The sequence below is a fragment of the Asaia sp. W19 genome, assembly GCF_003994335.1.
GTDB lineage: Bacteria > Pseudomonadota > Alphaproteobacteria > Acetobacterales > Acetobacteraceae > Asaia.
In genome coordinates this window covers 115,344-230,686 of record NZ_PNQZ01000013.1, presented here as the reverse complement: position 1 = coordinate 230,686, position 115,343 = coordinate 115,344, and the positions used below count along the sequence as shown (strand labels likewise).

Here is a 115,343-nt window from a genome sequence, read left to right as displayed (position 1 = left end):
AGGTCTTGACGCTCATCTGGCTGAACGAAGCCGATTGATCGCCGATGATATGGCCCATCATCATGCCGGTGTCCTCGTCCGGAAAGAAGCCTTTCGGCATTTTCACGAAAAGGGCACCTGCGATGAAGAGTGTCAGTGGCAGGCTGAGCAGCATCAGCCAGCGGTGGCGCAGAGACCAGTCGAGCGATGCAACATAGCCATCCGTGATACGCGTGATCTCGCGATCGATCACCACCGCAATACGCGCACGCTTATGGGCCTCTTTCGCAGGGCGCAGAAGCATGGCGCAGATCATGGGGGTGAGGGAGAGTGACAGGATCATCGAGATCACCAGCGTGATCGAGATGGTCATGGCAAATTCGTGAAACAGACGCCCGGCGATCCCGCCCAGGAGAATGATCGGCACGAAGACGGCGATCAGGGACAGGGTGATGGACACCACGGTAAACGCGACCTCGCCCGAACCGATGAGGGCCGCCTTGAGCGGGGAGAGTCCCTGCTCGAGATAGCGGGTGATATTTTCCAGCACCACAATGGCATCATCCACCACGAAGCCGGTCGAAATGGTGAGCGCCATGAGCGACATGTTGTCGAGCTGATAGCCCAGCAGCTTCATGGCGGCGAAGGTCGCGATAATCGAGGTTGGCACCACGATCGCTGGAACCAGAATGGCCGGGGCCGATTGCAGGAAGACGAGCACCACCAGCACGACCAGCACCACGGCGAGGATGAGGGTAAGCTTGGTATCGTCCAGGGCGGCGCGAATGGTCTTGGAGCGGTCGACGGCGATATGCAGGTCGATATCGGGGGGCAGCGCTGCGCGTATGAGCGGAAGCCGTGCCTTGATCTCGTCGGTCGTCTTGACCACGTTCGCCCCGGCCTGGGCGAAAACCAGCCCTACCACGGCGCGCTGCCCGTTATAGACGCCCAGTGTACGCAGGTTTTCGACGCTGTCATTGATCTCGGCAACGCTCGAGAGGCGTACGGGACGCGTATTGCGATAGGCAATGATCAGATCGCGATAGGCCTGTGCCTTTTCGGCCTGGTCATTGGTATCGAGCGTGAAGCGATAGCTACCCTGATCGATAAAACCCTTGGGCGTATGGGCGTTGGCAGAGGCGAGTGCAGCGCGCACATCCTCGAAACTAATGCCGAATTTGTAGAGCAGGAGGGGATTGACCTCGACACGCACGGCGGGCAGGGCGCCGCCGCCCACCTCGACCTCACCTACGCCCTGCACCTGGCTGAGCTGCTGTTGCAGCACGTTGGTGGCCTGATCATAGAGCATGGCCGGCGTCTTGGTGGGAGAGGTAAGCGCCATGACCAGAATGGGTGCGCCGTTCGGGTTGGCCTTCTGATAGCTTGGATTGGTGCGCAGAGTGGTGGGCAGATCGGCACGGGCGGCTTGCAGGGCGGCCTCGACATCGCGCGCGGCACCATTGATGTCACGCGACAGATCGAATTGCAGGATGATCCGCGCCTGATTGACCATGGATTGCGAGGTCATTTCCGACAGACCCGCTATGGCACCGAGGTGACGCTCCAGGGGCGCTGCGATGGTACTCGCAATTTCGGTCGGGGATCCGCCGGATTGCTGCGCCTGTACCATGATGACGGGCATATCCACATTGGGCAGATCGGCCACGGGCAGCATGGTATAGGCCAGAAGTCCAGCGATCAGCATCGCTGCGGTCAGGAGCGAGGTGGCTACCGGCCGCAGGATGAAGGGGCGCGTGATGTTCACTCGCCACCCTGTTCGGCAAGACGTTCGGACATGGAGCGCAGTCCAAAGCGACGACGGGTCGCGGCGGCGATGCGGTCCATCAGCAGATAGATGACCGGGGTGGTAAACAGGGTCAGAAGCTGCGACAGCAGCAACCCGCCCACAATCGACACGCCGAGCGGACGACGCAGCTCCGACCCGACACCGTGGCCCAGCATGAGCGGGAGGGCGCCGAAGAAGGCGGCGAGTGTCGTCATCAGGATCGGGCGAAAACGCAGCAGCGCCGCGCGACGGATGGCGTCGAACGGAGCCAGACCATCCAGACGTTCGGCTTCGAGCGCGAAGTCGATCATCATGATGGCGTTTTTCTTGACGATACCGATCAGCAGTACGATGCCGATGATCCCCATCACATCCAGATCCATGCCGCAGAGCGAGAGCGCAAGCAGCGCCCCGATGGCCGCGGAGGGCAGGGTCGATAGAATCGTGATGGGGTGGATGAAGCTCTCATAGAGCACGCCCAACACGATATAGACCGCCACAAGCGCCGCGATCACCAGGTAGAGTTCATTGCTCAGCGAGGATCGGAACGCTGCGGCCGTTCCCTGGAACGCGGTCTGGAAAGCAGGGGGCAGGCCAATGGTCGAGGCGGCATGATCGATGGCGTTCGTCGCAGCACCCAGCGAATAGCCTTCGGCCACGTTGAATGACACGGTTGTGGCCGGGAACTGCCCGAAATGCGTGATCAGCAGCGGGGCGAGTCCCTTGGTGATGGTCGTCACCTGATGCAGGGGCACGAGACCCGATGTGGGCAGGCGGGTCGGGCCGGACGAGCTCTGACCAGCCTCGCTGGATATGCCCGGCAGGTAAAGCTGACCGAGGCTCGCCAGATCATGCTGGAAGCGCGGCTCTGTCTCGAGGATCACGCGATACTGGTTGGACTGCGTGTAGATGGTCGAGATCTGGCGCTGACCATAGCTGTCATAGAGCAGGTTATCGATGGTCTGCGGCGTGATCGAGTAGCGCGCCCCATTGGTGCGATCGAGATCGACATGGGCGACAAGCCCCTCCGCCTGAAGGTCGGAGGTGACATCGGCCAGGGCGGGCTCCTGCTGCAAGGCGGTGAGCAGCTTCGGCACCCAGGTCTTGAAGGTGTCGTAATCCGGATTTTCGAGCAGGAACTGATACTGCGTGGCCGAAACCGTGGAATCGAGCGACAGATCCTGTACGGGCTGAAGGAACAGTCGCGCACCAGGTGTCGCGCTGCCTCGATCGGCCAGGCGCCTGAGAATGGCGGAGAGTCCGCTCGTACGCTGTTCGAGGGGTTTGAGGTTGATCAGCATGCGCCCGACATTGAGCGTCATGTTCTGCCCGTCGATACCAACGAAGCTCGACACACTGGCCACATCCGGATCGTCGAGCACGGCGGCGATGACCGCTTCCTGATGCTTCTTCATGCTGTCGAAAGAGATGGCCTGCGCCATTTCGGTGATACCCTGCACCACGCCGGTATCCTGACGGGGAAAGAACCCCTTGGGGATAATCACGGCGAGGAACACGGTCAGCACGAAGGTCCCCAGTGCCACGAGCAGGGTTGCCGTCTGGTGGCGCAGGACGAAATCGAGCCAGCGCGCATAGGTGGCAATCATCCGCTCGATGGCATTGCCAACGCGGGCCGCGACGCGCTGGAAGCGCGTGCTGGCATGTTCGTCATGGCTGCGCTCGCTCAGCAGGCGGGCGCACATCATGGGGACGAGGGTGATCGAGACGATGGCCGAAATCACGATGGTGATGGCCAGCGTCATCGCAAATTCGTGGAACAGGCGCCCGACCACATCGCTCATGAACAGCAGAGGGATCAGCACGGCGATGAGCGACACCGTCAGTGAGATGATGGTGAAGCCGATCTCCTGCGAGCCCTTGACGGCGGCGGTGTAGCGGTCCTCGCCCATCTCGATGTAGCGCGCGATATTCTCGATCACCACGATGGCGTCATCGACCACGAAGCCCGTCGCGATGGTCAGGGCCATGAGCGAGAGATTATCGAGCGAGAAATCGAGCAGATACATCACCGCCAGCGTGCCGATCAGCGAGAGCGGCACGCTCAGGCTCGGAATTATGGTGGCAGGCACATTGAACAGGAAGACAAAGATCACGGCCACCACGAGCAGCATGGCCATGCCCAGCTCGAATTCCACATCCGCCACCGAGGCGCGAATGGTGGTGGTGCGGTCTGTGAGGGGGGTGATCTCGATGCCGGGTGGCAGGGTCTTGCGCAACTGGGGCAATACGGCCAGCACGTTATCGACCACCGAAATCACATTGGCGCCCGGTTGGCGCTGCACGTTCAGGATCAGCGCCGGTGTCTTGTCCGACCAGGCAGCAAGCTGATCGTTCTCCGGGCCCTGAACCACGGTGCCGACATCGCGCAGGCGGATCGGCCCGTTGTTCTGATAAGCGATGATCTGGTTCATCAACTGGTCGACTGAGGAGATCTGACCGTCGATACGCAGTGTGGTCGAGCGATGCGGCCCGTCAAACGTGCCCGTAGGGGAGTTGATGTTGACGGTGCCGATGGTGGTGCGCACCGTGTCGATGGCAATACCGTAGGAAGTCAGCTTTGGAATGTTGATCCGGACGCGTATGGCCTTGCGATTCCCCCCCGAAAGCGTAACGAGACCTACGCCGGAAATCTGGCTGACGCGCTGCTGAAGGCGCGTATTCACGAAATCCTGGACCTCGGTCAGGGGCAGGGTGCGCGAGGTGATGCCCAGAGTGAGCACGGGGGTATCGGCAGGGTTGACCTTGGCGTAGATCGGCGGTGCCGGAAGGTCGGTCGGCAGGAGTGAGTTGGACTGGTTGATGGCGGCCTGGACTTCCTGCTCGGCAATATCCATCGACATGTCGAGCCCGAAGCGCAGCGTGATGACCGAAGCCCCACCCGATGACTGCGAGGTCATCTGGTCGAGGCCTGGCATCTGGCCCAGCTGGGTTTCGAGCGGCGCTGTGACCGAGGTCGCCATCACATCCGGTCCTGCGCCCGGATAGAAGGTCGAGACCGTGATGGTCGGGTATTCCACCTGGGGCAGGGCCGAGATCGGCAGAAAGTGATAGCCGAGCAGACCGGTCAGCATGATCGCCAGCATCAGGAGCGATGTGGCGACCGGGCGGTCGATGAAGAGACGAGAAGGATTCATGGGCGGGCTTACTGCGCGGGCTTGGCGGCGGGGGCGGGAGTCGTCGCGGCGTCGCCCTTGCCAGCGTTATCGGCGGCATTCCCATTATCCGCCGGGATGCTCACCTTGGCACCGGGGCGAAGATGGTTGGTACCATCGGTCACCACGCGTTCACCCAGCTTGAGCCCTGTCTTGATAACCGTGACGTCATTGCTGGCGATACCGGTCGTGACATTGCGGACTTCGACCGTGTTGTCGTCCTTGACGACATACACGAACTGACCGTCCGGTCCCGTCTGGAGCGCGTTGGACGAGAGCAGGATGACATTGTGCAGCGTATCAACCAGTAGGCGCGCGTTGACGAACTGGTTCGGGAACAGGTGCTCGTCTTCGTTGGAGAAGATGGCGCGCATACGCACGGTGCCAGTCGCCGTGTCGATCTGGCTATCCAGCGCCTTGACGGTGCCAGAGGCGATCTTGTTCAGGTTTGCGCTGTCCCATGCTTCGACCGGAAGCTGGCCGACCGCGTGCAGCCTGTCCATGACCTGCGGCAACTGATCCTGAGGCAGGGTGAAGATGACTGAGATCGGCTGCATCTGCGTCAGGACGGTCAGGCCACCCGACTGACCGGCGGTGAAATAATTGCCCATATCGACAGCACGAATGCCGACACGTCCATCAACGGGGGCGATGATATGGCAGTAATAGAGGTTCAGACGGGCATTATCGACATTGGCCTGATCGAGCTTGACCGTACCCTCGAGCTGCTGGACCTTGTACTGCGCGTCGATGGCGGTCATGGCTGCGATCGAGTTCTGCTTGATCAGCTTGTCATAGCGCCCGGCATTGATGCGGGCATCGGCCAGCTGGGCCTGGTCCTGCTTGAGCGTGCCGAGCTGCTGTTCGAGCGCAACCTGATAGGGGCGCGGATCGATCAGCACGAGCTCGTCACCGGCCTTGACGTGCTGTCCCTCCTTGAATTCCACATTCATGATGTAGCCGCTCACGCGGGCCTGCACTGTCACGTTCGTGATGGGCACCACCGTGCCGAGTTCGGTCAGGATCTCAGGCATGTCCCCCGTTTTGACCACGGCGACAGCGACCGGTGTGGCGTCACCATTGCGCTGCGCGCTGGCGCTGCCCGCACCGCGATGGTTGCCATGTGAGCCGTGTGTCTTCGTCCCGTGAGGACGCAGGAAGGCAATGGCCAGAAGCACCACGATGATGCCGCCGATAATGAAAAGGAGCCGGCGCTTGCGACGCGGCTTGCCCGGTGGGGGCGAGGCAGAGGGGTGGGGCGCAGCATGGCGCGCAGGCTGGGTCCGGTCGGGGCCCGTCTGATCAGTCATCTCTTCTCGTCTTCCATCACCCAAATCCAGGAGCGGTCACATGCGCCAACTGGTGTCTGAGACATACGTTATTTGAGGCCGCCGTAACATGACGTCAGCTAAATTCTAGTTCAAAGACGAAACAATTCACAACATCCCACGTTACTCGCAGCGCCGCAACACGACCCTAATTAAGCATCCTGTCTCAGGAAACCGTTTTGCTCATGCGTCGTTCGTCCTATCGTCGCGGATGTTTTCAAGTCCGTTTAGTGAAAGGATTATGACAATGGCCGATGCAGTTGAAAAAAAAGGTGAAGGCCTGCTCGACGAAGCCAAGGGCCGTCTGAAGGACGCAGCCGGTGGCCTGACGGGTGACGCGAAGCTTCAGGCAGAGGGCAAGATCGACCAGCTTTCGGGCATGGCACAGCAGGAATTTGCTGACCTGTATGACGATGCCGAAACCACGCTCGAAAAGGCAACGGCTTTCGTACAGGACCGTCCGTTGATCTCGCTGAGCGTTGCTATCCTCGTGGGCACCATCCTTGGTGCCCTCTTCTTTGGTCGTTCCAAGAAGAAGTGAGCCAAGGCTCATAGAACGTAGCCTTGATTGGGCAGTGTCGCCGTCAAGCGAAGGGGGGCCACAGTGATGTGGTCCCCTTTTCTCGTATTGACACAACAAAAAAGATTCAGCGGCGCCCGAATGGGGTTTACAGGGCGATTCGGGTGATTCAAAAGCGATTCGTAAGACTGTGCGACTCGGCCGGTCTGTTTCGTTTCTATCGCCAGGGATTTTGCAACCACGCATGCCGGACTATTCTCTCGAACTTGCCAATGGGGCACCGGAACAGAGGATAGTCGGCCTTGACGAGGTCGGGCGCGGCCCTCTCGCAGGGCCGGTCATCGCAGCGTCTCTAGTGTTTCTCACTCCCCCTGAGCCGCCCCTTGCTGCGATGATCGACGATTCAAAGCGCCTGAGCGCGAAACGGCGCGATGCTGCCTTCGCCGCGCTGATGGCCCACCCTGCGGTCAGGATCGGTCTTGGCGCGGCATCGGTCCCGGAAATCGAGCGGATCAATATCGGCAAGGCGTGTCATCTGGCCATGCAGCGCGCCCTGGCTCATCTGGGCTTCATGCCTGACATGGCGCTTGTGGATGGTAATCGTCTGCCTGCTCTGGGCTGTCCCGCCCTTGCAGTGGTGGGCGGCGATCGCAAGAGCCTCTCCATCGCCGGAGCGTCGATTATCGCCAAGGTTATTCGTGACCGGCTGATGACACGGCTTTCGGAACGTCACACGACCTATGGTTGGGAAAAGAATGCCGGATACGGCACGGCCCTGCATATGGCCGGCCTGAAACAGGCCGGCGTCACCCCTCATCATCGGCGCGAATTCGCCCCCATACGCGCCCTCCTTGCGTGCGCAGCCCAACCGGTCGGAGCCATCTAATGCAGGATTTCCCCCTCGATCAGATCCTGTGCGGTGAGTGCATCGATACGATGCGCAGCCTCCCCGATGCGAGCATCGACTGCATCTTCGCAGATCCGCCGTATAATCTGCAGCTTCGGGGTGAATTGCGCCGTCCAGATGAAACCGTGGTCGATGGGGTGGACGACGCCTGGGACAAATTCGCCGATTACGCGACCTACGACAATTTCACGCGTGAATGGCTGACCGAGGCGCGGCGCCTGCTGACAAAGGATGGCACGATCTGGGTGATCGGCTCCTATCACAATGTTTTCCGGCTGGGCGCCATCATGCAGGATCTGGGCTTCTGGATCCTGAACGACATCGTCTGGCGCAAGGCCAATCCAATGCCCAACTTCCGTGGGCGACGCTTCACCAACGCGCATGAAACCCTGATCTGGGCCGCGCGCGGGCCAGAGAGCAAATATCGCTTCAACTATCAGGCCATGAAGGCGCTGAATGACGACATGCAGATGCGCAGCGACTGGTATCTGCCACTTTGCACCGGCAATGAGCGCCTGCGTAACGCGCATGGGCTGAAGCTGCATCCCACGCAAAAGCCCGAGAGCCTGCTGCATCGTGTGCTCATTGCTTCGACCGTGGTGGACGATATTGTGCTCGATCCTTTCTCCGGCAGTGGGACGACCGCCGCAATGGCCAAGCGTCTTGGGCGGCGATTCATCGGGATCGAACGTCATCCCGATTATATCGAGGCGGCGCGTGCTCGAGTGGAGGCAGAAATCCGTCTTTCGGATGAGCAATTGGCGATCACCCCCGCCAAGCGCGAGATGCCGCGCGTACCGTTTGGCAGTTTTGTCGAGCAGGGCGCACTGCCCGCCGGGACCGAGCTCTTCGATCGTCAGCGCCGCGTCAGTGCGACGGTCATGCCCGATGGCAGTCTTGTCTCAGGCAGCCACCGTGGTTCCATCCACAAGATGGGGGCCATTCTGACCAACGCCCCGTCGTGCAATGGCTGGACTTTCTGGTACTTCGAGCGACAGGGAGAGGTCGTCCAGATCGACATCCTGCGTACCGAGCAAGCGCAGGCCCCTCTGCGGAATGTGGGCTGAAGGTCGTTACTGGATGGGCACGGCAGGCAGGTGCCTCACGCTCGGCGCGAAGCCGCGTCTGAGCGCGTTATGCCCGTTCATGCCCTCCTGAGCAGTCATCCGAAGCGCTGCGTTCCGATTTCGTTACAATTGATATATTATTGCTTCACTCCGTTGTCAGCGGCTGCGGACGGAAAGCATGGGCGGTTTGTGCGTTGGGATCAGCACCCCGCGTAGGGCGTCCGATAGCCAGGTTTCCTGGCTGAGGCATGGGGATTGCTGGCATCCTGATCTGCGTGATCTTTCCGCCCGCGTTCTGCCCATAGCGTTCTATTACTGGCCTCGCGGCCAGTCCAGCCGTCCTACGCGCCAATGTCGAACGTGACGCATGAGGCATCAGGCATGGACTCGCATTCTTCCTCCCGACACCCGCTCTGGCTCAACCCTGCCAGGACGCCCGACGAGCGCGCCCGTGCCGCGACCGCGGCGATGGATGAGGCACAAAAACTCTCCTGGATGTCGGGTCCCATGGCTATTCCCGTTGGAGGCGAGGCCAAGCCTGAGGGGGCCATCGGATCGGCGGGGTATTTTCCGGCTATGCCAGCGCTCGGCATTCCAGCCCAGCAGCAGAGCGATGCCAGTCTCGGTATCGGCAATCTCGAGAACGTCCGACCCGGCGATACAGCCACAGCCCTGCCATCTTCTCTGATGCTTGGCGCATCCTTCGATTCGGATCTTGCACGTGAGACTGGTCGGATTGTCGGGGCTGAAGGCCATGCGAAAGGGTTCAACGTCGTCCTGGGGGGAGGGGCCAATCTGCTGCGCGAGCCACGCGGTGGGAGAATCTTCGAATATGTATCTGAAGACCCGCTCCTGACGGGACGGATCGTCGGCGGCTCGATTGCCGGTATCCAGTCGCAGCACGTGGTTTCGACGATCAAGCATTACGCCATCAATCCCGAGGAAACCGGGCGCGTGATGGTCAGCTCCGATATCGGGGAGGCGGCCTTGCGCGAGAGCGATCTGCTGGCTTTCGAAATGGCGATCGAGATCGGCAAGCCGGGTGCGATCATGCCTGGCTATAATCTGGTCAATGGGGAATGGGCATCGGAGAACCGGTTCCTTCTCAGCGAGGTCCTGCGCCGGGACTGGGGATATCAGGGATGGGTGATGTCCGACTGGGGCGCGACTCACAGCACGGTCAAAGCGGTCCTCGCAGGGCTCGATGTCCAGTCAGGCGCTAACATAGACCCGGCGCCCTATTTCGGCGCGCCCCTCGCCGAGGCTGTGGCGACCGGGCGGGTTTCGGCGGCGCGTCTCGATCAGTCGATGTATCGGCAATTGCGCAGCCTCTTTGCTGTCGGGGCGGTCGATTATCCCGCCATGCCGGGAGGTGCAATCGATTACGCGGCGCATAAGCGCATCGCTCAGCGCGCGGCGGAGGGGGGTATCGTGCTGTTGCGCAATGAAGGGGCGTTGCTGCCGCTGGGTCAGGGCCCTCAGCATATCCTGCTCGTGGGCGCGCATGCCGATCAGGGTGTTCTGTCGGGAGGCGGCTCGTCTTGCGTCACTCCGGAAGGCAGCCTCAAGATGGACGGCGCCAGCTTTGCCGGGCTGTCTCTGGAGAAGGTCTATCATCCCTCATCCCCACTGAAAGCCATCGCTGCCGTGGCCCCGCGAGCGGTTGTCACCTATGATGACGGGAGGGATCTTGATCGTGTCCTGCCCCTGGCAGCCAAAGCTGACACCGTCATCATTTTCGCGGAACTCTGGCGAAGCGAGGGGGAGGACGTGCAGGGGCTCTCCTTGCCCGATGGCCAGGAGGCCCTGATTACACGCATCGCAGCGCATAATCCCCGGGTCATCGTGGTTCTGGAGACCGGAGGCCCGGTGCTCATGCCGTGGCGGGAGAGCGTGCCCGCCATTCTCCATGCATTCTATGCTGGATCGTGCGGCGGAGAGGCGATCGCCGCGCTCCTGTTCGGTCATGTCTCCCCCTCTGGAAGACTGCCTTTCACGATCCCGCTGAGCGAAGAGGATCTGCCTCGCTCCGCGCAGATCGATCCGCAGACCGTCGTGTCCAATCCCGGCCAGCTAGTCGATCGGCCTGTCGTGCATCGGGATTACGGGATCGAAGGTGCCGATATCGGCTATCGCTGGTTCTCGCGCATCAAACGTCCGGTGGCTTACCCCTTCGGACACGGACTCAGTTATACGCGCTTTGCCCATTCGGATTTCGCGCTCGACCGGGAAACGCTGACCGTGAGCCTATGCGTCACCAACACGGGCCGGGTGCACGGCGCGGAGGTGGTGCAAATCTATGCGCTGCGCGAGGATGAGCCTGCGTTTCAGCCCCGGCTTGTGGGATTTGGCAAGATCATGCTGAAGGCTGGGGCAAGTGGTCTGGTAACGGTGCCACTCGAGCCGCGCCTGCTCGCCCGGGTGGAGGGGGTGTCTTGGCGGCGTGCGTCCGGCACCTATCGTTTCGAGATACGGCGCGACGCTCTGACGCCAATCCTTGGTGAAAGCATTTTCTTGCCGGAATGGGAACAGAGCCTGCGTCATGAGACGCCCATCGATTGAGGGGGCTCGTTTCTTCCATTTCAGCCTTGAAACGGAAAAAGCGGATCGGGAACCCAATCCGCTTTTTTTGACGATCGATCTGCTTCCTGACCTGTGACGTATGTCATGGACAAGAGAAGGAGAGCAGGTGTTCAGCGACCGCCGAAACCGAGGAAGCCGATATCGGGCTGGGGCTGCCCTCCCGAGATAGCCGGATGTCCCTTGCTCGCAACGGCCATGGCGGATGCGCCCTTGCGGCCTTTGCCCTTGATGGTCAGATGGCCATTGCCTTTGGCATCGGTCTCGATCTGCGAATGAGACGTCTCGACAGCGAGGCGGCTGTCATTGTCGTAGGTCCGCATCGAGAGCAGCAGGAACATGATGTCCTTGCGGTTCAGGTCGATTGCCATGTCGAGCGGGGTCTGGAACAGCACGTTCTTCGCGTTCATGTCCGCGCCGCGATTGAGCGCCTCCTTGGCGGCGTTCAGCGATCCGCGATTGATCGCATCGAACAGCGCCTCGGTCGGGTTGAGGTCCACATTGGCGTGGCCCGCATCCTGTTCCTGCGAATCTGCACCGGGGAGCGCCGATGGCGGAGCGGCTGCCTTGGCGGCACGGCGTGCCTCAGCCTTCTTCTGCGCCTCTTCGGCTTCCTGTTCCGCTTCCGCATCGTCTGCAGACTGGGCATGCGCAGCATGCCAGGGAACGAACAGGACCGGTGTGGCGGCAAGACTTGCCGTCAGCATCAGGGGAAAAAGTCGTTGGACATTCATGTGACGTCTCGAGTGGCGCATGGGCCGACTATAAAGGATCGTTAACAAGCTGGCGACTCCCTATCGGCGGCGAAGTCGGCCTTCGCGCCACCAGCCGAGAAAAAGAAGAGCCAACACACCGCAAAGTGCCGCCCATGAGGGGCAGAGCGCGGTCAGGCGGCTGGACGATGCAACCGGCACGAGCTGGCGCGGAAAGCCGATCCAGCCTGATCCGGCGAGGCGTGCGCCCCGTGCGTCAGGCGAAACCTGCCTGAGTTCGGGGGCATGGCTGAGCGTACCGAGCCATTGTGTGCTGCCATGAGACTGTGCGGCCAGAGGCGCGAGACGGGTTGCGGTCGCGCGCAGATCGGCATCCTCAAGCGGGTTGCGCGTCGATTGCGCCGCCACTGCGGTCAGCCCGTCCTGATGGATGACCCAGAGCCCGTCTGCACCATTGATGGCGATGCGCGCGCCGAACACACCATTGCCCTCAGCGGTGAGGGGCTGAGGGGTGACCTTGCCGTCGGGTGCCGTGACCATGGCGGGGTGGTCGAGACGGGCGGTATTGCTGTGACGCTCGATACGCAGACTGTTATCGCTCAAGGTCGCGCGGAGCTGGTTCTCTTCCAGATCGGGCTCCTTCATGAGCCAGTGCGAGAGGCGCTTGAGCAGTTCCGCCTGAGGGCCGCCACCGCCCTCGCCACGCGACCAGAGCCAAAGCTGGTCAGAGAGGAGCAGGGCTACGCGCCCCTTTTGCACCGTATCAAGCACGAGCAGAGGCTGTTGCGACGGACCGTTAAGCAGCGTTGTACCGTGCACCCGGTCGGAAGAGAGGGCACGATACCATGGACCCCATCCGGGTTGCAGGCCGGAGGTGACCGGATGCCGCTTGCCGGCATCGGTGAGTCGGGGCACGAAGCGCTCATTCACGACGCCATTTCCCGGCACATGGGCAGGTAATACCTCTGCGAGCGGCGTGTCCTGCAACGTACCATCTTCGGTGAATTCCGGGCCGGCCGTTAGCAGCAGACCGCCGCCCTCGCGCACATAATCGGCGATGTTCGACAGATAATCCTGAGGCAGGATTCCAGCATTATGGAAGCCGTCCAGGATGATCAGATCGAACTGCTTGATCCGGTCCTGAAACAGCTCCTTGATAGGGAACGGAATGAGCGCCAGATCGGAAAGCGGGGTGCCGTCATCCTTGTCCGGCGGACGCAGGATGGTGAAATGCACAAGATCGACGGAAGGATCGGCCTTGAGCAGACGGCGCCAGACGCGCTCACCCTGATTAGGCGTGCCCGAGACGAGCAGGACCTTCAGCCTGTCACGCACACCGTTGATGCGCACGATGGCGCTGTTGTTGCGCGGGCTCGCTTCCCCCGCCAGCGGTGAGGCGGTCAGGGTGACCAGCAATTCGCCAGGCTGACGCATCGGGATGTCGATATCGACGGGCACGCCCGAGCGTGCCGCAATCTGCCGTGGGGGCGCGTCACCCTGGCGCAGGGTGAGGGTGACATCCTGTCCTGCGGGGGCACCCAGATCCTCCACCATGACACGCAAAGTCGCCGCCTTGCCGACCAGCGCATAGGGGGGGGCCTGAAGTACACGCAGGCGCCGGTCGGTTTCCTCGCCCTTGCCAGTCAGCAACACATGGAGCGGGAGGGGACTGTTCTCCCGTGTGAACAGGCTGGGCAGGCTGGCGGGGGCGTCATGCACCATGCCATCCGTGACCAATATGGCGCCACTGAAGCGCCCCGGCGGCAGATCGGCCTGGGCAATGGCGTCGAAAAGCCGTGTGCCGTGATGATCTCCGCCCGCGACCGTGACGGTATGAAGCGTCAGTCCGGCAATGTTCCGGGCCGATTGCTGGAGTTGCGCAACGGCTTTCTCGGCACTGTCGAGACGATGGCGCAACGCCATGGAGGGAGAGTGATCGACAACGAGCAGCACATCCTGCGGCGCCGGCTCGTAGAAGGGGCGGTTGAGCCTGGGTCCGCTGAGCCAGAGCAGGATCAGTAGCAGGGCAAGCACACGCGCGATCGCGCCGGGGGCGCGCTGCAACAGCATGTACAGGCCCAGGAGGGCGATCATGGCGACCGACCCCGCGATCAGCCAGAGCGGCAGAAGCGGCATGAAGGTGAGATGGCTCATTGTTCCATCCTCTTCAGAAGCTCGGGAACGCGCATCTGATCGGCCTTGTAATTACCCGTCAGCGCATAGAGCAGCAGATTGACGCCAAAACGATAGGCCTGAGTCCGCTGTTCGTCCCCGCCCGGAATGACGGCATAGGGTGTATTGCCCTGCGCATCCATGGCCCAGGCATGGGCCCAGTCTCCAGCCCCGATAATGATGGGACTGACATCATCATTGCTGTCATCACCACTGCGCGCCACCCAGACGGGCAGGCCCTGAACACGTCCGGGGAAGTCATGCAGCAGATAGAAGCTGTGAGCCAGGACGTGATGGTCATCGAGCTTCGAAAGCGGCGGCACGACCAGGCCTGATGTGGCGCGTTTCAGGGCGGCACGTGTCTGCCCCTCATCGCGTGTCGAGAGGTCCGAGCCTACGCCCTGCGTGTCGAGCATCAGGATGCCCCCATGCGCCATGAAGCCGTTGAGCGCGGCGGAACGCTTCGGGTCTTCCTGCACGTCTTCGGTGATCGGCCAGTAGATCAGTGGATAATAGGCCAGATCGTCCTTGCCCGGCGTGAGGCCGTCCGGATGACCCATTACGGCGGAGGAGCGATCGGAGGCGTAGTTCGATAGCCCTTGCAGTCCCTCGCGTGAGGCCTGATCGATATCGTCATGTCCCGTCAGGATATAGCCCAGGCGGGTCTCGAGTGCGGCGCCGGGCACGACGCCATGGGTGACGCCGTTTTGATGGGGGGGCGTCTCGTCATCCTCGCCCGAGGGCTGGGCCTGCGGCGCGGTACCAGCTTGCGCCGAGGCGTGAGGCGCAGGCAGGAGCGTTGCACCGATAAGGAAACCGATCGCAGTCAGGCGTCCGATCAGCCCACGCAGCCAGAGGGCGATCAGGCAATCGGCGAGCAGCAGGAGCAGAGCCGCGCCGAGCAGCCACGGGGCAAGAACATGATCGGGTGAGACGCGATCGGGGGTAAGCGCCTTCCCCAGCATGGGCTCATCCGAGATCGGGGGCAGGGCATTACCCAGATTGAAGGCCTTGCGTGCGAGATGCGGGCCGTAAGTGCCGGGAGGATGCTGAACATCGGGGGCGGTATGGCCCAGCGCTTCAACGGTGATGGGGCGTGCTGCTTCCGGCGGGGGCACCAGATTGCCCTGGGCATCGAGCATGGCAAAGGGGACAAGTGTACGGAGCGCACTTGTATCCTGTTGGCCGGCAGAGCGATCGACCAGACGTTCCAGCATCTCTGGGAACAGCCCCGAGAGCGGCAGGCTCGACCAATCTGCCGTGCCGGTCACATGAAACAGGACCAGCTCTCCCTGGCCGAAGGCGCTGGCTGTCACGAGAGGCGTACCATCGCTCAGGCGTGCCCAGACATGACTGCCCAGATCAGGTGTGGGTTCGGCCAGAACCTGTCGGGTTACCGTGACTTCCTTCGGCAGGGCCAGCCCCTCAAAAGGCGAATGCTCCGCAAAGGCCGAGAGGATCTGCGGCTTGCCCCAGGACATCGGCCCCCCGAGCTGACGCATCCCGTTGATAAGAGGCACAGGCAAAAGTGTTTTTGCCATGTCATGCAAGGCAGCCTCAGGGTCAAAGGCGAGAACCGGCCCGGCAAACCGGATGAGCACGCCGCCATGACGCACCCAGTCTGCGACCAGATGACGCGTGGTTTCATCGGCCAGTGTGCCATCTGTGGCGATCAGAACCGAAAGTTTCTGCTTGAGTAGTTCGGGAACGGCGCCGCGATGCAACGTACCGACGCCGCTGATCGCCTGGGCAAGAAAGAAGCCCTGGCCGGTGAGGGGTGTGTCCTGGCTGCCCTGTGTCAACAGACCAACCGGATGACGGCGATCGCCCTCATCGAGCAGGGCGATGGCGGAGGGGCCGGGAAGCGGCCCGGTATCGCGCTCCAGAACGATGCGGCTGGCTCTGTTTCGCAGCAATGGCGGCAGAGGCAGGATAGTGGGTTTGTCAGGCGCTGCGCCACGAGGGAAGAGACCAAGCGTGCCCCCATTTCCCGCCCGGACGCGCAGGGTCAGTGCCCCGGGCTTGAAGGGGGACGCTTTCGGGGCTGCGCAGGCGAGGGCGCTCACTGTGGCCGCAAGCACGCCGTGATCATCCTGCTGCGCGGCCAGAAGCATGGTGTCGCAGCCGTTCCAACGCATGTCGCTCACCGGGCTGGAACGGCGAGCGAGAGCAGAGGTCAGCGCTGGGTCTGATCCTGTCGCCACCCCATCGGAGAGGAAAACGATATCATGCGCAGGAGACTGGGCGCCCGCCTGATCGAGGTTCTTGAGCTGGCTGGCAAGGCGTGTGCGGTCGGTTGGCCAGGAATGGGGCGAGAGGCCAAGCAGGCGTTCCTCGAAACGGGCCCGGTCCTGGGTGGTGAAGGGCGCAGCCATGCTCCCATCGGGATCGGGTGCGCTCAGCAGCAATGTCACATCCTGCCCGGCCCTGAAGTGGCGCTCCGCCAGGCTGCGGGCCGCGCGCAGACGTTCCTGCCAGTGGGGCACGGCGGCCCAGCCATTATCCAGCACGAGAATCAGGGCGCGATCGGCGCCAGAGGTCAGGCTGCGTCCGAGCCAGACAGGCTGTGCCAGGCCAAGAACGAGCAGGGCAACCGCTGCCAGACGCAGGATCAGCAGCCAGAGCGGGGAGCGTGCGGTATCAGCCCGTCCCGACGTCAGGCGACGCAGGATCTCGAGCGAGGGATAGACCTGTTCTCTCGGCAGGGGCGGCGTCGCCTTGACCAGCCAGTACACAAGCGGCAGCGCGACGAGGCCGAACAGCGCAAGGGGGGTGAGAAAGATCATGCGTGCAGCTTCCCCCCGCTGAGACGGGCATAAAGCGCGAGCAGGGCGGGCAGAAGCGGCTGATCGGTATGATGGAGGGTCAACCCTGCGCGATGCGCCTCGGCGAGACGGGTCATCTGGTCGAGATGGGCTTTCATTTCCTGTTCATAGGACTCCGTCAGCGTCTCGACGGCAGGGAGGGTCAGACGCTCCTCTCCCTCCAAACTGTCGAAGCTGATACGCCCGGCATAGGGCAGGCTTCGTTCAGCAGGATCGAGAATGCAGAGCAGTTCGGTTCTGGCCGGGCGCGCGGCGATATCGCGCAGCAATGCTTCGAGCGTTTCAGGTGGGAAGAGGAAATCGCTGACCAGAACGAGTTGGCCCCAGGGACGTATTGTATCGAGATTTGGCAGGCTCGCTGCGGGACCGACGGTCAGGTTCTGGCCCAGGCGTGTCAGGGAATGGGCACCGCTGACAGAGCGCCCCTGTTCCGGCCCGTTGAGCAACGCGACACGTTCCCCTCCATGAAGTGCGGAAGCGGCGAGGGCGAGTGTGGCCAGCCGGGCCTGATCCTGCTTCAGGGGCAGTGTAGTCCGTGAGCGCCAGGCCATGGAGGGGGAGGGATCGCACCAGAGGGTAAGAATCTGCGCGCCCTCGGCCTCGCGCTCACGAACCCAGAGCTGGTCGCTTCTCGCTGATTGCCGCCAGTCGATGCGGTGGGCGGGTTCGTGGTCATGAGCCGGTCGGTATTGCCAGAAATCCTCGCCCGCTCCGGCGCGATGCTGATGATGCACACCTGCGCGTAATTGCCGCCCGATACGCTCCGCCTCGATCACGAGTGGAGGGAGGAGAGCCTCGGCCTCGGCGGGTACCTGCGTATCGGGATGCCAGTCAGGGGAGGTACTGGGCCGAGGGCCTGAAGCGCTCAACCCAGCCTTGCGTCGCCATGTCGCAAAAAAACCGCTCACGATCAGAGGAGCGTCTCGACGGCCGATGAGATCAGAGCCTCGACCTTCTGTCCGGATGCGCGCGCGGAAAAGCTAAGCGCCATGCGATGGGCGAGAACTGGCTCGGCGAGTTCCGCTAGGTCGTCGAGGCTCGGACTCAGGCGACCATCCAGAAGCGCCTGAGCGCGGCAGCTCAGCATCAGGGCCTGGGCCGCGCGCGGGCCGGGGCCGTAGAGCAGAGAGGACGCAATATCGGGTTTGTAGGCGGTTTCGGGGCGCAGGCCACGCACAAGCGTCAGGATCGCCTCAAGGATTTTTTCGCCCACTGGCAGACTGCGCACGAGCGCCTGCGCATCGATCAGGTCACGCGATGAAAGCAGGACGGGGGCGGTGGCGGTCTCGGCACCGGTGGTCTGGAGCAGCATCTCGCGTTCCGCATCGCGCTCGGGGAAGCTGAGGGCGATGCGCAGCATGAAGCGGTCGAGCTGGGCTTCCGGGAGTGGGTATGTGCCTTCCTGCTCGATCGGATTCTGGGTTGCCAGCACGTGGAAAGGCCTGGGTAGCTTGTGATTGGTCCCTGCCTGGGCGACCTCATATTCCTGCATGGCCTGAAGCAGGGCCGATTGTGTGCGGGGGCTGGCGCGATTGATCTCATCGGCAAGAAGAAGCTGGGCGAAGATCGGCCCCTTCACGAAGCGGAAGAAGCGCCGTCCGTTTTCATCCTCGTCCAGAATATCGCTGCCAGTAATGTCCGAGGGCATCAGATCGGGTGTGAACTGGATGCGGCGCGTGTCCAGCCCGAGTACATGGGCGGCCGTGCTGACCAGCAGCGTCTTGCCTAGGCCTGGCGCGCCGATCAAAAGCGCGTGACCTCCCGAGAGGATCGTGACCAGAAGCCGGTCGATCACGTCGCGCTGGCCGAGCACGACCTGACCAATGGCGCTGCGCACCGCGCCGAGCTGTGCGGTCAGGCGTTCGGCCATGGCAAGCTCCGCCTGCGTCGTATCGGAGAAGGGCCGGGCGGGGAAGGAAGAGAGATCGTTCTGGCTCATATTTGCCAATCTGACAGTTCCGGGGGTTTCATCAAGCCATAAGACGACCCAACTTGCAGCATGAGACCAGATTTTTGGACCACGAGCGGAGAGAGCGTTGAGGGAAGGTGGGGCAAAACGGGCATCGGGCTGCGCTGAGCTGCCGATGACCTGCGAGAACGATGAACGCATCGATGCTTCCGGCAAGGAAACGGGCAGGGATGGCGAAACAGCGCCGCGCGCGCTTCCCTTCATCATCCGCCGTGACGGAACCTGGCTCTATCGGGGCTCGCCTGTGAGACGCAAGGAGATGCTCTGTCTGTTCGGCTCCATGCTCACACGCGATCGGGCAGGAGATTTCTGGCTGCGTACGCCAACCGAGGCCGGTATCATCCAGGTGGAAGATGCACCGTTCATCGTGCGTGAGCTCGATTTCCGGGGCGGGTGCGGGCGGCAGCAGAATCTGTGCCTGCGGACCAATATGGACGAACTGCTTTGCGTCGGTCCGTCCCATCCTCTGATCGTGGATTGGGACCATCCCCCGTCAGAGGACTGCGCCGCCATTCCCTATGTGCAGGTACGACGCGGCGAGGGCGACAAGCCCATTCTCGCCCGCCTTTCGCGCCCGGTCTATTACGAGCTTGTGGCGCTGGCCGTTCCGGGCCATGTGGGTTGCCGTCCCTGCATGGGGGTGTGGAGCCATAATATCTTTTTCCCCCTTGCCCCGATACCTGCGCCGTAAGGGGTGGGATGCCCCTCACTGATTTCTCGACCGGGTCTGCCGTGACACTTCTCGACCAGCTTCCTCAACGCTCCGGCCTGGATCGGCTCTGGCGTTTCCTGCCCGAGGCCCGCCTCGTTGGCGGTTCCGTGCGTGATCTTCTGCTCGGGGGGCAACAGGTCCATGACCTGGATCTGGCCACTCCCGAGCCTCCTCACGAGGTTCAGGCCGTCCTCGCGCGCGCGGGGATAAAGACCATTCCGACCGGGCTCGCTCACGGCACGATCACGGCGCTGATCGATCAGGTCCCATATGAGATCACTACCCTGCGACGCGATGTCACGACCAACGGGCGTCACGCCGAAGTCGCGTGGACGACGAACTGGCAGGAAGATGCGGCGCGGCGCGATTTCACCATCAATGCGCTTTTCTGTGATCGTTGGGGCGTCATTCACGACTTCTTCGGCGGTCAGCGGGATCTGGCCGCGCGGCATGTCCGGTTCGTGGGGGAGGCCGGAAGGCGCATTGAGGAAGATGCCCTGCGTATCCTGCGCTTCTTCCGTTTCGATGCGCGTTTCGGAAGCGATCGACCCGATCTGGCCGCGATGACCGCCATACGCAGCCATGCCGGGATGATTGGCGGGCTCTCGGCCGAGCGTCTCGCGAGCGAGATGGTGCGTATCCTCACCGGGCCGCATCTGGCGCGCTGTCTCGCCCATATGGAGGCGGCCGATGTGCTGGACCGCGTTGTCGCGTCCCCCCGGACCCGGAGGCTCGTCCGTGGGCTCAAGCTCGGTGCGCCGGAGGACGGTGTTCTGCGGCTCGGTCTGCTGAGCGATGCGCCGGATCTGGCGCAGAGATTGCGCCTCTCGGGCAAACAGGCGCAACGGCTCTCTCTCATGCGGGGGCCATATCTGTCTGACGAGACGGATATCCTGTCCCCGCAATGCGATGACGATGCGCTCCGGCGTCAGCTTGCGCTGGAGGAACATCAGACGCTGCTTGACCGGATCTGGCTGCTTCAGACACAGGATGACGAGAGCCTCCCCGAGGATTGGGACGCGTTGCGCACGCGGCTGATCGGGATGAAGCGCCCCATATTCCCCCTTGCGGGACGTGATGCAGTGAAGGCCGGACTCGGCCCGGGTCCCGAAGTCGGCTTGGTTCTCGCTGAGCTTCAGGATTGGTGGCGCGCCAGGGGCTGTCTGCCTGATCGGGAGGCTTGTCTGGCCGAGCTCAAAAACCGTCTGCCCCTTTCCCCGCAAGGCTGAGGGAGGTAAACGGCAGGGATGAAAACAGCGCAGCCCGCAAATCAGCCCCAATTGCGACGCATAGACCCTCAAGGCGCGCAGGGGCGCCAGATGCTCTCTCGCATCTGGCGCGAAGAAGTGCGCCAGCATGTGGGGCGTCTGGCCAGCGTGGTCGTACTGACCGTTCTGACGGCCGGGCTGACAGCGCTCTATCCGCTGGTGATCAAGCGTGCCGTCGATATGTTCGCGGTGCATGATCCGCGTATTCTTTACCAGGTTCCCGCTCTGGTCGTGCTCGTCACAGGGCTCAAGGCTGCCACGCAATATGGTCAGACCCTCTCGGTCCAGAGTCTGGTTCTGGTGGTCATTCGCGGCCTGCAATCACGCATGTTCTCTCACGCCTTGAGCACTGACATTGCCCGCATCGAAAAGGAGGCGCCCGCACAATGGGCGGCGCGTTTCACGACTGATGCCGTCTCGATACGTGAGGCCATGATCCGTGCGGTCAACGCGCTGGGCGATGTAGTGACGGTGGTCGGGCTGGTGGCCTCGATGATCTACACCGATTGGGAGCTCAGCTTGATCGCGCTGGTGCTCTATCCCGTTGCTGCCGTGCCGATCCAGAAACTGGGCAAGCGGGTGCGTCGCGCTTCGGGGGGTATGCAGGAGCAGATTGGCGAAACCGCGACCCTCCTCAATGAGAGTTTTGCCCTCGCGCGACAGGTGCGGGTCTATCGCATGGAAGAGAGCGAATCCCGTCGCGTGGATCACTCTCTCGACCTGTTGCACAAGGCGTTCTGGCGTATTTCGCGCGGGCGTGCCCGTGTCGATCCGGTGCTGGAGGTTCTGGGCGGAACGGCTATTGCGGCCGTACTCGGCTTCGCCGGATGGCGCGCCGCTATGGGCGGAGCTACGCTGGGTGACTTCACCGCCTTCATCGCCGCGCTTTTTGCGGCATCGCGTCCGCTCAGGGCTTTGGGCTCGCTCAACGCCGCGCTTCAGGAAGGGCTAGGCGGGCTGGAGCGTGTCTTCTCCGTCATCGACGAGCCGCCCGCCGTGGCGGAATGCGCGGATGCGCGCAGCCTGCCGCCGGGCCATGGGCGTCTGACCTTCGAAGAGGTCGGGTTCGTTTATCCGGATGGGCGCGCCGGATTGCGAGCGCTCAGCTTCGACGTGCGTCCCGGCTGGACGGTAGCGCTGGTCGGCCCCTCGGGCGCAGGCAAGTCGACAGCGCTTTCGCTCATCCCACGGCTTCATGATGTGAGCAGCGGCAAAATCCTGCTGGATGGGGTCGATCTGCGCGACCTGAGACTGGACGATCTGCGCGACGCGATAGCCTATGTGAGTCAGGATACGACGCTCTTCGACATGTCGGTGCTCGATAATATTCGCATCGGTCGTCCGCATGCGAGCCGTGCCGAGGTCGAAGCCGCCGCCCTCGCGGCGGCGGTGGATTTTGCCGACACCCTGCCCATGGGGCTCGATACGCGCGTCGGCCCCGGCGGCCAGCGACTATCAGGGGGGCAGAGGCAGCGCGTCGCACTGGCGCGCGCCCTGCTGCGTGATCCGCGCCTCCTTCTGCTCGATGAAGCCACGAGTGCACTCGATTCCGAGAGCGAGGCGAAAGTACAGGCGACCCTGTCCGACCTGCGACGCGACCGTACCACGATCATCGTGGCGCATCGTCTCTCGACTGTGAAAAGCGCCGATCTGATCATCGTCATGAGCGATGGGGCGGCGGGCGAACTCGGCACGCATGCCGAATTGCAGGCACAGGGGGGACTTTATGCCCGTCTGGTGCGTAACCAGTCCCTTGACCTCGTAGAGGGACCTGATCTGGCCCCCGTCGAAGCCAGTATGACCGAAGCCGCCCTGTGAAGGGCCCATTCAGGCCCGACCGGGACGGTCGGATGGCCGCCGCTTAGTCTTTTGCCGGGAGGGGCGGGGCAAGGGCAGAGAGTGTAGGCAGGATCTGCTCATACAGGGCGCGCTTGAACCCCAGATTGAAGCGGAGCACCTCATCGGGTGCCACCCATTCCCATTTGTCGAACTCGGCGGGCTCCGTTCCGTCTCCGGCAAGGTTGATCGCCGTGTCCGGCTCGGTCATGCGCATGGCGAACCAGCGTTGCGTCTGGCCACGATAGCGGCCGTGGAGTGCCTTGCCGATCAGATGGGCGGGCAGGTCGTAGGAAAGCCATCCCGGATAGCTTCCCAATATCGCGCCGTGGCGTAGTCCTGTCTCCTCGCGCAATTCCCTGATCGCGGCTTCCTCGGGAGATTCATGATCGTCGATACCGCCCTGGGGGCATTGCCACACATCGCGCAGGTCCGTGCGTCTGGCCAGAAACAAGGCACCCTCACGATTGAACAGCATGATGCCGACATTGGGGCGATAGGGAAGGGTCTGCGGATCGATCATGGCGGGGAGTCCATAAGAAACCGGCCCCTTCTGGGAGGGGCCGGGAGAGATAACCGTGATACGGTTCACTGGTGCGGGGGCGTCGGTTGTTGCGCCGCCGGAGGTGCTGCGGGCGGCGAGGCTGGCTTGTCAACCTTCTTGTCTGCCGGTTTGTCGGCGGCAGGCTGGCCGAGGGGAAGGGCCTCATCGGGGAGGGAGGCCATGGCACGGACCACACGCAGCCCCTGCTGAAGCTGGAAGTCGGTGGCCGGCTTGGCCGGGTCGAAACGCGGCCAGTTATCGGCGGGTGCATGGGGGATGCTGCCCGAGATGGCTGGCAGATCCGTACGGGCCGGAGCCTTGTTCTTGTTGCCGCCCGTATTGGTGATGATATGGGCGAGATCGGCCTCACGATAGCCGTAGCCATCGTCGTCCTTGCTCTCCTTCACCACGATATCGGGCGCAATGCCCAGCGCCTGGATGGAGCGACCCGAGGGCGTATAGTAGCGTGCCGTGGTCAGACGCACCGCGCCATGGCCGGGAACGGGAATGAGGGATTGGACCGAGCCCTTGCCAAAGGATTTCTCGCCCACCAGGACGGCGCGCCGATGATCCTGCAGCGCACCGGCCACGATTTCGGAGGCAGAGGCCGAGCCGCCGTCGATCAGCACGACAATCGGCAGCTTGCCGGTGATGTCGGTGCCCTTGGCATCCCAGCGGCGATTGTTCTCCGCATGGCGGCCGCGGATCGAGACGATCTCGCCCTCGGGGATGAAATCATCGCTGACGGCGATGGCCTGATCGAGCTTGCCGCCCGGGTTCAGACGCAGATCCAGCACAAGACCCTGAAGCTTGTTGCCCGATTTGGCCTTGAGCTTGTCATAGGCCTCGTGCAGCGCGGTCTCGGTATCGTCGTCGAACTCCGAGATGCGGATATAGCCGATATTGCCGTAGAGCGACGAGCGCACGACCTGCACATGCACCACTTCGCGGGTCATTGTGACCTTGAGCGGCTTGGGCTCCTTGGCGCGTACGATCGTCAGGGTGATCTTGGTACCCGGGTCGCCGCGCATCTTGGTCACGGCCTGATCGAGTGTCAGTCCTTCGAGCGACTTGCCGTCAACCTCGGTGATGTAGTCACCGGGCTTCAGCCCGGCACGGGAGGCCGGTGTGCCGTCGATGGGGGAGACCACACGGATATGGCCATTCTGCTGCTGAACCTGCACGCCCAGACCGCCGAACTTGCCGCTGATCTGGATCTGCATCTCCTTGAACTGCTTTTCGTTCATGTAGGAGCTGTGGGGATCGAGCCCGCCCACCATGCCGTCAAGCGCGTTGGTGATCAGGTCCTTGTCGCTGACCGGCTCCACATATTCGGCGCGTACCAGATCAAGCACCGTGCCGAACAGGGTGAGCAGGCGCAGGGTCTCGCTGTGATTATCGGGGTCAGCAACAACCTCCTTGGCGAAAGCCTTGCTGCTGATCATCTGCCCAAGGCTTGGCGCCATGACGGCTTCCAGTGTCGGACCGGCGGTGATTCCGGCCAGGAATGCCGTTCCGAGCAGCAGACCAGTGCGGAGCTTCATGCAATTCATCCCTTGAATCCGGTGCGGAGCGCATACCCCGAAGCCGATCCTGTTAGCGTCTGTCTGTTGGCAGGGGGCTGATAAGGCGTCCCTGCCTGAATGGAGAGGCTCAATCTATAGCGTTCTTGATGCACTCTGTCGAAACAACGCAGAATCGCCAAGAGCGATCCGATCATTCCCCCGCGATCCTGTCGCAACGCTCCCTCACAGATAGGGGCGCGGATCGATGATGCTGCTGCCTGAGCGGAGCTGCACGAAGAGCGCTCCCCCTCCGGGGCCCATGCTGCCGAGCGTTTCGTGACGGCCCACCGCCTGCCCGCTGGACACTGAGAGCGCGCCCAGACCCGAGAGCACGAAGCGGTAATGCCGACCGCAATCGAGAATGACCATGTTACCGAACGAGCGGAAAGGACCAGCAAAATCGACCTGGCCAGCGCAGGGCGCGCTGACGGTGCTTCCCGCAGAGGCGGCATAGGTAAGGCCCGTTGCTGGTCCGCTTTCGGTGCTCTGATGCCAGGCGGTCGTGATGGTGCCTGAAACCGGCCCATGTCCACCGCTATGTCCTCCGTCGCGGCTGACGCCTGGCCCATGAGATCCGGAGAGCTTTCTGGCCTGGGCCGACATCGCCTCGGCTTTTGCTTTCTGATTGGCGCGCTCCAGCGCGCGCGCCTCCTCTTCCATGCGCGCCCGCAAGCTGGCCTGTACCTTGTCGATGGCGCTCAGGGCGTCATCCAGCGTTGCGGCCTTCGCTGTCGCCGCTGCGATATCGTCGCGCGCCTGCCTGGCGCGAGCCTCGGCCTCCTCCTGCTGATGGGTCGCCTGATCCATCTTGCGTGCATTGACGTCGCGCAGGCGGGCGAGGGTGGCGCGGGCCTTTTCGAGTGCGGTATTTCGCTGGGCGAGTTCCTGCGCCGTCTGATCCAGCAGGGCCTGCTGTCCGTGCAGGTCATCGGCCTGACGCGCGGTGAGGCGTGTCAGGCCTGCGATCAGACTCAGACCCTGAACGGAATCGTCCGCCTGACCTGACAAGGCCACGAAAGACGTGCCCGGATAGCGTGACAGACGGAGCGCAACGGGCAGGATGGCCTGAAGACTGGCACGGCGTCGCGCAAGCGCTACGCGCTGCGCTTCCTGCTGTGCGGTCAGGCGCGTGATATCCGTTGTGAGGGCGGTGATTGTCTTTTCGGTGGCGGCCAACTCGTTGGCTGCCCGATCGGTCAGGGCCGAGAAATGGCGCGCCTTATCGGCCTCGATGGCAGCATCCTGTGTGGCCTGGGCCTGGGCCTTGCGCTGGGCATCAATCAGCGATGCCTCGCGCGCCTTGCGAGCGAGAAGTGCAGCGCGGTCGCGCTTTGCTGCGTCGAGGGCGCGCTGGCTTGCGGTCGATACAGCAGGCTTTTTAACGGGGGCGTGGGCTGCGGCAGCCTGACTGACCAAGCTGAGGCGGCCCAGAACGAGGCGGGGCTGGGTGTGCCACCCTTCGGCGCCCTCGCCCGAAAGACGCGGCACACAGAAGGCAGCGAGCAGGCAGAAGCCGGTCAGGACAGGTTTCGTGACCGGCATGAACGACTCAGCCGTTGATGAGGCATTTGCCGGACATTTCCGCCGGCTTGTCGAGCTTCATCAGGGTGAGCAGGGTTGGCGCCAGATCAGCCAGCCTGCCGTCATGAATAGTCGTGACACCCGCAGCGCCATGCAGGATGACCGGTACGCGGTTGAGTGTGTGGGCTGTATGGGCACCGCCCGTCACCGGATCGCGCATGGTTTCGCAATTGCCGTGATCAGCTGTCACAATCAGAGCGCCGCCCATCTTGTCGATGGCTGCCACAATGCGTCCCAGACCGGTATCCACGGCCTCACACGCCTTGATGGCGGCTGAGAGTACGCCCGTATGGCCCACCATGTCGGGATTGGCGAAGTTCAGCACGATGAGGTCGAACTTACCGCTCTCGATGGACTCGACCGCACGGTCGGTCAGTTCGGGCGCCGACATTTCCGGCTGCAGATCGTAGGTCGCCACCTTGGGCGAGGCGACGAGAATACGCTCCTCCCCCGGTAATACGGCCTCGCGTCCGCCATTGAGGAAGTAGGTGACGTGCGGGTATTTCTCCGTCTCGGCCATGCGCAGCTGGGCGCGACCTGCCTGGGAAACGACATCTCCCAGCAGGTGCTCCATGGATTCCTTGGGGAACATTACGCTCATGAAGGGGGCGAGGGCCGCGCTATAGGCCGTCATGCCGCAGACAGAAGCCAGCTTCACGACTTTGGACCGTTCAAACCCGTCGAAATCGGGGAAGACCATCGCATCGAGCAATTCGCGGATACGGTCTGCGCGGAAATTGGCCGAGAGAACGCCATCGCCATCCTGCATCCCGGCATAATCGCCGATCACGGTGGGCACCACGAATTCGTCGGTCACGCCCTTGGCCTGATGAGAAGGCAGAACGCCCAGTGCATCGTCAGCATGTTCGCCCTTTGCCGAGACGATGGCGTCATAAGCGAGGCTCACGCGCTCCCACCGGTTATCGCGGTCCATGGCGTAATAGCGCCCGCTCACCGTGGCAATGAAAGCCCCCTCGGGCAGTTCGGCGGCGAGACTGCGCAGATAGCCCGTGCCAGAATCCGGCGGTGTATCGCGCCCGTCCGAGAAGACATGGACCGCTACCTTGATACCTGCCTCGGCCACGATTTTGGCCAGGGCGACCACATGATCCATGTGTGCGTGCACGCCACCCGGCGAGATCAGCCCGACGAGGTGACACGTTCCCTTGCTCGCCTTGAGCGCGTCGATGAAGCTGCAAAGAGCAGAGTTGCTGGCCAGGGAGCCATCACGCGCGGCACGGCTGATGCGCGGCAGGTTCTGCATGACCACACGTCCGGCACCGATATTGAGATGGCCCACTTCGGAATTGCCCATCTGCCCCTCAGGCAGGCCGACATCCTCACCACAGGCCTTCAGATAGGCATGGGGAGAACTGGCCCAGAGACGGTCGAAGTTCGGCGTGTTGGCGAGGGCAACCGCGTTGTCCTCGCGAATGGCGCTGTCACCGAACCCGTCGAGAATGACGAGCATGACCGGGCGGGGCGTGCCGGGAAGGGATGCGGACATGAAAAGCCTCCTGCAGATTTGCGCGCACCATGCCGCATTTCAGTGAATATGCGAACTGCCACGGGAAGCGTCTCGTCGTTTTTTGTTCTTGCTGAACTTCCTGTCATGGCGCGGCGGCGTGTGTGCCCTGCGCGCCTGTCCGATCAGAGGTGGCGGGAAACCAGGATCGCCAGCGGGGCATCTCGGCCTGCCGGCAAATGCGCCAATTGCACCGGCATAAAGGGCTCGCCCCCCGGCTGCTCCGGCCGGGGTGGGGAGGCCCCCGGTCTGGAGAGAGGGCAAGCAAGGCTAATCGACGAGATAGATCCCGGTCGTGGGCGCTTGTTGACGGAGAATGCGACACGTCTCGTGCTCCAGATCGAAAACCCGGATCGTGCCCCCCAGATCGCTGATGAAAACCTCTTTCTCCTCCTTGTCGAGGGCGAGCCCGATCCCTTCATCGAGACCACGCAGCAGCACCTTGTGAGCATGCAGGCCGCTCTCATCGATATGCGCGACATTCAGGCTGTTGCCATCGGGCGGTGCCCCCCGGTCGGTCCAGAACAGGCGGGTGGAATCCTGGCTTACATGCAGATCGATCGGCTCTGGCAAATGATCGGCGAGCAGCGTGATGTCATCACGCAAGGCAGGGTCGACGCCTTGAGGAAGATCGAGGGGCATACGGAAGATGCGGCCTATGCCGCCTTTAGGGGAGCCTTTTTGCGTCCAGTATATCTGACGTGCCTTCAGATCGAGGGCGATACCCACGCAATGGCGCGATTCATCGGGACGGTCCTGCGGATAGGCTCCCCTGACGAGCAGGGTCTCGACCTCGCTGCCGTCAAGACGCGCGCGCATGATCCGCATGCCTTCGCGGTCGCACCAGTATAGCCAGCCTGCTTCCCGATCCACGGCAAGCTGCTTGGGCGTGACGAGTTTGCCATCACCGATCAGCACTTCGTGCCGGGTGCCGTTCAGATCGGCACGTTCGATCGTGCCATCGGCTGCGTCGTAATCGGCTCCCATATTGGTCCAGGTTATCTTGCCGGCGTCGGTATCGACCCAGATCCCATCCGGAGTGCCCCATTGGGCGTCGATGCAGGAGACTACCTCGCCCGTCCTGGCGTGAAGGACCGTGATGCGGGCAGGATGGGCTTCCAGCGTGTAAAGAAGGGGACGGGCGTTCATGACCGGGTTCCTTTCGGCGCATAATTATAGAAGCCGTGCCCGGTTTTTATACCGAGGCGATTTCGGCGATCATTTTTCTCAGCAGCAGGCGCGGGGCTTCGGGCAGATTGGGGTAGGCTTGGGCGTAGTGCTCTTCGATCTGCAGCACGATATCGAGCCCCACCCGGTCCATGGCGTGGAAAGGACCCATGCGCGTCCCCTGAGTCTCGCAATAAATGCGATCGATCACTTCCGGTGTTGCGACCCCTTCGGCGGCCACACACAGGGATTCACGCTTGATTGCGGCCCAGATGCGGTTCTCGATAAAGCCGATGCTCTCTTTCTGAGCCACATAGGGCGAGAGGCCGAGTGACTTGAAGTAGAGTGCGAGTCCGTCGATCAGACCCTCACCTGTTTCACCGCAAGACATCAATTCGACCGCCCGCTGCTCGGGGGGCATCATGAAATGCGTGTTGAGCACGCGGGTCCTGTCCGCCACTTCCGACACCATCAGACGTGAGGGATAGGAGGAGGAATTCGTGGCGAGGATCGCATCTGCAGGCGCCTCGCGGGAGAACTTGCCAAACATCGCCGTCTTGAGGTCGAGTTTCTCCGGCAGGGCCTCGATAACGAGCCACGCATTTTCCAGAGCGGCTTCGAGTGAGACTGCGGCTTCGATCCTGCCGCCCTGACCGTCTGAAATTGCGGCCACCACCGAGGGCAGCGTTTCGCGGGCATAAGCGAGACCGGCATCGAGTACGGCCGGATTGGTGTCGAAAAGCAGAACCTGACCGTTTTTCGCGGCCAGCATCAGCGCAATCCTTCTCCCCAATGTTCCCGCGCCGATGACGGCGGCCGGGCGTGTCGAGGCTTTGTCGAGCAGGGCATCGATGATCATCATATTTCTCCCCATTCGTGAGCGGCAGATGATCTGCTGCCCACCGATTGGATGGCCTGATCATAACGCGGCGAGGGCGCAGTCAAACTTGCAATAATGCAGGGTAAACTTGCATAAACACAGACATGAGTCGTAGTGAATACAGCGTGTTTGTCGCTGTTGCCGATAGTCTGAACTATACCCATGCGGGCAAGCGTCTTGGGATACATGCCTCCAGCGTGTCCCGTAGTCTCGAGAGGCTGGAAGACCGATTGGGTGTCGCCTTGATCGAACCTGCCAGCGAAGGACTGCGTTTGACCGAAGCAGGGGAGAGGCTGAGCCATTTCCTGACCCCGCTGCTCGACACGCTTGAAGAAGGGGTGAGGGCGATCTGTCGCGAGGAGCAGAATGGCGGCGTCCTGCGTGTTCTGGCCCCTCCCGAGATTCTGACGGGATGGGTCAACCCTGTGATACGCGCGATGCTGCAAGAAACATCCGGTCTTAAGGTCTCGCTCGAGGCCAGTGTCGGGCTGCCGGATTTTCGCAGGGCGGAGGCCGACATCTTTCTCAGCCACAGGCGCGAGGAGATGCAAGAAGGTGCCTATCGTATCAGGCGGATCGGCTCCTACGAGGTTGGGCTTTTTGCGGCGCCCTCCCTCCTGGAGCGGACCGGCCCGCTCCTGTCTCCCGATGATCTTCACGGCGTGCCGTGTCTTGCGCGTCCGGGAGAGACGCAGTGGATGCTGTGCCCCATCGGCGATGACATCGCACCGACCTCCTTTGCGCTTGAGGCGAGCGTTGTCGCGACCCCGGCGCCTGTGCGGCTCGATTTCGCCTGCGCCGGGAGCGGGGTGACGGCGGCAAGTCTGGAGACCTGTGCTCCTTTTCTCGCCTCGGGCGCGCTTGAGCGGGTTCTTCCCGGCTATCGTTTGCCGCCTGGTGTCATCTATGCGGCGCAGCCCGAACGTCACCAACCGCGCCGGGTCGTGGCGGAGTTCTTGTCGCGGCTTGTCGAGCGCGTCAGGCAGAATGGGGCGAAACAAAGAGAGATTTCGGCAAACCCAGAGGATGCGGCGCGTTGAATTGCCCTCTGACCAGCCAATCCCGAGACGGATCAAGGGGTTTGTGCTCGCCCGAAGAAAGGACCCTCTTCATGAGTGATGATATCCAGACGCCGAGTTGCGGCCTGCCTCTAACACCCGAGCAGCATCGCGTTCTGCGCGAACACGGTACGGAACGACCGGGATCGAGCCCTCTGAACGACGAGAAGCGTATGGGTGTCTATTACTGCGCCGGATGTGACGCCCCGCTTTTTGATTCCGATACGAAATATGAGAGCGGGAGCGGGTGGCCGTCCTTTTTTCGCCCGCGTGACGGCATGACCGAAACCACCGTGGACAAGACCCACGGCATGACACGCATCGAAGTGCATTGCGCGCAGTGCAAGGGACATCTGGGTCACGTGTTCCCGGACGGGCCGAAGCCCACCGGTTTGCGTTTCTGCATGAATGGTGTGGCGCTGCGCTTTGAACCAAGCTGACATCGCAACGATTTGACGCTAAGGATGGCGCCATGACTGCCCTTCCTCCCTCTGTGGTCGTGCTCGACCACCCGCTCGTCCAGCACAAGCTGACCCGCCTGCGTCAGGAATCCACCTCGACTGCGGGGTTCCGTCGCCTCACACGCGAACTGAGCCTGCTCATGTGCTACGAGGCAACGCGCGATCTCAGCACCGAACCTGTCGAGATCCAGACACCGCTCGAAACCATGGAAGGCCGCCAGCTTTCCGGCAAGAAGCTCTGCTTTGTCTCTATTCTTCGCGCCGGGAATGGTATTCTGGACGGTATGCTGGACCTCATCCCCGCGGCACGCGTGGGACATGTCGGGCTGTATCGTGATCACGATACGCTTGAGGCCGTCGAATACTATATGAAGCTGCCCGATGACGTGGCCGATCGCGAGTGCATCGTGGTCGATCCGATGCTCGCGACGGGTCATAGTGCCGCTGCGGCGATTGATCGCATCAAGGCCAGCGGCGTGCGCAAGATCATTTTCGTCTGTCTGCTCGCTGCCCCCGAGGGCGTCGCCTGTCTGACTGAACGCCATCCGGATGTCCGAATCGTGACCTGTTCGATCGATCGTGGTCTGGATGAAAAGGGCTATATCCGCCCTGGCCTGGGTGATGCGGGTGACCGTCTGTTCGGGACGCGCTGAGTATGACCAGCGAGGATATCGACGAATGGCTCGATAGCTGGATCGAAGCTCATTACGTTCAATGGGGAACCCCCGAGGAGGCTGCGAAGGCCTGCCTCCTTGCGGCGACACTGGATGGGATCAGCGAGCGGGATCTGAGCGCCGCCGCAGGCGGCGATCTGGTGGGATTTCTTCGGGAAGAAGGCGAGGCCATTGCCGAGTCTTCGGGCGCCGCACCGGACGGGTTCTGACCGTCCGGGGAGAGGATCCCGGGTGCTGACCGGCTCTCCGGAGAGGGGAGCTTTCATTTTCCTGAGATTATATCGTGAAGGGGACGGTCAGCGAAGGAGGGCGTGGCAAAGCCCCACGCCCCTTGTTTCACTTATCTGGGTGCAGGACCGCGAATGATCTGGGCCATGTCCTGAGGACGTAGCCAATGCTTGAACGCAGCCTGAATCTGGGCCGCGTTCATCTGATAGACGGCGTTGGCGCGCTCATCGGGCTCAGTCAGTGGGAGGCCCGAGTCAATAAGAGCAAGATACTGCCCGGCAATCCCCCCGAAGCTCGCGCGCCCCATGGGAATGGAGCGCAGGATCGATGCCTTTGCGTTCAGGAGTTCGTCATCCGAGACGGGGGTGTTTTGCATGGCAGTCACGTTGCGCAACGCGGCATCGCGGGCCTTGAATGTCTTGTCCGGATCAGCGCCATAAGAGATGAGGAATGCGCCACGATTGGCTGACCAGGCGAGATCGCTGCTGGTGGTATAGACCATGCCCGTGCGTACACGCAGATCCTGCATGAGCCGCGATGAGAAGCCCGCCCCGAGGACTTCATTGCCAACTTCAAGCGCATAGCGGTCCGGATTATGTACGCCGCTTGCGATGGTCTGGGCGAGATAGACCGAATCCTGGACGCGGCCCGGGTCCTCGACAACCGCTTTCGATGTCTTGCTCTGGGGGCGCGGCGGCAGATCCACCACGGGTTTGGGTCCCGTCGCGGCCCATTTGCCGAAGGCTGTCTCGATGGATGCCTTCGCCTTTTCGGGAGTGATGTCGCCAATAACCACAATCGTCGTAAGGTCGGGGCGATAGGCAGCTTTATAGAAATTCTGAACATCTGCGAGGGTCAGGGTGCTCAGGGTTTGCGGCGTCGTCTCACGCAATGAGGGATCGCCAGCAGGGGCAAGCGCGCGTGCGATGGCGTGCTGGAAGCGATAACCGGGCGATTGCAGTACTCCGGCCTGCGAGGCGACGGCCTGCTGTTTCAGGACGGCGAAAGCCTGGGCAGGGAATGCCGGGTGCAGTTCGTTCTCAGCCAGCAGAGCCAGAGTCTTGTCGAAGTTTGCGCTCAGTGTGCTGAGCGAGAAGGAAACGCCCCCGCTGGCATCGGAGGCGAGATCATCCAGAGCGGCAGCGAGCGCAAGGCGATCATGCTGCGTGCTGCCGAAGAGGAACAGATCGTTCGTCAGATCGGCCACGCCGTCCTTGCCCTTGGGCTGCTGCAGGTCGTTGCTGTGACGGATGCTGCCATAAAGCGTGATCGTATGACTGACATGTTCGGGCTGCACCAGAAGTGTCAGGCCATTATCCAACACAAAGCGTGAGGGCTGGGTCAGCGGTACGGGCTTGGGCAGATCGGCGAGTGCCGTCGCCGCCCAAGCTGGCAAAGCGATATTCTTGCTGGGTGGTGGGAGCAGAGATTCCGGCCCTTTGCCACCGCTGATATCGGGGGATTTTCCCCCCGAGGGTGTAAGAATTCCCGTGATGGCGTGGGCGGGATCGAGCACTTGTCTGGCCAGGGCGTTGACCTGCGCGGGCGTGACGGCGCGATAGGCCTTCACCAGATCAGCAGGGGAGTTGACGCCATTATAGGCCAGAGCATCGGCCCAGCTCTGGGTCAGGGCCGTCACGCTATTCGCGTTGAACTCGAGTGCTGCGATTTCCTTGCGCTTGGCGGCTTCGATCAGTTCGGGCGGGACGCCCTTTGTTCGGATCGTCTCAAGAATATTGCGGATTTCCGTCAGCAGGGCGTCGGGCTTCTGTCCTTTGGGGAAGGCTGCGAGAGCACTTCCCACGCCTTCATGCACATGGGCATTGTAGGAAAATTCCGTCCCCAGCGCCTTGCCTTGGGGCACGAGGGCGAAGAGGGCACCGCGCTGGCTGCCCAACGCATCGGCCAGGATCTGGGCCGCAGCGAAATCAGGGCTTGCCGAGCCGGGCAGGCGATAGGCAATGCTCAGGATACCGGTCGCGTAATCGCTATCGACTGCGATGGTCTGGGCCTTGACCGGCGTTGGGGTGATCGTCGGGCGTGGGGGCAGCTTGCCAGCGGGGATGCCGCCAAATTCCGAGCGGACCTTGGCAAGCGTTGCCGTGGGGTCGACATCGCCGACGATGAGGAGGATCGCGTTATTGGGCTGGTACCAGCTGTCATAGAAGCTGCGCAGCAGGGGGGCATTGGTCTTGTCGAATGATTCGCGCGTGCCGAGTGCATCGTGATCATAAGGCGTGCCGGCGAACATGGCGCGGTTCTGCTGGATCATGTAGCGCTCGAAGGGCATCGAGACGTCCCTCGCGACTTCCTGCTCGATGGCGCCGCGTTCATGGGTCCAGTCAGCCTCGCTCAGTAAGACATTGCGCATCCGGTCGGCTTCGATTTTGAGCAGCAGGTCCAGATAATGGGCGGGCGCCTGGAAATAGAACTGGGTGGTGTCCTCGGTGGTAAAGGCATTGCTGATATTGCCGATACGGGCGCTCACGGTGGAAAGCTGGTCTCGGCTCAGAGCCTTCGAGCCGTTGAACATCATGTGTTCCAGGGCATGAGCCGTACCGGGAAAGCCCTCGGGCGCCGCTGCCGAGCCGGCAAGATAGATGATCTGGGTCTGCACCACGGGTGCGAGACGATCAGGAACGATCACCACGCGCAAGCCGTTGGGGAGAGTTTCGCGCACGGCACTGTCCATGGCTGTCGCGGGATGCGGCGTGGCTGTCTCGGCTGCCTGTGCGGGCAGGGCGGAGGCGCACAGGGCAAACGCAGGCGCAGCAAGCAGGCTTGTTGCAAGAAGCGCGTTGCGCAGAAGGGGCAGCACGGACATGGAAGACTCCCGGTTGCAAAAACATGAAGGGCGATGGGTGAACGTAACAGTTTGTCGCCCTCTGTCCATGCCGGAGCTGGTCAGGGGGCGGGCAGGCGCTTTCGTCATGTCCCGTGGCAGACGAAGAGGCACCGGATCTCAGGGGGGCGGCTCGATGGGCCAGTCCTGACGGGCAAGGAAGAGGGGGGCGAGATAGGCAAGCAGGAAACTGCCTGCCAAAGAGCCCGCCGGGATCAACCAGCGCCACCAGAGCGTCGGATCGAAAAGAACCATGATCGAGATCTGGAGGAGGCCGATCATCGCAAACAGTCCTATGATCATGACGACGCTCGGTTTGTTCAGGGCAGGGATGAAAAAGGCCAGGCTGGGCAGACAGCTTGCGCCGAGCAAGGTCACGCCGCAGCCCAGACCTCCAGCAAAGGCTGAGAGCAGCGATATGTTCTGGTTCAGCCAGACGGTGAGACCCAGGAGGGGCCCTACGATCAGACCGGCCTGCAGGCCTCGTTGAAGATGCAAGCGGAAAACGGCCCGTGCAAAGCCCTGTTTGGAGCCATAAGGACCGAGGGTCAGCAGAAAGGGCCAGTCGCTCCGGTTGCGCATCCAGCCGATCAGTCCCATGCCGGATAGCATAAGGCTTTGACGTGCCATTATTGGAAGACGGGAGACGACGGCAGCGAAACTGGGCCTTACCCCATCGGAAACAAGCGCAATACCCTGACCTAAAACCACGAAAACGAGGGTAAGGGTAGCGACCGAGAGCGCGAAGGCGATTGGTCTCTCCGTATTGATCGGGTCGATCAGCGGGAGTCGGACAAGCCATGAGGGGCGCCACAGACATAGTCTCGTCAACGCCTTGATTCCCCGGGGGAGAAGCGATCCTGAGGAATGCTGCTTGACCAGACGGGCGAGGGGGGAAGACGGCGTATGTTCCGAGGCGCCCGGGGGCCATTCCGGGGTTCGATGCCTGAAGGCCAGCAGGGTGACCCCGCAACAGAGCGCTATCAGGAGTAAGGCAACCGAAGCAGGTGCGGAGAAAAGATAAGCCTGCATCTTGGGAACAAGGAGGATGAAGAAACCGAGCATCGACAAGGCCGTGCGGGGCTTCAGCAGGCGCTTGAACGAGGTCGCGCGTTCGCTTGGGAGAGGCTCGGACCATAGAACAAGGGCAATTGCCTCAAGCAGGAGCGTGTTGAGCCACGGGGCGCCTGTCAGCAATGGGGGAATCGAGAATAGCGTGATGGCGAAGAGGGCTGCCAGATGGACTGCGCGATACTCGGCCCGCCCCATTCGGGGCATGAGGAAACTCGGCAATGCGCGCATCTGGCGCCAGTAATGGGTGGTGATTGCTGAAAACCCGCTGAATAACAGAACCCACCACAATGCTGCCAGGAGAGGGGGAAGGGTGTAATAGCCGTGACGCCAATATTCCCCGTGTCGCGATAGTACGGCGCTTGATAGGCAAAGCACACCATAGATCGTGCCGAGCGCGACCATCGGGTTCTGTCTCAGAAAAACGGGTGAGGCGTAGAGGCGCAGTGCGCGCAGACAGTCTCGCAGCGCCTGGCTCTTCGCCTGGGGCGTGAGGGGCATCATCGGGTCAGCGCCAGAAAGCAGGATTCCATATCTCCGGGGAGCACAGGCAGGCCGATTCCATCGAGTTTCGGATGCCAGCCTTTCACCCAGACGCTGCCATCCGGGAGATCGGCCATCACGTGCAGACCCAGTTCGGAAACGGGCCGACTGGCGAGATAGCGTATCTCACTGGCGAAGCTCTCTGCGCTCAGATCATTGATGAGATGCCCTTTTTTGAAAACGATAAACCGGTCGCAGATCTGTTCGAGATCCGAGATGATATGGGATGAGATCAGCGCCGTTGTTTCATGTCGCTTCACGGTCTGAGCCAGTAATGTGATGAAGTCATGGCGCGCCATAGGGTCGAGGCTTGCCACGGGCTCATCCAGGACGATCAGTTCGGGGGAGAAACGCAAGGCAAGGACGATGGCCAGCCTCTGGCGTTCGCCGCCCGAGAGGGTGGAGAGGCGCGCCTTGGGGTCAAGATCGGCCCAATCCTCCCATTGCTTCGCCTCCTGGCTTGTCACAGCGCTATGCAGGGACGTGCCCGCGCTGTTGCGGAAGGAGGCCGTGTAGTCCTTGAGTTCCTGCACGCGGAACCAGGTGAGGCCCGTCATGAGCTGGGGAACGAAGCCGATACGCTGCCGTGTCTCGTCGCTTAGAGCATCCGCTGGCTGCCCCCATAGAGCGACCGAGCCGGAACTCGGCGCAAGAAGGCCTAGGAGACAACCGATAAACGTGGTTTTTCCGGCACCGTTCGGCCCGAGAAGGGCAGTGATGCTGCCTGGCGCGAGCGCAAGGTTGATATCGTCCAGTACAGTCTTGTCATCCCAGGACTTGCAGAGCTTTTTGACCAGAACGGGGAGGGACATACATGCAGGCCTTTATGATTCCGGAACGACCATGATCGGCAGCAAGCGCGGTTTTGTCAAAAGAATGCTGAACTATTGCAACGATTACATGAATCTCCGCAGCAAGGGCCCCATGACTGGCCGTCACTGCCGCAGGAATGCGAGACGGCTCAGGCGCGGATGTGCCGGTCGGTCCGACCAGTGGGGGCGTTGCTCGAGATGTGCGATGCGCGGGACGAGGTGTCCTGATTGGCGCAAACCATAATTGCCGCTGCAGCCGCAACGTAGCGCCGCAACGTAGAAAAAAGATGCGTTTTGGCGGGCACCCCGGTAAATCAGCCCCATGTCTAGCTTTGTCGAACGCGTCAATCAGGCCGATCTTTGGCTTCTCGATACTGTTTTCCAGCCCGTCGCGGACAGGCTGCCCGAACGGATGCCTGCCGCAGAACTGGGCATGAGCCTGCAATTGGGCTCGATCCTTTTCTATGTGGCGGCGATCGTCATTCTGAGCGTCGCCGGTTATGCATCACTGGGGAATTCGGTCTTCAATATCCTCAACCTGCTTTTGCTGATCGCCTTCTATATGGGCATCATGCGTATGAGGCAGTTGGTAAGGCCGGGTCAGGCCAATCCGTTGCGTTCGCTGCTGTTTGGCATGAGGCCGGTCAATGTGGTGTTTCTCGGCGTCTCGCTTTGGGGGGGGATTGCCGGTCCAGGGTCGATGATGCTCATCGACCTCTTTCTCACCATATCGAACCTGATCTTTGTCATAGGGCTGTACTTCGTCTCCTGCCAGCCGAGGCCGCCTGTGCGGCGCAGAAGCAGAAGTCAGGCCCATCTGACGCCGATCATGGGCGGGGTACGGGACTGAGCAGAGGCGGGCAATCACCGGCGCGTTCTGTGTGAAGTATCTCGCCGCGCCAGGAGGCCTGAATGAATAGATTGGAAGGAATGGCGGTCACGCGCCCTCCTTCCCTTTCGGTGCAGGGCTGAATGACGCCTCTGCCATTGTCTGTTTTCAGCGCAGATAAATCGATTTATCGATATGCGGGATGTCGATCACCGAGTGGATGAACTGTGTTCCGGCGATGCCAATCAGCACCCCGGCTGCAAACCCGCACCAGATCAGCACGCTGAAATAGGGCTTGCGCGCCTCGCGTGTCATGAGGCGCGACTGCATTTCGGCCCGTGACTGCTGGGTCTGGAAAAGTTCCGAGCGGACCGATTCGAGCCGTGCCCGAGAATTGCGCAATTCCAGATCCATCTGACGCAGATTATTGGTCAGGGTTACGATCTGCTGACGGGCGGCCAGCGCTTCCGCACCTGTTTCCGCCTTGGGGGCTCTTGGCTTGGGTTTGGCGCGCTGGGGTGGGTTCGGCGCGATGGCGACGAACAGGTTCTTGAGCGCCCCGCCGGTCATGCCGCTTTTTCTCGCGCGAGAGCGCAGCGCGTTGAGCGCAGCAGCGGACTGACCCTCCTGCTCCTCCAGAACGAGCGCGAGGATATCCGACAGAACCTTGAGTTCCTTCGGGTCGAATGAGCCGGACATCAGCCGATCATGCTCTCCAGATCATCATCGTCCCCACCGGCCAGGGGGCGTGGGCTCGCCGCGCGGCGCAACCGGTCGAGAATGGCAAGACCCAACCCGTGGCGGGGGACGGTCATGGCGGCGATGGTCTTGAGACCGCGCCGTTGCCCTTCACCATCCAGAAAGCGCAGCCCGGCAAAGAGCCGAGCCGCAGCTTCTTCCAGATCACCTTTTTCGCTCAGGTTGTAAACGAGACCGGCTCCCGGCAGGGCAGGGCCAAATGCGAGCAGGGCCTCATGCGCCTCGACCCGATCGGCACTCAGGCGAACCGGCAGGGCCGGTGCGTAATGGGAGGCCAGCATGCCCGGCGAGGCGGGCAGCTTGGTGGCGTAGTCATCGGGGTTACGGATCGTGCCGCATACTTCCTCGAGCTGCTCCAGGGTGATTCCGCCCGGACGGAGCAGGAAAGGTACCTCACGCGAGAGGTCGATCACCGTGCTCTCCAGGCCAACCGAGCACGGGCCGGAATCCAGAATGGCATCGATGCGCCCATGCATGTTGCGCAGCACATGGAAGGCGTCGGAGGGGCTGACCCGGCCCGAAGGGTTGGCTGAGGGCGCTGCGACGGGTTCGCCCACGGCCTCGAGCAGTGCCAGAGCGGTCTTGCCGCGTGGGACACGGACGGCGATGGTCGGAAGGCCTGCCGTTGCAAGATCGCAGATGGTCGAGCTGCTTTTGCGTGGCAGGATCATGGTCAGGGGGCCCGGCCAGAATTTGTCTGCCAGCCTGCGCGCCAGATCCGTGGGCTCCACGTGCCTGAAGGCGGCTTCGGCGCTGGCAAAATGGCTGATCAGAGGATTGAAGCGCGGACGATTTTTGGCTGCGAAGATATGGGCAACAGCGGCGTTCGAGGTGGCCAGCGCACCCAGGCCGTAAACGGTTTCGGTCCCGAAGGCGACGAGTTTGCCTTCAAGCAGAAGCCGCGCAGCATGGGCGATGGCGTCCGGGTCGGCTTTCAGGATTTCGGTCATGCGCTGGGTTCTCCTGCGGCTGCGAGACCGGTGCACAGGAAAGGAGGGTTGAACCAGCCGGGCTTGCCATAAGTCAGGGGCGCGCCATGCTCGTCCAGAACCTGACCTCCTGCCGCCTCGACAATGGCCTGGGGTGCCGCAGTATCCCATTCCATGGTCGGGCCAAGGCGGGGGTAGAAATCGGCAGCCCCTTCAGCCACGCGAGCGAATTTGGCCGCTGAGCCGATATTGCCGAGCGTGCCGACCTTACGGCCTGCCAGCCATTCCTTGAGGCGCGGATCATCGGCGTAATGGCGCGAGGCCAGAATGCGCAGCCCGTTCTCGGGCGGCAGGCTCGCCCTGATCGGATGCTGGCCCGATGCGTCACGACGCCAGGCCCCCTTTCCCACGAGGCCGGTATAGAGCTGCCCATAGGCGGGCAATGCCATGGCGCCCAGCAAAACGCGATTATCGTGAACGAGCCCGATATTGACTGTGAAATCATCACGTCCCGCTGCGAATTCCCGCGTGCCGTCCAGCGGATCGACCAGCCAGTAGGTCTGCCCGGGCTCAACGAAAAGCCCGTTCGCGACTTCTTCCTCGCCAATGGCGGGAATGTCAGGGGTGGCCTCGCGCAACCCGGCCAGAATATGGCGTTCGGCCGCCTGATCGGCCTCGGTTACCGGCGATTTATCGGCCTTGATGATTGTCTCAAACCCGTTTGTCCGAATCTCGTTGATCAGGGTCGCAGCCTCATCCGCCAGTCTGGCGGCAAGGGCGAGCAGGGCATCGGCATCAAAGGGAAGGGCGTCGGTCCGGGTCATTCTCTGGGCTTACCGCAAGTTCAGGATATCGTCATGGCCAAAAAGATGGGGTGGGCAAATTTGACCGCCCTTACTGAGCGCTGTCCTTGCTTCCGTTCAGCGCCCGATACGCCGCCTGGCGGCTTAGCCGGTCTGACTCGCCTTGTAGAGATGATAGGCGAGCAGCAGCTTGGCGTCCGGCTCCGACAGAACCGGGATGGCATCGAGGGGCAGGAGCCTCAGGGTGATATGTTCATGCTCTGCGGCAAGTCCGGTATGTCGGTTCTCCAGACGGGCGCTCTCCTCGGGGGGCAGGCTGAGATCAAGTGCATAAAGGGTCAGCCGCTCATCGCAGCCCCCTGGGGAAAGGGTGATTTCTGTCAGATATCTCAGGTTGTCAGCCGAGGGTGTTAACTCAATTCCGGTTTCCTCCGAGAGTTCGCGCAGGGCGGCGCTTTGCACGGTTCCGTCATCGATCATGCCTGCGGGCAAGGAGAGATGCTCAGCCTTCGCGACAGGCAGGCGCGGTTCGCATGTCAACAGGACGTGGCTTGGGCCGTCCTTCTGATGCAGCACGACCAGTATGGCTACGGAGTCCCCTCTCAGAAAAGCGAAGCGCGGGATGCTCTGCCCATCAAGCGCGGCCTCGGCTTCGAGAAATACAAATCCGATCCTCTCTCCGAAGCGCACGGCGTCGCGTATCGTCACCCTTCCCAGGTCGAAAGCGCGGGTCGCGTTGTCGAGCCAGCGTCGGACATGCGGTGCTTCGCAGATATCCCTATGCCAGAGTTCGGGGATATGGGGGGCAAAGACCAGGGTCATGGAGGGGTTTTTCCGGGGCGATGTTTGTGGTCAAATCCAGATCGAACCAAGTGAGCGGATCTGTCCATGATTTTCCTGCGCGCCCTGCTGGACGCCCATCGATGGCGGCCCCGTGACACCTTGCCACCCGCACCACGGCCACTGACCCTTCATCCGGTTGGGGGCGGGGGATGCGATGGCTGCCTGATCGAGGCCATGGCGCTGCAGGGCGCCGCCTATGATCTTGCCCGCCACGATATCCGCTTTGTCGACAGTCCGCTCGATGCGGAGCTTCTTTTCGTCACGGGGGTCGTGACACGGGCCATGCTGCCCTGCCTGCAGGCGCGATGGGCGGCCATGCCGTCGCCCAAGGGGATCGTGGCAATCGGGAATTGTGCTCTGGGTAGCGGGCCTTTCGGCACGAACTACGCCGTGCTTGGCGGGATCATGGAGGCTGGTCTGGATGGGGTGCGGCAATGCGATGTGGCCCTCAAGGGGTGCCCGCCCGCACCGGTGGAGATCCTGCGCGCCCTGTTGCTGCTCACCACCGGGCGTGTCGTGAGCGCATGAGCGAGATTCAGTCTGAGTTGGTGGCGGTGCTGATTGCGGTGCCGGAAGACGGGCCGGTCGTTCTGACGCTCGACCAGGGGCGCAACCTGCCCTCCGGTCCTTTGGAGACAGCGCATCGTTCGCTGCAGCGGGGCATGAGACTGTGGGTTGAGCAGCAGACGCAGTGTCATCTCGGCCATATTGAGCAGCTTTATACCTTTGCCGAGTCCCGCGGCACGGATCCCGCCGTAGAGGTAGCGGCCCCTGAAGACGCGCATGGTGGGAGCACCTTGGGCGCCCCCCGTCTGATCCGCATTTCCTATATGGGGCTCACCCGCCTTGAGGATGCGCAGGAGGGGTGGCGCGGACTGTATGAGTATTTCCCATGGGAGGACCGGCAGGAAGCGGGGACGGCACAGCGCGATGCCGAAATTGAGCGCGCCCTTGCTGCCTGGGCAGGGCGCGACGCGGCGCGTTCATGGCGTTGCGCGGAGACTTTCGGCCTTTCCGGGCAGCCCTGGAACGATGAACTCGTGCTGCATCGATACGAACTGCTCTGGGAAGCCAACCTCCTGCCTGAATCACGCCATCCTGGGGCATGGCTCGCGCCGGGTCGCTCGATGCCTTCGGACAGGCGGCGCATTCTGGCGACGGCGCTGGCGCGGTTGAGGGCAAAGATACGCTATCGTCCGGTGGTGTTCGAGTTGATGCCGGAAACATTCACCCTGTGGCAGCTGCAGCGTACCGTTGAGGCCATAGCCGGGCGCGCGCTTCATAAGCAGAATTTCCGGCGTCTGATTCTGGCACAGGATCTCGTGGAGGAAACGGGGGAAGCTGCCATGCAGGCGCAAGGGCGACCGGCACGGCTCTATCGTTTCCGGCGGGAGGTGATCGGAACCCGGCAACTCATGGGGTCGAAACTGCCGATAGCCCGGTCGATTTGAGGTCCTTCTATGGTCTGTGGTTTCTCAGGGGTCGCAGACGCTCGATAAGGGGGCAGGGCAGGGCAGGGCAGGGCAGGGCAGTAACAGCGCTGCTGGAAACGGAGCGGGTAAGGATTTCATGAAATTCACAGGATTGTGGCTTTGAAAACCGGGTGTGGCTCCCCAATGTAAAGGTCCTGACAGTTTTGTTCTTATTATGCTCAACAAGAGCATAAGTCGGTGGAGTAGATCCCATGGATCAGATGACCCTCGTCAGAGACCGCAGCGATGCGCTTTACGAGCCCGTTTCCAGGTTGATGACCCGTGAGGACTGGGAGCGGAATTTCGCTGATGATATCAGGGCAATCCTGCGCCTGAAGCGTGAACGCAATGCGGTGATTCTCGCCCACAACTACCAGACGCCCGAAATCTTCCACTGTATCTCCGATATTCGTGGGGACAGTCTGGCGCTTGCCCGTGAGGCGCAAAACCTCGATCAGCAGGTGATCGTGATGGCGGGGGTCCATTTCATGGCCGAGACGGCCAAGCTGATGAACCCGCAAAAAACCGTTCTCATTCCGGATTCCATGGCCGGGTGCTCTCTCGCAGAATCCATTACGGCCACGAATGTGCGGGCTTTCAAGGCAGCTTATCCCGGGGTGCCGGTGGTAACCTACGTGAACAGCTCTGTCGCGGTGAAGGCCGAGACGGATATCTGCTGCACGTCGGGGAATGCCAAGAAGGTGGTCGAGAGCCTGGGCGTGCCACGGGTGATCATGATCCCCGACGAATTCCTGGCGAAGAATATCCAGAACGAGACGGGTATCGAAATGCTGACCTGGCCGGGGCATTGCGAAGTTCATGAGCGCTTCACACCGCTCGAGATACGCCAGTATCGGCGCATGCATCCCGGCGTGGTGGTCCTGGCGCATCCCGAATGTCCCCCCGAGGTCGTCGCCGAAGCTGATTATGCCGGTTCCACCGCAGGGATGATGGAGTTCGTGGCCGTCAAGCAGCCGCAGAAAGTGCTGCTCGTCACGGAGTGCTCGATGAGCGACAATCTTGCCGCGCTGAATCCTGCGGTTGAGTTCGTGCGTCCCTGCAATCTGTGTCCGCATATGAAGCGCATTACGCTCGCTTCCATCCGACGCGCACTCGAAACCATGGAAGAGGAAGTCACCATTCCGGACGAGCTCTTCGCACCGGCGCGCCGGGCCGTCGAGCGTATGCTCGCCGTCTGAGGGGGCGGCCATGATAACGCTCACCCGCTTCGCGGGCTGGCCGGTCATTGCCGGGGCGGGCCTGGCGGGGCTCTCGACAGCGCTGCATCTGGATCGACCCTGCGTCGTGCTCAGCCCCTCCCCTCTGGGTGAGGACGCTGCCAGCGCCCTTGCGCAGGGCGGGCTCGCCGCCGCGATCGGCCCTGACGATGATGTTGCGCTTCATGTGCAGGACACGCTTGCGGCAGGGGATGGTCTTTGCGACCGGCAGGCCGTCGAAGCGATCATCGGGGCGGGGCCTTCTGCGGTTGCGACATTGCTCGACTGGGGGGTCGCCTTTACCCGTAAGAGCGAAACACAGCTCGATCTGCATCTCGAAGCCGCGCATTCCCGCGCGCGCATTGCTCATGTGCGTGGTGACGGCAGCGGGGCAGGGATCATGCAGGCCCTGATCCGGCAGGTTAAGGCGAGTGCGCGTATCGTCGTGCTCGATGGGGTCACCCTTGATCATATCCATGCTGTCGAAGGGCGGGTGCGGGGCGTCTGGCTCAATACGGGGCAGTTCATTCCAACCAACACCTGTATTCTGGCCTGTGGCGGGGCAGGGGCCCTTTATGCGGGGGCCACGAGCCCCGGCAGCAATACCGGGCGAGGCCTGGCCGCCGCCGCACGCGCCGGGGCACGCCTGGCCGATATGGAATTTGTCCAGTTCCATCCCACCGCGCTCGATGTCGAAACCAGAGGTGGGCGCTCTCCTTTGATCAGCGAGGCGGTTCGCGGTGCCGGGGCGGTTCTGGTCGATGAGACGGGCGCGCGTTTCACCGATGAACTGCAGCCGCGCGATCGTGTCTCTCGTGCGATCGCACGTCATCGTCTGGAGGGGCATCGCGTGTTCCTCGATGCCCGCAGCAGCAAGGGGGGCAAGGGCTTTCGACAGGTCTTCTCCCGTCAGTTCCCCGGTATTGCCCTGTCGTGCAGCCAGCACGGGATCGACCCTGATCGGGCGCTGATTCCCGTTCGCCCGGCGGTGCATTATCACATGGGGGGTGTCGCGACCGATCTGCATGGGCGCGCCAGCCTGGCGGGGCTCTGGGCCTGTGGCGAAGTGGCTTGCACCGGGTTGCATGGCGCGAACAGGCTGGCCAGCAACTCCCTGCTCGAAGCCTTCGTCATGGGGCGCGCCGTGGCATGGGATGTGAATAACGCGGCGCGAGAACGCCATTCCTGTCAGGATCCCGTCCGACCCGGGAGGTTGAGCTCGGCCAGTTTCGGCACCCAGATGGAGAAGGGAGCCGGGATATTGCGCGATCATGAGGGGCTCGAGGCGCTTTCGACCTATCTCGCGCCTCTCGTCCAGCGCGACGATCACGCGTTAGTTGGTGCGGCGATTGCAGGTGCTGCGCTGCGTCGACGGGAAAGCCGGGGGAGCCACTGGCGCACTGACTGCCAGTCACCCGCTGAAACAGCACGCTTTCAATTCACCCTGGAGGAAATAGGCCTCCAGGCACGGAGCTTAGCATACGCATGACCGCACTTATTCCCCCCCTGCCTGATCTGCTCTGGGAGCCAATCATCCGGGCCGGCCTGGCGGAGGATTTCGGTACCGGGGGCGACGCCACGAGTCAGGCCGTCATCCGTCCGGGGCAGCGCCTGCGCGCGGTGTTTCGCGCCCGCCATGAGGGGGTGGTCGCAGGTATGTCCGGTGTGCGTCTCGCATTCACACTCCTTGACCCGTCAATCAACGTCACGATCCTCAAGGAGGATGGATGTCGTATCGCGCCGCGCGATATCCTGGCGGAGGTCGAGGGCTGCGCACAGACAGTTCTGGGTGGCGAGCGGACTGCGCTCAACCTGCTCTCGCATCTGAGCGGTATCGCGACGGCGACCCGTCAGGTGGTGGATGCGGTGAAGGGGACGAAGGCCCGTATCTGCTGTACCCGCAAGACTCTTCCCGGTTTGCGTGCCGTTCAGAAATATGCCGTACGCGCAGGGGGAGGAAGCAATCATCGTTACAGACTGGATGATGCAATCCTGATCAAGGATAACCACATAGCGCTTTGTGGCGGCGTGGTGTCGGCGCTGAAGGCGGCGCGACAGCGAGCCGGGCATCTGATGGCTGTGGCCCTCGAGGTCGATACGCTCGATCAGCTCGAGACGGCGCTCTCATGCAATGTGGCGAATGTCTACCTTCTGGACAATATGGCGCCCGATATGCTGCGGCGCGCTGTGAGCATGGTCGATGGGCGTGCCCTGACCGAGGCTTCGGGCGGCATCACCCCTGAGACTGCCCCCGCGATTGCCGCGTCCGGGGTAGATGTCCTGTCGCTTGGCTGGCTTACCCACAGCGTGACAGCGCTCGATATCGGGCTGGATATCGACCTCTAGATCCCTGTCCCGCGCGCCCGGCGCGCGGTTACGACCAGACCCCTTCTCATGCCCGGCGAAGGCGCGCCTTGCGCCGAGGCTCGCTGACCCACCGAAAGGACTGGTATGTCCGGCATTCCGGAGGCGTCAGGTTTCCGGTTTCCCCCTGTCGTACCCGCCATGGGCAGAGGGATACGCACATGTCACCGAGACGCCCCCTCATGCATGCGGGCGAATTGATAAGCGCTTCTCCTCATTCGCGTCCCTTCTCCGCCTCGATTGCAAGGCGCAGGACGGATCGGGCAGGGAGGGCTGAAATGCCACACCCGCATCCAGATCATTCCATTATCGTCACATTACGACTTGGTTTTGACTTGTATACCTGCTTGTGTTCGTGCAGACAGGAAGCTGCGTTGTGATGGCTTGGAGATGTAACTTTATGTCTCCTAAGTAATGATTCAGAAAATTTTCCAAAACTGCGAAGAGGATCTCGATGGCGTACGTAATTGGCCGGATGAAAAACAAGGCCGGGCTCGCGATGCTTCTCGCCTCGGCAACCTGCCTGTCGCAGAACGCCGTTCATGCCGCAACGAACACGGCCCCTGTCTCCGGTCACGGCCGTATCCATGCGCTCAACGCCGCAGCTACGCCTTCACGCCCGGTGAAAACCACCCCACATAAACATGCCCTGGAAGCCAAGGGAGCAGAGGAGATTTCGGTTACCACGTCGCGTCAGGCCCTCAATGGCGGTGGGGGCATGATGCGTATCGAGCACGCGCCGCGAAACGTGCAGACAGTCGATCACGAATATATTTCCATGCGTAACCCTTCCAGCACGGCACTGGACCTGATCCAGAACCTGCCCAGCGTGAGCATCAGCACACCGGATCCCTATGGCATGCAGGGCGGGCAGATCCAGAGCCGCGGCCTGACTGATCTGGACATGGCCCTTCTGGTCGATGGCGCCCCGGCGGCGGCGGCAAAATACATTACCGAGAATGTGGATACCGAGAACGTGGAATCCGTCTCGTTGACCCCCGGCAGTTCCGAGACGGCGCTGCCGGTGATGTCGGCGGCAAGCGGAACGATGAATGAAACCACCCACACGCCCGACAGGAAGTTCGGCGGTCTGGTCGATTTCTCCTATGGTACGAATAATCTGTCGCGTGAGTTCATCCGTCTCGAGACGGGCGAGATCGGTCATAGCGGCGTGCGCGGCTATGTCTCGTTTTCCAATACGCATACCCGCAGCTGGATGGGTGCGGGCATCAATGACCGGCGCCATGTGGATTTCGGCCTGAACAAGCTGTGGAAGAATGGATCGTTCGCGAAGGCCTTCGTTTCATGGAACTGGGAAGATTTCACGATCGATAATTACCCCACGCAGCAGGAATTTTATAAATACAAGCATACGGGTGAAGGTTACGGGCGTTCGGCCAATTCAAACAACATCAATTACTGGAAAAATAATACGGATTACTGGAACCAGGTCTATCTTTCGGCCCCAATCCATATTGTCCTGACGCGACGCCTCGCCTTTGATCTGCATCCCTATTACAGCCTCGGACGCGGGTGGGATGCCTCACCAGGTGGCACTGTCACCCAGAGCGACGGCACCACGCGCAACGTGACCAGCTACTTTCTACAGGGCGCGACCGAACGCCGGGGTGCAACGGCCAAGCTCGGGATCGATGTGGACCGCCATAACCATCTGTCTTTTGGCTACTGGTATGAGAACAACTATACTCAACAATCCTATCCAACGAGCTATACGCAGGATAACGGTGCTGCCCCCAGCCCGAACTGGGCGGCTTATCGCATCGATGCTGGCGATCAGCAGAATGCCGGTACGGAAATCCACAGCCTGTTCATCGAGGATCATGCGAAATATCTGAATGACCGCCTGGATATCCAGGCCGGGTTCAAATTCGTCATGTCCAACACTTGGAACAAGGATCTGTACGGGCGCATGTCCAATAACCGGACGGCGCCGCTTCCTCAGCTGTCGGTCGGCTACACCATCGATGAGCACAGCCAGATCTACATCAATGCGGAGGGGGATTATCGCCAGCCAAGCGCTGTGGACCTGGGGTGGCTCTATACCAGCGTGCCCATCCCGAAAAACCAGTATTCCATCAAGGAAGAGCTGGGCTACCGTTATCACGATCAGCACATCATCCTCGATGCGTCGTTTTTCAACTACAACGTCACCAACCGCATCGTGAATCAGTATCTGGGCATGAACCAGTTCAAGCCGTTCTCGATCGGCAACCAGCATATGCGTGGCTTTGATTTCATGATCTCGGGTCGCCCGATCCACGGGTTCAGCCCCTATGCCTCGGTCGAGTATCTGCACGCCGTGCAGGACAGCAACGTGTTCGACCCCTATACGAATGTCATGCTGAACTCTAAGGGAACGCAGGCCATCATGGCACCGCGTGTGCTCGCGAATTTCGGCCTGACCTATAAATACGCAGGGTTCTTCGGCAATGCCAGCCTCCACTACACTGGTCCGCAGTCGGTCAGTGTGGCGGGTGATCAGCGGATGCCGGGTTTCGTGACCAACACGATTTCACTTGGCTATCGCTTCAAGCCGATCGGTATTGCGCAATCGCCCACGATCAAGCTGAATTTCGCCAATGTAACCGGCTCGATCGTGCGCACGGGGGCGATGGGTGCCATCTACAGCGCCAAGGACCCCAGCACCGTCTATAGCGGCAGTCTTGCGCCCTATACCGGTTACGGTAACTCCTTCATGACCGCAGCCCGCTTCACCATGACGGGAACGGTCTCGACCAGCTTCTGACCTTGGCGTGTTCGTATGGAAGCAGGCGGTCTGTCGCCGCCTGCCCGTCATCAGCCGAAGGTGAAGGAGAATGCATCGACGCCCGGTGAGAGGAACTCGATGCGAAACACATGATCCGCTACACCGTCATCCGGCTGGCGGACCAACTGATACAGGCGCTGGCTCGTCACCGTACCCAGACCATCGCTGTCGCAATCGCTGCCATGCATCGCTCCTGGCGCATGGCCATCGACTGTGACCCGGAATTTGATCGGCATGTCCGGCTTGCTCGGCCCCAACACCAGATGCAGATCACGCGCGTGGAAATGAAACAGAATGCTCCCACCGGACCTGTTCAACCGTGCGGATTCGGGGCCGATCGTCCAGTTGCCGGTAAGGCCCCATTCGTTGAGAGCGGGCGGCGTATCGACCACGTAGTCACTGGCGGAATCCTGAACGGCGCCGCCCGTCGAGATGAAATGGTTTGCCCGTTCATAGCCGATATAGGTCTCGGGCGACCCGACGGCGGAGAGATCAGCCTCTGATTGTTCTCCGCGCGCTCTGGGCTGAACCAGCGTGTCAGGCACTCCTGTCGCGCCGTTTTCGTGCAGCATGGTCTGGATCAGATGCTCGGACTGAGCGTAATCCCCCTCGCCAAAATGATGCGCCTGTATCTTGCCATCGCTGCCGACGAAATATGCCGCAGGCCAGTACTCGTTATTGAACCCATTCCAGATGGCCCGATCATTATCCACGGCAACCGGGAAGGTAATGTGAAAGCGGGCAACTGCCTTTCGGATGTTGTCGAGATTTTTCTCGAAGGCAAATTCAGGGGCATGGACCCCGATCACCACCAGTCCGTAAGGTTTGTATTTGGCCGCCCATGCTTCGACATAGGGAAGCTCGCGCAGGCAGTTGATGCAGGAATAGGTCCAGAAGTCGACGAGAACCACTTTTCCCTTGAGCGCTTCGGCGCTCAGGGGGGGCGTATTGATCCAGCTTGTCGCGCCTGACAGAGAATCGAGTGGCTTAGCGCGCGCCGTCGGCGAGACGGCGCAGAGCGCGACTGCAAGACCGATACCGTAAAAAATTCGCCCTGCAAGCCTGCCCCCTCCAGAGTCAGGCTTAGGGACACTGAGCTTCGGTAGATCGGACCCTGTGGAACGCGGGTCAGAATACCGGGCGAATGCAGATTGCATGACCATGAAGGCGCCTTTTCATACAGAAAAGGCAGAGTGGCCACGCGCCCCAAGCACTCAGGAGGTGAAACCGGTCTCTGCCAGAACCTCACCCAGAACGGCAGCCGTGCCGCGCTGTTCCATGCTTTCAGCCATTTCACGAATGAGACTGATATGAACCGGCTCGAGGGCGAAGCTCTCGAACACCGTCATGCCGAACACGCTGTCCCAGCTCCGGGCGAGGGCATGCTGGCTTTCGGACAGTGCCGGCTCAAACGGGGTGAAGGCCTCGCCCTGGTCGGTGCGCCCATGCAGATAGCGAATGAAGCAGGCTAGAACGAATGCCATGCGACGTAACTCGCCCCCGGTAGCGACCAGCTTGTTCCAGCTTGGGGCAAGGAATACCGGCAGCTTGCTGGCACCATCGCCCGTGATGCGGGCCAGCCTGTCGCCCACATCGGGATTGCTGAACCGGGCGATGATCAGATCGCGATAGTCAGGGAGTGGCATCCCGGCAGGGGCGGAGAGATGCGGAATGACATCGCAGGTCATGAAGCTCTCGACCAGATGGCCGATCTGCGGGTCGATGATCGCATCGCGCACAGTCTCGAGCCCCGAGAGCTGGCCGGGATAGGCCAGCATGGAGTGCGAGGCATTGAGCATGCGCACCTTGGCCAGCTCATAGGGGTGAACGTCGGGGACCATCTGCGCGCCCACCGTCTCGAGCGCCGGACGGCCATTGACGAATTTGTCCTCGATGACCCACTGGGCGAACTCCTCGGAGATCACGGGCAGCCGGTCGATCACACCGCATTCCGCATTCACGCGCTCGGCGTCCTCCTTGAGCACCGCCGGGGTGATGCGATCCACCATGGAGCTTGGAAAGGAGACGTGCGTCTCGATCCAGGCCCCCAGTTCAGGATCAAGGGCGTTGGCGTGGCTGATCACGCAGCGCTTGGCCACCACGCCGTTATCACGAAGGTTATCGCAGGACATGACGGTGAAAGGGGCAATCCCGGCATCGCGGCGCATGCGTAGCGCGCCCACGATGAAGCCGAAGGCGGATTCAGGGGAAGCAGGATTGGCGAGTTCACGCTGTGTCAGCGGGGTCGCCAGCTTGTAGGCCCCTGTGGCGTGATCCTGATTATACCCGCCTTCGGTAATCGTGAGCGAGACGATGCGCGTGGCAGGGTCGGCCATGCGCGCCAGTACCGCCTGGGGGTCGGCCGGGGCGAAGAGGTAATCGAGCATCGATCCGATCACCTGATGGCGGGCGGTGCCATCAGGTGCGTAGCGGGTGAGGGTGTAGAGATTATCCTGCGCCGGAAAGGCTTCGAGCTTGAGGCGTTCGGTGGCATCATCGATCAGCCCGACACCGCAGAAGCCCCAGCCTTCCTGGCCCGGCTCAGCCAGAAGGCGATCGACGTACCAGCATTGATGGGCGCGATGGAAATTGCCGACGCTGAGATGGACGATCCCGGTTTTCAGGGAGGCGCGATCATAGGAAAATCTCTCGACGCTGGGGGGGAGGGTCGAGAGGGTTTCTGAGTTCAGAGCGATCATGGGCGGTCCTGAAGGATCACGATAAGGGAATAACAGGCTCGATCAGACGATTGATACCGGTCTGACAGGCAGCGCGCCGGATGATGTGGCGGTTCCCTCGAAAGGCTCAAGGGGTAATCGGGACTGTCTATGGCACTATTTGGTGAAGAGGCCTAAATGCCGCTCATGGAGACGAGACAACCCATCGCCATTATCGGGGCCGGCCCGGCTGGTCTGGCCGCTGCCGAGTGGCTGAGTGCATCGCATCACGCACTGGGGCGTGAGATTGTCGTGTACGACCAGATGCCCAGTGTCGCGCGCAAGTTCCTGATGGCAGGGCGCAGCGGACTGAACCTGACCCATGCCGAGAATCTCGAGGATTTCCTCACCCGCTACGGTTCGGCGCGCGACTGGCTGGCTCCGATGATCGACCGGTTTCCGCCTGAGGCGCTGAGACAATGGGCCGAGGCGCTTGGCCAGCCCTGTTTTACCGGGTCGAGCGGGCGCGTCTTCCCGCAGGCCATGAAGGCTTCTCCTTTGCTGCGGGCGTGGCTGGCGCGCCTTGCCGAACAGGGCGTGCGCTTCGCGCTGCGTCATCGCTGGGAGGGGTGGGATGCGCAGGGCGCGCTTCGTTTCGACAGCCCCGACGGGGCTGTAACCCGGGAGGTCAGCGCGGTCATCCTGGCGCTGGGGGGCGCCTCATGGCCGCGTCTGGGGAGCGATGGTGGCTGGGCCAGCTTCATGCCCCCTGGGGCGGTCATGCCACTGGCACCCGCCAATTGCGGCTTTCTCACCGCCTTGCCGGAGGCGTTTCACGCGCAGTTTCATGGAGAGGTATTGCATTCTGTTACGCTCAGCGGGGTGGGCCAGAGCGCGCGCGGTGATGTCACCATCACCCGTACAGGCATCGAAGGGGCGCCAGTGTATCGTTTGTCGGCCTCATGGCGCGAGGTTCTGGCGCGTGAGGGGCGTCTGCGCATCGCGCTCGATCTGCGGCCCGGCATGAACGAGGCGGATCTGGCTGCGCGTCTGAGCGGATTTCGTGCGCGTGAAAGCCACGCCAATCGTCTGCGACGTCTCGGACTCTCGCCCGTCGCGCGCTGGTTGATTCGCGAGGCGATGTCGATGGATGAAGGGGGACAGGCCGCGGGCAATTGCGCCCTCGCGGCTCTGATCAAGGCTTGTCCTCTTGTCCTGACTGCGCCGGACACCCTGGCCAGAGCGATATCGACAGCGGGCGGCGTCAGGCGCGCGGCACTGGATGCGCATCTCATGCTGCGCGAGCGCCCGGGTGTGTTCGTGGCCGGCGAGATGCTTGACTGGGAGGCGCCTACCGGGGGCTATCTGCTTCAGGCCTGCTTTGCGACTGGGCGCGCGGCCGCCGAGGGAGCGGATCGCTGGCTGGCAGCGCAACAGGAAGCCGCGCATCGTGGCTGACTTCGGGGGCGGTTTGCGCTAGGGACAGCGCCATGAGCGTATCCATCACCATGGGCCGTGGCCGAGACGGCGCGGATGTCCAGCTGGACCTGACCGAACTTCTTGCAACCCGCCTGCTCGTGCAGGGAAATTCGGGGTCGGGAAAATCGCATCTGCTGCGCCGGTTGCTTGAACAGACGGCTACGCTCGTCCAGCAGGTGATTGTCGATCCGGAGGGGGATTTCGTTACTCTGGCCGATAAATACGGTCATCTGGTCATTGACGCCTCGGAGCAGACGGAGGCCACGCTGCGTGCGGCCGGCGAGCGCGCACGCGCGCATCGTGCCTCTGTGGTGCTCAATCTGGAGTCGGTCGAGGCCGAAATGCAGCTCAGGGCGGCAGGGTCGTTTCTCAACGGCATGTTCGAGGCCCCGCGGGCGCACTGGTATCCGGTCCTCGTTGTTGTGGACGAGGCGCAGCTTTTCGCGCCGGTGGCGAGCGGCGATACCTCTGACGAGGCGCGTCGTCTCTCGCTTGGGGCGATGACGAACCTCATGTGCCGCGGCCGAAAGCGTGGTCTGGCGGGGGTGATCGCCACACAGCGTCTGGCCAAGCTTGCCAAGAATGTTGCGGCAGAGGCCTCGAACTTTCTGATGGGGCGCACTTTTCTCGATATCGACATGCTGCGTGCCGCCGATCTCTTGGGTATGGAGCGCCGCACGGCAGAGGGATTCCGTGATCTCGCGCGAGGGCAGTTCATGGCGCTGGGGCCCGCACTCAGCAGAAGGCCACTGATGGTCACGATCGGAACCGTCGAGACGGCCAGCCATGCCACCGGCCCCGTGCTGACCCCCTTCGAGGCCCGACCTGCGGAGGATAATTACAGCCTGATTCTCGAGCCCGTGGTTGAGGCAACGCCCCGCCCGAGAGAGCGTCGCGCCCCGACCCCCGACCTTCTGGCGCAACTCGATGCCTATAGCGCGGCCGCTCCGATCGAGGAGGCCGTGCCAGAGGCGGAAGCAGCCCCTGAATTGCTCTGGCGGTTGACGGAGGCGGTGATCGCCGAGACAGATTCTGCCTATCGATCTTTGGCGACGCTTTACCAGGATTTCCAGCTGCGGGCGCGTATCGAACGGCTCAGCCGCAATGTGCTCGACCTTGGCGCCTTCCGACTGCTTTTGGCCAGCGTGCGGTCCGGATCGAGCTTCGTGCAGGCGCAGGAGGAAAGCTGGCACCAGGCACTCGATATCGCCCGTTCCCTGCCCGAGGACGTGCAGGGCGTGGTTCTGCTCCTGGCGCGCGCCGCATTAGATGGTGCTTCCTGCCCCGGTGATGAAGCCATTGCAGAAGCCTATGGTACGCATTCACTGGGACGTGCGCGGCGCCAGCTGGCCTATCTGGAGGAACGTCAGATCATCGTGGTGCAGGATATGCCCGCGGGGCGCCGCATTGCGTTCATCGGCTATGGCTGGCAGACCGGATAAGCCCTGCAACCGGGTTGCGGGGCGTCTCGTTTCATCCCGGACCGAGACGGTTTGCGGAGAAAATTATGACAAACGATGAACTGATCGCCCTGGTAGCGCTTAATGGCACTGATGCCACCTATGACGCACGGCTCTCTGGATACGACATTACGGTGCCGGTGCACATCCAGGGTGGCAATGGGCATTACGTCATCAAGCATCGCGTCAAACCCATGTATTTCTCCGGGGCGATGATCATCGACGTCAAGTTGCTGGATGCTGACGCGCCTCACCACGACTGACGGGCCTCATCTGCGCGGGAGGCCCACCCATAACGACCAACGGGGAGCCTTATGGCCGAGGAAAACAGGAAAGTGCTGCCGGGAGCCCTGGCAGCGCTCGGTATCGTCTTTGGTGATATAGGAACCAGCCCGCTCTACACCCTCCAGACAGTCTTGAACGATACGGGCTCTACCGACCGGGCCACGCTGCTCGGCGGGTTCTCGTTGCTTGTCTGGACGATGATCGTGGTGGTGGCGGTCAAATACGCCACAGTGGTTATGCGCGCCGACAACAAGGGGGAGGGCGGGATACTCGCACTCTTCTCGCTAGTGGGCGGTTCTTTCGGCAAACACTGGTATACGCGCGGCACGCTTCTTGCCGCGGCAGGGCTGTTCGGTGCTGCTCTGCTCTATGGTGACGGGGCCATTACGCCGGCCATCTCGGTACTGAGTGCGATCGAGGGAATCGGTGTCGTGACCAGGTCGCTGCAACCGTATATCCTGCCAATTGCCTGCGTCATCCTGTTCGGTATCTTTGCCATCCAGCCGCTGGGCACGGCGCGGATCAGCGCTGTCTTCGGGCCGATCATGTTGCTCTGGTTTCTGGCGATTGGCGGGATCGGTCTGTACTCGTTGCTGCATGACCCTTCCGTGCTGATCGGGCTCAATCCGTTTTACGGCCTGCGCTTTCTGTATGAGCATGGCGCGAACAGCCTCATCATCCTGGGGGCGGTCTTCCTTTCGGTAACAGGGGCCGAGGCGCTCTATGCCGATATGAGTCACGTCGGACGCCCCAGTGTGCGGCTGGCGCTGGCGGTGATCGTTCTCCCCATGCTGGTGTTGAGCTATGCAGGTCAAACCGCCTTTCTGGTCAGCCATCCACAGATCAAGGATAATCCGTTCTTCGCGACCATGCCTCATGTTCTGGTGCTGCCGATGGTGGTGCTCGCGACATTTGCGACGATCATCGCGAGCCAGGCCATCATCACGGGAGCTTTCACCCTGACGCGCCAGGCCATGCAATTGGGTTGGTTCCCCAGCCTCAATATTCGCCAGACCTCGGATAGCGAATACGGCCAGATCTATGTTTCTGTGGTCAACTGGCTGCTCATGGTCATCACGCTGCTGATCGCGCTCAGCTTCAAGAGTTCGGACGCGCTCTCCGGCGCCTATGGTACTGCGGTCTCAACCACCATGCTCATGACCACGCTGCTCATCTTCGACGTGATGCGGGAACGCTGGGAATGGCCGCTCTGGAAAGCCCTTCCCGTCGCGCTGTGCTTCTCGGTCGTGGATGTGGCCTTTTTTGTCGCCAATCTGCTCAAGATCGACAAGGGCGGCTATGTGCCGCTTCTGATCGGACTGTTCATCTATGTAGTCATGACCACGTGGCGCAGGGGAATTATACTGCTGCGCGCGGGACTGGCTCCTCTGGGCGAGCGTTCGGACAAGGTTCTTCAGAAATTACGGGACGGCGACCTCATCAGGACGCCTGGAGCGGCCGTGTTTCTTTCACGTTATGAGAGTGCCCTGCCGCCCATCGTGATGCGCCATGTGGCCGATTTTCATTGCCTGCCCGAGCATGTGGTCATTCTGAACGTCAAGTTCGATACGGTGCCGCGCATTCCGGCTGATGAGCGCATGACGGTCAAGGAGGTCGGCAATGGACTGTGGCAGATCAACGTCACCTTCGGCTTCGTCGAGATTCCCAACCTCTATTATGTTCTGGGTCAGGCGCAGGAGCAGGGTTGTACGCTCGATCTCGACAAAGTCGTGTTTTTCGCCGGAGATGACGACGTGGTGCCTGATCTGAAGACCCCTAAAATGGTCTCTCCCCGTCGAATCCTGTTCGGCTTCCTCTATCGCAATGCGGTGCGGGCCTCTGACCGGTTCACTCTGCCACGCGAACGTCTGGTCGAGATCGGTCATCAGGTCGAAATCTGATCCGTCGCTCCTCGACTGCGTTGTACTCCCCTTGCCATCCCGAGAAAGAGGGATGGCCAGCAGATAAAAGGAAGAATCCCATGCGTCACGTCTCTGGCTATTCGCTTCTGGCCGCATTGATGGTTGCCGCGGCCCCGGTCGTAACACTCTCGGCTGCACAGGCTGAGCCAGGTGGCTGCCTCAAATATGGCGCCGCAGGTGCTGTCGGGGGGCATCTGGTCAATCATGGCGTGCTTGGGGCTGTGGGGGGCTGTGCAACCGGCATGTACAAGCGCCATGAGTACCGCAAGGAGGCCAAGCAGAAGGCCGCGTTATACGACAAGGAGCATCCGGGCGCGAAGGGCAGCTATGAGGAGAAGGCCACCGCGTATGACGTGGAGCACTCGACCCAGCCCGGCAAGTCGGCGCCCTCCGATGGTGCCAAACCCGATGGTGGTGCACCGTCTCACAACTGATTTGATCCTCTTCCTGTGAAGGATCGACGGCCCCGTGCGCCTGGCGCCGGGGCCGTTTCTGCTTATATTAAAAAGTAACGCATTGTATCTCATGTCAAAGCATGTCAGAAGCCCTCCCAGTTTTCGGTGAACAGAGTCCCCGTCCAAACGATGTCCATTCATCCGCGTATCAACTTCGGGCCTGCCCGAAACGCCGTTTCTACCATTGGTATCGTCCTGCGTGACTTCAGGTTGGGCGGGAGTGAGCGCGTGGCGATCGGCCTTGCCAATTACTGGGCCTCGCTGTCGCTTGACGTGGTCCTGATTGTCGGGCGCATGGATGGTCCGTTGCGGGATCTGGTTGATTCGTCGATCGAGATTGTGGATCTGGGGTTGTCCGGGCGTCTCGGTGATACGGCGCTGGCATGGGCGCTGGCGGTTCACGCCAGAGGCATCTTCCGTACGCGCCAGATCGATAGCTGTTATGTGCCCGGCAATAGCCATTGGCCTGTCATCCCGGCTCTCAAGGGTCTCAATGCCGCGCATCGACCGTTCATGATCGCTCAGGTCAGTTCTCCTGTGTGTCGGGAGGGACGCTCCTCACTAGGGCAGGCCGGGTATGACTGGCGTATGCGCTGGCTGCTTCGCGGCGCTGACCGCATCACCACGCTCAGTGAGGATCTGGCGCGGGATACGAGCGGGATCGTAGGCTGCGAGGGCGTCGAGGTCGTACCGCTTCCCGCCCTTTGGGATGAGGGGGCGCCCCGCGAGGCACCAGATGGTACGATGACCGTTCTGGCTGCCGGGCGGCTGGTGCCGATCAAAGGGTTCGACCTGTTGATCAGGGCATTTCGTCTCGTCGCTGATCGTCATGCGCGCGCAAAGCTTGTGTTATGCGGGGAGGGCCCCGAGCGCGACCGCCTGGAGAAGCTTACGGTCGACCTCGGACTGGAAGGTCATGTGATCTTCGCGGGCTATGTGCCATCCATCCGACCGCATCTGGATGCAGCGCGTGTGTTTGTTCTCTCTTCTCATTGCGAGAGCTATGGCGCGGTTCTGCTCGAGGCGCTGGCCGCGGGGCGTCAGGTGATTACGACCCGCTGTTCGCCTGCTGTGGACGCTCTTGTCAAAAGCCCAGTTGCCGGGCGGAGCGTGCCTGTGCGCGACGTCGAAGCCCTGGCGCGCGCCATGACGGAGCTACTGGCAGAGCCTGCACCATCCTGCGACCGGTTGGCCGCGCTGGTTGCCCCTTTTCATGTTTCCCATGGGGGCAAGCTCTACCTTTCCCTGATGCAGTCGCGGCCTGAGGTGCGGCTCGATTTGAAGGCAGCCCTTTGACAAATTCGATACGCCACGATCTCTTGCCGCTCCATGGCTTCTGAACAACGCTCCGCGCTGCATCGTATCTTCAGCAATACAGGCTTTCTGATCTCGAGCAGGATCATCAACGCGCTTTGCAGCTTCGCCTATGTTGCCTGGGCAGCGCATACGCTCGGGCTGGCCACGTTTGGCGTGTTGTTGCTGATCACCACCTTTGTGACACTGGTTTCCGACATGACGCATCTGCAGTCATGGCAGACCTTGCTGCACTATGGCGCGGCCGCGTTCGAGGCCAGGGACCGAAAGCGCTTCATGCCTGTTCTGGGCTATTGCATGCGCTCGGACATGCTGAGCGGCGCTGTAGGGCTCGTAGGCGGCATCATTGTCATCGCGCTCGTAGGAAGCACGTTTCTGGGCTGGTCGCCCGGAGTCAAGCGTGACGCCGCATGGATGATGGCGACGGTCGCGTTCATGAATACGGGCTGGTCGACAGGGGTGATCAGGCTCAGCAATCGCTTCGGCCTCGCCGCGGTGTTCGATTTTGTCTCCACCTGTGTGCGGACGCTGGGCTATCTGCTCGGCTATCTGCTGCGTGCCCCGCTCGAATTTTTCCTCTTTGTCTGGTTCCTGCATCAATTCGCCTTGTTCGTTGTCACGAGCCTGGGCGGCTTTCTGCTGCTGCGTCGCCAGATGGGGCGCGATATCGGATTTCTGTCCTGTCTCTTGAGCGCTGCGGATATCAAGGGGATCTGGGGCTTTACCCTCAGGGTCAGCGTCAATCAGATTCTCGATGCCGTGTTCCGCCAGGGAGGCACGCTCATCATCGGCGCAATTCTGGGCGCGCGTGATGTCGCGATCTATCGAGTGACCAAGCAGATCTGCGATGGCCTGGCCAAGCCTGCCCAGATGATGATTCCGAGCCTGTATCCCGAATTCGTGCGCTTTCGTGACAACCAGAACTGGCATGAGTTGCGCCATGTCACGCGGCGTCTGGCGCTGGTGATCATCGGCTTTTCGGTGCTTGCCGTTCTGGTAGCGATCTTTGGCGGTAAGGCCATTCTGCATATGATGCTGCATGATAATTTCGCGCATGAATTGCCGATTATCCTGCTCATGGTCGGCAGCGCGCTGCTTGAGGTTTGCATTATCCCGCTTGAGACGTTGCTGACCGTCATGGGGCGGCTCGCGATCATTCTCAAATACCGCCTCGCGGTGATCGCGGTTTACTTCGTGGTTCTCGCCGGGTTCCTCACCGTTTTCGGGGTAACCGGCGCAGCATTGGCCAGTGTGCTCTGCTCCGTCATGATCTTCGCCATATGTTTGTTCCTGGCAGCGCGCTGGATCTCGCCCCGCTGGGCGGCACGCTATGGCGAAGTCTGAACAGAGGCCTTCCGGCCTGGCGCGTTCATAGCGGCCGGGCGCGCTGTTCTACCGGTGAGGGGCCTGCTCACGATAGAGGCCGAGCCAGAGCAGGGAAGCAAGACCGTAGCTGACGGGGGAAACCCAGCGCCCGAGGAGCTCTGTCGCGGTTTCGGTATGGGCGATGATGCCGAAGGCCCAGCGATGATCGGGATAGAGAAACAGTCCCACATGGGACTGCCAGAGGGGCCTGAGCATCCCCATCAAGGTGAGCGCGAGGCAGAATAGCCAGCCCAGAGCGCGGAGGGGAGTAATCATGGCAGGCTCCTGTCGGCGCTTCCCGACGCTTTTACCGCGCAAACCGCCTTCAAACGTCGGATGTCGAGACGTGTTTTGCAGAGAGATAAGGAAGTTATTCTTGTATCTCAGGATGTTCTGCGATGCGCAAGGAACATCTCGGCCCCACCGCCGTTCTGCCCGGATCGTGCCCCGGTTGCCATCGAGCCTGGGGGCGAAAGGCCTAGGGCCAAGACACCGGACACTCTCGGCAATGCCGGAATCTTGCGTTGCATGATGGTAACGGATCGCGCCAATCGGGGCTGAATTTCAGAACGAGCGTCCTCCGGGCAGGGGGTGAGGAAAAACAGTGAGCAGCACCAGGATCGCGCAGGACAGCCGCACCACTAATGCAGGCAAGGGGCCTTCGGCGAGTAGCGTTACCGGTTTGGATGCCACGAATTTTTTTCTGGCCGATGTCCAGGACGGCGTAGGACCCTATCTGACCGTGTATCTTGCGAGCGCGCGGCACTGGCAGGCGGGTTCCATCGGTATCGCAATGGCCATGACGGGTCTTGCGACAGCGCTTTGCCAGATTCCGGCCGGGCTGCTTGTGGACTCAACCCGATACAAACGCACCCTTGTTGCCGTGTCGGCTCTGGTGACGGCGCTGAGTTGTATCCTGATCATCGCCCTGCCCGGCATGGCCCCCGTCATTGCCGCGCAGATCATGATGGGTGCCGCTGCCGCCGTCATCCCGCCCGCTCTGGCGGCTATCTCGCTTGGCCTGGTGGGGCGTCGTCGGCTGCCGGGGCGTATCAGTCGTAATCAGGGGATCAATCATTTTGGCTCCTTTGCTTCAGCGGCGCTGGCCGGCTTGTGCGGCCAGTACTGGGGGCTGAACTGGATCTTCTATCTTGTCTGCGGTTCCGCCATAGCGAGCGCAGTCGCTCTGCTTCTTATCCGGCCTAAGGAAATCGACCAGAAGGTCGCGCGTGGGAGCGAGGATGAGTCGAATGATCCGCCCGTCGCTCTGAACGCCCTCTTGGGGCGTCGTCCGGTCTGGGTGTTTCTGTGCGCCATCGTGCTGTTCCATCTGGGCAATGCGGCCATGCTGCCGTTTGCAGGGCAGGTCATGGCCAAGAGCCATCCGGGCTCCGAAACGGTCACACTCAGCGCCTGCGTGATCGTTGCGCAATTCGTTATGATGCTGGTGGCTTGGGCGGTAGGCCGTGCCATGGCAGGGGGTATCGGACGCAAGCCTATCTTCCTGCTGGCCTATGCGATCCTGCCGATACGCGGATTGCTGTTCTCCTGGTTCGATGCACCGACGGCCATCATCGCGATCCAGGTGCTGGATGGTATTGCTGCCGGTATCTTCGGCGTGATCGCCATCATCATTGCTGCGGATCTCACCCATGGAACCGGGCGCTTTAATTTTCTGCAGGGAATGGTCGCGCTGAGTGTCGGTATCGGCGGCGCGCTCAGCAATTTGCTCGGGGGATATATCGTGCAGCTGGAGGGGTATCGCGCTGGTTTCCTGTCGCTCACGGCCATCGCCGTTCTGGCATTGCTGTTCTTCCTGATGCTGATGCCTGAGACGCGCGATCCTGATGAGCCGGCCCGTAATGCGGTTCCGGCCTGAGCTGGATCATGGAGAATTTCTTGCTTTGGAGTTTGTGTCTTCTGGCGGTTGCCGGGCTGCTCCTGCGCCCATGGCAATTGCCCGAGGCGCTTTGGACAGGCATTGCGGCTTTGCTGGTCGTTGTCCTTGGGCTCGAGAGCTGGGGGGCGGCGTGGCATGCTATCGTTTCGGGCAGGGAGGTCTATCTGTTCCTGCTCGGCATGATGATCCTGAGCGAGGTTGCACGACAGGAGAAACTCTTCGACTGGCTGGCGGCAGCCGCGATGCGCCATGCGCGAGGTTCAGGGCGCAGGTTGTTTCTTATCATCTTCGGCGTCGCTATCGTGACCACGGCCTTTCTGTCGAATGATGCGACGATCATCTTGCTGACCCCTCCGGTTATTGCCGTGGCAGCCAAGGCCGAGATTGATCCTTTTCCCGCCTTGCTGGCCTGCGCTTTCGTGGCCAATGCGGCAAGTTTTGTCCTTCCGATCAGCAACCCGGCCAATCTCGTGATCTATGGAGGGGCGCCGCCCAGTCTCATTCCCTGGCTGGGGCGGTTTCTTATGCCATCCTGCGTGGCGATCGGAGTCAGTTTCATGGCGCTTTATGCGATGGTGCGCCACGCGATCGATGCGCGGTTTGCATCTTCCGAAGTCCTCCCATCGCTCGATCCTGTTGCGCGGTTGACGGCCTGGGCCCTGCTGGGAGTCAGCATCGCCCTGACCGTTGTCTCCTTCCTTCATGGTTCCCTCGGCTGGGCCACGGCCATTGGCGGGGCGGGGCTGGGTGTGATGGTTACGCTGCTGCGCCGGGCTTCGCCCATACCGGCTCTGCGCGAGATTTCCTGGTCCGTGTTTCCGCTTGTGGCCAGTCTGTTCGTGCTGGTGTCAGCCGTCGAGCAGACGGGCATCATCCGGCATCTGGGAGACCTGATCCTGTCGTTTGGTCATGGGCGCGCGGCCGTGCTGGCCTCGGGGTTCGGCCTCGCCATGCTGAGCAACCTGATCAATAATCTGCCCTCGGGTCTTCTCGCGGCGCAATTGGCCCCCGATCTCGCGACGCATGGAGGCAGTTTGCAGGATGCGCTTCTGATCGGTGTCGATCTGGGCCCCAATCTGACGCTGAGCGGGTCTCTGGCCACGGTTCTCTGGCTCATCATCCTGCGCAAACATGATCTCGATATGCGCTATGGGAGGTTCATGCGCTACGGCGTGGTGCTCACACTTCCTGCGCTGGCGGCCGCTCTTCTGGTTCTGTAAGTGTTCCGCATTGTTCTGACGATACATTCATGAAGCATTTTGCCTTTTGTGACGTTTGATGTCTGATAGCCTTCAAATTCAGGCCACCGAGAGGATACGTTTCATGAATGCCGCCATCCCTCCCGCCCGTGCGCCAAAGCGCAAGAGCCGCCCGTCTGAGAACGGGGGCGAAACGGTGCTGGAAACGCGATCCGCACGGCATCAGGAAGGGCAGCATCTGCGTAAAATCCTGCCACGCAGCGCGCAGGCGGACTGGACACCTCTCCCCGAGCGGCCCGATCCTGTTGCCCTTCTGGTTGAGCAGGGGCAGCGCCGTATTCCGTCCCTTTTGCCCGTACGCTACGCGCGTATGCGTGTTTCGCCCTTTGCTTTCCTGCGTGGCAGCGCCATCGTGATGGCGGCCGATCTGGCACATACGTCGTCCGCCGGGCCGATGGTGCAGAGCTGTGGTGATTGTCACCTGGCGAATTTTGGCAGCTATGCGTCCACTGACGGGCTGGCCGTCTTCGATATCAACGACTTCGATGAGACTTATCCCGCCCCCTTTGAATGGGACCTCAAGCGTCTGGGCACGTCTTTCATTCTGGCCAGTCTGGAGAATGGATTGTCGGACATTCAGGCACATGAGAATGCCCGCATTGCGGCTGCCAGCTATCAGAGCGAAATGGCCCGTCTCGCCCCCATGAGCCCGCTCGAGATCTGGGCTGACAGGATCGATCTCGCGGCTGCTATCGAGGACTTCTCGGACAAGCATACGCGCAAGGCCGTCAAGGCGCGGCTCGAGGCTAGGCTTGACAGTGCTCGGGCGCATTTCGGACTCGTATCCTTCGACAAGGCGGTTCCCAAGCTCAAGGTGAAACCGCCTCTCGTAATGCGCCTGCCCGGCGAGGACGCTACCATCAGGGAGGCATTCGACCGATATCTGGCTACGCAGCCGCCAGAACGCGCCATCCTGCTCTCGCGCTATCGGCTCAAGGATACGCTGTTCAAGGTAGTCGGCGTGGGGAGTGTGGGGACCTATTGCGCGATTGGACTGTTCGCGACTGCCGATGGCGAAACGCTGCTGCTCCAGATCAAGGAGGCTCAGGAATCGGTTCTGGCTGCGCATGTCCAGGGACCGGCCTTCGCCAATCAGGGACAGCGTGTGGTGGCCGGGCAGCGCCTCATGCAGGCGACCTCGGATATCTTCCTGGGTTGGACACATACCAATACAGCCGAGCAGCCAGGAAAGCGCAGGCGGTTTGATGGCGCGAACAAGCAGTTCTACGTGCGCCGCCTCAAGGACAGTCGGCTGGCCGCAATCGGTACCGATGTCGCTCAGGAAGGTCTGGATGATTATGCCGCTCTTTGCGGTCGCGCTTTGGCACGCGCCCATGCACGCTCGGGCGATGTGGCAATGATTCACGGTTACCTGGGATCGGGTGACGGTTTTGCGGAGGCGATCGCAAATTTTTCGGCCATTTATGCCAGTCAGACGCAGCAAGACTGGAGGGATTTCAATGCGGCGATCGATAGGGGAGATCTTCCCGTCGCCTCATGAAGGGGCATCTTGGGGTGAGTGCTCGTACTCAAAGCGAGACAGCTTTGCACAGGTTGAAGAAGGTCACTGTGATCAGCGTGGCGAGGATCACGCTGAGGAGCCATAAACCTAAAGTCATGATCGGAAGGAAGCATGACGGCTGGCCCGCTTCTTTCAGCGTACTCGCGAAAACAAGACAATAGAGCGCGGCGGCGAGGACAAGAAGCAGCCATTCGATCCACGTGTCCCTGAGACTGTCAGCCCCAAGAGGAGGCAGGCCGAGAACGACGTCGGAGTTGAACCGGAGGAGAATATGAAACCGGGCGCGGCGTACGATAAGCGCAAGAGGAAAACAGATCAGCCAGGGAAGCGTCACGAGATAGGGCAGGGACTGAAGTACGGCGTCTTTCAGTGTGATCACGCGGCATCGGTGCAGGCCCAGCAGGATGACGAGGCACAATAGAGGAGGCATCACGACCATCGGGAAAAGGAAAGGATCGAATCGCCCCGCAGAAAGTATAAAGCTGTAAAGGCTAAGTGCATCGTAGAGAAATATCTGCTGCATGAGCCTGAGCCAGTTTAATCGTACAGGTTCATTCATAGTTTGATCGTACTCGCACGAATGGGTCGGCTGAACGGATAGGAGTGGAGCCCTGAACTCCATATTTCAAGTGCCTATAGTTACGTATTGATCGAGGCCTGTCGCCTCTTTGCTTGCCTTTATGGCATTTTGCCATTATATGAATGCGCGCCGGAGCAGTCCGGTGCAATCAGAAAAAGACCTTTTCATAAGCTCCTGGAAAAAAATGACTGAAAAGAAAAACGGATGCGTTTTCTCCCTTATGGGGCGACACTATCGGCCCTCAGTTCATTTCACCCCGCCGATTGGCTTCATGAATGATCCCAACGGCCTCGTTTTCGACGGGACGCAATATCATCTTTATTATCAGCACAATCCCGATGCGGCGTATTCCGCCAATATCTGCTGGGGTCACGCGATCAGTACGGATCTACTGAGCTGGAAAGACCAACCCATCGCGGTACCGAATACGGTTGACGGTCAGGCCTATACCGGCTGTGCCGTGATCGACCGTGACAACAGCTCGGGCCTGTTCCCCAGTACCAATGGTAACAACATGGTCGCGCTCTACACGCGCTCCCTGCCCACGCGTCAGAGCCAGTATCTGGCGATCAGCCGCAATAACGGGCAGAGCTTCGAGGAATATGGGCAAAACCCCGTCCTTGATATCGACAGCCCCAATTTCCGTGATCCGCAAGTCATCTATCATGCCCCCACGCGCAAATGGGTGATGGTGATTGCCGAGGTAGATCAGCATCAGATTGGCTTCTATGCCTCGCCGGATCTGATTCACTGGACGCATCTCAGCAATTTCGGTCCGGCCGGGCTTCCTACCGTCAATTACGAATGCCCGAACCTCATCCAGGTGAAAGATGAATGCGGCACAGCGCATTGGGTGCTGTTCGTCTCCATCAATCCGGGCAGCCCGATGGGGGGCAGCGTCACCCAGTATTTCATCGGCGATTTCGACGGGGCCGTGTTCACTCCGTATGACGGGATCCTCCGGCTCACCGATTTTGCAAAGGATGCCTATGCCCTGCAGGTCTGGAGCAACATGCCGGATGAGGAGGCCGTCAACATCGCCTGGATGGGGAACTGGCAATATTGTCAGGAATTGCCGACCCAGGATTGGCGTGGCGCGATGTCCCTGCCGCGCAGCCTCTCGATCCGGCATGACACGAACGGCTATCTGCGCCTTGCACAGAAGCCGCGTGGTGTTGAAAAGCTGCGCCGCATGCAGCATAGCGAGGCAGGAAGCTACCTGCCGCAGGGGACAAAGCGCGACCTCGCACTCCCCCAGGGCAAGGCGATCGAAATCGTGCTGCGCCTGACCGCCGATGAGCATCGTCAGACCGATCCGTCCAGCTCCGGTCCCGTGATCAATCGTTTTGAGCTGGCCTTTGCCAATGCGGAGGGAGAGAAGCTGTCGATCGGGTATGACGTTTCGAGCGCACAAATCTGGCTTGATCGCAGCAAACTGCGCGGCTTTGATCATCCGTTTTATACCGGCCGTTTCGCCGCACCCATCAATACCGCGTTCTATGCGACGCCGCGCGGGTTGGATCTGCACCTGTTTCTCGATGGCTGCGCCTTCGAGCTCTATGCGAATGAATATCTGGAGACAGGATCCGCCCTTGTCTATCCGGCCAAGCCGCTCGATATCTTGCGTCTGAGTACCGACGGGATGGGTGTCACACTCGACAGCTTCGAGATCTTCACACTCGATAAGACGATGTGCCGCGAAACGGCCTGACCGCGTCCTGCGTCTTCCCTCCGGACCCTCGTATCAGCAGGGAAGACGCCTCCTCGCTGCGCCGATAGATCCGGCGGAGCAGGGCCGGTGCGGGCCGGTGCGCAGCCATTCATTCCTGCGGGCCAGCCTTGGGCGGCGGGGTGGGGTAGCCCGCCTGCGCACTGGCTTGGTCGTGCCAGTGCCGTTTTTCCTCCGGGCTCAGCGCGAGCGGCACAGCACGTTTTTCATGAGCCGATTGGACCGCGGCCTCGATCACGGCCATGACGGCCAGAGCTTCGACAGGTCTGATCGGATTACCTGCTTTTCCGGTCAGTGCCCGAGCCAGCTGGCGGTAAAGCTCTCGCTGGTCGCCTTTCAGCGCCGGGCTCGGGCGGCTCTCACTTTCGGCCAGATATATTTCCGTCGCATCCGGGTCTTCGCCCCACCCGGCGTGCCCCGGGATCATGCCTTCGCGAAGCTGTGCCTCCTGGGGATCAGCCAGCCTCTTGATCAGAGTACCGCCAGTACCGTGGACGACAAAGCGCGGCGCAGCCTCTGCCGCCAGGGAGCCGGTATGCAGGATGACGCGTGTCGCACCGTATTCCAGCAGGATATGGGCCCAGTCATCGCTCTGGGCGTTGTCCCGTTGCAGGGCGAGCGAGGCGTAGACCTGTTCGGGTAACCCGAAAATCTGGAGGGCCTGATCAATCAGATGCGGGCCGATATCATAGAGCACGCCTGCGCCCCTGGCGTTGCTCTCGCGCCAGCGATCCCGGACGAGGGGGCGAAACCGGTCAATGGTGGACTCGAAATGTGTGACGCGACCGATCGTTCCGTCCGCGATGGCAGCACGAATGCTCAGGTAGTCGCTGTCCCAGCGGCGATTGTGAAAAACGCAGAGATGTCTGTCATGCTGCTCTGCGGTCGCGATGATCTCCCGGGCTTCATCGAGAGACAACGCGAAAGGCTTTTCAAGAACCACATGTTTCCCGGCGCGCAGGGCGGCGCAGGCAAGCGGGAAGTGGGTGTCATTGGGGGTGGCAATCACGACCAGATCAACATCCGGATCGGCGAAGGCTGTCTCTGGATCGGTATAGATCTGGCACGTCGCAGGCGCGCTGTTGGACGGAATGCCGTGTCGTGAAACGATACCGTGCAGATGCCATTGCGGCAGCGTGGATAGGAAAGGGGCGTGAAAGGTGCGGCTGACATAGCCGAAACCCACCAGAACGGCCCGCAGGACTGGCTCTTCCATGAGTATCTCCGTCACAAAAATCATCTCCGGGAATAACCGCCAGAGAAAGGGAAGTGCCTCTTCATGCGGGCTTTCGCTGGACACTCAGGCAATCATTCTCGCCTGTCTTTAGCGATGGCTGCGCGTTTCGGTTGCACGCCATGTCCTCTGCGTCACCCCGCGTGCGGCGGGGTTCACGAGGTGTCGTATCAGGGGGATGCCTTGGCTCCCTTGCGCGGTTTGAAGGCAGAGTGACCAGGTTTCATCGCATGGCGGCGCAGGGAGGGCCGAAAGGGGGCCAAGTCTCGTGTTTCCCCTTATTCTCCAGTGTGTGGCGTTGACTCCGTGAGAAGGTTCGGGAGCCAAGCGCCTTTGCTCAGCCTTTCGCCGACGCATTCTGGCGGGATCGTGTCTTGCGTGGCGCGGGAGTTGGTTCTCGTGTCTCACCCTTCGTTGCCGGACTACCGGAGTGGGGGCTATATTCGCGCTGGAAATGGGCGATCTTGTCCTGCGTGATGTCCTTGATCGAGCCAGCGCCGATCAGTGTCATGGTCACCTTAAGATCGGCGGCGATCAGGGCCATGAGGCGCTGCACGCCTTTTTGCCCCTCGGCCGCAAGCGCGTAGATATAGGAGCGACCCAAAAGCACGCCCTGTGCACCGAGCGCGATCATGCGTGCGACATCCAGTCCCGAACGTATGCCAGAATCGGCCAGAACGGTGAGCCGGTCGCCCACCGCCTCGACGATGGCAGGGAGGACTTCCGCTGTCGGGGGGGCGCCGTCGAGCTGACGGCCGCCATGGTTGGAGACGATAAGACCATCGGCCCCCATGCGCAGCGCATCGCGCGCATCATCCGGGTCGAGGATGCCCTTGATGACGAGTTTGCCCTTCCAGCTCTCGCGTATCCATTCGAGGTCCTGCCAGCGTATGGTCGGATCGAAATTCGAGCTGAGAAAACCCATGTAATCGGTCATCGACATCGGGCGACCCGTATAGGCTTCTATATTGCCGAAAGAGAGCGGACGCCCTCTCAGCCCGACATCCAGCGCCCAGCGCGGATGCTGCAGCGCCTGCAGATATTGGCGCAAGGAGGCATAGGGACCGGACATGCCTGAATGTCTGTCGCGATAGCGCGAGCCCGGCGTGGGCATATCGACCGTGAAAACCAGCGTTTTCATGCCAGCCTGCCAGGCGCGTTCAAGTGCATTTTTCATGTAGCCCCGGTCTTTGAGGACATAGAGTTGGGACCAGAGCTGTCCGGAGGCATGTCGGGCGACTTCCTCGATGGCGCAGACAGAAACCGTGGAGAGGGCATAGGGAACGCCCGCCCGCGCCGCAGCCCGCGCTGCCTGAACCTCGCCCCGCCGCGCATACATGCCGGTTGCGCCGACCGGCCCGAGGGCAAAGGGCGCCGCCCAACGAGACCCCATAAGGGTGGTGTCGAGCCGGGGAGCGCCCGCACCAACCAGAACCTTTTGCCTGAACCGTATGGCCTGGAGCGCGTCGCAATTCGCGCGCATCGTCTGTTCCGTTACGGCCCCGCCATCGATGTAATCGAACAGAAAGCGGGGGAGGGCCCGCCTGGCCGCTTCACGATAATCGGTAGGCGCAGAGATGATCATGGTATCTTTCCGGATGGAGACGCTTGGGCGCCTCGTTTCAATGGGTCTGAGGGTGCGGTCAGCGCGAGGCGTCAAGAGATGTGTGGCGGGCGGGCATTCGTCCGGGCGACGACCTTCCCCCATTGTCTGAGCGTCTGGGTACAGTCGTCGCGCTCGAGGCTGCATTCGATAAGGGTAGGGCCTTGTGTATTCGCGCAGGCGCGCTGAATGGCTGCCTCGAGTTCGGCGCCTGTTGCGGCATGCAATCCAAGACCGTGGCCCTCTCCCGCATTGAATACCTCCATCAAGCCCGCGTAATCCCAGTTCTTGATGTAATTATAAGGCCCGTCATGGATGGCAATTTCAATGACATATCCCCGATTATTGATCAGGAAGATGATCACAGGCAGTTTCTCTCGCACCATCTGCGAGACTTCCTGCGCGGTCAGCTGAAAGGACCCGTCACCCACCATCAGAAGATGACGACGCTCGGGTGAGCCTATGGCATTGCCGAAGCAACTCGGTACGGACCAGCCGATATGCCCCCATTGCATTTCGAACTCCACGCGTGCGCCTTCCGGCAGGCCAAGGCGCTGGGCGTTGAACCAGGAATCCCCGGTCTCGGCGCACAACGTGGTGTCAGGCGTCACCAGAAGCTGGATCTGGCGCATCATCTCGTCATTGGTGAGTCGCGCCTCCGGGGCTGCGGGCAGGGGCGCGAAGAAACGCGGCGGCTGTTTGGCAGTAGCGGCTGGTTCGCCGGGCGGCGTGGTCGGATGCTTGTTCAGCCGTGCAGCCAGAGAGTCGAGAAAGGGGGCGAGCGCAACGCGATCGAAGGTATGACCCGCCACCGTGACGCGCTCGGAATCGAGACAGGCGACATGCGGCCCCTTGGGCCACGCCGTCCACCCTACAGTCGAATAATCGTTGAAAACAGGGGCGAGGCACAGAACAGCATCGGCATTCTCGACCAGTTCCTGCGCGCCCGGATCGCTCACGGCTCCCCAAAACAATCCACGAAATCCAGGATGGGTTTCGGGAAAGAAGCTCTTGGCGGCTGCCATGATGGTAACCGGGCATTCCAGTGCATCCGCCAGATGGATAGCGGCCAGCTGCGCGCCGGCGGCCCGCAGGCGACTGCCCACCAGAAGCACGACTTTCTCCTTCCCCGCCAGCCAGGCCACGCAGGCATCAAGTGCGGCAGTAAGGCTCGCAGGATCACTGTCGCGCAGATGGGGCAGGAACCCTGCCGCGCCGGGGCGCGGGCAGGGGGCATTGGCAATATTGCAGGCAATGCTCAGGAACCCAGGCTTCTGCTCACGCAGAGCCCTGCGTAGAACATGATCGATCTTTGCCGGGGCTGAGGCAGCATCGGTGATTATCTCCGCGGCGCAGGTGACTTCACGCGCCATACGATACTCGAAGCCGAGATCCGTCGTGCCGGGGGTATGATGCAGGATATGGCCAGAACCGTGATCATTTGAATTCGGGCCGCCGGCAATCACGATGACGGGCAGGTTTTCCGCATAGGCGCCGGCGAGGGCGTTCATGGCGGATATCGTGCCGACACCAAAGGTGACCACGGCGGCCGAAGCGCCGCGTGCACGCGCATAGCCCTCGGCGGCGAAACCGCAATTGAGCTCATTGCAGCAATAGACCTGTTCGAGCGCTGGCTGTTTAAGCAATTCGTCCAGCAGGACGAGATTGTAATCTCCCGCGACGGCAAAATGATGCGCAATGCCGATCTGGGTCAGCCTCTCGGCCAGATACATCCCTACCGTATAGGTCATTAGGTCTCGCTCCCTTGCTTCTCGCGAGACAGCCTAGGTGTTGTAGAGGAAGACTTAAAATATATAGTTCAGCGGTTTTCCATACTCGGGGAATATGGCCGTGGAGCTTCGTCACCTGCGCTATCTCGTTGCGATTGCCGAGAGCGGCACGTTCACTCTCGCCGCAGAGCGGCTGCATATGGCGCAACCTCCCTTGAGCCAGCAGGTGCAGCGGCTCGAGGAAGATCTGGGCGTGCGCCTGTTCGAACGCTCGCGTCGTGGCGTGACCCTGACCGAGGCCGGGCAACAGCTTCTGGACCGGGCACGCACCATTCTCGCCCTGTCGGAGGAGTTCCGCTCTTTTGCACGGGGGCTGGCAGAGGGGCATGAAGGTTCCCTGCGTATCGGCATGGCTGGAGGCGTCACGCTGCATCCTCTGATCCCGGCTGCCATACAGGGGTTCCGTCAGGCGCGAAAAGGCGTGGAGGTGACGCTTGAGGAGAGCAACACGCCAGCGCTTTGCGCGGCGTTACGCAATGGTCAGGTCGATGTCGCGATCATCCGCCCGCCGGTTTTCGATCCGCAGATCGTCGTGCTTCCGCTCATGGACGAGCCCACCATGATCGTGCTGCCTTCCACTCATGCCCGGCACAAGGCACGCAAACTCTCCCTGCATGACATAGCGGGAGACCCGCTCATCCTATTCGAGCGCCATCTGGGGCCGGGGTTTTACGATACGATCATTGCCGCCTTCCTGCAGACGGGCGTTTCCCCGCAATTAGGGCAGCACGCCCCGCAAGTGGCGGCCATCATCCCTATGGTCGCCGCCGGTATGGGCGTGGCGATCGTGCCTTCCTATCTGAGCCAGATCCATGCCAGAGGAGTCTCGTTTCACCCGATCACCGGCCCTATGCCGCGCGCCACCATTGCCATGGCTTTGACCCGGGCTACGCCAAACAGGGCGGTCACCGCTTTTGAGGCAATCCTGCGCGCACTCTGTACACAGGGGCAGGAGGCTTTGGGGCCTGCCGGGAAGCAGAGCTGAGCGAGGCGCGTGCGTCTGGCGTCAGGATGGTGCGACAGCCTTGAACCCCCATGCCATTCGGGCTATAGGCGCGCGAGCAGCGACGACGCTCCTGCCTCCATGCGAGCTTCAAGACCGGGACGGCCCGGCGGAACCCGATCAATGGAGGAGCGCCATGGCGTGGATCGCGCTGTTTTTCGCAGGAATGAGTGAAATCATCTGGGCCGCTGCCATGAAGCAGTCTGCGGGCTTCACGCGTCTGGGGCCGAGCGTCATCACGCTGGCAGGCATGGTCGTGAGCGTTGCCCTGCTTGGCTGGGCGATGAAGACCCTGCCCCTGGGCACCGCCTATATGATCTGGACAGGAATTGGCGCTATCGGGGCGTTTCTGGTCGGTATGGTCCTGTTTGGCGAGGCTGTCACACCTTTGCGTTGTGGCGCTGCGTTCCTGATCCTGTCTGGTCTGATCCTGATGAAATGGTCCGCCTGATGAAACGAGACCACCGGGCCTGAGAGGGGCTCGGGCGGGTCGCCTTTGACTGTCGCGTGGGATTGCTCCCGGTTACTCCCGAGCCTCTAAAAAAGGCTGGTTGTGTCCCCAAGAGTATGCCTCCGGGCGAAAAAAATGCCAGCGCTACCGAGCGGCACGGGGGACCGTATTTCATTCGGTTCTGATGAAGGTGTACCGCCAGGGCCCTTTCCGGTGTGCTTCGTTACACTCCCTTGCCCTTCGTGCCTCGTCCGGCCTGTATCGGGATGTCATAGGGACAGGATCACTTTCAGTCAGGTCGCCTCAGCCTATGCCCCACCGGGTCAAGATATCCGCCTTGCTTCTGCTGCTCTCAGGCGCTGTCCCGGTCTGTGCCTTCGCCCAGATCGGGGCTCAGGGCGGCACAGTCTATACCGGTCAGGTCTATCCGAACGCGTCCCCCCCTGGAACGAACGCGGCTCCGCAGATGCGCGACGGCCATGGAGAGGCGCGCTGCAGGCGGCTCCCGCCGCCTCGTGACAGGCGCGGGCCACCTCCGAACATGCAAGAAGGCAGGCCACCCCCGCCGCCACCTGGCGGTGGCGGGTATGGTGCCCCTCCCCACCCGCCTCGCGGATGTCGTCCGCCTCCTCCACCCCCTGGAGGGGGATGGGATCGACGATGACGTCGGCAGAGGATCTGCAGTCGGGAAGCGCGATGCAAGGACGAGACCAGGACAGGGTTTCCGTAGTCGAGGGTATTGTCGGAAGTCTCGGTATTGCGCGACGGAAAGAGGGGCGGTGTCTGGCGAGCCGATGCCGGAGGGGAGTCATCCTGTTCTCAGCCGCTGCAATGCTGGCGGGCTGCGTATCGCGCACCGCGCCGGACATGGACGATAGTGCCAGCCAGTCCGGCGATGCCGCTCCGGAACGTGGGACACGGTCAGGACAGGGCGGCGGCCCTGCGGGCGGAAGTCTCTGGCCGGAACTGGCGCGGACTGCCTTGCAGACCGGAATGGGCTTTCTTCACCACTGAGCGCGCTCCCAAGCCTTTCGAAAAGCGTGGGGGCGGCACGGGGCATCGGCCGGTGCGCCTTGAAGGGAATGGATCAGGCAGGACTGAAGCGATGCGGAAAGCTGATTCGGGTTTTTCATCAGGACCGGTCATTGGTCATTGGGCGATGGTCAGCTACCGTTCTTGCTGTCGCGCGTTCAGCATCCTGCGAGAGGGAACGGGGGTGAGTGCTGCACGACTATCGGCGTCAGGGTTGCGAAGCGTTGCGGAACATATCGCCGGAAAGATCAAAACGAGAGAGAAACAAACCTCGCCATTGAGTGATAAGGCGCATGGGATGTTTGCCCTTATGTTGCCTGGCCGGTCAGGAACCCGCCGGAAGATCAAACGAAAGTAAGCCGATGCGCCTTGATGCCGCCCTTCCTTATATTGATCGCGCGCTGGAACTGGCCCGTGCCCGGAACGTCCGTGTTGCGGTGGCTGTCGTCGATGCCGCCGGGCATCTCGTCGCTTTCAAGAAAGATGACGGAACCCAGCTCGGCAGTATCGAGCTGGCCTTGATGAAGGCGCGCACATCAGCCTTGTTTCTGCGCCCCACGGAAGACATGGAAAAAGCCCTGCATGAGGGAAAGTCCATGATCGCAACGCTTCCGAACATGCTTCCTGCCGGGGGTGGGATCCCCATCACCCGAGATGGCGCAGTGATTGGCGCGCTCGGGCTCAGCGGTGGCGAGGGTGAAACCGACGCCCGCCTGGCCGAGGCTGCCGTCAGGAACTGACCTGCCGTTTCTGCCACGCCTTGCGGCGGGACCTGACAGAGCTGAAGGGCGCTACCGCTCTACGTATTGCGCCCGAAATGCCTCTTCGATGCGAGGCATGGGCATACGGCTGGCATCAAACTGACGATGCGGCATTGTCAGCGACCGCTTGGCGCTGATACGACCCAGGAAAGCACGGCTCACATCTAAAGTATCAGCGTTTCAGACCGCCACTCAGCGACCGGGCAGGAAAACACCGTACGGGCGCAGGGCAGGATCATCGGCGGCAAAGCTCTCCCTGCGTCGAGCGACCGAAACATATGTTCCGCACTGGGCGCCAAGCGTGCAACCTGCGCATGGCGTGCTGGGTGGTGCGAATTTTAGGGAGAAAATGGCGGACCCGAAAGGATTCGAACCTTCGACCTTCGCCTTCGGAGGGCGACGCTCTATCCAGCTGAGCTACGGGTCCCGCTGGATCGCTTCATAGCCATATTCACCAGAGCGCGCCAGTCCCAAATTCTGCGCCGGGCATATTCGCGGATCGGGCCGCTTGAGGATGCCATAGACAAGACAGGCGTAGTCGGGCGAGCGCTTCATGCCGCGCCCTTAGATCGGGCCCTCATGGCCGGGGTCACCTGCCATCCACGCCGCGGCGGCGCTGTCGCCTCCCGAGGGGAGAAGGTGGTCCGGGGTCAGAATCCAGGAGGCGATATCGGCGGTGGCGTTGCGCCCGTTGCGGTCGCGCAGCAGCAGATGATGGCCGCCTGGCACCAGATCCTTGCGCGTGTGCGATGGGAGATGCTGCCAGAACCGGGCCATCGGGGCGGCAGGAATCATCTGGTCGAGATCGCCATAGAGCAGCAGCGCCGGGCCTTGAATGCGCGGTGCCGCGGCCTCGGCCGCGGCCATCAGATCGACGAGCCCGCGTAGCGTGTCCAGACGGTAGCCATGAAGCGTGAGCGGGTCGAAATAGAGCCGACGCAGTGCCGCCAGATTATTGGTGGCAATATGCTCTCCCGGTACATGAGCGCCCGTGAACACCCAGTCAGGGGCCATCCAGTCCATGCTGTTCAGGATAAGGCGCGAGAGCGGGTCGAAGCGCCATATGGCGGGTGAAATGAGAATGACACCGCTTATTCCCTGGCTGGCAGGGGAAGAGGCGAGCAATGTGGCCACCGCTCCCCCCATGCTTTCGCCCATGACGAACAGGGGGATACCGGGGTTCTGAAGCTGCGCCCAGCGGGCCTCCTCATGGGCATCCTGGACCAGTCTCGAGGTGCTGCTCCATCGGCCACGGCTCGCTGTCTCGCCAAAGCCGCGTACATCCGGGGCAATGGTTTCTATCCCTGAATCGGCAAGCTGCGGGGCCGAGAACTCCCAGGCGTCGCGACTATCGCCAAACCCGTGCAGGGCCAGGACGACAGCGCGTGTCTGGCCGCGCGCAGCCCATATCCGCAGCGGCGCGCGCGCGCCATCGGACAGGGTCAGGGTCGTAGTTGCCGGGATGAGCGCCGCTTCCTGTCCACGTGGCTGGGGGGCGTGTCTGGGCGGCGGGGCAGCGCAGCCCGCCAGTAACGCGGGCAGCATCCAAAGCAGGCCTCTGGAGCCAAAGCGGGACGGCAGGGCCGGGAGGCGCGCGCTCTGACGGAGGGTTTTGCCTAAAAATTTGCCCAGCTTAGCCAGCACGAGCGAGCTCACGGCGAGGCGCGCGAAAGAGGGGCAGGGTAAAAGAGGATCCCGCCGCGCAGAGGGGCAGTTTGAATGCGGGCGGAACTCTCGTATCATCGGGACAGTATTGCGTCCTCGGGACGCGCTGGCCAGAGGGAGGAAAACAGCTCCCGGCCACGACAGAGTCACACTGGCCCTCACGATGCCAGCCCAGACAGGAGACGCCAGAATTGCAGCCTTCACGCCGATCGGATGCCGCATGAGCAGCAAGACCCATCTCGTTCTCGTCGATGGTTCGGGCTTCATTTTCCGCGCCTTCCATGCCCTGCCGCCCATGAGCAGCCCGGAAGGGGTGCCGGTCAATGCGGTATTCGGCTTTACCAATATGCTGCAACGCCTGTTGCGCGATCATGTCGGCACGCATCTGGCCGTGATCTTCGATGCAGGGCGTCATACGTTCCGCAACGAAATCTACCCGCAATACAAGGCCCATCGTCCCGAGGCGCCGGAAGATCTGCGCCCGCAATTCCCGCTCATCCGGGATGCGACCAAGGCTTTCAACGTCCCGATGATCGAATTGCCCGGTTACGAGGCCGATGACGTCATCGCGTCCTATGCCGAGGCCATCGAGCAGAGCGGCGGGCGCTGCACCATTGTTTCCTCTGACAAGGATCTGATGCAGCTCGTGAGCGAGGCGGTGTCCCTGCTCGATCCGATCAAGCAGAAGCCGATCAAGCTGGCCGAAGTCGAGGCCAAATTTGGCGTGGCGCCGGACCGGGTCATCGATGTGCAGGCGTTGATGGGCGATCCAACCGATAACGTGCCAGGGGTGCCTGGTATCGGTCCCAAGGGCGCGGCACAGCTCGTGCAGGAATTCGGCGATCTGGAGTCTATTCTGGCTGCTGCGCCGAATATGAAGAAATCCAAGCGCCAGCAATCGCTTATCGATCATGCCGAAGCTGCGCGCATCTCGCTCAGACTGGTCACGCTGGCGCGTGACGTCCCTCTGCCGGAACCGGTAGAGGCCCTGGGTTGCCGCGAGCCGGATGGCCCGGTGCTGCGCGCCTTTCTCGAGCAAATGGGGTTCCATTCCGTCATTCAGCGCATGGGGCTGGGAGCGCTCGCCGCGCCGCGTCCTGTAAAAGCCGCACAGGAAAACCCGGACGCGGCGTCTGAGCCTGCCTCCGGGGGCGACAAGCCCTATGGGCCCTATGAGACGATCCTCTCAATGGAGGCGCTCGAAGGCTGGATCAGCAAGGCTCGCAAGACCGGCTATCTGGCGGTCGATACCGAAACCGATAGTCTCAATGCCCGTCAGGCCACGCTGATTGGCCTTTCCCTGGCCGTGGCGCCGGGTGAGGCGGCCTATGTGCCTCTGCGTCATGAGGGCACGCTGGAACATCCGGCGGGCGGCCAGCTCGAGGTCGAGGCGGTGCTCGAGGCGTTGCGTCCGCTTCTGGCGGATGAGTCGGTGCTCAAGATCTTCCAGAACGCCAAGTATGATCTGCTCGTTCTGGGTCATGCCGGTATCAGCACGATCACGCCTGTCGATGACACCATGCTTATCTCCTATGCCCAGTCGGCAGGCGAGCATGGCCAGGGCATGGATGAGCTGTCGCGGCTGCATCTGGCCCATGACCCGATCAGCTATGACAGCGTCACCGGCACGGGCCGTAACCGCGTGCCTTTCGCGCAGGTGCCTATCGCACGCGCTACGGAATACGCTGCGGAAGATGCCGATGTGACGCTGCGCCTGTGGCAGGTTCTCAAGCCGCAACTGCGCGAGCGTCAGGCCGTGGCGCTTTACGAGACGATGGAGCGCCCTCTGATTGCCATCCTTGCGGCCATGGAGCAGGCAGGCGTCAAGCTCGACGCCGCCGAATTGCGACGCATGTCGGCCGATTTCGGCAGCCGCATGGCGGAGATGGAAATCGAGATTCATCAGCTCGCCGGGCGGAGCTTCAATCTGGGCTCACCCAAGCAACTCGGGGAGATCCTGTTTGATGAGATGAATCTGCCCGGGGGCAAGCGGACCAAAGCCGGTGCCTGGGGGACGGATTCCTCCGTGTTGCAGGAACTTGCGGATGCAGGGCATGACCTGCCCGCGCGTATCCTGGCCTGGCGTCAGCTCGCCAAGCTCAAATCGACCTATGCCGATGCGCTGGTCCAGCAGATGGATGCGCGCTCGCATCGCGTGCATACATCGTTCCAGATGGCGATCACCACCACGGGGCGTCTGTCTTCCAACGATCCCAATTTGCAGAATATTCCGATCCGGACAGAAGAGGGCGGTCGTATCCGGCGCGCCTTCATTGCGGAGGAGGGCTATGTTCTGGTCTCGGCCGATTACTCGCAGATCGAGCTGCGCCTTCTGGCCGAGGTGGCCGATATCGGGCCGCTCAAGGAGGCGTTTACGCTGGGGCAGGACATCCATGCCCGCACCGCGTCCGAGGTGTTCAACATTCCGCTTGAGGGAATGGACTCCCTGACGCGTCGTCGCGCCAAAGCCATCAATTTCGGGATCATCTATGGTATCTCGGCTTTTGGTCTGGCGCGACAGCTTGGTATTCCCGCAGGGGAAGCCCGTCGCTACATCGACGCGTATTTCGCGCGCTATCCTGGAATTCGTGACTATATGGACCGGACCAAGGACGATGCGAAGCGCGATGGCTATGTGACGACGCCGCTGGGACGGCGCTGCTATGTGCCCGGAATCAACGAGAAGAACGGCGCCCGCCGTGGCTATGCCGAGCGTCAGGCCATCAACGCGCCTCTTCAGGGTGGGGCGGCCGATATCATCAAGCGCGCCATGGTGCGGCTGGGACGCCGCTTGCCACAGAGCGGGCTCGACGCCAGAATGCTCCTGCAGGTGCATGACGAATTGCTGTTCGAGGTTCGGGCGGATCAGGCTGAGGCTCTGGCAGAATTCGTCCGCACCGAAATGGAACAGGCGGCGACGCTGAGCGTGCCGCTCGTGGTCGAGACAGGTATTGGCGTGAACTGGGCGGAAGCACATTAATCAATGAACAACAGCAAGAACCCCCGCAAGACATGGACCGCGCCGCGTATCGCGATCGTTGTGCTCATTCTCGCTCTGGCGCTGAGCTGGAGCGGATACCGCCTGTCGGAAAAATTCGGTGGGAGCGTTTCGACCCAGGGGAATGAAATCGGTGGAAGCTATCGCCTCGTGGCGCTGGGTGAGGGCAATGTCACCGAGGGTGATTTCAGGGGGAGCTGGGTTCTGGTCTGGTTTTTCGACACCCATTGCCCCAAGGGATTATGCGGCCCGGTGCTGAAGACCATGAGTGACGCCAAGATCGCCCTGACGCGTGAGGGAATCAAGCTCGCCCCGCTCGCCATCACGCTCGATCCGCTTCATGATGAGTCCGACGATCTGAAGAAATATGCGCTGCCACTGGGCGATCATGTCGTGCCGCTCACGGGTTCGCCCAGCATGATCGAGCGCGTCGCGAAGGAATTCCATGCGCCCAACGAAATGGTCCATGCCGATGATGGCACCGCCTATCATCTGCCGTCGCCCCGGATCGTGATCATGGACCCCCAGGGGCGTTATGCCGGAACGCTGGAAGCCACTGCCGGGACCGAAGCGCTCGTGACGCGTATCCATCAGCTCGCCCATCGGGGGTAAGGCCGGTTTGACACCAAGGCGCACCGATCGTTTCCGGCCCCGTCAATCAAGGTATCGGTTGTGAGAGCCGGGATCGGAGCAGCCATATCGGCTGCGCTACTCTGCGGCGTGGCTTGCGCCGGGGCGGAGCCGCAGGCGCGGGGTACCACCTCGGTGCAGGCAGACGTGCCGATGGCTGGGCCCGACGCATCACGGGATAACGGGATCACGCAGGGTAGCCCGCATCGCGGCGGAACCCTGCGCCTCACCGCCGACGCGCCCGGCGGCACGCTCGATCCGCAGATCAACTACACCAGTGAGTATATCCAGCTCTTCGTGAATATGTATGACGGGCTGGTCACCTATCGTCAGGCAGACGGAACGGGCGGTCTCGAGGTCGTGCCGGACTTGGCCGAGACCCTGCCCGAAATCAGCCCCGATGGACTTGTCTGGGTGTTTCGCCTGCGCGATGGGCTGCGCTTTTCGAACGGGGCGCCGGTCACGGTCGATGATGTCGTGGCATCGCTGCAGCGCATCTATCGCGTGGGCAGCCCGACTGCCCTGTCCTTTTACGGCAATATCCTCGGCGCAAAAGCCTGTTTGACCGATCCGGCCCGTTGCGCGCTCGAAGGGGTCAGCGCTGATCCCGAAACCAGAAAAATTACCATCCGTCTGGTCGAGCCAGATGGTGAGTTCCTCCAGAAACTGGCGTTTCCGCATGCCGTGATCCTGCCGAAAGAAACGCCCGCAACTGAATCGGCGCTCACTCCTATTCCCGGGACCGGGCCATATCGCATTACCGCCTATGACCCGTCGCATCGCATGGAAATCGGGCGTAATCCCTATTTCCGGGTCTGGAATCCGGATGCGCAGAGCGAAGGCTTTGTCGATCGCATTGTCTACGATTTCGGCCTGTCTGACGAGGCTGAGGTGACAGCCATCGAGCAGGGGCAGTACGATTCAATGCTCGATGCCAAGCCGCAGGACCGGCTGGGAGAGCTTGGTGCGCGCTACACGCGCCAGGTCCATCTTCAGCCTCTGCTGGGGCTCTACTACCTGGCGTTGAATGTTCACGAGCCGCCCTTTGACTCGCTGGAGGTGCGTCAGGCGATCAATCACGCGGTGGACCGTCATGCCATGGCCATTCTTTATGGCGGCTCGGCCATTGCTGAACCCCTGTGCCAGATTGTCCCGCATGGCGTTGCCGGGGCTGATATTCCCTGTCGCTTCGGCAAGGCAACGCCGGAGGGCGTATGGAAGGGGCCCGATATCGACCGTGCCCGCAGCCTGATTCGCCAGAGCGGAAGAGCCGGGCAAAGCGTGACGCTGGTTGTGCCCAATCAGGCCATCGCTCTGGGAATGGGGGTTTATTTGCGCAACATGCTGCAGAGCCTCGGGTTTAAGGCCAGCGTACGACCGATGACCCCCGCCACCGCAGAAGGCTACGCCCGCAATTCGGACAATCATGTCCAGATCAGCCTGTCCTATTGGTATGCTGATTACCCGTCGCCCTCGAGCTTTCTGGATGCGTTGCTCGGATGCGAGAATGCGCGCCCGCATAGCGAGGCTTCGACCAATGCCAGCGGGTTCTGCCAGCCGGAACTCCAGTCATTGATGGTCCGGGCTGAGCATGGTCTGGACGCCGAACGCTCACGAGGCTTATGGGAGCAGGCAGGTAGCCTCGCCATGGAGCAGAGCGCGCTCGTTCCGCTCATCCAGATGCGTTATGTCGATTTCGTCTCCAGACGGCTGGGCAATTACCATTATTCCCTGCTCAATCACATGCTGATTTCGCGGGTCTGGGTGCAATAGCGGCCGCGTTCGGGCGGGCGGACTCTATCTGCGGACCAGCGCCGCATCGGGGCGCGATCAGCCTGCGCCGCAGATAAAGATCGAGCGGCCTCGAGTAAAAGCGCTCGATTGCGCTTCCCAGCCAGAACACCAGCAGCAATGTGGGCGGATAGAGGACCCACGCCCAGCGCATGGACATGGCTGCTGCATGGGCAAGGGCAATGACCGGCATCAGCACGAACATATGGCTCAGATAGAGTTCATAGCTTCGCTGTCCCCACTGCCTGAGCCACGCCGTACCCCTGAGCGTCACATGAGTGCCCCATCCGCGCGCGAAGGCCCAGAGCGTGAGCGCGATGGCCGTATTGAAGAACAAGGGAGTGACCCAGGAGAGTATTGACCAGATTGAGGCGCCCCAGAGCAGATAAAGCACGATCCCAGAGCAGCCCAGACTGCCGCAAAGCACGGACAGCCTGCGCTGTGTCCTCTCGTTATTGAGCCCCGGATAGGCCGGTACACGCGGCAGTAGAAGGGCTGCGACGATGCCGGTCGCGATGGCGCTCATCCCCGGTCCATAGGCTTTATCCTGCCAGATTTCCGAGGCATTGCGTAAGGACCAGTCGAACCAGGGAGCGGCAAGAGCAAGCAAGGCGGCGCAGACAAGAAGACGCCTCGGCGTGCGTCCCAGGGTCACGCAGATCAACGGGAAGCCCAGATAGAAGAGTTCCTCGACCGAGAGCGACCAGAGGACATCCCAATAGGCAGGCAGATAGCCTGTTCTGGCTTCATAGACATTCAGATGCATCGTGAGTGCCGATAACGCAGCACCCCAGAGAGTCTGACCCGGGTGGTCTGGAACGAAACTCGGCACGCCCAGCACGCCGAGTGCGCAGGCAACCCCGATCAGGGCCAGGAGACAGGGTAGAAGCCTTGCTACGCGTCGCCCGGTAAAATCGCGTAGAGAAAGGGCGGCCGGTCTGGCCGAACGCTCCAGCATATGGCGCGTGATCAGGAAACCGGAGATGACGAAAAAGATCGTCACGCCCTTGATCCCGCCCCAGTTCAGCATGCGCAATACGCGCAGGGGCAGGACGTGAACCAGATCCGTTTCTGTCAGCGGAAAACGCAAGGCGAGGTGATGAGTGACGACCAGGAAGATCGAGAGGCCCCGAAGGCAATCGATCCCAGGATTGCGTCCCTCAACGCGGGTTTGTACCGCCATGCGGGGTGCGACTGAGACATTCATGACGGACCGGGGCTCCTGAAACTGCCATCATTACTTGAAAGGAATGATGGCAGTCTCGTGGCGTGGTTATGGCGCCCACATGGTGCAGTACCGATAAGGGGCGCTGCGTGCCTTGGCTCCGCCTTTGTAGAAAGAGCCGTGAAGATCCGTGTTCAGGGCCGCGGCATGGCTGGATCGAGCAGCGCATTCATATGCGCCCTGAACTCATCTCGGCTCAGAAGGCCACGATCAAACATCTCCTGCAGCCTGTTCATGGCGGCCAGATGCGCCTCGGGCGAAAGACCATGGCCTGCGGGCGAGGGCGGCGGCATGGGGGCGTTTCCCCAGGGCAGATGAGACGGATGTTTGACAGGGTCTTCCGGCCAGATAGCCCATACGAACAGGGCGATCCATGCGATGAATGTCCAGCCCGCTACGATCGTCAGAATCAGGATGACCCATTTGGCATCATGGTCCCGATAGAATGCCACGATCGCCGGTATGAGATAGACCAGAAGGCTGAGTAATATGACTGCAATGGCAAAGATGATGAACAGGACCGCCATCATCCCCGCGAAGTCATCTGGCATCATTCTGCGCTCCTTGCCTGCTTTTACTGCCCCTATTTGTCCCTGATGCGAGGTCCAAAGCTTGTGCAGACATCTTCACGATCCCTCAACGTAATGGCAATCGCGGATATTCTGAAACGTCAATGATTTTTCGTACGGCCGGTGAGATCTGACGCTTCGCGGGTGTTAAGTGCTCCTTGGGATCGTTTGAAGCCGAAGAGGCCGTCGGGGCGCGAGGCAGAGCGATGTCGCGGCTGCGAAGTGTTCCGCGCTCTTTGGGCGCAGCACATTCCACTAAATGTTATATATCCCCTCAAAATAACGTGATAAACGTTTTATAAGTGATTTATCCTGTAACGTGATGCTGTCGTCGATCTCATCACGACACCACGGAGAACAGGATGATGCAGCATACGATCATGGCAGTGTTCGACACTGCCCGTCATGCCCAGATCGCCGTTGATGACCTTCTGGTTTGTGACATTCCGTCAGAATCCATCCACCAGTATCGCCTTGCCATGGGGGCCGATCCCGATGCGGCGATACGTCCCGAGAATGAGTTCCACCGTCCTTCGGGGGCCTGGACGTGGCTGATCAACGATCATCCGCCTCCCGCTGAACGAAGGGCGCAGCAGGAGGCGCTCTACCAGGAGAGCCGGCAACGCAACGAGCCGGTGGTCGTAACGATCGACAATTCAACTCTGACCAATGCCAGGATCATCAAGATCCTGGGAGATCATGCTCCTCTTGAAGTGCGGGGCAACAAGGAAGGATGGACTCATGCGGACACGTCGTTTGCGCAAGAAAATAAAATGGACCCGTCGGAATTTGACCCCCAGACCCCTGTCGAAATGACGGAGTATCACTGAGGCGTGGAACTGCCCGGCAAGAAGCAGGACGATTCCCGGGCCTTCACTGGCTGACCAGGTCCTCCTGACGCCCGATGGCCCCACCATCGGGCGTTTGACGTGGAGGGAAGACGGAGTGTCCATGTTGATCGCAAGTCGATTGCGGCTCAGGGCGGGGTGTCGCTACGCAGGAGGCCGAGTCATCGCGCGTCATGGCCTTGATAGGCAAGACGGTCAGGCTGTCCAATCTTGACGTCGCTAAGAACCGTGTCGTTTCACGGCTCCCGCTTTGGAAGGTCTCGGATCATTGCGTGGGCCTGATCCGGGCACTGCACACTTTTGCAGGCGAGGGATGAGCATGGCTCCGCCCATCCCGAGGGCCCGTCAGGCTCCGATATCGCGGCGATAGATCCCATCGGCCCAGTCGATGGCCGCCACACCCTCATAAGCGCGTGCGCGTGCGATTTCGGTGGTCTCGCCCCGCGCGCAGATTGTGAGCACGCGCCCGCCAGAGGCAACGAGCTTCCCGTCCACCAGAGCGGTACCCGCCTGAAAAACCGATACGCCCGGCACGGCTTCGGCACGCTCGATCCCTTTTATCGCCCCCCCTTTCGCCGGCGTACCGGGATAGCCGCGCGCGGCCACAACGACCGAGATCGAGGCGTCATCCGTAAACCGGATGGCAGCATCGTCCAGTCGGCCTGCGGCCAGAGCCTTGAGAACGGGAAGGAGGTCGGAATCAAGACGGATCAGGAGCGCCTGAGCCTCGGGATCGCCGAAGCGGACATTATATTCGATCAGCTTGGGACCATCCTGCGTCAGCATCAGCCCTGCGAAGATGATGCCCCGGAAGGGCGTGCCTCGGCGCACCATCTCCGCCAGCATGGGGCGCACCATGACGTCGAGCGCCTTTTCCTGTGCCTCGCGATCGAAATGGGGAGGGGGAGCGATCGCGCCCATGCCGCCCGTATTGGGGCCGGTATCCCCCTCGCCAATGCGCTTGTGATCGCGCGCAGCGCCAATCAGAACGGCGTCGCCGTCCGAGCAGAAGGCGAAGAGCGAGACCTCCTGACCTACCAGGCACTCCTCGATCACGATACTGGCCCCGGCCTCGCCGAAGCTGCGATCGGTCAGGATATCGATGATGGCGTCTTCAGCTTCCTGCAGCGTCTGGGCCACGATCACGCCTTTACCTGCTGCCAGACCATCCGCCTTGATCACGATGGGAGCCCCACGACGACGGACAAAGGCGAGGGCGGGTTCGGCCTCTTCGAAGCGCTCCCAGCGCGCGGTCGGAATGCCGGCGGCATCCGCGACGTCCTTGGTGAAGCTCTTGCTGCCCTCCAGGGCGCTGGCGGCCTGACTCGGTCCGGCACAGGCGATGCCCGCGCTGGCGCACAGATCAGCCAACCCGGCCACGAGAGGGGCTTCAGGACCAGGGACGACGAGGTCGATTCGCTGTTCGAGGGCGAAAGCCACGAGTCCTGTCACGTCGTCAGCGGCAAGCGGCACCAGTGTGCCGAGCGGCGCCATGCCTGGATTACCGGGGGCGATATAGAGCGCCTCGAGTTCGGGAGAGCGGGACAGGCAGGCCGCTAGAGCATGTTCGCGTCCGCCTGATCCGACAAGTAACACCCGCATCGTCATTCTTCCTGTTCTGACTGGTCCTAGCCCGCGTTCCGTAGCATAGACTGCGCGCATGAGCGAAAACGAACAGAGCGCGGGCAGGAATGTCCCCGAATATTCGGTCAGCGAGATTTCGGGCGCAATCAAGCGCACGCTCGAAGGCAGTTTCAGCCGTGTGCGTGTCCGTGGCGAGATTACCGAGCTCAAACGCTATTCCTCCGGTCATATCTACCTTTCCCTGAAAGATCAGGGCGGCAAGATTTCGGGCGTGGTCTGGCGTGGTTCGGTGTCGCGCCTGGGGTTGGTGCCCGAGAACGGGATCGAGGTGATCGCAACCGGTCGGGTCTCGGCCTATGGCGACCGCTCGAGCTACCAGCTCGTAATTGATCAGATGAGCTTCGCAGGCGAAGGCGCGTTGCTCGCCAAGATCGAGAAGCTGCGCCAGAAGCTGCTGGCCGAAGGCCTGTTCGATAACGAGCGCAAAAAGCCGCTGCCTTTCCTGCCACGGCTGATCGGCCTGGTGACCTCGAGCCGTGGGGCGGTGCTGCATGATATCCTTACCACCCTGTCCCGCCGTTTTCCCCGATCGGTGCTTGTCTGGCCTGTGGCAGTGCAGGGCGAGGGGGCGGTGGCCCAGATCACCGCGGCCATTGAAGGATTTGCGAACCTGGGCCTCCAGCCGGATCTTTCACCCGATCTGCTGATCGTTGCGCGCGGGGGCGGGTCGCTTGAGGATCTGATGGCGTTCAATGACGAGCGCGTTTTGCGCGCCGTCGCTGCCTGTCCCATCCCGCTCATTTCAGCCGTTGGGCATGAAACAGATACGACGCTGATCGATTTCGTATCGGATCGCCGGGCCCCGACCCCGACAGCAGCGGCAGAAATGGCGGTTCCGCTGCGTTCGGAAATGGTGGCGGATCTCGCGCATCGTGGCGCGCGTCTGGCAGGGGCTCTGTCACGCCAGTTGCAACTGGCCAGGGCGCGTCAGGACCAGGTGAGCGCGCGTCTGCCCGATCTGCCGAGCCTGCTGGAAACTGCACGCTTGCGCCTCGATGAGCGTGGGCAGCGCCTCGAACTCGCGCTCCCCATGGTTGCCGCGCGCGCGCGCCAGAGGCTCATGAGCCTTGAGGGGCGCGTGCCCTCGGCGGCGCATTTCCTGGGACAAAAGCGATCTCGCCTCGATCTGGCAAGTGCGGCCCTTGCCGTGGGTATACGCCACAGAATGCAGCAGGAACGGGCGGGATTTACTCATGCCCGCCTCGGTACCGAGACATTGACGGCCCGATTAGGGCTTGATCGCGCAAGATTGGCCGGTATCGCAGGTCGTCTGGAGGCAGTTTCGCCCGAAGCCGTCTTGGCGCGAGGCTATGCGCTGGTGCAGGATGGACGCGGCAAACCGGTGACGACAGCCTCGGGGCGGCCACGCGGCGGGGCAATCACGCTTCGTTTTGCTGATGGTACACGCTCCGGACGCCTCGACCCTGTAGGCACGGAACAGGAAGAACAGGGGGATCTCGGTCTATGATGCGCTCACATTTCAGGGCAGCTGCTGCAGCAGCGCTGTCACTCGCTCTTCTCGCGGGGTGCGAAGACGCGGCGTCGCCGCAGCCTGTGCAGAACCAGGTCCATGCGCGCATCCCGCCGCAGGATTTCGCCCCCGGCATGACAGGGGAGACACCGCCTCCCGCCAATGAGGCGCAACTGACCAACGATCCCTCTGCCCCGGTGAACACGCCGCTTTGCGGCGCGGTACAGCAGGAGACGAACCGTATGGGTGGGCAGGTTTTCAGCGATGGTCTCGCCTCAGGCAGCACTTGCCCGCAAAATGCCTGCTTCAATCCACTGACCGGCACCTATATCGCGGCAACGGGCGCCCCCAGCGTCTGCCGCTGATCGCACTCACCCTCGTTCCTGGAACTGCCCTATCGTCTTCTGCAGGGCTGGACTGACAGGCATGCTGACGCCCGTCATGCCGGTCCGATGCCCATCGGTTCATGCTCGGTGGGTGATTGTGCCGCGCGTTCTCGTCGATCACCGGCCGGGCATGCCCGACCCGCTTTTTTGGCTGTTCAGCAATGTGCGATCGTAGAAGCCCGTGAGCGCCTTGTTGAATACGGCATGAAACGCAGCGCGGTCGAAGCCAGGGAGGCTCTGGCAGATTGCCATTGCCTCATAGCCAGCCCGGCACGGCGCCAGGAAGTCGAAATGCCCGGCCCCGCTCACGGCGTGAAATTCGGGAGGCGAGGGCAGATTGTCGCGCACGGGCTCGACAGATCCGGGTGAGGGCAGGATCGCATCATTCATGGCCTGCCAGAGTTGCACGGGCAATGTAACGGGTGCGAGTGAGGCGCGTGTCATCGTGAATCCCAGAGCCGGGGCTGCAATCACCATGGCTTTGAAACGTGTGTCCTGTACCGACGGGAGGCGGGCATCGGTCGGCAGTGTGCGCTTATGGAGCAGGGTGCAGGTGAAGCTGGCGGCGTGGAGCGCGCACCAGGGGGCCACGCGTGTCAGATCAGGCCGGGCGCCGACTGCAAGCAGGGCGGTCAGCCCTCCTGCTGAAAAGCCGAAAGCCCCTATGCGATTTTGGTCCAGATGGGCAGAAAGCGGCCATGCTGAGAGCATATAGGTCAGCGCTGCACTCATGGCCCGTGTCCGGCCCACAAGATCGCTCGCGTGCGCCGTATCGTGCCAGTTATCCCCCGGCTCGGTGAGGGCCGCGACGACATACCCTGCCCGTGCCAACGCAGCCGCGGTATCGAGGTGGCTGGTCCATGAGCCACCCGTGCCATGCGAGATCACGATCAGCGCATGATTTTCATCGCGTACAGGACCATTGATCACGCATTCCTGTGCATACGGGCCAAGCGCTTGTGAGGTAGGCGTATCGGCGCTCGGATACCAGATGCCCAGTTCGATCCCCTCCGGTGTAACGAGATGCTGGCACCCCACCTCCAGGTGTGGGGGATTCTGCGTGGGGGAGGACTGTGCCATGGCAGAGCCGAGGCAGCAGGCGAGTATCAGGGTGGCGAGGGGGAGGCGACGGCTTAACGACATGAAAAGGGCAGACTCCTGTTGAGACAAGGTCAGAAACCTCTGATTTATGTGGCCAGCCAGCCTGTTTTCGTGAATGGGCGAGTGGGCGACTGAGCGATTGGGCGGGGTATGCAAGCCGCGTCGTGCACGGCATTCTTGGCTCAGGCAGTCAGCGCGTGGCGCAAGGCAAGGAGGGTATGAGCATTTGAGAGACGGGGAGCAGAGAGATCTGAACAGCGCCTTGGACTCTCACCCCGGCCAGGTCCATGGTCTTGCAGTACAGGGACCTCTGCTTCGCCCGCGCCTGCTCCTGCAAGGCTTGGCTTTGTCGATGGGAGTCGGGTTGTTTCTCGGCATTCTCGGCCCCTATGGCAGCTATCAGAATCCCGGCCTGCTCGACCGGGTCGCTTACTGGATTGCCTCGATCATGGCGGGGCTCGGACTCTATGCCGGCCCGCTCGTGCTGCTGCGGAGCGCCTGCATCCTCCATCGAGGAGGTGCGCTCTTCTGGATAGAAGTGATAGCTGGCACCGCGTTTCTGAGCCTGTTTCAGACTCTGATCACGCGTGACCTCGCTTTAACGATATGGCCAGAGATCGCCCCACATTTGCCCGGCTGGTGGATATGGTACGTGCAGGTTCTGGCGATCGCCTTGCCAGGCGTTCTGGGCGTGCTGCTGTGGCGGCGTTATCGGGATAAGCGCGCCGAAATTTCTGCCAAGGGGGACGTGCCACGGCCGCAAGAGCTGGTTACGCCCGATATAAGCCAGCCCGAGTCTGGCGCAGCACAGGGAGAGGGGCTGCGTATTGGAACCGCTTATCCCAGGCCCGAACACATCCACGCGCTGCAGATGGAGGACCATTACATACGCTGTTATGTCGCTGATGGCTCGCGTCTGGTGCACGGCGTCTTTCGCGATGCCGTTGCGAGGCAATCCGGATGTGACGGATTACAGGTCCATCGTAGCTGGTGGGTTGCGCGCCACGCTGTTTCCCGCTGGGAAGGAACGCCCAGAGCTTTGCGTTTGCATCTGTCCAATGGGCTGGAAGTGCCGGTCGCACGCGCACAGGTTGCCCGTCTGCGCGAGGCAGGCTGGCTCGATAAGGACTGAATATACAAGAGTCACAAAGAGCCTGCGCTGGAAAGGCCTCAGGCTGCCGAGATCTGGACTGGCTCGATGAAATCGCCCTGAGATTTGCGCTTGGCGCATGGGACGCGGAGCGCGGTTAATTAGGCTCTCAAGCGTCAAGACCTGGAAGATATACGAAGAATATGCTACATTTCCAATATGATGCAAATAAAGCATCATATTCCCGGAGAAAATATTGAAATATATTCGTGCTCGCGCACTGCTTTTGTGCGCTGGTATCGCGACCTGTGCGCCCGTCTGGGCACAGGTTGATGATATGCCCCTGAAGCGCTCTGATATCGGGAAAGGAGGTGGTGTGGCTGGTCTGGACGCGACTCGACGCGTGACCAATGACGTGTCTAATAATACGGTTGTGAGCCGCCATATCGAGTTTCCTGATCATAATCAGGAGATTGTTTTCAACACCGGGTCTCCGGATTCGAATAACCGGCAGATCCACATCGGGTACGACCTCGATAAGAAAAAAGTTTATTTTACCAATGATCATTACGGTAATATTTACGACTTCAACGGCACAATAAAAACGTCGTCGTTACGCGCAGATGACGTCGTGCCATCGCGCCTTTTGTTGGAAAATCCAGGCAATAGCGTCGTATTCAACACAAACTCCCTCGATAGCAACAATCCCTACGTGCGTATCGGTTGGGACCCCACCAAGAATGCGCTCGTGTTTACCAATGATCGTTACGGCAATGAGTTTCGCTTCGAAGGCAACGTCAATGCGAGAGGGATCAATGCGGAGGGTATGAAGCCCGGCTTGGTTGAGTTTGACAAGCCCGGTAAGGAGATTGTCTTTGATACGCTCTCCCTCGATACAAACAATCAGAAGGTCCATATCGGTTATGACCTTGCCAGCAACAGCGTCTATTTCACCAATCAAAGATACGGCAATAATTATAGTTTCAATGGACCGGTCCGGGCCAGCGACTTCGTCCTGAATGGCGGCCGATTGCTGGATGCGGGTTATTTTGCCGCCGATGCGTTCAGCAAAGGGGCACCAGACAATGATCGCTCACGCCTCTGGATGAGCAACGGCGCTGACTGGGGTAACCTTCATCCCGATACGCTCATGCTGGGTGGTGCGCGAGATGGCCAATACATGCATATCAAGGCCACGTGTACGAATACTTCCGGCGGCGATGAGGGAGGGTCCTGCTATCAGTTCACCGATATGCGCGGCCCGCAAAACTTTCATCGTGGGGGAGCTGGCAACACCGATGGCATCAATATCGATGCCCGTTCCCAGGGTAATGGCCCTCTGGACATGCTTGGTGGGAATGAGCTGATCACCAATGCCGACGGGACGCACCGCGTCGGGGGCAGCCTTCATGAGACGCTTGCGCTTGCCAAGGCAGGGCAAAGCTTCATCAATATGACCGAGGTGACGACTTGCGGTCCAAACCTTACCTGCCTCGCCAGTGGCGCCAAGTTCCGGACGAAGGATGGAACATTGGTCGATGAGGCGCCGGTCATCGCGGAAGATGTGCCGATTTTCGCTGCTGACGGAAAGACCCAGATTGGCGTTGATCACCGCGTGACCCTGTCGAGCGGATATAGTCTTGCAAGCGATCTTGCCGCCCACGCAACACTGACCCTCAAGGTCGTCTCTCGGGATGGTAAGGCCTATGCCTACCGTTTCAGGAACGCCCATGAAGTCGTGGTCTATCCCAAGCTCTCGGACGAGGAGGCGGCTGTCTTCCGGGGGCGCATGTCGATGTTTACCAATATCGTCAATGGAATGGCCTCCACCGAGAAAGGCGGCAATACGGATTATCCGAATTATTACTACGGCTATTTCGCGGGGCTCGACACCAGCACAGGAGATGACGGAACCGGGATTTATGTCGAGGCAAGCTTCTATCCCGGCACATCTTCTGCGCGGGCTGGCTTCGTGACTCTGGCGCACCCAGACGTGGACAGATTTGGCGTGACCGGTCAGCCGGGAACCAATAAGGGCGATCAGATCGATTTCAGCGGGATTTCCTATACCGGACCTGATGGCAAGGTCTATCAATCGACTCAGACACATCGCTATCGCTATCCGGCTCTGTTCTTCGGCATGAGTACGAAGAACTTCAACTCCTACAGCCTTCAGCAATATACGCGTCCTGTGGATGGTCTGACACGGGCTTTCGATAACGAGTGGGATTTTTGGATGACGGGTACCCACCCGGGCGAAACAAGCTCACGCGGGTTGACCATGACTTGGGGTGGTTCGACCCTGCCTCTTTCGCCTGATTCCTGGATGTTGAACCTTGCGGGTAATAACGTGATGCCCGTTGGTCTCGATGTGAATGGTGTCTTCCCTTACGGTGGCCGCCTCATTCGCTCCGACGCTGCTTTCAACGTGTTCCGCAACCGCGACGGAAATGCTCCCGGTAACGTGGGCGACACACAATCGGTCATTTCGTTGGGGCAGGGTATCATGGGTAGCGAGTTCCGTGACTCCTACGCCGTCTCGGCGGCTGCGGAACGTGGCGCGACACACCTTGTAGTCAAGGGCGTGATCGCCGGGTATCTGCGCGCCTCGCCAGCGGCGCTGCAGATGACCTCTTCTAACGCGGCAATTCAGGCTGCGCTGCCTCAGGGAACGAATACAATCACGGCCATCAACGTGGACGAACGGGCAGGCGTGACGCAGATCGATCTGGCGCAGCCACTGGCCGCGGCCATTTCGGCCAATGGAGCAACGATCAGCTTTGCTCTGCCTTCAAAATTTGTTGCCCTGCACGGCTATGTCTCTCGTGACGGGCAGGAAAACCCGTCCTATCACCTCGGTGCTCTCGAATCCGGGGACGATCTTGAATATGTTGCGCGCCCCGATTGTAGCGATGCCTCCAAGATTTCCTGCCATCAAGCGGGTCAGCTCGTTTTCGATCCTGCGGGAATTCCCTCGGGAATTGGTCTGGGTGTCGGTAAGGGAAGCGAGATGGATTACAGTCTTGTCGCGAGGGCAAAGGGCAATGTGGTCATCACCCATGGTCTCGAGCTCGGTTCTGCCCGCGGTGGTCAGAACCCGCGTCTCGTTGGGCAGGGGGCCGATACTGTCCAGTTTCTGGCAGCTTCGGGAGAGCCTGCACGTTTGAACGTTGGAACCCTTATCCAGAAGTTGGAGACGCCTGCCTCATCGAGCGCGGCATGTAGTCCGGGGCAGACGCAGGATGACAGCAATTATCACTATGTCTGCGTTGCCAGTAATCGCTGGAAGCGCGTGGCTCTAAGCGACTTCTGAGTTTCAGACATTCCGCTTCTGCCTCTGTCCTGATCCTTATGCTTCACGACGGGGCGGACCTCATGGCGTTCGACACATGGCGGTGAGAGGATGCTGGTACCAGCTACGTTGTTCATCAACGTCAGTCGGTGTCCTGTCGAGCATGTGAGTACGAGCTGAGCGGCTTGTCATCACCATCAAGATCAAAAAAACGGGGCGGTGTGAGCCGCCCCGTTTTTTCTCGTTTTTTCTCGTTTTTGAACGTTGATGGTGCTTAGCGCTTCCACCAGCCGGTACGTGGCTTGGCGGGAGCAACCTCATCGACATTGATGGGCTGGACCACGGGGGGCGCATCCTCGGCCTTTGCCTTGCTGCGGCTCCCACGGCCCTTGGCTGGCGCCTTGGGCTCCGCGGCCACCGGGGCGGCATCAGCGTCTGCTGCCTTGCGCGGCGTACGACCACGGCGGGGCTTGGGTGCCTCCGGTTCGCTTACCAGGGCGACCGGTGTGCCCTCTGCGGCTGCGGCCTCCCCCGAAGTCTCGGCAATCTCGGCTGCAACCGGCGTCTTGCGCGGGCGACCGCGACGGCGTGGAGCCGGCTTCTCCTGATCGGCTTCCGCCACTGCGACAGGCTCGGGAACGGGCAAAGCCGCTTCCGGCACGGGCGCAGAGGGGGCAGGCTCGGATATCTCCGCAGCCGCAGGACGACGACGCGGGCGTGAGCGACCCTTTCGCCCTTCAGCCTCGATGCCATGACGCGACGTTTCGGCCTTGGGTTCGGCGGCGGATTGCGAAGCTTCGACCGGGACAGATTCAGCCAATGTGGGCTTGGGTTCCGTATTAAGCGCGGAAGGCGCCCCCAGACGCGATTCAGCCTGCTCAATCATGTCGAAGATGTCGAACGATGCACCACCGAACGGATTGGCCGGAGTCGGTCCCTCCCAGCGGCTTTCCTTGCGCTCCGGCGTATTGCGACGCTCCTCGGTCGGGCGTGCGTCACGTGTCGGCTCGGCGCGCTCCTCACGGGAAACGCGACGGGTGCGCATGCGACGACGACCCGGAACGATCAAGGCCTCAGCCTCGCTCAGGCTGCTTTCCTCGGAGGGAGCCTGTTCCGGGGTGTTCCCGGAAATTTCGGCCTCATCGTCGGCCTCGTCGTCGGTCTCGGCGGTGGCGTCGCGCTGCTGGTCGTCACGGCCCTGTCCATCGCGGAACTCGTCGGAGCGGCGGCCATTGCGACGGCGGCGGCGACGGCGGCGGCGGCCGCCCTCTTCACGCGCACCTTCCTCGCGACCGTTTTCGTCACGGGTTTCCTTGGACTGCGCGGCGTCAAGCTCCTGCTCGAGTTCCTCTTCCTGCACGACAGAGGTTGCGGGCTCCACCTGAACGCCAGCCTCATGATCATCACGCTCACGCACCGCCCGCTGCTCGGCAGGCACCTGCGGACGCAGACGCTCGATACGCAGATCGGCGGGGGTCAGGCTGTCATCAGGCTGGAACGACACGCGCATGCGGTGACGCTGCTCAATTTCAGCGAGCCATTCACGCTTGTTGTTGAGGATATAAAGAGCGATCCCCGAGGTGATGTGCACGCTGATTTCCGCGGCCTTCTGCTTCAGGCCTTCCTCATCGACGGCGCGCAGGACATGCAGGGCAGCGCTCTCGACGCCGCGGACATGACCTGTGCCCTGGCAATGCGGGCAAGGTACAAGTACGGCTTCGGAAATCGAGGGACGCAGACGCTGACGCGACATTTCGAGCAGGCCGAAATGCGAGATCTGGCCGATCTGGATACGTGCACGATCCGAGCGCAGCGCATCCTTGAGGCGCTTTTCGACCATCGCGTTGTGCTTGCGGCTTTCCATGTCGATGAAGTCGATCACGACAAGACCGGCAAGATCGCGCAGCCGCAGCTGACGCGCCACTTCCTCCGCGGCTTCCAGATTCGTACGGACCGCCGTGTCCTCGATATTGCGCTGGCCGGTCGAACGACCCGAGTTCACGTCGATCGACACCAGTGCCTCGGTCTGGTTGATCACCAGATAACCACCCGATTTCAGCTGGGCCGTGGGTGAGAAGATCGCGTCCAGATGGCCTTCTACATGATAGCGGCCGAACAGGCTCTGGCTCTGGTCGCGCCAAAGTTTCACCTTGTTGGCGTTGTGCGGCATCAGAAGGCGCATGAATTCGCGCGCATTCTTCCAGGCCGGTTCGCCATCGATGACGATTTCCTCGATATCCTTGCTGAACAGGTCACGGATGGCGCGCTTGATCAGGTTGGCTTCTTCATAGATCAGCGTTGGCGCGACCGATGAAAGCGTGTGATTGCGGATATCGTCCCAGAGCTGCAGCAGGTATTCGCAGTCGCGGGTGATCTCGGGACCAGGGCGCTGGGCACCGGCCGTGCGCACGATCATGGCCATGCCGCGTGGCAGATCCAACTCGGCAATGATGTCACGCAGGCGCTTGCGATCGCTGTCCGAGGTGATCTTGCGCGATACGCCGCCGCCACGCAGGGCGTTGGGCATCAGCACGCAATAGCGACCGGCCAGCGAGACATAGGTGGTCAGCGCCGCACCCTTGTTGCCGCGCTCTTCCTTGACGACCTGCACAAGCAGGATCTGGCGGCGTCGGATGACTTCCTGAATCTTGTAGTTGCGCAGGAAGCGCGCCGTGCGACGGGCGGCTGCGCCTTCGTCACCGGTGTCGTGCTCACCCCCCACCGTTTCGGGACGGGCTTCGAACTCTTCCGTCTCGGCCGTGTCGGCCTCGGGCACAGCAGGCGCGTCCTGTTCATTCTCGGCGCGCTCATCGGCACGCAGGTCTTCATCCTGCAGGGCGAGCAACTTTTCGCGGTCAGCAACAGGAATCTGGAAATAATCCGGATGAATTTCGCTGAACGCCAAGAAGCCGTGGCGATTGCCGCCGTAATCGACGAAGGCGGCCTGGAGGCTTGGCTCTACGCGAATGACCTTGGCGAGATAGATATTGCCCTTGATCTGCTTCTTGGACGACGTTTCGATGTCATAATCTTCGAGACGATCACCATCCATAACCACGACGCGGGTTTCTTCCGCGTGGGTGGTGTCGATCAGCATACGCTTGTTCATAAATAGGGAGACTCCGGTCGGCCTTTGTCACGGCCGGGTGCAAGCCCTGTGCAGACACAGTGGCTGTTCCGGCGCGCGCGGCAGAATGTCGAGGCGTGGTTTGTGAAAAAAGGCCATAGGACCAGCGCTCGCGGAACAGCGTCGGACGCAGGGCAAAGCCCGCTCCGGTAGTTTTCCACAAAACGAGACTGGCAGATTTCATGCGGCCCCTGCGAGTTGTCATCTGCGCCCCGTGTTCGAAGACTGACCTCTCTTGACATCCAGCGGCTATGCCAGCGGGAAGGGAGGGCTCTTGCAAACCGTGATGACGCGCGAAGCATGGCGGAAAACGGGAGCGGCGCGTCAGATAACGCCCCTGTGTACGGGGCTGCGTCCTGGCGCCGGATCGACCGTTTCGTGATCCTTCTTCCACAGGATGACGTAAAACGGCGATCCGTGCAAGACGCTCGCCCCTGCCATGTTGACACCGCATTTCTACGCCAGAAAATAGACAGTCGCTCTTCCTGTTTGAGGTCGCTTATGCCCGTTTTCGATCCGACCCGCCGTCAGGTGGCGAATCTGCTTGGCGGGTCGTTGATGACCGGGGCATTGTTGAGGCCGCTCACGGGGTTTGCTTCGGCCCACAAGAGCGCGGTCCATAAGAGCGTCGCGCATAAGCCAACGCATCATGCCTCGGCGCACGGTCCAGCCAAGGCGCCTGCGGTGATCGGTACGGCCGCCCCGCCCCGTCCGGTCATCATGCTCGACCCTGGCCACGGAGGGAAGGATCCCGGAGCGATCGGTGTGAGTGGCACTTACGAGAAGCACATCGCCGCCGCCGCGGCGAAGGAACTCTACCGTCAGATCAAGGCGTCAGGCCGTTATGACGTGGTGATGACGCGCGCGGATGATCATTTCATTCCGTTGGAGGGGCGTGTCGATCTGGCACATCGGCACAAGGCCCAGCTCTTCATCTCCATGCATGCCGACGCGCTGCATGATCCTGATGTGCGCGGGGCCAGCGTCTATACATTGTCCAATGGTGCGTCCGATGCTCAGACGGCCTCGCTGGCCCAGACCGAGAACAGTGCGGATCGTTTTGCCGGGCCAGCATTTCACGGCATGTCGTCCGAGGTGCAGGATATCCTGGCAAGCCTCGTCAATGAAGAAACCCGGCGCGGGTCTGCCCATATGGCGGCCAGTGTCGTTTCGGCATTCCAGCCGCGTATCGGCCTGCTGCGCCACCCGGCACGGCACGCCGCCTTCGTGGTGCTGAAATCTGCCGACATTCCCTCTGTGCTTGTGGAGATGGGATTCATGTCCAATCGCCATGATGAGGCGGCCTTGCGTCAGGGGGCGTATCGGCAGCAGGTAGCCAGCGCCATGAGCGCAGCGATCGATCGCTATTTCGCTTCCACGACAACGAATATTGCGCGCGCAGGGTAGAAATTGTCTCTGTCGCGCTAGGCAAGACCCTGTCTTTTACAGTAGGAAGGGCGTCATGGACATTCTGACGCCCTTCTCCAGCATAGGATCCCGTGCCGCCGCACGCGCTGATCTGTGCCCGGGCCTCCTCCTTCGTACGCTTCGACTTATCTGCCCCTGAGCGCATTTCGCCGCCGGGTTCTCCGGCGCGTTCAGGGGGTTCACGATCTTGTTGTCCAAAGCCACGAAAAGAGACTGCCATGACCATCTCCCATCCTTCCTTCGGCACGGTTGCTGACGACCGCGTCATTATTTTCGACACGACCCTGCGTGATGGTGAGCAATCACCCGGCTTCTCGATGAACCTCGAAGAAAAGATCCGCATGGCGAAGGCCTTGGAGGAACTGGGTGTCGATGTGATCGAGGCAGGTTTTCCCGTGGCCTCTCCCGGCGATTTCGAGAGCGTGCAGAAGATTGCCGAAACCGTGCGTGAGTCGGTTGTGTGCGGTCTGGCCCGGAGTGGTGGCAAGCGTGACATCGAGGCTGCGGGGGAGGCGATTGCGAAGGCTCCGCGGCGGCGTATTCACAACTTCATCTCCACGTCGCCGCTTCACATGAAGTACAAGCTGCGCATGGAGCCGGAAACCGTGCTGGAGCTGATCGCCCAAGGCAACACGGCATCACGGCATTTTACCGATGACGTGCAGTGGTCGGCCGAGGACGGGTCGCGTACCGAGCCCGATTTCCTGTGCCGTTGCGTCGAGACGGCCATTCGCCATGGTGCTACTACCATCAACATCCCCGACACGGTGGGCTTCACCACGCCGGAGGAATTGCAGGCCATCTTCACCATGCTGCGCGAGCGCGTGCCGGGTGCGGAGAAGGTGATTTTCTCGACGCATAACCATAACGATCTGGGACTGGCCGTGGCCAACACTCTCGCAGCCGTGGCAGGCGGGGCGCGTCAGATCGAATGCACCATCAATGGGATCGGGGAGCGCGCAGGTAATGCGGCGCTCGAGGAAATCGTGATGGCCATCCGTACACGTCGCGACAAGATCCCGTTCCAGAACCGCATCGAGACGCCGCGTCTGCTCGGGATTTCGCGTTTGCTCGCAAATATCACCGGCTTTGACGTGCAGCCCAACAAGGCCATCGTCGGTCGCAACGCCTTCGCGCATGAGAGCGGTATCCACCAGGACGGTATCCTGAAGAATGCCGCAACATATGAGATCATGACGCCCGAGAGCGTAGGCTGGAGCAAGACGTCGCTGGTTCTGGGCAAGCATTCGGGCCGCGCAGCTTTTCGCGACAAGCTCAAGGCGCTGGGCTACGAGTTGCCAGATGAGAAGATTCAGGACGCGTTCGAACGCTTCAAGGTTCTGGCTGACCAGAAGAAGACCGTGTTCGACGATGATATCCGTGCGCTCGTCGATGATGAGACTCGCGATCACGACCGTATTCGCTTTGTCTCGCTCGACATTCAGGCAGGCTCGCGCCGTCCCGCAGAAGCCGAGCTCGAACTGCTGGTCGATGGCACTGTGCGCAGCGCGAAGGTGACCGGCAATGGCCCGGTCGACGCAGCATTCAAGGCGATTGGAGAAATCTTCCCGCATGAGGCGGCTCTCGAACTGTTCTCGGTCGGCGCTGTGACCGAAGGGACGGATGCCCAGGCCAAGACTACTGTGCGCCTGCGGGAAGGCGGCAAGATGGTGGATGGTCAGGGTGCAGATGCCGACACAGTCGTTTCCGCCGTGCGCGCCTATGTCCATGCGCTGAACAAGCTGCTGATCAAGCGCACCCGGAGCGAGCCTGAAGCGCTGACTGCCTGAGGACGAGAAACTGTCAGAGCCCTCGCGAGCATCGAGCTCGTGGCGGCTTCGATGGCCCTACGGTTGAGACGTCAGCCAGAGCGCCGGCCGATATTCCGGTCGGGCGCTCTCGCTTCGGATAGGAGCCTAAGTTCACGCACTTGGTGTACCCTACACCGCTTGTCCATTCAGCAAGGCGCCCGCTGGAATGAGCGCCATTCGCGCAAGACATCCTCCCTGAGTGAACGTGCTATTCGCGTTCTTTTTCAGAGGCCGATGGCGCAGCTCATATACAGAAAACCCCGGAAGCCATGATCGGACCGCCGGGGGCTTGATATGGAATGGGCGGACCGTCTGGGCTCTCGTGTACCAGCGCGCTCAGTAACCGCTGCCGTAGCCCTGATTATAGGCGGGATAGCCCTGCGCGGTGGGGTAGCCATTCTGAGGGTATCCCCCTTGCGGGTACGCAGCCTGTGGTTGCGCCGGGTAAGCCGGAGCAGCGTAGCCATTCTGCGCGGGCTGGGCATATTGCTGGGGGTAGGCCTGCTGGGGCGCCTGGTTGTAATAACCCCCCTGATTGTAATACCCGCCCTGGCTGTAGGTATTACTCGGACGGTTAGGCGTTGTGGCCGCGCCACCGGCAGCGCCTACAAGCCCGCCGGCCAAAGCCCCGATTGCGGCGCCACGTCCGCCGCCCGCCAGGGCACCGATGGCCGCACCGGCACCCCCCCCGATCAGGGCGCCAGACCCGGCACGTGCGCCAGGGTCATATGGGCTTCCGCAGCTGCTGAGCAGAGTGCAAAGACCTGCCACCCCCAGAGTTGCGGCAAGCCGTGTTGGCAGGCTGGTCGAATTCGAGGAGGGCGTGGCCATTATACTCTCTCAGTCAGGTCAGATCAGTAGCCCGAACGCGGACGGTTCGGGGTGGTTGCTGCACCGCCAGCCGCACCGAGGGCGCCACCGGCCAGCGCGCCGATAGCAGCGCCGCGACCACCGCCAGCCAGGGCGCCAATGGCTGCACCGCCGCCAGCGCCGATCAGGGCGCCCGAACCGGCACGTGCGCCCGGATCATAGGGGTTGCCGCAAGCGCTGAGGCCGAGCATGCCCACACAGGCTGTGAGAGCCAGAAGCTTGCTCGGGCGGATCGAAATAGAACGCTTGGTCATGGTCTTGGGTATCCTAGGTCATTCAGTCAACACTGCACGAACGGAGCGCGGTTTCCCGGGTTTCCCGGGTCCACTCAGACGTGAACAGGTTGGCGTCATATCGCCATGGGACGCGCGTTCTTACCGTGGCGCCAAAATGGCAGAGAAGCGATTGTTTGTAACGCAAGGTAACCCCTGCCAGGGCCGGGTGGCAGGGATCCTGGATTGTGGTCATTAAACTGCAATTTTCCCGCAAGGGGTCTTGCTCCCCACCCTTGGCCCCGGTAAGCCCTGCGCCAGAATATCTCGCGTCATGACTTCCATGCCCCCGGTATCTCCTCCCGAAAAAGGAAGGAATGTCGGCGAAAAGGAGCCAGGGCGCCACCCGCGCGCGCAAATCTTTCGGCCAGGAGGCTTGAATGTTCTCACGTCTGCTGGGTCTCATGTCGGCAGACATGGCTATCGACCTCGGCACCGCCAATACGCTCGTTTATGTCAAGGGACGCGGTATCGTGCTCGACGAGCCATCCGTGGTTGCCATAGCCGAGGTGCGAGGCAAGAAGCAGGTTCTCGCCGTTGGCGAGGAAGCCAAGCTGATGGTCGGGCGTACCCCCGGCAATATTACGGCCATCCGCCCGCTGCGTGACGGCGTAATCGCCGATTTCGAAGTGGCGGAGGAAATGATCAAGCATTTCATCCGCAAGGTTCATAATCGCCGCGCCTTCGCCAGCCCGCAGATAATCGTCTGCGTACCTTCGGGCTCGACGGCTGTCGAGCGTCGCGCGATCCAGGAGAGCGCCGAGAGTGCCGGTGCGCGCAAGGTGATGCTGATCGAGGAGCCCATGGCGGCGGCGATCGGCGCGGGTCTCCCGGTGACCGAACCTTCGGGCAGCATGATCGTCGATATCGGCGGCGGCACGACCGAGGTTGCGGTGATCTCGCTTGGCGGCATCGTTTATGCGCGTTCGGTGCGTGTGGGCGGCGACAAGATGGACGACGCCATCATTTCCTATATCCGCAAGACCTTCAATCTGCTGATCGGCGAGAGCTCGGCAGAGCGTCTCAAGATCGATATCGGCTCGGCGTGTCTGCCGGATGACCCGCGTGATCCGGGGCCGGTCAAGGAGGTCAAGGGACGCGATCTGATCAATGGCGTGCCCCGTGAGGTTCTGGTGAGCCAGGCCCAGGTGGCGGAGAGTCTTGCCGAGCCGGTGATGCAGATCGTGGATGCCGTCACCACGGCGCTCGAAAACACGCCCCCGGAACTCGCTGCGGACATCGTGGACAAGGGAATTGTGCTGACCGGCGGTGGCGCGTTGCTCTATCGTCTGGATGATGTGCTGCGCAATGCGACAGGCTTGCCGGTGACGGTGGGTGAGTCGCCATTGTCCTGCGTGGCGCTGGGCACGGGGCGCGCACTGGAAGAGATGCGCCGCCTGCGGAATGTCCTGATCTCGATGTACTGATAACCAGGGAGCATCCCGTCGATGCTGTCGATCCAGGGGCGACACGCACTCGCGAAGCTGATGCTGCCGTTTTTTTTCGTGCTGGCAATCGGGCTGATCATGCTCGGCCTCACACGTCGGCCCATCGTTGATTCGGCGCGGCTGAAGCTGGCAGATGGACTTTCGCCTGCCTATCGCCTGATGGCAGCGCCGGAAACGGCTTTTGCCCAGCTGCGTCAGTCGGTGACGGGCCTGACGGATATTGCGGGTGAGAATGTCCGGTTGCGCGCCGAGAATCAGAAGCTGCGCCGCTGGTACGATGTCGCGGTGGCGCTGGCCAATGAGAATGCCCAGCTCAAGGCCAGCCTGCACTGGATTCCTGACAACGCCCCGAATTTCGTGAGCGGCCATGCCTTGCGTGACGCTGGCGGATTATATGGCCGTTCTATCCTGCTGGCGGTGGGCGAGGATCATGACATCGTGCCGGGAGATGTTGCACTCGACGCCTCCGGGCTGCTGGGGCGTGTGACGGAAACCGGTAACCGTACCGTGCGCATTCTGATGATCAATGATGACGCGAGCCGTATCCCGGTCATGCTTACCGCCTCGCGCGGCAACGCGATCATGGCCGGAGACGGCTCCGCCTATCCCAGGCTCATCTACTACGCCCAGGATAATCGTCCGGTCGAAGGCGAGCGCGTTGTGACGGGCGAGCAACCCGCCCCGGACGGGCATGAGCACGGAGCCTTTGCCGGTATGCCAGGAGGGCTCGTGGTGGGGACGGTGCATTATCTGCGCCCCGGCAGTCCGGTGGTGGTGCCCGAGGCCTCGCTCGATCATCCCGATATCGTGCGCGTCTTCAATTACATGAGCGCCGATCATGCCGGGCCGGATGCGCCCGGTCGCGTCAGGCTCATGCCCCCCATGCCGGTCGCTCCTGAACTGCCATTCGTGCCGTTTCAAAAGCCGATAAGGGGGCAGGGCTAGGCATGGTTACCCATCGTCACGCGCCTGACATCCATCCCGGCATCGCCCCGCGTTTGACCCTGCGTCGTCGGCTGGACCGGCTCATGCGCGCGCTTTTGCCCTCGCTGTTCATCGTGGTCAGCGCGTTTGTGCTGTCGGCGGGGCTTGGCATACCGGGCCAGAGCGAACTGGGTTTTGCTATCGCGGCCTCAACGGTGTTTTTCTGGTCGGCCCATCGCCCCCAATCCATGACGCCATTCATGACCTTTTGCGTCGGTCTGGTCTGCGAGATGCTAAGCTTCGGCCCTCCTGGCGTATTCCTGTTTTCCCTGCTCGTGTTTCACGGCGTGGCCCATCTGTGGCGCTATGGTCTCAGCCGGATCAGCTTTCTCTTCGCCTGGGCCTTGCTGGGCGGTCTTGCTCTTGTTTTGTCGTTGTTTGGATGGATCATCGCGTGTATCGGGACGTTGACGTTCCTCTCACCGGGGCCGAGTCTCTTTCAGGCTGCGGTGACAATTGGTATCTATCCGACATTGAGCGCCCTGTTCGCATGGGCGCGTCGCACGGTGGCAGACCCTGAACAAGCCTGAAGGCCCGGTTTTGAGCATGATGTTCCGTCGCAGCGCAGCGTTTCCGACCGGACGCCCGACAGGTGGACCTGTAGCCATGCGCGCTCCGTATCGCGGATATGTTGCCACGCGATGAAGTCAAAGCGCCCGCAGTCATCCCGGACTCGCAGCAAGCGTGAGGAGGTAACGCCCTCGCGCGGTGTGTTCACGCGCCGCGCCCTGCTCGTGCTTGCCACCCAGGCAGGCGTGCTCGGCGTGCTGGGCAAGAAGCTCTATGATCTCCAGGTGCATGAGGGCGATCATCTGCGCGACCTGGCGGCCCGCAATCGGACGAGCAAGCGTCTGCTTGCCCCGGCACGCGGGCAGATCGTCGATCGCTTCGGCATCCAGCTGGCGGGCAACAAGGTTAACTGGCGCGCGCTCCTCATGCCGGAGGAGACAACCGACATCCACGCGACCATCGCGCGTTTCGGCCAGATCATCGCGCTCGATGAGCGTGATCAGGCGCGTATCGAGCGCGACCTGCGCCATATTCGTAAATACGTGCCTGTCGCTCTCAAGGATTTCCTGAGCTGGGATGACATGGCGCGTATCGAACTGAACGCGCCGAGCCTTCCTGGCGTACTGATTGATGTCGGCACGACGCGGCTTTATCCCTATGGACCGCAATTGGCGCATATTGTTGGTTATGTCGCGCCTCCCAATGAGCGCGACGTGGCCTCCAGCCCGATGATGGCTTTGCCGGGCATGCGCGCCGGTCGGGCCGGTATCGAGCAGACCCAGGATGATCTGCTGCGCGGCGCGCCGGGCTCTGTCGAGATGGAGGTCAACTCCAAGGGCCGCGTCATGGGTGAGATGGATCGCGTCGACGGCCAGCAGGGTGACGAGATCGTCCTGACCATCGATGCCGGGCTGCAGCAGATGGTGCTCAACCGCATCGGCGATCAGGCTGCCAGCGTCGTGGTGATGGATTGCCGTAATGGCGAGGTGCTGGCCATGGTCAGCACACCGTCTTTCGATCCCTCCCTGTTTGATTCAGGCGTGAGCCACGCTCAATGGATCGAATGGACGAATAACGTCCGTACCCCGCTCATCAACAAGACGGTGGCCGGTGTCTACCCGCCAGGATCGACCTTCAAGCCTGCCGTGGCTCTGGCTGCGCTGCAATCGGGGCTGGTCAGCCCGCAGGACCGGTTCACCTGTCCTGGCTATTACGACATGGGTGGGGTCCGTTTTCATTGCTGGTCGCGCTGGGGGCATGGAAGCATCACCATGCAGCAGGCACTCATGTATAGCTGCGACGTCTATTTCTATCTGGCGGCGCGCAAGATCGGCATGGAGCCCATCAAGGCCATGGCCAATGGCTTCGGTCTCGGCACCAAGCTGGATATAGAGCTTCCCCATACCCGCGCCGGTGTGATCCCCACGCCCGAATGGCGCCAGAAACACGGCTTTCACTGGAATGGGGGTGACACCGTCAATGCCGGCATCGGTCAGGGTTTCGTGCAGGTCACGCCGCTTGAGCTCGCCACCTATGTTTCGCGCATCGCTTCCGGGCGTAACGTGACGCCGCATCTGGTGCGCAAGATCAACGAGCACGATTCCGAGCATACGCCGCTCGATGCCGCTCCTGTGCTCGATATCCCCGACGCGCATCTTTCGGTCATTCGTCAAGGCATGTTCGATGTCGTGAATGCGCCGCGCGGAACGGCGCCTAAAGCCCGGCTGAATATCCCCGATGTGGCAATGGCGGGGAAAACGGGTTCGGCTCAGGTCAGGCGCGTGTCGCGCGCACTGCGTGAGAGTGGGCACTTCAATTCGATGAACCTCCCCTGGGAGGAGCGTCCCCATGCGCTTTTCATCTGTTTCGCACCTTATGATGCGCCGCGTTATGCCATTGCGGTCGTGATCGAGCACGGGAATGGCGGCGCGGATGCCGCTGCCCCGCTGGCACGTGATATCATGACCGATACGCTTCAGCGCGATCCGGTCAATCACGATCACGCCCCCGGTCAGGCCGTCGCGGACGCAGAGTAATGAACTGGCAGAAACGCCTGTGGCGTCCAGAGCCGAGTTTCCGGCTTCTGGGCAAGCTGCTTCAGATCAACTGGCTTTACGTGCTGCTCATCTGCGCTCTGGCCGGGGTCGGTTATCTGGCGCTCTACTCCGCAGGGGGCGGCACGGCCAAGCCTTTTGCCCGGCCGCAGATCGTGCGTTTCGGCTTTGGTCTGGTCATGATGATTGTGGTGGCGCTGACGAGCCCGCGCGTGCTGCGCCTGCTCTCCATACCCGTCTATCTCGGCGCGGTGACATTGCTGACGCTCGTGCTCCGCATGGGCCATGTGGGCAAAGGGGCTGAGCGCTGGATCAATCTGGCAGGGCTTCAGTTCCAGCCCTCGGAATTTGCCAAGATCGCGCTCGTCCTGGCGCTGGCGAGCTGGTTTCACCGTATCGACATCAAGCGCATGGGCAATCCACTGCGCCTGATCCCACCTGCGCTCCTGACCCTGCTGCCGGTGGCGCTGGTACTCAAGGAGCCCAATCTTGGCACGGCGGTCATCATCGGGCTTATCGGCGCGACGATGTTCTTTGCAGCGGGAATGCGCCTGTGGCAGATCGCGCTTCTGGTGGCCCCCGTGCCGTTTCTCGGCAAATTCGTTTACGGCCATCTGCATGATTACCAGAAGGCGCGTATCGACACCTTTCTGCATCCGGAGCATGACCCGCTTGGGGCCGGGTACAATATCATCCAGTCCAAGATCGCGCTGGGTTCGGGCGGGATGTGGGGCGAGGGGTATTTGCGGGGAACGCAGGGACAGCTGAACTTTCTGCCGGAAAAACAGACCGACTTCATCTTCACCATGATTGGGGAGGAATGGGGCTATGCCGGGGCGATCTCGGTTATCGGTCTTCTGGCTCTGCTTGTGGTGGGCGGCATGCTGATGTCCATGCGCAGTCGCAACCAGTTCGGTCGCCTGCTGGCACTTGGCATCTCGGTCGATTTCTTCCTGTATTGCGCGGTCAATCTCTCGATGGTGATGGGTGTCATTCCTGTGGGCGGTGTGCCCCTGCCGCTGATCTCCTATGGCGGCTCGGCCATGCTCACCATGATGTTCGGCTTTGGTCTGCTGCTCTCTGCCTGGGTGCATCGGAACGAGCGTGACACGATCGAGCGTAATCCCGATCTCTAGAGTCTGCGGAGCCGAGAAGAGGGTAGGGGAACCATGCAACGGCCGAGACCCCCAACCCCGTCCACGCGCCGCGCCTACAGCCAGACATGCTACGATCTGGCGCAGCACACGATCCGAATTGGCGAGCGGCTTGACCCATGGCCCTTTCGGTCACGGGCGCTCGTGCTCATCAGTGCCTGCAACCCAAGCGGGCGACGCCAGCCCGAGGGGATCAATCGCAGAGCCATGGCCCATCTGCGCGCTCATCTGTCGGTCTTTGATCCGCAGGTGGGATATGGTCACTGGCGTGGCTGGGGAGAGTCCTTCCTTGCCGTAGCCTTGCCTATGGACCGAGCACGTGTCTTGGGCAGGCGTTTTGGGCAGAATGCTCTCGTCTATGTTGTGAAGGGCCGTAAGGCGCGCCTGATCTGGCTGTACGACAGGCGGAAGCTGCCCCACGGACGGGAAAAACGCACGCCTGCGACGCTTATCGATACGGGCCGATCGATAGAGGCCGATCGATAGGGTCGGTCGCAAAAGACTCGTCTGTCGCGTTCAGAGAGAGGAGCGCAGAAATTGGGTGAAGGCTTGTTCCGCCGGGGAGAGCGAGCGATCATTGCGGACAAGCGCAAAGCGACGGTCGGGAAATGCCATCTCGACGTGATGCAATAATCCGTTTTCAATGAGCCCTGCCACGACACTGGCAGAGAGAACCGTCGCTGCCTGCCCCGTGCTAATGGCATTCGCAATGGCCTCATTAGAGGTCAACTCCATCACGATGGTCAACTGCGCAGGATCTACACCCCAGTCACTCAAGGCATTTTCGAAACTGGCCCGCGTTCCCGATCCCCTCTCGCGCAGGATCCAGCCTGCCTGGGTCAGATCCCGTGGCAGGGGCGGCTCTCTGGACCAGGGATGATCGGGCGCTACCACCAGAACCAGCTGATCGCGGGCAATCTCGGTCAGGCTCAGCCCCGCTTCCGTGCCGGCGCCCTCGATCAGGCCAAGCGAGAGCGTCCCGGAGGCGAGGTTCTGACAGATTTCCTCAGTGTTGCTGATAGTGAGAGAAAGGGTGATATCAGGGTTGCGCGTGTGAAACTGGTTGAGCCGAGCCGGAAGCCAGTAACTTGCGATGGTCTGGCTGGCCCAGAGGTGCAGCGTCCCTCCTTTGAGCATCGTGAGTTCGGTCATACGGGACCTCGCGGCCTCAGCACGACTGAGTACGGCGCGGGCTTCGGACAAGAAAACCCGTCCCGTGGGTGTAAGAGCGATGCCGCGTCCGATCCGATCGAAAAAGCTTAGCCCGAACTCCTGCTCGAGCGTCATGATCGCGTGACTGACGGCGGACTGTGTCAGGCATAAGGCCTCGGCTGCCCGTGTCACATGTTCACGCTCGGCAACGGCAATAAATATGCGAAGCTGTTCGAGAGTCATGACGGCAGCACGCCGAGCAGCGAGAGCAGAATACCCGCGACGAGGAAGCACAGGAAAAGGCAGAAGATCCCCTCTAGCCCGTTCAGTGTAATCTCTCGTGGTTCCTCGGAGGATAGCGCTGCCTTGACCCGGCGAAATCGCCACCAGCTCGCGGGAAGGAGGGCAAGCCCTGCGCAGATCGTCGCAACGCCAATCCACGCTGAGGAGCCCAGCAGGCGTGGCATGGCGGCATGATGTTCATTGCTGATCAGCCTTAGGAAGATATTGAATTTTGCCAGCATGCATCCGATCGCGACCATAGCGAGCGCCGTGCGCACCCAGGCAAGAAAGGTCCGCTCATTGGCGGCGTGGTCGGTATAGCGGGCGATCATTGGGGCTTTTCCTGACAATCCGTATGCGCAAACCATGCGATCATAATCTGGATGGTCAGCGGCAGGAATGGTGACCCGAGCAAGCCGTCCGGTCTCGGGATAACTGGAGCGAAGGGGGGGCTGATCAGCGCTCTTGGGGTTCGCAAGGTCTGAAGTGTATGGCGGGCAGGTGTCTGGTTTGAGCTGCGCGTGGCGCCTGCGCCTTTTAGGGGCAACTGCCCGCAGGTCCTCGATAGAGAGAACCATCGCATCGAGACAGATCTCATTCAGGGCCGCCAGGTGGGAGGAAAGCGGAGTCACATGTTGAACGTGACTATAATATTGATGAAAAATTATCAGCGCTTCGCCTGTTCTCTATTTTTATTATCAATTTCATATTTTCTTCATAATCATGTCAGTTAACGAACATTATTGTCATAAATAGACTCAATCCGTGCCTTCGCGACTGTCATGGCTTGCGCGCATCGACTTGCCGCGAACCGTCATGGAATCGTCCGATCCACCAACCGGGCTTCGCTTGGATGCTGGTTGATCGTCTTTCTGCGCCGTGAGCCTGTATCGGCACCAGGTCTGTCCAAACGGCTTAAACTGCGGATTTCGCCGCCCCTCTCCTCGCGATCTTATTCCCCGATAAGTAAGCGCCTTGTGCTTTGACTGTTCGATTGCTGTGCGTTCAGAGGCTTCCCCGTGACGAGGGTCAGGCGAGGGATGAGAAGTTTCGTGCTCAATAGAGCGATCCAAGTATTCATATCGATGATATGAGGGTGATATGCCTGAATTTTCGACATAGTTTGTTGAATAATATCAATTACCGACGCAGATAACGGTCCGGTTAATGAGTGCTCGTTCAGATTATGCAAGGAGTTCCCCGAATCAATAAAGTCGGGAGAAAGCCCTTTGGCTTACGTATTGCGCGGAACGTGGTCCGCTGTATCTGATGGTTACGCAACCGTTTACGTGAGCGGCACGGCTCGGGTGCGTGATCAGGTTTCACTCGGGAGCGGCGCGTCGCTCAAGATCACGAGTGGGGCTTTTGTCGATGGCCTGACAGCTGTGAAGGGGAGTGTTTCCGTCGCTGCTGGGGGTGTGCTGGCAAACTCCCAACTCGATGACTCGACGCTCACAGTGGCCTCGGGTGGGATCATCCAGACCAACAATCTGAATTCGACCGAGACGACCCTCGGCTCCGGCGCTCAATCCTATAATGATACCTGGTTCAATAGCGGGTATGACGCCAATTGGGTGACCGTTGCCGCCGGAGCATCGATCATGCAGAGCCAGATCCTCAAGGGAGGGTATCTGCGCGTTTCCAGTGGTGGCAGTGCCGCAGGAGTTGTTGTTTCGGCGGGTGGGTCAGCGATCCTTGCCTCCGGAACGACCGATGGTTTCACGGCAATGTCGGGTGGCTACGTTCAGTCGGGCACAGCATTTTATTCCGGCTCTACCGTCAACGGCACTGAACTTGTCAATGCGAGCGTTCTGAGCGGGACATGGTCGGCGGTGAACCTTGATGGAGGTACAGTCTATCAAAGTGGCACCGTGATCGTGTCCGGTCCGGCCGTGCTTGGTACGAGCGCTGTCCTTTACATCAAGAACGGGGCCGTGGCGTCTCAGCTCTCGGGCTATCTCGTCAGTGTTGTGATCGAGGCGGGGGGTAATCTGGACTCGTCCGTGATCATCAACGGTTCGGTCAGGATCGCTGCAGGGGGGGCTTCGACCAATAATGCTCTCAACTCTACCGCAACGACTGTTGCGAGCGGGGGCAGCTCATTCAACGACGTCTGGTATAATAGCGGCTACGATATCAATGTCGCGACGTTTCAGTCTGGAGCAAGCATCAGTGGTGCCCAGGTTCTGAATGGTGGAAGTCTGTCGGTCCAGACAGGCGCGACCGGGAATGACATTTATGTCTCGGGTACCGGTACGGCCACTTTCAGCGCAGGCAGTGTCGAGAATTATACGGCGGCCCCGGGCGGCAAGGTCGTTTCCGGAACCATGACCTATTCCGGAATTCTGGTAGGCGACAACAGCTATGATAACACCCGCGTCCTGAGCGGTGTCTGGTCAGCAATAGACTCCGATGGGACAACCGTTTTCAGGAGCGGCTCGGTTTCGGTGCAGTGGCCTGTAACCTTCGCGTCAGGGGCGACACTGTATATCAGCAGCGGCGCTCAGGTTGCGGGGATCAAGGCCGTTGCCACCACAGTCCAGGTCCTGAACGGGGGGGCTCTCTATCAATCGACCATCGAGAACGGCACCCTCACCGTTGCCAGCGGTGGCTCGACCACGGGCAATTATCTCAATTCCACGACGACCACCTATGGCAGCGGCGCCTCATCATTGGCAGATCGCTGGTACAATAGCGGCTACAATGTCGACGCGGCGGTTTTCCAGTCCGGTGCCTCGGTCTGGGGGGCCGTGGTCGATCAGGGTGGCTCCGTCACCGTCAGCTCCGGTGCGCAGGGTAGCGATATCACCGTCTACAAGGGCGGTTCGGCGTCTTTTGCGAGCGGCACGGTCGACCAGTATCGTGCGACGTCGGGGGGGACTCTGGTCTCCGGCTCCCAATATTTCACGGGTATGATGATTGACGGAAGCAGCTACGACAACACGCCGCTCCTCGCAGGCAGATGGACGGCCGTCTATGATCAGGGGGCGACAGTCTATACCAGTGGAACCACCAGTTTCAGCTGGCCCGTCGCCATGGCACAAAGCGCCTTTCTAACTGTCGGTCCCGGTGCAACGGCGTCCTCGATCTACGGGACTGCGATAACCGTGACCGTCCAGAGCGGGGGCACTCTGACGGCTTCCCGTATCGCCAATGGCAGTGTGACGCTGGCCTCGGGCGCATCGTCCATCAATAATGGCTTCAATTCCACGCCTGTCACGATCTCCTCCGGCGCCTCGTCAGTGGCTGATGACTGGTATAACAGCGGCTATAATGTGGATGTGACCTCCGTCTATGCTGGCGCAACGCTGGAGGGCGTCACTATTGGCAATGGCGGATCGATGGTCGTTCAGTCGGGCGTCAATCTTGGCAACGTGAGTGTCGACTCTGCGGGGGTCTTCGTTACGTCCTCTCCCATGAATGGCGATGTCTGGGTGCCGCCCGCACCAGAACCAAACGGCGCGGTAACCCTTACCGGAACATGGTCGGCCGTCGCGGACGAGTGGGGTCAAACAGTCTATCAGAGCGGCACAAAAGTCGTTTCGGACTCCGTCGCTCTGGGTAACGGCGCGACCCTCTATGTCATGAGTGGTGCGACCGCCTTGAACCTCTCCGGCTATCTGGTGAGCGTCTATGTTTCCAATGGTGGTACGCTGATGGCCTCCTATATCCGCAACGGCACGGTCTCCGTGCTTGATGGGGGGACCACACTCGGCAACCAGTTCAACTCCGTACCCATGACCATTGCAGCCGGGGGCAGTTCCATGAACGACACCTGGTTCAATAGCGGATACAACGTCGATCGTGTGACTGTGGCGTCTGGTGGCTACGTCCAGTCTCCCTCGGTGGGCAGCGGAGCGATCCTCTCGGCGGGGCCGGGTGCAACCCTGACATCGCCCGTCGTCGGGCAGGGCGGGGTGCTCATGCTGGATCATGTGGCGCTCGATCCCTGCTTTCTCGCCGGGACGCTTATCCAGACTGCCCAGGGAGAGGTTGCGGTCGAAAATCTGCAGATCGGGGATGAGGTCATTTGTCTCGATGGGGAGCATCGGTTCACGCAGAAAATCTCCTGGATCGGTTCGCGCCAGAACCAGCATCAGCCCTACCTGCCGCTCGATCAGGCCGGATATCCGGTATGTATCCGCAAGAATGCGCTGGCCGACGGCGTGCCCTCGCGCGATCTGTACATGACGAGCGAACATTGCATGCCTTTCGAGGGAGCATTCATTCCGCTGCGTATGCTGGTGAACGGCACGAGCATCTATTACGACACCACCCGGCCGATCTATCACTACTACCATATCGAGATGGAGCGGCATGCCATCATCCTGGCCAATAACACCCCAACGGAAAGCTATCTGAATACCGGCCATCGACGCCAGTTCACCCATCAGGCCTCGATCCCCGGACGTATCATGGAGATCCCGGGGGACTGGCATTCTGACGCGGCTCTTCCACTGAATGTGGCCTGCGATTTCGTACAGCCTGTCCATGAGAAACTCGTCGCGCGAGCGTTGTCGCTCGGCTTCGAGAGCAAGCTGCAGGGATCGGGTGCCATGACGGAGGATCCCGATTTCTGCCTGATCCTCGAGAATGGAACCCGCATCGATCCGATCGCGATCGAAGGTGCACGTCGCCGCTTTAGCCTGCCGCCTGGTGTCCGGTTTGTACGTCTGGCTTCCCATCAGGCGCGGCCTTGTGACTTCATCGGTCCCTGGGTCGATGATCGTCGTCGCTTTGGTGTGTGTATCGGTGAAGTGAGCCTGCAGATTGCCGATCGTGCGCTGCCGATCAGGACCCATCTGGATGGGGTCGAGCGTGAGGGCTGGGTTGCGGAGCTTTGTGAACTGGGGCGCTGGACGGAAGGCTATGCGCTTCTGAACCTGCCTTCCGTGACAGCGACGGTGCCCGCGCTGCTCGATATCGAGGTAACAGGCACGGTTCCTTACCGCGTCGACCCTATTATCGAGGCACCCAGGTTCTGCGCCTGAATTGAGGTAACCCTGCCGCAGCATGCGGCAGGGTTACAGGGGCCTCCGGCAATGCGATTGCCAGAGATCCTGATTGTTTTAGCCCTCGATCTGGCTGAAATCCGCAATCTCGGCGAGCGTTGCACCAATATGGGCCAGCAGGCGGAGGCGATTCAGGCGCCGTGCCGGCTCGGGGTCATTAACCGTCACGACCTCGAAGAACTTGTCCAGCGCAGGACGCAGCGCCGCAGCTGCGACCATGGCTTCGGCAAAGCGTTCCTCGCCCAGTGCCGCGTGGATCGCGTCATGCGCGGCGAAGAGCGCCTCGCCCAGAGCGCGTTCCTCATCCTGTTCGAATAGGGATGCATCGGGCGTGCCCTCGTGCGGGCCGTCCTTGCGGTTCTCGATGCGCAGGATATTGGCAGCGCGCTTGCTCGCGGCCAGCAGGTTACGCCCGTCATCGGTCCCGATCATTTCGGCCAGAGCGCTGGTGCGTGCCAGCAGCCGCACCAGATCGCCATCAAGCCCGCCTGCGAGTGTGGCTGCCAGTACGTCATGACGCTCGCCTTCGCCGCGCAACTGAACGCGCAGGCGCTCTGCCAGGAAGCCGGGCAGGGCCGGAAGCTCCCCCCCTTCACGCAGAGTCTCGGGGAGGTTCCGCGCGGCCTCGGCGATGAGCGGGATCAGATCGAGGCGCAGCCCGTTATCGCGGATGATGCGGATAATTCCGAGCGCTGCACGACGCAGCGCATAGGGGTCGCCCGAGCCGCTCGGCGTTTCACCCATGGCGAAAAAGGCGGTCAGCAGATCCAGACGATCGGCGAGCGCGACGGCCACCGAGACCGGTGCGTGGGGCGTGGCATCGCTCAGCCCGCGAGGCATGTAGTGCTCGGCCACCGCATTGGCCACAGCCTCTGCCTCATGGTCATGACGGGCATAATAGCCGCCCATCACGCCCTGGAGCTCCGGGAACTCCCCGA

General features: G+C 61.4%; 89 protein-coding genes and 1 tRNA gene (2 of these 90 cut by a window edge). 50 read left to right on the top strand and 40 right to left on the bottom strand.

The genetic code is table 11. The annotated features are described in order from the left end of the window. The 3 genes in view from C0V97_RS02620 to C0V97_RS02610 are tightly spaced (at most 8 nt apart) and all read right to left on the bottom strand, a layout consistent with a single transcriptional unit that may run on beyond the window. On the bottom strand, nucleotides 1–1,744 hold the 5' portion of the coding sequence (locus C0V97_RS02620) for an efflux RND transporter permease subunit (RefSeq protein WP_127100430.1). The gene continues 1,535 nt to the left of window position 1, outside the view; 1,744 of the gene's 3,279 nt are visible here — the first part of the coding sequence; its start codon is at nucleotides 1,742–1,744; the stop codon falls past the left edge of the window. Continuing rightward, nucleotides 1,741–4,920 carry an efflux RND transporter permease subunit gene (locus C0V97_RS02615; RefSeq protein ID WP_127100428.1) on the bottom strand — a complete coding sequence of 1,060 codons (3,180 nt, stop codon included), beginning with the start codon at nucleotides 4,918–4,920 and terminating at the stop codon, nucleotides 1,741–1,743. The genes C0V97_RS02620 and C0V97_RS02615 overlap by 4 nt, the downstream gene beginning before the upstream one ends. Before the next feature lie 8 nt (nucleotides 4,921–4,928). Next, complete coding sequence (locus C0V97_RS02610) at nucleotides 4,929–6,248, bottom strand: MdtA/MuxA family multidrug efflux RND transporter periplasmic adaptor subunit (protein WP_127100426.1); 1,320 nt, start codon at nucleotides 6,246–6,248, stop codon at nucleotides 4,929–4,931. 265 nt (nucleotides 6,249–6,513) lie between these two features. Here C0V97_RS02610 and C0V97_RS02605 point away from each other — a divergent pair, with 265 nt between their 5' ends. The 4 genes from C0V97_RS02605 (at nucleotide 6,514) to C0V97_RS02590 (ending at nucleotide 11,322) form a co-directional block, all read left to right on the top strand. Beyond that, a complete protein-coding gene (locus C0V97_RS02605) occupies nucleotides 6,514–6,807 on the top strand; it encodes a CsbD family protein (RefSeq protein ID WP_127100424.1) in 294 nt (97 codons plus the stop codon). 223 nt (nucleotides 6,808–7,030) lie between these two features. Then, nucleotides 7,031–7,672 (top strand): ribonuclease HII, encoded by a 642-nt coding sequence (locus tag C0V97_RS02600; RefSeq protein WP_127100422.1) that lies wholly within the window; start codon nucleotides 7,031–7,033, stop codon nucleotides 7,670–7,672. After that, on the top strand, nucleotides 7,672–8,760 hold the full coding sequence (locus C0V97_RS02595; protein WP_127100420.1) for a DNA methyltransferase: 1,089 nt from the start codon (nucleotides 7,672–7,674) through the stop codon (nucleotides 8,758–8,760). Before C0V97_RS02600 ends, C0V97_RS02595 begins: the two co-directional genes overlap by 1 nt. A gap of 381 nt (nucleotides 8,761–9,141) precedes the next feature. Further along, nucleotides 9,142–11,322, top strand: coding sequence for a glycoside hydrolase family 3 protein (locus tag C0V97_RS02590; RefSeq protein WP_158625322.1), 2,181 nt, complete (start codon nucleotides 9,142–9,144; stop codon nucleotides 11,320–11,322). A 131-nt stretch (nucleotides 11,323–11,453) separates the two neighbouring features. Here C0V97_RS02590 and C0V97_RS02585 read toward each other — a convergent pair whose 3' ends face one another. From C0V97_RS02585 to C0V97_RS02565, 5 genes are all read right to left on the bottom strand, one after another. Next, entirely contained in the window at nucleotides 11,454–12,047 is a 594-nt protein-coding gene (locus C0V97_RS02585) for an ankyrin repeat domain-containing protein (protein WP_370264950.1), read from the bottom strand. A gap of 87 nt (nucleotides 12,048–12,134) precedes the next feature. Beyond that, complete coding sequence (locus tag C0V97_RS02580; RefSeq protein WP_127100414.1) at nucleotides 12,135–14,207, bottom strand: VWA domain-containing protein; 2,073 nt, start codon at nucleotides 14,205–14,207, stop codon at nucleotides 12,135–12,137. Next, entirely contained in the window at nucleotides 14,204–17,011 is a 2,808-nt protein-coding gene (locus C0V97_RS02575) for a DUF4159 domain-containing protein (RefSeq protein WP_127100412.1), read from the bottom strand. Before C0V97_RS02575 ends, C0V97_RS02580 begins: the two co-directional genes overlap by 4 nt. Further along, complete coding sequence (locus C0V97_RS02570; protein WP_233581925.1) at nucleotides 17,008–17,958, bottom strand: DUF58 domain-containing protein; 951 nt, start codon at nucleotides 17,956–17,958, stop codon at nucleotides 17,008–17,010. The genes C0V97_RS02575 and C0V97_RS02570 overlap by 4 nt, the downstream gene beginning before the upstream one ends. A 2-nt stretch (nucleotides 17,959–17,960) precedes the next feature. Next, nucleotides 17,961–18,989, bottom strand: a complete 1,029-nt coding sequence (locus C0V97_RS02565) for a MoxR family ATPase (protein ID WP_127100410.1) — start codon at nucleotides 18,987–18,989, stop codon at nucleotides 17,961–17,963. A gap of 145 nt (nucleotides 18,990–19,134) precedes the next feature. Here C0V97_RS02565 and C0V97_RS02560 point away from each other — a divergent pair, with 145 nt between their 5' ends. The 3 genes from C0V97_RS02560 to C0V97_RS02550 all read left to right on the top strand — a co-directional run bounded on the left by C0V97_RS02560 (nucleotide 19,135) and on the right by C0V97_RS02550 (nucleotide 22,817). Further along, nucleotides 19,135–19,710: a DUF1285 domain-containing protein gene (locus tag C0V97_RS02560; RefSeq protein WP_127100408.1), complete on the top strand. Its 576-nt coding sequence runs from the start codon at nucleotides 19,135–19,137 to the stop codon at nucleotides 19,708–19,710. A gap of 8 nt (nucleotides 19,711–19,718) precedes the next feature. Next, nucleotides 19,719–20,960: a CCA tRNA nucleotidyltransferase gene (locus C0V97_RS02555; RefSeq protein ID WP_127100406.1), complete on the top strand. Its 1,242-nt coding sequence runs from the start codon at nucleotides 19,719–19,721 to the stop codon at nucleotides 20,958–20,960. 90 nt (nucleotides 20,961–21,050) lie between these two features. Next, a complete protein-coding gene (locus C0V97_RS02550) occupies nucleotides 21,051–22,817 on the top strand; it encodes an ABC transporter ATP-binding protein (RefSeq protein ID WP_233581924.1) in 1,767 nt (588 codons plus the stop codon). Between the two features lie 43 nt (nucleotides 22,818–22,860). Here C0V97_RS02550 and C0V97_RS02545 read toward each other — a convergent pair whose 3' ends face one another. From C0V97_RS02545 to C0V97_RS02520, 6 genes are all read right to left on the bottom strand, one after another. Continuing rightward, nucleotides 22,861–23,358 (bottom strand): RNA pyrophosphohydrolase, encoded by a 498-nt coding sequence (locus tag C0V97_RS02545; RefSeq protein WP_127100402.1) that lies wholly within the window; start codon nucleotides 23,356–23,358, stop codon nucleotides 22,861–22,863. A gap of 65 nt (nucleotides 23,359–23,423) precedes the next feature. Next, nucleotides 23,424–24,923, bottom strand: coding sequence for a S41 family peptidase (locus C0V97_RS02540; RefSeq protein ID WP_127100400.1), 1,500 nt, complete (start codon nucleotides 24,921–24,923; stop codon nucleotides 23,424–23,426). Nucleotides 24,924–25,127: 204 nt separating this feature from the next. Further along, nucleotides 25,128–26,486, bottom strand: a complete 1,359-nt coding sequence (locus C0V97_RS02535; RefSeq protein WP_127100398.1) for a murein hydrolase activator EnvC — start codon at nucleotides 26,484–26,486, stop codon at nucleotides 25,128–25,130. A gap of 7 nt (nucleotides 26,487–26,493) precedes the next feature. Further along, nucleotides 26,494–28,032, bottom strand: coding sequence for a 2,3-bisphosphoglycerate-independent phosphoglycerate mutase (gene gpmI, locus C0V97_RS02530; protein WP_127100396.1), 1,539 nt, complete (start codon nucleotides 28,030–28,032; stop codon nucleotides 26,494–26,496). Nucleotides 28,033–28,320: 288 nt separating this feature from the next. After that, nucleotides 28,321–29,199, bottom strand: coding sequence for a YncE family protein (locus C0V97_RS02525; protein WP_127100394.1), 879 nt, complete (start codon nucleotides 29,197–29,199; stop codon nucleotides 28,321–28,323). Between the two features lie 46 nt (nucleotides 29,200–29,245). After that, the gene (locus C0V97_RS02520; protein WP_199751582.1) at nucleotides 29,246–30,079 is read right to left on the bottom strand and encodes a 3-hydroxyacyl-CoA dehydrogenase family protein; all 834 of its coding nucleotides are present in this window, start codon (nucleotides 30,077–30,079) and stop codon (nucleotides 29,246–29,248) included. Between the two features lie 122 nt (nucleotides 30,080–30,201). On the opposite strand from C0V97_RS02520, the gene C0V97_RS02515 reads away from it, so the two are divergent. The 4 genes from C0V97_RS02515 (at nucleotide 30,202) to C0V97_RS02500 (ending at nucleotide 32,499) form a co-directional block, all read left to right on the top strand. After that, entirely contained in the window at nucleotides 30,202–31,137 is a 936-nt protein-coding gene (locus C0V97_RS02515; RefSeq protein ID WP_127100392.1) for a LysR family transcriptional regulator, read from the top strand. A gap of 71 nt (nucleotides 31,138–31,208) precedes the next feature. Then, entirely contained in the window at nucleotides 31,209–31,595 is a 387-nt protein-coding gene (gene msrB / locus C0V97_RS02510) for a peptide-methionine (R)-S-oxide reductase MsrB (protein WP_127100390.1), read from the top strand. A 32-nt stretch (nucleotides 31,596–31,627) separates the two neighbouring features. Then, nucleotides 31,628–32,269: a uracil phosphoribosyltransferase gene (gene upp / locus C0V97_RS02505; protein WP_127100388.1), complete on the top strand. Its 642-nt coding sequence runs from the start codon at nucleotides 31,628–31,630 to the stop codon at nucleotides 32,267–32,269. 2 nt (nucleotides 32,270–32,271) lie between these two features. After that, nucleotides 32,272–32,499 carry a hypothetical protein gene (locus tag C0V97_RS02500; protein WP_127100386.1) on the top strand — a complete coding sequence of 76 codons (228 nt, stop codon included), beginning with the start codon at nucleotides 32,272–32,274 and terminating at the stop codon, nucleotides 32,497–32,499. A gap of 131 nt (nucleotides 32,500–32,630) precedes the next feature. Here the strand turns inward: C0V97_RS02500 and C0V97_RS02495 are convergent, their stop codons facing one another. From C0V97_RS02495 to C0V97_RS02485, 3 genes are all read right to left on the bottom strand, one after another. Then, the gene (locus C0V97_RS02495; protein WP_127100384.1) at nucleotides 32,631–35,342 is read right to left on the bottom strand and encodes a pitrilysin family protein; all 2,712 of its coding nucleotides are present in this window, start codon (nucleotides 35,340–35,342) and stop codon (nucleotides 32,631–32,633) included. Between the two features lie 138 nt (nucleotides 35,343–35,480). Beyond that, nucleotides 35,481–36,935: a hypothetical protein gene (locus C0V97_RS02490; protein WP_127100382.1), complete on the bottom strand. Its 1,455-nt coding sequence runs from the start codon at nucleotides 36,933–36,935 to the stop codon at nucleotides 35,481–35,483. Continuing rightward, nucleotides 36,932–37,786: an ABC transporter ATP-binding protein gene (locus C0V97_RS02485; protein ID WP_127100380.1), complete on the bottom strand. Its 855-nt coding sequence runs from the start codon at nucleotides 37,784–37,786 to the stop codon at nucleotides 36,932–36,934. Before C0V97_RS02485 ends, C0V97_RS02490 begins: the two co-directional genes overlap by 4 nt. Before the next feature lie 322 nt (nucleotides 37,787–38,108). Between C0V97_RS02485 and C0V97_RS02480 the strand changes: the two genes are divergently transcribed. Continuing rightward, entirely contained in the window at nucleotides 38,109–38,636 is a 528-nt protein-coding gene (locus C0V97_RS02480) for a hypothetical protein (protein ID WP_127100378.1), read from the top strand. A 147-nt stretch (nucleotides 38,637–38,783) separates the two neighbouring features. Here the strand turns inward: C0V97_RS02480 and C0V97_RS02475 are convergent, their stop codons facing one another. The 4 genes from C0V97_RS02475 to C0V97_RS02460 all read right to left on the bottom strand — a co-directional run bounded on the left by C0V97_RS02475 (nucleotide 38,784) and on the right by C0V97_RS02460 (nucleotide 41,928). Then, a complete protein-coding gene (locus C0V97_RS02475; protein ID WP_127100376.1) occupies nucleotides 38,784–39,314 on the bottom strand; it encodes a hypothetical protein in 531 nt (176 codons plus the stop codon). Further along, nucleotides 39,314–40,324: an L-threonylcarbamoyladenylate synthase gene (locus tag C0V97_RS02470; protein ID WP_127100374.1), complete on the bottom strand. Its 1,011-nt coding sequence runs from the start codon at nucleotides 40,322–40,324 to the stop codon at nucleotides 39,314–39,316. The genes C0V97_RS02475 and C0V97_RS02470 overlap by 1 nt, the downstream gene beginning before the upstream one ends. Further along, nucleotides 40,321–41,127 carry a 3'(2'),5'-bisphosphate nucleotidase CysQ gene (locus C0V97_RS02465; protein WP_127100372.1) on the bottom strand — a complete coding sequence of 269 codons (807 nt, stop codon included), beginning with the start codon at nucleotides 41,125–41,127 and terminating at the stop codon, nucleotides 40,321–40,323. The genes C0V97_RS02470 and C0V97_RS02465 overlap by 4 nt, the downstream gene beginning before the upstream one ends. A gap of 123 nt (nucleotides 41,128–41,250) precedes the next feature. Beyond that, nucleotides 41,251–41,928, bottom strand: coding sequence for an NUDIX domain-containing protein (locus C0V97_RS02460; protein ID WP_127100370.1), 678 nt, complete (start codon nucleotides 41,926–41,928; stop codon nucleotides 41,251–41,253). A gap of 66 nt (nucleotides 41,929–41,994) precedes the next feature. Here C0V97_RS02460 and C0V97_RS02455 point away from each other — a divergent pair, with 66 nt between their 5' ends. From C0V97_RS02455 to C0V97_RS02430, 6 genes are all read left to right on the top strand, one after another. After that, complete coding sequence (locus C0V97_RS02455) at nucleotides 41,995–42,477, top strand: NADH-quinone oxidoreductase subunit B family protein (protein WP_127100368.1); 483 nt, start codon at nucleotides 41,995–41,997, stop codon at nucleotides 42,475–42,477. Next, a complete protein-coding gene (locus C0V97_RS02450; RefSeq protein ID WP_199751580.1) occupies nucleotides 42,474–43,400 on the top strand; it encodes an NrtR DNA-binding winged helix domain-containing protein in 927 nt (308 codons plus the stop codon). Before C0V97_RS02455 ends, C0V97_RS02450 begins: the two co-directional genes overlap by 4 nt. Nucleotides 43,401–43,633: 233 nt before the next feature. After that, nucleotides 43,634–44,620, top strand: a complete 987-nt coding sequence (nadA, locus tag C0V97_RS02445; protein WP_127100366.1) for a quinolinate synthase NadA — start codon at nucleotides 43,634–43,636, stop codon at nucleotides 44,618–44,620. Between the two features lie 10 nt (nucleotides 44,621–44,630). After that, complete coding sequence (locus C0V97_RS02440) at nucleotides 44,631–46,127, top strand: L-aspartate oxidase (protein WP_127100364.1); 1,497 nt, start codon at nucleotides 44,631–44,633, stop codon at nucleotides 46,125–46,127. Continuing rightward, complete coding sequence (gene nadC / locus C0V97_RS02435; protein WP_127100362.1) at nucleotides 46,124–46,984, top strand: carboxylating nicotinate-nucleotide diphosphorylase; 861 nt, start codon at nucleotides 46,124–46,126, stop codon at nucleotides 46,982–46,984. The genes C0V97_RS02440 and nadC overlap by 4 nt, the downstream gene beginning before the upstream one ends. 472 nt (nucleotides 46,985–47,456) lie before the next feature. Next, the gene (locus tag C0V97_RS02430; protein WP_127100360.1) at nucleotides 47,457–49,769 is read left to right on the top strand and encodes a TonB-dependent receptor; all 2,313 of its coding nucleotides are present in this window, start codon (nucleotides 47,457–47,459) and stop codon (nucleotides 49,767–49,769) included. 50 nt (nucleotides 49,770–49,819) lie between these two features. Here C0V97_RS02430 and C0V97_RS02425 read toward each other — a convergent pair whose 3' ends face one another. Next, the gene (locus C0V97_RS02425; RefSeq protein WP_199751578.1) at nucleotides 49,820–50,947 is read right to left on the bottom strand and encodes a thioredoxin family protein; all 1,128 of its coding nucleotides are present in this window, start codon (nucleotides 50,945–50,947) and stop codon (nucleotides 49,820–49,822) included. Nucleotides 50,948–51,004: 57 nt separating this feature from the next. Beyond that, nucleotides 51,005–52,489, bottom strand: coding sequence for a mannitol dehydrogenase family protein (locus C0V97_RS02420; RefSeq protein ID WP_127100356.1), 1,485 nt, complete (start codon nucleotides 52,487–52,489; stop codon nucleotides 51,005–51,007). A gap of 156 nt (nucleotides 52,490–52,645) precedes the next feature. Between C0V97_RS02420 and C0V97_RS02415 the strand changes: the two genes are divergently transcribed. The 7 genes from C0V97_RS02415 (at nucleotide 52,646) to C0V97_RS02385 (ending at nucleotide 60,706) form a co-directional block, all read left to right on the top strand. Beyond that, nucleotides 52,646–53,905 carry a TIGR03862 family flavoprotein gene (locus C0V97_RS02415; protein WP_233581923.1) on the top strand — a complete coding sequence of 420 codons (1,260 nt, stop codon included), beginning with the start codon at nucleotides 52,646–52,648 and terminating at the stop codon, nucleotides 53,903–53,905. Between the two features lie 32 nt (nucleotides 53,906–53,937). Then, nucleotides 53,938–55,368 (top strand): ATP-binding protein, encoded by a 1,431-nt coding sequence (locus tag C0V97_RS02410; protein WP_127100354.1) that lies wholly within the window; start codon nucleotides 53,938–53,940, stop codon nucleotides 55,366–55,368. Between the two features lie 65 nt (nucleotides 55,369–55,433). Continuing rightward, nucleotides 55,434–55,649: a hypothetical protein gene (locus C0V97_RS02405; RefSeq protein ID WP_127100352.1), complete on the top strand. Its 216-nt coding sequence runs from the start codon at nucleotides 55,434–55,436 to the stop codon at nucleotides 55,647–55,649. A 51-nt stretch (nucleotides 55,650–55,700) separates the two neighbouring features. Beyond that, nucleotides 55,701–57,572: a potassium transporter Kup gene (locus C0V97_RS02400; RefSeq protein WP_127100350.1), complete on the top strand. Its 1,872-nt coding sequence runs from the start codon at nucleotides 55,701–55,703 to the stop codon at nucleotides 57,570–57,572. 80 nt (nucleotides 57,573–57,652) lie between these two features. After that, entirely contained in the window at nucleotides 57,653–58,027 is a 375-nt protein-coding gene (locus C0V97_RS02395) for a hypothetical protein (RefSeq protein ID WP_127100348.1), read from the top strand. A 150-nt stretch (nucleotides 58,028–58,177) separates the two neighbouring features. After that, a complete protein-coding gene (locus tag C0V97_RS02390) occupies nucleotides 58,178–59,344 on the top strand; it encodes a glycosyltransferase (RefSeq protein ID WP_127100346.1) in 1,167 nt (388 codons plus the stop codon). A 33-nt stretch (nucleotides 59,345–59,377) separates the two neighbouring features. Next, entirely contained in the window at nucleotides 59,378–60,706 is a 1,329-nt protein-coding gene (locus C0V97_RS02385; RefSeq protein ID WP_127100344.1) for a lipopolysaccharide biosynthesis protein, read from the top strand. Between the two features lie 48 nt (nucleotides 60,707–60,754). On the opposite strand, the gene C0V97_RS02380 is transcribed toward C0V97_RS02385, so the two are convergent. Beyond that, nucleotides 60,755–61,003 (bottom strand): hypothetical protein, encoded by a 249-nt coding sequence (locus C0V97_RS02380; RefSeq protein WP_127100342.1) that lies wholly within the window; start codon nucleotides 61,001–61,003, stop codon nucleotides 60,755–60,757. A gap of 328 nt (nucleotides 61,004–61,331) precedes the next feature. Here C0V97_RS02380 and C0V97_RS02375 point away from each other — a divergent pair, with 328 nt between their 5' ends. From C0V97_RS02375 to C0V97_RS02365, 3 genes are all read left to right on the top strand, one after another. Continuing rightward, nucleotides 61,332–62,606, top strand: coding sequence for an MFS transporter (locus C0V97_RS02375; RefSeq protein ID WP_127100340.1), 1,275 nt, complete (start codon nucleotides 61,332–61,334; stop codon nucleotides 62,604–62,606). A gap of 8 nt (nucleotides 62,607–62,614) precedes the next feature. After that, nucleotides 62,615–63,847: an SLC13 family permease gene (locus C0V97_RS02370; protein WP_127100338.1), complete on the top strand. Its 1,233-nt coding sequence runs from the start codon at nucleotides 62,615–62,617 to the stop codon at nucleotides 63,845–63,847. Between the two features lie 103 nt (nucleotides 63,848–63,950). Further along, a complete protein-coding gene (locus C0V97_RS02365) occupies nucleotides 63,951–65,387 on the top strand; it encodes a DUF2252 domain-containing protein (protein ID WP_127100336.1) in 1,437 nt (478 codons plus the stop codon). Nucleotides 65,388–65,415: 28 nt separating this feature from the next. On the opposite strand, the gene C0V97_RS02360 is transcribed toward C0V97_RS02365, so the two are convergent. Beyond that, on the bottom strand, nucleotides 65,416–65,931 hold the full coding sequence (locus C0V97_RS02360; protein ID WP_127100334.1) for a hypothetical protein: 516 nt from the start codon (nucleotides 65,929–65,931) through the stop codon (nucleotides 65,416–65,418). Between the two features lie 241 nt (nucleotides 65,932–66,172). On the opposite strand from C0V97_RS02360, the gene C0V97_RS02355 reads away from it, so the two are divergent. Beyond that, complete coding sequence (locus tag C0V97_RS02355) at nucleotides 66,173–67,699, top strand: glycoside hydrolase family 32 protein (protein ID WP_336984904.1); 1,527 nt, start codon at nucleotides 66,173–66,175, stop codon at nucleotides 67,697–67,699. A 109-nt stretch (nucleotides 67,700–67,808) separates the two neighbouring features. Here the strand turns inward: C0V97_RS02355 and C0V97_RS02350 are convergent, their stop codons facing one another. The 3 genes from C0V97_RS02350 to C0V97_RS02340 form a co-directional block, all read right to left on the bottom strand. Next, entirely contained in the window at nucleotides 67,809–69,017 is a 1,209-nt protein-coding gene (locus tag C0V97_RS02350) for an oxidoreductase (RefSeq protein WP_233581921.1), read from the bottom strand. 271 nt (nucleotides 69,018–69,288) lie between these two features. Next, complete coding sequence (lldD, locus tag C0V97_RS02345; RefSeq protein ID WP_127100332.1) at nucleotides 69,289–70,536, bottom strand: FMN-dependent L-lactate dehydrogenase LldD; 1,248 nt, start codon at nucleotides 70,534–70,536, stop codon at nucleotides 69,289–69,291. A 71-nt stretch (nucleotides 70,537–70,607) separates the two neighbouring features. Next, nucleotides 70,608–72,305 (bottom strand): alpha-keto acid decarboxylase family protein, encoded by a 1,698-nt coding sequence (locus C0V97_RS02340; protein ID WP_127100330.1) that lies wholly within the window; start codon nucleotides 72,303–72,305, stop codon nucleotides 70,608–70,610. 100 nt (nucleotides 72,306–72,405) lie between these two features. Between C0V97_RS02340 and C0V97_RS02335 the strand changes: the two genes are divergently transcribed. The 4 genes from C0V97_RS02335 (at nucleotide 72,406) to C0V97_RS02315 (ending at nucleotide 75,570) form a co-directional block, all read left to right on the top strand. Beyond that, nucleotides 72,406–73,329, top strand: coding sequence for a LysR family transcriptional regulator (locus C0V97_RS02335; RefSeq protein WP_127100328.1), 924 nt, complete (start codon nucleotides 72,406–72,408; stop codon nucleotides 73,327–73,329). Nucleotides 73,330–73,483: 154 nt separating this feature from the next. Continuing rightward, nucleotides 73,484–73,798: a multidrug efflux SMR transporter gene (locus tag C0V97_RS02330; RefSeq protein WP_127100325.1), complete on the top strand. Its 315-nt coding sequence runs from the start codon at nucleotides 73,484–73,486 to the stop codon at nucleotides 73,796–73,798. Between the two features lie 660 nt (nucleotides 73,799–74,458). Continuing rightward, on the top strand, nucleotides 74,459–74,812 hold the full coding sequence (locus C0V97_RS02320) for a hypothetical protein (RefSeq protein WP_127100321.1): 354 nt from the start codon (nucleotides 74,459–74,461) through the stop codon (nucleotides 74,810–74,812). 380 nt (nucleotides 74,813–75,192) lie between these two features. Next, a complete protein-coding gene (locus tag C0V97_RS02315) occupies nucleotides 75,193–75,570 on the top strand; it encodes a heme-binding protein (protein WP_127100319.1) in 378 nt (125 codons plus the stop codon). A 371-nt stretch (nucleotides 75,571–75,941) separates the two neighbouring features. On the opposite strand, the gene C0V97_RS02310 is transcribed toward C0V97_RS02315, so the two are convergent. Both C0V97_RS02310 and C0V97_RS02305 read right to left on the bottom strand, forming a co-directional pair. Further along, nucleotides 75,942–76,018 (bottom strand) — tRNA-Arg (locus C0V97_RS02310). 137 nt (nucleotides 76,019–76,155) lie between these two features. Then, entirely contained in the window at nucleotides 76,156–77,136 is a 981-nt protein-coding gene (locus C0V97_RS02305; RefSeq protein ID WP_127100317.1) for an alpha/beta fold hydrolase, read from the bottom strand. 340 nt (nucleotides 77,137–77,476) lie between these two features. Between C0V97_RS02305 and polA the strand changes: the two genes are divergently transcribed. Genes polA through C0V97_RS02290 form a run of 3 tightly spaced genes read left to right on the top strand, consistent with a single transcriptional unit; the run spans nucleotide 77,477 to nucleotide 82,657 of the window. Then, nucleotides 77,477–80,236: a DNA polymerase I gene (gene polA, locus C0V97_RS02300; RefSeq protein WP_127100315.1), complete on the top strand. Its 2,760-nt coding sequence runs from the start codon at nucleotides 77,477–77,479 to the stop codon at nucleotides 80,234–80,236. Nucleotides 80,237–80,239: 3 nt separating this feature from the next. Continuing rightward, on the top strand, nucleotides 80,240–80,866 hold the full coding sequence (locus tag C0V97_RS02295) for an SCO family protein (RefSeq protein ID WP_127100313.1): 627 nt from the start codon (nucleotides 80,240–80,242) through the stop codon (nucleotides 80,864–80,866). Between the two features lie 60 nt (nucleotides 80,867–80,926). Next, nucleotides 80,927–82,657, top strand: coding sequence for an ABC transporter substrate-binding protein (locus tag C0V97_RS02290; RefSeq protein WP_233581919.1), 1,731 nt, complete (start codon nucleotides 80,927–80,929; stop codon nucleotides 82,655–82,657). On the opposite strand, the gene C0V97_RS02285 is transcribed toward C0V97_RS02290, so the two are convergent. After that, nucleotides 82,620–83,882 carry an acyltransferase gene (locus C0V97_RS02285; protein WP_127100311.1) on the bottom strand — a complete coding sequence of 421 codons (1,263 nt, stop codon included), beginning with the start codon at nucleotides 83,880–83,882 and terminating at the stop codon, nucleotides 82,620–82,622. The two genes, C0V97_RS02290 and C0V97_RS02285, sit on opposite strands and share 38 nt — an antisense overlap. Nucleotides 83,883–84,034: 152 nt before the next feature. Next, complete coding sequence (locus C0V97_RS02280; RefSeq protein WP_127100309.1) at nucleotides 84,035–84,454, bottom strand: superinfection immunity protein; 420 nt, start codon at nucleotides 84,452–84,454, stop codon at nucleotides 84,035–84,037. 377 nt (nucleotides 84,455–84,831) lie between these two features. Here C0V97_RS02280 and C0V97_RS02275 point away from each other — a divergent pair, with 377 nt between their 5' ends. Continuing rightward, nucleotides 84,832–85,299: a hypothetical protein gene (locus C0V97_RS02275; protein ID WP_127100307.1), complete on the top strand. Its 468-nt coding sequence runs from the start codon at nucleotides 84,832–84,834 to the stop codon at nucleotides 85,297–85,299. Between the two features lie 363 nt (nucleotides 85,300–85,662). Here the strand turns inward: C0V97_RS02275 and purD are convergent, their stop codons facing one another. Further along, on the bottom strand, nucleotides 85,663–86,919 hold the full coding sequence (gene purD, locus C0V97_RS02270; protein ID WP_127100305.1) for a phosphoribosylamine--glycine ligase: 1,257 nt from the start codon (nucleotides 86,917–86,919) through the stop codon (nucleotides 85,663–85,665). Between the two features lie 58 nt (nucleotides 86,920–86,977). Between purD and xseA the strand changes: the two genes are divergently transcribed. Continuing rightward, on the top strand, nucleotides 86,978–88,429 hold the full coding sequence (gene xseA, locus C0V97_RS02265; RefSeq protein WP_127100303.1) for an exodeoxyribonuclease VII large subunit: 1,452 nt from the start codon (nucleotides 86,978–86,980) through the stop codon (nucleotides 88,427–88,429). After that, nucleotides 88,429–88,797 carry a hypothetical protein gene (locus tag C0V97_RS02260; RefSeq protein WP_127100731.1) on the top strand — a complete coding sequence of 123 codons (369 nt, stop codon included), beginning with the start codon at nucleotides 88,429–88,431 and terminating at the stop codon, nucleotides 88,795–88,797. Before xseA ends, C0V97_RS02260 begins: the two co-directional genes overlap by 1 nt. 138 nt (nucleotides 88,798–88,935) lie before the next feature. Here the strand turns inward: C0V97_RS02260 and C0V97_RS02255 are convergent, their stop codons facing one another. After that, on the bottom strand, nucleotides 88,936–89,961 hold the full coding sequence (locus C0V97_RS02255; protein WP_199751576.1) for a prolyl oligopeptidase family serine peptidase: 1,026 nt from the start codon (nucleotides 89,959–89,961) through the stop codon (nucleotides 88,936–88,938). 220 nt (nucleotides 89,962–90,181) lie between these two features. Between C0V97_RS02255 and C0V97_RS02250 the strand changes: the two genes are divergently transcribed. Both C0V97_RS02250 and C0V97_RS02245 read left to right on the top strand, forming a co-directional pair. Beyond that, a complete protein-coding gene (locus C0V97_RS02250) occupies nucleotides 90,182–91,051 on the top strand; it encodes a LytTR family DNA-binding domain-containing protein (RefSeq protein ID WP_158625321.1) in 870 nt (289 codons plus the stop codon). A 214-nt stretch (nucleotides 91,052–91,265) separates the two neighbouring features. Further along, nucleotides 91,266–94,322 (top strand): hypothetical protein, encoded by a 3,057-nt coding sequence (locus tag C0V97_RS02245; RefSeq protein ID WP_127100299.1) that lies wholly within the window; start codon nucleotides 91,266–91,268, stop codon nucleotides 94,320–94,322. Nucleotides 94,323–94,575: 253 nt separating this feature from the next. Here the strand turns inward: C0V97_RS02245 and C0V97_RS02240 are convergent, their stop codons facing one another. Beyond that, the gene (locus tag C0V97_RS02240) at nucleotides 94,576–97,410 is read right to left on the bottom strand and encodes a ribonuclease E/G (protein ID WP_127100297.1); all 2,835 of its coding nucleotides are present in this window, start codon (nucleotides 97,408–97,410) and stop codon (nucleotides 94,576–94,578) included. Nucleotides 97,411–97,929: 519 nt separating this feature from the next. Here C0V97_RS02240 and C0V97_RS02235 point away from each other — a divergent pair. Together C0V97_RS02235 and C0V97_RS02230 are read left to right on the top strand one after the other, a co-directional pair. Then, nucleotides 97,930–98,835 (top strand): N-acetylmuramoyl-L-alanine amidase, encoded by a 906-nt coding sequence (locus C0V97_RS02235; protein WP_127100295.1) that lies wholly within the window; start codon nucleotides 97,930–97,932, stop codon nucleotides 98,833–98,835. A 239-nt stretch (nucleotides 98,836–99,074) separates the two neighbouring features. Continuing rightward, complete coding sequence (locus C0V97_RS02230; protein WP_127100293.1) at nucleotides 99,075–100,646, top strand: 2-isopropylmalate synthase; 1,572 nt, start codon at nucleotides 99,075–99,077, stop codon at nucleotides 100,644–100,646. Nucleotides 100,647–101,003: 357 nt separating this feature from the next. Here the strand turns inward: C0V97_RS02230 and C0V97_RS02225 are convergent, their stop codons facing one another. Together C0V97_RS02225 and C0V97_RS02220 are read right to left on the bottom strand one after the other, a co-directional pair. Continuing rightward, on the bottom strand, nucleotides 101,004–101,498 hold the full coding sequence (locus C0V97_RS02225; protein WP_233581918.1) for a hypothetical protein: 495 nt from the start codon (nucleotides 101,496–101,498) through the stop codon (nucleotides 101,004–101,006). 23 nt (nucleotides 101,499–101,521) lie between these two features. After that, nucleotides 101,522–101,791 carry a hypothetical protein gene (locus C0V97_RS02220; RefSeq protein ID WP_127100291.1) on the bottom strand — a complete coding sequence of 90 codons (270 nt, stop codon included), beginning with the start codon at nucleotides 101,789–101,791 and terminating at the stop codon, nucleotides 101,522–101,524. 398 nt (nucleotides 101,792–102,189) lie between these two features. On the opposite strand from C0V97_RS02220, the gene C0V97_RS02215 reads away from it, so the two are divergent. The 6 genes from C0V97_RS02215 (at nucleotide 102,190) to C0V97_RS02190 (ending at nucleotide 108,445) form a co-directional block, all read left to right on the top strand. Beyond that, entirely contained in the window at nucleotides 102,190–103,236 is a 1,047-nt protein-coding gene (locus C0V97_RS02215; protein ID WP_127100289.1) for a rod shape-determining protein, read from the top strand. Between the two features lie 21 nt (nucleotides 103,237–103,257). Further along, nucleotides 103,258–104,202 carry a rod shape-determining protein MreC gene (gene mreC, locus C0V97_RS02210; protein WP_127100287.1) on the top strand — a complete coding sequence of 315 codons (945 nt, stop codon included), beginning with the start codon at nucleotides 103,258–103,260 and terminating at the stop codon, nucleotides 104,200–104,202. Nucleotides 104,203–104,204: 2 nt separating this feature from the next. After that, nucleotides 104,205–104,771 carry a hypothetical protein gene (locus C0V97_RS02205; protein ID WP_127100285.1) on the top strand — a complete coding sequence of 189 codons (567 nt, stop codon included), beginning with the start codon at nucleotides 104,205–104,207 and terminating at the stop codon, nucleotides 104,769–104,771. 111 nt (nucleotides 104,772–104,882) lie between these two features. Further along, nucleotides 104,883–106,787 (top strand): penicillin-binding protein 2, encoded by a 1,905-nt coding sequence (gene mrdA / locus C0V97_RS02200; RefSeq protein ID WP_127100283.1) that lies wholly within the window; start codon nucleotides 104,883–104,885, stop codon nucleotides 106,785–106,787. Then, on the top strand, nucleotides 106,787–107,941 hold the full coding sequence (gene rodA / locus C0V97_RS02195) for a rod shape-determining protein RodA (RefSeq protein ID WP_127100281.1): 1,155 nt from the start codon (nucleotides 106,787–106,789) through the stop codon (nucleotides 107,939–107,941). The genes mrdA and rodA overlap by 1 nt, the downstream gene beginning before the upstream one ends. Nucleotides 107,942–107,974: 33 nt before the next feature. Further along, the gene (locus C0V97_RS02190) at nucleotides 107,975–108,445 is read left to right on the top strand and encodes a DUF3293 domain-containing protein (protein ID WP_127100279.1); all 471 of its coding nucleotides are present in this window, start codon (nucleotides 107,975–107,977) and stop codon (nucleotides 108,443–108,445) included. A gap of 30 nt (nucleotides 108,446–108,475) precedes the next feature. On the opposite strand, the gene C0V97_RS02185 is transcribed toward C0V97_RS02190, so the two are convergent. After that, a complete protein-coding gene (locus tag C0V97_RS02185; RefSeq protein ID WP_127100277.1) occupies nucleotides 108,476–109,354 on the bottom strand; it encodes a LysR family transcriptional regulator in 879 nt (292 codons plus the stop codon). Continuing rightward, nucleotides 109,351–109,725 (bottom strand): YidH family protein, encoded by a 375-nt coding sequence (locus C0V97_RS02180; RefSeq protein ID WP_127100275.1) that lies wholly within the window; start codon nucleotides 109,723–109,725, stop codon nucleotides 109,351–109,353. Before C0V97_RS02180 ends, C0V97_RS02185 begins: the two co-directional genes overlap by 4 nt. A gap of 957 nt (nucleotides 109,726–110,682) precedes the next feature. Here C0V97_RS02180 and C0V97_RS02175 point away from each other — a divergent pair. Then, entirely contained in the window at nucleotides 110,683–114,384 is a 3,702-nt protein-coding gene (locus C0V97_RS02175; protein ID WP_127100273.1) for a Hint domain-containing protein, read from the top strand. Nucleotides 114,385–114,462: 78 nt separating this feature from the next. Here C0V97_RS02175 and glyS read toward each other — a convergent pair whose 3' ends face one another. Beyond that, on the bottom strand, nucleotides 114,463–115,343 hold the end of the coding sequence (glyS, locus tag C0V97_RS02170; RefSeq protein WP_127100271.1) for a glycine--tRNA ligase subunit beta. 1,189 nt of this gene lie beyond the right edge of the window; only the last 881 of its 2,070 coding nucleotides appear in the window; the start codon falls outside the window, past its right edge; it ends in the stop codon at nucleotides 114,463–114,465.

What these genes read in the sequence shown, in the direction of transcription:
- C0V97_RS02615 (WP_127100428.1), bottom strand. Translation starts at nt 4,920, where the DNA reads ATGAATCCTTCTCGTCTCTTCATCGACCGCCCGGTCGCCACATCGCTC.
- C0V97_RS02610 (WP_127100426.1), bottom strand. Translation starts at nt 6,248, where the DNA reads ATGACTGATCAGACGGGCCCCGACCGGACCCAGCCTGCGCGCCATGCT.
- C0V97_RS02605 (WP_127100424.1), top strand. Translation starts at nt 6,514, where the DNA reads ATGGCCGATGCAGTTGAAAAAAAAGGTGAAGGCCTGCTCGACGAAGCC.
- C0V97_RS02600 (WP_127100422.1), top strand. Translation starts at nt 7,031, where the DNA reads ATGCCGGACTATTCTCTCGAACTTGCCAATGGGGCACCGGAACAGAGG.
- C0V97_RS02595 (WP_127100420.1), top strand. Translation starts at nt 7,672, where the DNA reads ATGCAGGATTTCCCCCTCGATCAGATCCTGTGCGGTGAGTGCATCGAT.
- C0V97_RS02590 (WP_158625322.1), top strand. Translation starts at nt 9,142, where the DNA reads ATGGACTCGCATTCTTCCTCCCGACACCCGCTCTGGCTCAACCCTGCC.
- C0V97_RS02585 (WP_370264950.1), bottom strand. Translation starts at nt 12,047, where the DNA reads ATGCTGACGGCAAGTCTTGCCGCCACACCGGTCCTGTTCGTTCCCTGG.
- C0V97_RS02580 (WP_127100414.1), bottom strand. Translation starts at nt 14,207, where the DNA reads ATGAGCCATCTCACCTTCATGCCGCTTCTGCCGCTCTGGCTGATCGCG.
- C0V97_RS02575 (WP_127100412.1), bottom strand. Translation starts at nt 17,011, where the DNA reads ATGATCTTTCTCACCCCCCTTGCGCTGTTCGGCCTCGTCGCGCTGCCG.
- C0V97_RS02565 (WP_127100410.1), bottom strand. Translation starts at nt 18,989, where the DNA reads ATGAGCCAGAACGATCTCTCTTCCTTCCCCGCCCGGCCCTTCTCCGAT.
- C0V97_RS02560 (WP_127100408.1), top strand. Translation starts at nt 19,135, where the DNA reads ATGACCTGCGAGAACGATGAACGCATCGATGCTTCCGGCAAGGAAACG.
- C0V97_RS02555 (WP_127100406.1), top strand. Translation starts at nt 19,719, where the DNA reads ATGCCCCTCACTGATTTCTCGACCGGGTCTGCCGTGACACTTCTCGAC.
- C0V97_RS02550 (WP_233581924.1), top strand. Translation starts at nt 21,051, where the DNA reads ATGCTCTCTCGCATCTGGCGCGAAGAAGTGCGCCAGCATGTGGGGCGT.
- C0V97_RS02545 (WP_127100402.1), bottom strand. Translation starts at nt 23,358, where the DNA reads ATGATCGATCCGCAGACCCTTCCCTATCGCCCCAATGTCGGCATCATG.
- C0V97_RS02540 (WP_127100400.1), bottom strand. Translation starts at nt 24,923, where the DNA reads ATGAAGCTCCGCACTGGTCTGCTGCTCGGAACGGCATTCCTGGCCGGA.
- C0V97_RS02535 (WP_127100398.1), bottom strand. Translation starts at nt 26,486, where the DNA reads ATGCCGGTCACGAAACCTGTCCTGACCGGCTTCTGCCTGCTCGCTGCC.
- gpmI (WP_127100396.1), bottom strand. Translation starts at nt 28,032, where the DNA reads ATGTCCGCATCCCTTCCCGGCACGCCCCGCCCGGTCATGCTCGTCATT.
- C0V97_RS02525 (WP_127100394.1), bottom strand. Translation starts at nt 29,199, where the DNA reads ATGAACGCCCGTCCCCTTCTTTACACGCTGGAAGCCCATCCTGCCCGC.
- C0V97_RS02520 (WP_199751582.1), bottom strand. Translation starts at nt 30,079, where the DNA reads ATGATGATCATCGATGCCCTGCTCGACAAAGCCTCGACACGCCCGGCC.
- C0V97_RS02515 (WP_127100392.1), top strand. Translation starts at nt 30,202, where the DNA reads ATGAGTCGTAGTGAATACAGCGTGTTTGTCGCTGTTGCCGATAGTCTG.
- msrB (WP_127100390.1), top strand. Translation starts at nt 31,209, where the DNA reads ATGAGTGATGATATCCAGACGCCGAGTTGCGGCCTGCCTCTAACACCC.
- upp (WP_127100388.1), top strand. Translation starts at nt 31,628, where the DNA reads ATGACTGCCCTTCCTCCCTCTGTGGTCGTGCTCGACCACCCGCTCGTC.
- C0V97_RS02500 (WP_127100386.1), top strand. Translation starts at nt 32,272, where the DNA reads ATGACCAGCGAGGATATCGACGAATGGCTCGATAGCTGGATCGAAGCT.
- C0V97_RS02495 (WP_127100384.1), bottom strand. Translation starts at nt 35,342, where the DNA reads ATGTCCGTGCTGCCCCTTCTGCGCAACGCGCTTCTTGCAACAAGCCTG.
- C0V97_RS02490 (WP_127100382.1), bottom strand. Translation starts at nt 36,935, where the DNA reads ATGATGCCCCTCACGCCCCAGGCGAAGAGCCAGGCGCTGCGAGACTGT.
- C0V97_RS02485 (WP_127100380.1), bottom strand. Translation starts at nt 37,786, where the DNA reads ATGTCCCTCCCCGTTCTGGTCAAAAAGCTCTGCAAGTCCTGGGATGAC.
- C0V97_RS02480 (WP_127100378.1), top strand. Translation starts at nt 38,109, where the DNA reads ATGTCTAGCTTTGTCGAACGCGTCAATCAGGCCGATCTTTGGCTTCTC.
- C0V97_RS02475 (WP_127100376.1), bottom strand. Translation starts at nt 39,314, where the DNA reads ATGTCCGGCTCATTCGACCCGAAGGAACTCAAGGTTCTGTCGGATATC.
- C0V97_RS02470 (WP_127100374.1), bottom strand. Translation starts at nt 40,324, where the DNA reads ATGACCGAAATCCTGAAAGCCGACCCGGACGCCATCGCCCATGCTGCG.
- C0V97_RS02465 (WP_127100372.1), bottom strand. Translation starts at nt 41,127, where the DNA reads ATGACCCGGACCGACGCCCTTCCCTTTGATGCCGATGCCCTGCTCGCC.
- C0V97_RS02460 (WP_127100370.1), bottom strand. Translation starts at nt 41,928, where the DNA reads ATGACCCTGGTCTTTGCCCCCCATATCCCCGAACTCTGGCATAGGGAT.
- C0V97_RS02455 (WP_127100368.1), top strand. Translation starts at nt 41,995, where the DNA reads ATGATTTTCCTGCGCGCCCTGCTGGACGCCCATCGATGGCGGCCCCGT.
- C0V97_RS02450 (WP_199751580.1), top strand. Translation starts at nt 42,474, where the DNA reads ATGAGCGAGATTCAGTCTGAGTTGGTGGCGGTGCTGATTGCGGTGCCG.
- nadA (WP_127100366.1), top strand. Translation starts at nt 43,634, where the DNA reads ATGGATCAGATGACCCTCGTCAGAGACCGCAGCGATGCGCTTTACGAG.
- C0V97_RS02440 (WP_127100364.1), top strand. Translation starts at nt 44,631, where the DNA reads ATGATAACGCTCACCCGCTTCGCGGGCTGGCCGGTCATTGCCGGGGCG.
- nadC (WP_127100362.1), top strand. Translation starts at nt 46,124, where the DNA reads ATGACCGCACTTATTCCCCCCCTGCCTGATCTGCTCTGGGAGCCAATC.
- C0V97_RS02430 (WP_127100360.1), top strand. Translation starts at nt 47,457, where the DNA reads ATGGCGTACGTAATTGGCCGGATGAAAAACAAGGCCGGGCTCGCGATG.
- C0V97_RS02425 (WP_199751578.1), bottom strand. Translation starts at nt 50,947, where the DNA reads ATGCAATCTGCATTCGCCCGGTATTCTGACCCGCGTTCCACAGGGTCC.
- C0V97_RS02420 (WP_127100356.1), bottom strand. Translation starts at nt 52,489, where the DNA reads ATGATCGCTCTGAACTCAGAAACCCTCTCGACCCTCCCCCCCAGCGTC.
- C0V97_RS02415 (WP_233581923.1), top strand. Translation starts at nt 52,646, where the DNA reads ATGCCGCTCATGGAGACGAGACAACCCATCGCCATTATCGGGGCCGGC.
- C0V97_RS02410 (WP_127100354.1), top strand. Translation starts at nt 53,938, where the DNA reads ATGAGCGTATCCATCACCATGGGCCGTGGCCGAGACGGCGCGGATGTC.
- C0V97_RS02405 (WP_127100352.1), top strand. Translation starts at nt 55,434, where the DNA reads ATGACAAACGATGAACTGATCGCCCTGGTAGCGCTTAATGGCACTGAT.
- C0V97_RS02400 (WP_127100350.1), top strand. Translation starts at nt 55,701, where the DNA reads ATGGCCGAGGAAAACAGGAAAGTGCTGCCGGGAGCCCTGGCAGCGCTC.
- C0V97_RS02395 (WP_127100348.1), top strand. Translation starts at nt 57,653, where the DNA reads ATGCGTCACGTCTCTGGCTATTCGCTTCTGGCCGCATTGATGGTTGCC.
- C0V97_RS02390 (WP_127100346.1), top strand. Translation starts at nt 58,178, where the DNA reads ATGTCCATTCATCCGCGTATCAACTTCGGGCCTGCCCGAAACGCCGTT.
- C0V97_RS02385 (WP_127100344.1), top strand. Translation starts at nt 59,378, where the DNA reads ATGGCTTCTGAACAACGCTCCGCGCTGCATCGTATCTTCAGCAATACA.
- C0V97_RS02380 (WP_127100342.1), bottom strand. Translation starts at nt 61,003, where the DNA reads ATGATTACTCCCCTCCGCGCTCTGGGCTGGCTATTCTGCCTCGCGCTC.
- C0V97_RS02370 (WP_127100338.1), top strand. Translation starts at nt 62,615, where the DNA reads ATGGAGAATTTCTTGCTTTGGAGTTTGTGTCTTCTGGCGGTTGCCGGG.
- C0V97_RS02365 (WP_127100336.1), top strand. Translation starts at nt 63,951, where the DNA reads ATGAATGCCGCCATCCCTCCCGCCCGTGCGCCAAAGCGCAAGAGCCGC.
- C0V97_RS02360 (WP_127100334.1), bottom strand. Translation starts at nt 65,931, where the DNA reads ATGCAGCAGATATTTCTCTACGATGCACTTAGCCTTTACAGCTTTATA.
- C0V97_RS02355 (WP_336984904.1), top strand. Translation starts at nt 66,173, where the DNA reads ATGACTGAAAAGAAAAACGGATGCGTTTTCTCCCTTATGGGGCGACAC.
- lldD (WP_127100332.1), bottom strand. Translation starts at nt 70,536, where the DNA reads ATGATCATCTCTGCGCCTACCGATTATCGTGAAGCGGCCAGGCGGGCC.
- C0V97_RS02340 (WP_127100330.1), bottom strand. Translation starts at nt 72,305, where the DNA reads ATGACCTATACGGTAGGGATGTATCTGGCCGAGAGGCTGACCCAGATC.
- C0V97_RS02330 (WP_127100325.1), top strand. Translation starts at nt 73,484, where the DNA reads ATGGCGTGGATCGCGCTGTTTTTCGCAGGAATGAGTGAAATCATCTGG.
- C0V97_RS02320 (WP_127100321.1), top strand. Translation starts at nt 74,459, where the DNA reads ATGACGTCGGCAGAGGATCTGCAGTCGGGAAGCGCGATGCAAGGACGA.
- C0V97_RS02315 (WP_127100319.1), top strand. Translation starts at nt 75,193, where the DNA reads ATGCGCCTTGATGCCGCCCTTCCTTATATTGATCGCGCGCTGGAACTG.
- C0V97_RS02305 (WP_127100317.1), bottom strand. Translation starts at nt 77,136, where the DNA reads ATGCTGCCCGCGTTACTGGCGGGCTGCGCTGCCCCGCCGCCCAGACAC.
- polA (WP_127100315.1), top strand. Translation starts at nt 77,477, where the DNA reads ATGAGCAGCAAGACCCATCTCGTTCTCGTCGATGGTTCGGGCTTCATT.
- C0V97_RS02295 (WP_127100313.1), top strand. Translation starts at nt 80,240, where the DNA reads ATGAACAACAGCAAGAACCCCCGCAAGACATGGACCGCGCCGCGTATC.
- C0V97_RS02285 (WP_127100311.1), bottom strand. Translation starts at nt 83,882, where the DNA reads ATGAATGTCTCAGTCGCACCCCGCATGGCGGTACAAACCCGCGTTGAG.
- C0V97_RS02280 (WP_127100309.1), bottom strand. Translation starts at nt 84,454, where the DNA reads ATGATGCCAGATGACTTCGCGGGGATGATGGCGGTCCTGTTCATCATC.
- C0V97_RS02275 (WP_127100307.1), top strand. Translation starts at nt 84,832, where the DNA reads ATGATGCAGCATACGATCATGGCAGTGTTCGACACTGCCCGTCATGCC.
- purD (WP_127100305.1), bottom strand. Translation starts at nt 86,919, where the DNA reads ATGCGGGTGTTACTTGTCGGATCAGGCGGACGCGAACATGCTCTAGCG.
- xseA (WP_127100303.1), top strand. Translation starts at nt 86,978, where the DNA reads ATGAGCGAAAACGAACAGAGCGCGGGCAGGAATGTCCCCGAATATTCG.
- C0V97_RS02260 (WP_127100731.1), top strand. Translation starts at nt 88,429, where the DNA reads ATGCGCTCACATTTCAGGGCAGCTGCTGCAGCAGCGCTGTCACTCGCT.
- C0V97_RS02255 (WP_199751576.1), bottom strand. Translation starts at nt 89,961, where the DNA reads ATGTCGTTAAGCCGTCGCCTCCCCCTCGCCACCCTGATACTCGCCTGC.
- C0V97_RS02240 (WP_127100297.1), bottom strand. Translation starts at nt 97,410, where the DNA reads ATGAACAAGCGTATGCTGATCGACACCACCCACGCGGAAGAAACCCGC.
- C0V97_RS02235 (WP_127100295.1), top strand. Translation starts at nt 97,930, where the DNA reads ATGCCCGTTTTCGATCCGACCCGCCGTCAGGTGGCGAATCTGCTTGGC.
- C0V97_RS02230 (WP_127100293.1), top strand. Translation starts at nt 99,075, where the DNA reads ATGACCATCTCCCATCCTTCCTTCGGCACGGTTGCTGACGACCGCGTC.
- C0V97_RS02225 (WP_233581918.1), bottom strand. Translation starts at nt 101,498, where the DNA reads ATGGCCACGCCCTCCTCGAATTCGACCAGCCTGCCAACACGGCTTGCC.
- C0V97_RS02220 (WP_127100291.1), bottom strand. Translation starts at nt 101,791, where the DNA reads ATGACCAAGCGTTCTATTTCGATCCGCCCGAGCAAGCTTCTGGCTCTC.
- C0V97_RS02215 (WP_127100289.1), top strand. Translation starts at nt 102,190, where the DNA reads ATGTTCTCACGTCTGCTGGGTCTCATGTCGGCAGACATGGCTATCGAC.
- mreC (WP_127100287.1), top strand. Translation starts at nt 103,258, where the DNA reads ATGCTGTCGATCCAGGGGCGACACGCACTCGCGAAGCTGATGCTGCCG.
- C0V97_RS02205 (WP_127100285.1), top strand. Translation starts at nt 104,205, where the DNA reads ATGGTTACCCATCGTCACGCGCCTGACATCCATCCCGGCATCGCCCCG.
- mrdA (WP_127100283.1), top strand. Translation starts at nt 104,883, where the DNA reads ATGAAGTCAAAGCGCCCGCAGTCATCCCGGACTCGCAGCAAGCGTGAG.
- rodA (WP_127100281.1), top strand. Translation starts at nt 106,787, where the DNA reads ATGAACTGGCAGAAACGCCTGTGGCGTCCAGAGCCGAGTTTCCGGCTT.
- C0V97_RS02190 (WP_127100279.1), top strand. Translation starts at nt 107,975, where the DNA reads ATGCAACGGCCGAGACCCCCAACCCCGTCCACGCGCCGCGCCTACAGC.
- C0V97_RS02185 (WP_127100277.1), bottom strand. Translation starts at nt 109,354, where the DNA reads ATGACTCTCGAACAGCTTCGCATATTTATTGCCGTTGCCGAGCGTGAA.
- C0V97_RS02180 (WP_127100275.1), bottom strand. Translation starts at nt 109,725, where the DNA reads ATGATCGCCCGCTATACCGACCACGCCGCCAATGAGCGGACCTTTCTT.